Origin of the sequence: Neorhizobium galegae bv. orientalis str. HAMBI 540 (assembly GCF_000731315.1) — a bacterium.
GTDB lineage: Bacteria > Pseudomonadota > Alphaproteobacteria > Rhizobiales > Rhizobiaceae > Neorhizobium > Neorhizobium galegae.
Genome location: NZ_HG938354.1, coordinates 1023417 through 1138203 on the forward strand (window position 1 = coordinate 1023417; position 114787 = coordinate 1138203).

Consider the following 114787-nt stretch of genomic DNA (forward strand, 5'->3'; position numbering starts at 1 on the left):
CACGTGACCCATTTCATCGATATCGGCCGCAGAAATCACAATTGGGTGGTCGAATGTCCGTGATTTTATCATGCACCTGAAGTGGGGCTGTCTGGGCTCAGTTACAACGAGCCGAACCGCACATGCCGCTTTCGACAAGAATGGAACGATACTGCGTTGAGATGCTTTCGTCCCAGGCCTGTTGGTTTCCGGCGCTACGCATTGTCGCCATTCCGCGATGGGCAAAACATTTTCACTGACAGCATTTTAGGAAAACAATGTCCAATAAATGGAACAAAGCCGTTTCGGTTCGGATTGGAGATGGCATTTCTGACGCCATCGGAGGTCCGGGAGAAGCATTCGAAGCTCTAAACAATCGTTGGCCCGCAGAGCACGGCCCTCACTACGTCGAAGCTAAACGACTGTGCAGTATGGCGGTTGGCGGGACTTTATCGGCTGAGATCGCACGAGAAGCTTTTATCGGCGCCGCAATTGAAGCTTGCGTTTTGGCTTGAGGACATTTCTGCACTATCTTACGTACCGCTGGCACCATTAAGTAGGATCAGTTTGTATTAAACTGCCGCGGTGGACGTGAACGACACGAGGGTGTCGTCACAGTGTGAAACAACCCCGAAGGTTGCCCCCGTTTGAAAAGGCGGTAAGCGCCTGACTTACTTGCAAACTCGCGACGAGGGCGGGATCGTCATCGGTGGCGATCGTGACCCTACCCGATCTGCATTTCATCTCGGTAGATCAAGGCCTTACGGGACCGGTTATAGGGGTTAACCTTCGACGCAGGTTCACACGTTAAATCGATCTGACGGCTTCCGCCCTTGATTTTCCGGTCCTGCGATCCTGGCCAAGCTCGTAGGAGACCTTCTGACCCTCGCGAAGAGGGCTAGAGCCCTGGACTGCCGAGATAAGCACGAAGACGTCGGCTCCGCCATTTTCGGGCGTGATGAAACCAAAACCCTTATCCTCATGGAAAAACTTCACGGTGCCCGTCGCCATTCCGGTCCTCCATCATCTTGAATTGAGCATGCATCGATAACGGCGAACGGCCTGCTCCGCAACAGACCTTCCACGGCAGCCCTCCCCGTCTTCGTGTCGTGGCAAATTTCCATTCAGCATTTGTGAACACATTTTGACGAACCTCCCTGCCAGTTCAGCAAGATTCGCTGACCGGAGGTCGAATGAGAGTATCGCAGTTTCCCGCCGATCGGCGGCTCGCGGACATCAAGCGTTGTGCAGCCGTTTTCGGAGAACTCCACAGCGATGACGCAAACAGATTTTGGCGAACGGAAATGATCGACTTCGTAGCGGCGATGAGAAGTACCGGAGCCGGAGACGAAGAAATTCGTCGGCAGGCAGGTCTGTTTCTGAAAGCGGTCCAGGTGGAGTTGGAACAGAGTTTCGGCCGTGAGACCAATGCCAGGCGCTGAGCGACGTGCGATTCAGCGCGACAATGCTGCGGAAACCATGGGATCGTCGTTGTCCTTGATCGACATAAAAGACCTCGAACCGGACAGGTATTACTGGATCCGCAAGAACGGCGCCGACGCGGCCATCGAGATCGGTCGCGTCTCGACGATCTTCGGCAAAGACCGCGAATTTTGGACGGTCGTGACTACCGGCAGCGAAACGCATCACATGCTCTACGACTTCGAATTTCTCATCGAGATCGGGCCGCCAGAATTTCAGCGAGATGCGCCGATTGGTTGAGCCTCAGGCGGCGGGTGCACAATTCGCTTGCGACCGCACCGGATCAGGCGGCCGCCTTCACGTCGAACTCGAAATGGAGCTGGTCATAGGGGAATTCCACGCCAGCTTCCGTCCGGTCCAGGACGCCGGCGTTGACGAGCGTCGTCACGTCCTTATGGACTGCCTGCACATCCCGGTCGACACGGCGGGCGACTTCTCGTATCGCCAACGGCCCCTGCCCTGCCATCGCCTTGACGATCGCAAGCCGCGACGGTGCCAGGACCCTGTGCATATCGTCATAGCTCAAGAAATTCACCGATGGCGTGGCGGGCACGATGACGCCTTCCAGGGCTTTCTGTCCCGCATTCACGAAGCGGGCCTTGGCATCGGAAATCGAGCTTAACCTGATGATGAGCGTCCTCATGCGAGTATCCTTTCCATGTCTGCCTGAAACGCATCGAACAATGCTTCCAGCGTGGTGAATTCTATCGGCTCCTCAAGATCGCCCAGATGGCGATGGTCGCCTTTGCCTCGTTCATTGTCATAGCGCATGACGCACTCGTCGTTGATGATCAGCGCCAGACGATACTTGAAATGGTGGCTGCTGCCGGGCACGGGTGTCGGCACATGCCACAGAACCGTCTCGAAAAATGCCGTATGGCTGACGGCGGTTCTGGATTTTTCGATCAGCACGGCTTCCATGTTGTTTTCGATAACATCACCTGCCGTTGTTGTCAAGAACAACAGCGAGGGTTCGGCTTGCGCAGCGAAAACCAGCGCCGGGGTTCGATGCCTCTGCGCTGGCTGCCGTGCCACTCATCACAAGCCCGCCGTTCGGCCGATTGCCTGGCAGCTCGGTGACGTAGCTTTCCTGATCAGACGAGCCAAGCGTTGTGAGGAGGGCCGGTTTCGGCCCTCCTCCCCCAATCCCCAATCTACGAGCGGTTCGAAAAAAGCGGCATGATACGCTTCTTCGTCAGGCGGTCGCGGGTCGTGGTGAACATGGAGCCATCCCATTCCCGCCACGTTTCCCACCCGTTGATGGTGGCGCGTCCGTACCAGACGCGCACCTTGATGGTTGTTTCATCGATTTCCTCGACGATCGAAACGGTGAAGCTGCCGCCCATACCCGATGGAGTATCGTACACCTCAACCTCTTTTTGACGGTCGGCCATGTTCATACCTCCGGGCGGATGATCGTGGGCCGGCTTCGCTGAACGCGAATGGTGAAGCCCGCGACGCGGGTGCCGATGATCCCCGGCTCATCGATATGCTCGAAAGCGCGATCAAAGACGGCGCGGGAAATTAGGAACTGGCCCGCGACAAGATCGATGGAATGGGTGGGAGAAACGCTGTCGCCTTCCTCGTTCACCCCGGTCACGAGCAGGTTCCCCGCCAGCGGCGACGGAGAATCAGCCAGTTGCGTGAAGCATTCGAGGCCGTCGACAAGGCCGTTATCGTCGCAATCGGCGACGTGGTAGTCCCCGATCCGGACAGCATCGATGCAGGTGCAACCGATATGGGCATAGATGGATTTCAGGACGTCCTTCCGGTCAATTTCCACGCTGCGGATGGTTCCGGCCTTGGCGTCGATAGAACATCATTGCCCTGGCCCCTTTCGGCCCGCCGCCAGGCTCCGAGCAACCGCTCCAGATTGGCGAAGCTGCCGGTGTAGCCGCGCTGCTTGACGTCATGAAACAGATTCCTTCCGCGCCGCTTCCCATCCTTCCAGCATTGGGCAAGGAAGGCTTCGAAATACCACGGTGATGAGGGGTTCAGTGCCGCCCGTCGCCTGTCTGGCGGAGCCTCAAACCTGAGCCACTTCGTTACGCTGCAACGTTCATAGCCGGTCCGTCTGGCGATCTCGCTGTGGGACAGCCCTTCCTGGCGCAAAGCATGGAGTATGTTGAATATTTTCTGGCGGGATTGCCTATGCGAAAGACGGGCGCGCCGGCGATGCATCGCAGCGTCAACAATTGCGTCCTCCGAAAGAATTGCCCTGCCGGTGGCACGCCCGGAAAGGCTCAACTGTTCCTCGATGGCCGAGCGAAGGTTCTGGACCAGATGAAACCGATCCGCGACCTGCTTGGCCTTCGGTGCGCCTTCACGGGTGGCCTGCGCATACAGGCCGCAGCGGTCGCGACTGACGACCTCGATGGAAAGATGGTCCGCAGCCACTTGGCGGCACTCCCGACGCTGCGATCATCCAGTATGTCGACGACCGAGCGGCGCTCGAGATCGACCATGATGGTCCCATAACTCGTCGCCCGCCGCCAGCTCCAATCATCAATACCGACCACCCGTATCTGGGAACTGCGTTGAGCCGCCGCAGCATCCCGCTTCAACTGCCGCATGCCGAGCCGCTCCATCAACCGCTCGCCAGGACGGCCGCCGGCGCTGTGGCCGAGCAAGCCGACAATCTCCCCGACCCTTCTCGTCCGGCGCGCATAAGGAGCAGCGATCGTCGGCAGTCGGTCGCTGAACGTTCGTCGTGCGCATTCCTCATGTGCACATCGCCAGCGGCTCACCAGGAGTTTCACTGTCACCGACTGACCCTGGACCCGTAGATCCTGGAGACTACGGCGGGACCAGCCATGCCTACTTCGGCTACGCCGTCCACAATCGGGGCAGATGCCGATCGCGGATCCAGCGGCGGAAACAATCCACCTGTCGTCAACAGTGAGCGCGACACCCAGTATCTTGACCCCTGGGCCGGGCGACCATTTCGATTTCGTTCGCATGCCCGCTCATGGCGACAACCTCGCTAACGACAGGTGAACCGCACAAAGTGAGGAAGAACCCGATTAACTTCCAAATGACAACCGTGTTTCCAACATGCGCGAGGGGATAACCCGGCCATAGGCCCGGCGCCCCTCATCCGCGGCTCAGTCGAAGATATCCGCTGAAATGTAACCTCGTGGATGGATTCGCTGAGGGGCTTGCCCTGGTCGAGCGTCATCCGATTTCCGATCTCTACGGCGCCTTGACGCAAAATATCGGCTGCCTTGCGAATGATCTTCGCGCGATCATAGGCTGGTTTGTGGCGCCATTCCTTGAAGACCCTGGAGGTCGCATCGACGGCTCGATCGAGATCTTCGGCGGAACCGCTCACGCTGACGGTCCATCGGCCGAATTCGACGAAATCCTTGGGCTTGCGGTCGCGAACCACGTAACCGCTGTCCGGAAACGCCGAAAATAATGAACTACAAAGCATGAAGCCGTTCCATTTGACGGCCGTCTCACGCTCGATTGACGGCAAGATTGTTATGTGAACTTGCCAACAGACTGCTTGGTGGCTCGAACGGGAAAAACGGTCGAGCCACCTCTTTTGTGGGCAATACTGGGTGGGTATGGGATGGGGCTCGCGCTCGTGCAGACCAGCGCGAGCCTTATCGTTCGAGATTGGGCAACGGCAATTGGCGGTGCGGGAGACTTTGCTTTCCTTCACCTGCGGTTCGCGCTCTTTTCCTCCAACCGCTTCTGGACATGCAGCGTCGCTCAGCCTCAATCGCCCTGTCAAGAAAGCGCCTTGAACAATCATGGTAACATTATTCACCTCACTGGTCTTGCCATACGCCCTCATGCTGATGACGCCGGGACCAAACCTTCTGATCGTCCTTCGCATTGCCATGAAGCCCTCATGGCATCGCGTGATGAGCGTCGCTGCAGGCATCGCATGCGGAGCAACGGTTGCTTGCTTCCTCGCAGCCTTCGGCGCCTCGACTTTCGAGAAGTTCGATAAGCTCGAGACCGTGGGTCGAATCCTGCTGGCCGGCATCTTGATCCATTCGGCTTTCCGCCTGATCAGGCGCCATCCAGCGTCCTCGCCTCCCGAAGCATCCACACCTGAAACCCTGGCCATCAGGCTCTTCGCCCTTGGTCTGGCGACGGCTCTGTCCAATCCCTTATCCGTCCCGTTCTTCGTAAGCTTCTATTTGGCCGCCCCATCCTTGCGAACATCAGTGGGGGTAACAGTTGCCTGTTGCTTGATATTTTCGATGGCGTTCGCGTGGTTCGTCTTGGCTGGACGGCTACTTTCGCTCTCTGCCATCCGGCGCAGCGGCGGACGGTGGCGTGAGCTCGTGCGTTTCTTACTAGCAGGTTCGATGAGCGTTTATGCCCTATGGCTGCTGGCAAAAGGGTTTTGACGCAGAAAGTCAGCATGGTGTGGAATCGATGCCGTCGATCTCGCGGCGCTGATTGGAATGGCAATCTCGCGTGATTGCAGGAGCTCCGCATGGTCCATGATTGGCACGCACCGTAGCTTTCAGTGGAAGACCTGATGATCCGCGCGAGAGCGACTTGGGATCTCGCACCCGCCTTGTCGGAACAGCGGCGAAGCCCGCGATCTGGTCTTCGGCGGTGGCGCCGCCAAAGAGAGAGGCGGCAGGGACGAAGGAGGGTCTCTTAGAGGCCAAGTCGGATAGATCAGCCATCGTCTACAGCCGGCCGGCAATCTGTTCCGGTGTGGCGCGGTCGAGAAATCGAGCATCAGCTTCCGGGTTTCGCAACGGCAGAAACAACCCAGTTTTCTGCATCTTGAAGGGCGATACCAGAACTTTGACCCCTGGGCCGGGCGACCATTTCAATTTCGTTCGCATCCCCGCAGATAGCAATCGCGGCGCTAACACTCTGTTAACCACAGAAATTGAGGAAGAACCCGTTTGGGTGCCAAACGACAGGCCGCTTCGTGGATAGGCGATGTGAAGCTACAGTCCCTTGAAATGATGCTTGCAAACCATCCTATTGGCAAACAAGGGCGAAAGCGGTGGCCCTTTCAAAGACGAGCCGAACTTCGATCTTCCCATCTGCTCAGTTTGATGTCGTCGTCATAGGTCATGGATTTGGGAGACCGCGATGCAAATATGCGACTTTTGCGAAAAAGAGATCCCCGACCACACCGCCGTGTGTCCTCATTGCCATAAGCTGCAGATGTCGCCGGGCGAACAACGCACTCACGGGCGCCGGATCGTCCTTGTCGCAGCCCTCACCGTTTTAACAATGGGGGTCGCTGTGGCCTATCAGTATTTCCGGCATGGCATCCTCCCGCATTTCGGATGATCCGGTGCTTCCGACTTGTCGAGCATGCCCCAGCCCATCACTCGGAAATGGCGAAATCCTGCTCTACGGTCATGGTCTGATCGCCGCTCACATCGTGGACGGTATAGACCAGTTTGTATCGGTCTGCTGGGGCACCGGTCAGCGTCATCGTATAATTCATATACGCTTCCATCAGGGGATTGTGGCTCTGCAGGACGGTGTTTGCAAACCCCTTCTGATCGAGCAGAACCTCACCTTTGGGGTGAGAAGATGAATCAGGAATTGGAACAGGGTTCGCTCGTCGAGAAGATGGAGCGCCACATCGCCGCTCAGAAGGCGACGGCGAAGACGGTGAGGGAGTGGGACGAAAAGCGGCCGGTCGAGCGAGTAAGCCCTGTGATTTATGCGGCGGCTTTGGCCGCTGCATCGAAGGAAGACGAGGCAGCACGACTATCGTTATGCACAAACCAGCCGACCGAAACGAATCCGACCGCAAGCTAAAGCGTGTCGCTGTTTTTGCGATTCATGGTTCTCAAATCAGTCCATCGGTGATTCCCTTTGATGTGAAGGGAGATCGCCATGGGCAAGTCACATCCGATTGCGTTGCGTGAGCGTGTCGTAGCGTTTGTGGAAGAAGGCCATGGGCATCGGGAGGCCGCCCGGCATTTTCGGGTGTCGCCGCGTTTCGTGAACGATCTGGTGATCCTGAAGCGCGAGACAGGTTCGCTTCTCCCCCGCCGGCAGGGGCACCTTGGCGGCGGTAAGCTTTCGGCACAGCACGCGTGGGTTGGAGAGCGGCTGGCACAGAATGGCGAACTGACGCTGGACGAGCTTTGCGTGGAACTTTGCGGACGTGGCGTCATCGTCCATCGCTCCAGTGTCGGACGGCTTCTGCATCGGCTTGGGTTGAGCCATAAAAAAAAGCCTGCAGGCCGCCGAGCAGTTGCGCCCGGAGATCGCGCGGGCGCGTGAACTGTGGACCGCACGGCGCAAGCCTTTCTTCAACAAAGGATTGGCCCGGCTGGTTTTTATCGACGAGACATCGACGAACACAAAGCTGACGAAGCGGTCGGGATGGTCTGCGCGAGGGCAGCGCTATCGAACGCATTCACCCTTCGGTTCGTGGAAATCCCAAACCTTCATCGCAATGAACGCCCGCATCTTCGAGGCGTGGATAGAGACCCAACTCGCGCCGAACCTGTCGCCTGGAGACGTCGTCATTCTCGACAATGTCGCCTTTCATAAGAGCGAACGGGCCGAAGAACTGGTCAGGGCAAAGGGAGCCTGGCTGCTGTTTCTGCCGCCCTATAGTCCCGACCTCAATCCCATAGAGATGGCCTTCTCAAAACTCAAGACGCTGCTGCGAAAGCGGGCTGCCCGCAGCTTCGATGCCATCACCCAAGCCCTCGGCGAAATCTGCAATCTCTTCTCCGTCACAGAATGCAGAAACTACTTCAAAGCCGCAGGATACGAGGCAGATTAAACGCGACACGCTTTAGAATATCTAGCGTGAGCGCAACGAATGGCCCACGGCTTTCGTGTTTGACGGAATTGGGTTTCTGGCTCTCGGTCAGAACTTCTGCTTTGCCCGCTTTGGCATAAATTAGGTTCGGATACCGGCCGCAGATGCGCAGAAGCCCGGATGGCGGCATCACCATCAAATCGGCGTAGCTGTCTTTGGTTGATAAAGGCCGCGTACGATTTCGACCTGCTCTTGTTCCGACCCCATTCAGCAGCATCTTTCGGCTTCTATCTCCAGATCAAGATTAGACGGATCGACAAGCCGATCTCGTTCAAGAGGGGTTCGACTGTGTATTGCGGCTTGGACCCATCAGGGACGAAACGCTGGTTGCGCGCCCGTTTGGCCTGTTGCGTATGGTGAACGCTGCCAGTCCCGCTTATCTGGCGCGCAATGGCATCCCTCAATCGCTAGAAGATCTCCAGCATCAGGAACACCGAAGAATTCAATTTTCGACGATGAAGGGTGCAAGGCCCTACGGATGGGTATATCCGTACGGCGACACCTTGAAGAGAAATTGTTCGGAAGTCTCACTGCCGGTGGCTTCTCAGAGACACTCCGCTACACGGGCTCGCGTGAGCCTCGCTCATTTTGAAGGATGGTGCGGGTGGTCGGAATCGCACCGACACTCCTTTCGGGCGGTGGAAAAGGGGGGCCTTGGCCCATGGTATCGGCCGCACGAAAGGTGGACGCAACACCAAGCTCCATGCTGTCTGCGACGAGAAAGGCCGCCCGTGCGTCCTGCTCCTGACGCCCGGAAACGTCAACGATTGCAAGGTCGCCGAAGTGTGTATCGCGGCCATACCGCCCTCTGCAGAACTCGTCGCCGACAAGGGGTACGACAGTCAGGCTCTGCGTGAATGGCTGGAAGCGCGTGGCACCCAACCCGTGATCCCGCCACGCAAGAACCGCAAAATCCAGTATGAATACGACAAGACCGTCTACAAAAAGCGTAACGTCATCGAACGCATGTTCTGCCGCCTCAAGGATTGGCGGCGCATCGCAACGCGCTTCGACCGAAACATCCAAAACTTCATGAGCGCCATTGCACTCGCAGCTGCCGTCATCTGGTGGCTGTAACGAGTCCGGACCCTAGAATTTTGGCCATATCTGGCGTCTCCCCTTGATTATAAACGAATGATTGTTTATAAATTGCCTCATGGGTAGAAGCAAGACGGTTTCGGACAATGTTGCGCTCGACAGGCTATTGGACGCGCTAGAGACGGTGGGACCGGATGGCTTCTCGTTTTCCAAGGCGTCACGCGCCGTGGGACTCTCCGCCGCAACGCTTGTGCAGCGTTACGGGACGCGCGAGGCGATGATCGAGGCTACCTTGCTACACGCATGGGATCGCCTCGACGCCATTACCGCGGGGGCCGATGCGGAAGCGCCGGCCAACCCGACTGGAGCCATCTCTATGCTGCTTCGGCCCTGCCCGGCGGCGCGGCCGAGTATAATTTGACTGACGGGTTTCTCTTATTGCGAGAAGATCTTCGAAATCCACCGCTTCGGGCGCGGGGAGCTGCGTGGGGCACCTATCTCGCGAAGGCGTTGGGCAGACGGCTGACGAAGGATGCTGCGCATGCCGAGCGAATGGGTTGGCAGATGGCCAGCGTGTGGCAGGGATCCATAATCTGGTGGGCATTCAAGCGCGACCGATCCTGATGCTAACATACAGACCGTACTCGAAGATTGGTGTCGAAGCGTCGGCGCGATGTGACGGATCATTAGATCGCGCCTCAAGCTCCTCGCCGTGACTGATGGCGAAAGCATCACGGCCGCCTTCGCACATGCTGCTGCCTACGCCGATTGTCCCCTTGGAGGAAATCCCATGCAAAGCCTGATCCTCGTCATGGTGGCATTCTCGATCGTCATGCCGCTGGCTTATACCATCCGGGTGTGGCGCCTCGACGAACCCGCACTTTCTGATTGGTTGCTCGTCGTGGCGGAATCGACCGCCTTTGTCGCCTTCGTACTACTGATGGCGCGCTGGGACATGGCCGGCTTATACACAAGCTATATGCTGGCAGCCTCCCTGGCCGCGGCGATCTTGGTTTCCTGGTTGAGACACCGCCGCCGGCCTTGGCGGGTCGAAGACGCAAACCTGTGGCGGCGCCGCTGGCCCAATATGCTGTTCCTCGCCGGCTTTGGCGGCGTCCTGGCTTGGGTCGTTCCTGGCATGCTCACTAACCCCGATGCCCGTCCGCTCGCTTCCCCGCTCGGCGCCGGCCGCTTCATGGTGGCGCATGGCGGCAACCACAGTCTGATCAACTACCATGCTTCCAATAAGGCGCAGCGCCATGCCCTCGATATCGTAGCCCTGAACGCTGGTGGATTTCGGGCTGCGGGAATCCTGCCAGACGAGCTGGAAGACTATGCCATCTATGGCGTCGCAGTGGTCAGCCCCTGCGATGGCGCAGCCATCGGAGTTCGTGACGGATTGCCCGACCAGTCTCCGCCGGAGGCCGACCGTGGCAATCCAGCAGGGAATCATGTCGTCCTCGTTTGCGACGGCATGCGGGTGGAACTAGCGCACCTGCAAAAGGGTAGTATTCGAGTTAAAACCGGCGACCAGCTCAGGATCGGGCAATCCATCGCCCTCGTCGGCAACTCGGGCAACACGAGCGAACCGCATCTCCATATCCACGCCGTCGATCCGACCAGCGGCAAGGCCATTCCAATCACCATTGACGGCCTCACCCCCGCCCGCAACCGCATTTTTGAGGCTGCCAGCTGATCATCAAGGGGGCCGTCGAGCAGCCTCGGCTGAGCAGTCGCGCCCAACGTGTCGCTCGTCGTGATACGTCCGGTCTTCTGGTCCATTGCCCAACTGAATCGAAAGGCTGTCGCCGAACTGCAGGCCGAAATCAATCTGCTCGACGGGATTCGCTGACGGCGATCAGGATCTCTTCGCGCGAGAAACCTGTCTGCAGCGCACTGCGGATCAGGTCCTGAAGCTCCGGTTCTATGACGTCGCGGCAATCCTCCAGCCGCTCTTCGGAGATCGTTGTGCTGGTGAGTTCTTCTATTCGTTATCCTTTCAAGAAATGCCGCACGGCGTCGCGGCGAGATTTGCCACTATCGAGCGAGGGCCTTCCGCTTCGGGGCGGCGATCAATCCGTCGCGCTGCAGCTGCTTGCGTGCTGCCCTGCCGATCAATTCCTCGTTCAGATATGGACCGTAGACTTCTGCCGTATCAAAAAACGTAACGCCAAGATCAATCGCACGGTGAATGGTGGCGATGGCCTCGCTCTCGTCTACTGCACCATAGATACCCCTCGGGTCGCCAAAATACCCTGACATGGGCATGCAGCCGAGGCCGAGCGCGGAGACCTTTAGGTCACGGGCGAGAGTGCGGTATTTCATCGAATTTTTTCCTTCAAAATGCTCATTGCCTACCCATAAATGGTGCGAGAGACGGCAGGTGGCATCGCCACCACCTGCCGTTGGTTTTGATCGTCACAGCACGTGTGACATACCGGAAGAGGTGAGCAGGTCCTCCTGGATCGGGCGTACGGCCTCGTTCAATCGATGGACACCGAGGTCCATGCCTTCAGGCATGACGACCGTTCGCAACGGACGTCGCTCCGTGGCTTCGACCAGCGCCGCGATGGCATCAGCTACGCGCTGAGGCCGGGGAGGGTTGGCCTCGTCTTGTCCGCTGCTGGAATGGGCCTTGATCTGACCCGGGATCGCCGCGACTTCGCCATAGGACGCAAGCACAGCCTGGTCGGATGGTTCCGGGCTCGACGAGATGAGATTGCTCGGGAATGGTCCTGGCTCAACGATGACAGAGTCGATCCCAAAGCCCTTCAATTCGTAACGATAGGCTTCGGCAAGCCCCTCGAGGGCGAACTTGCTTGCGGAGTAGGTTCCGAAGAAAGGAAAGACCACTCGGCCCATCAGGGATGTCACGTGAACAAGGAGCCCGCTTCCAGCGGCGCGCATATGCGGCAGAACGGCGCGGTCCGCCCGCACGGCGCCAAAGAAATTGACGGCAAAGAGCCGTTCGATGTCTGCCACCGTATAGGCTTCCGTGATCCCAACAGGCATCAATCCGGCATTGTTGACCAGAACATCGATCTTTCCGTGCTGTTTGACGACCTGATCGATCGTTGAATTGACGGAGGCCTCGTCGGCGACGTCCATTTCAAGGACCTGCAGCTTATGGCCTTCGGCTTTCGATGCGTCGATAAGGTCGTTTCGAACCTTGGCGTTTCTTCCCTCGACGTCCCGCATGGTCGCAACCACCGTATGACCCCGCCTCGCAAGTTCCAACACCGTTAGGTTTCCGAAACCACTGCTCGCACCGGTCACAACAACGACTTTTCCGCTCATCTTAAATTCTTCCTCTTTTTGGAATTTTGGTCGTAATATCTTATTAGACAGACCTGTATGTATTTGCAATCATAAATTTTACAGAATAGTCTGTCTATATGTTCGCCAAGGACCTGAGGTAACGAAAATGCAGACGCGCAGCGTGCTTGAGTTTAGGGATGTGGATGTTGATGGAAAATCGCTCGATGCGCTCGCCCCGCGAGAACGCATATTGAAGACGGCTTCCGACCTCTTTTACCGGCTTAGCATCAACGCTGTCGGGATAGATCGTATCATCGCCGAAAGCGGCGTGGCCAAGATGACTTTTTACAAGCACTTTCCATCGAAGGCTAAGCTGATCGCCACCTACCTGCGTCACACGAAAGCCATGTGGTTCCAGATGCTCGCAACCGCGACGGAAAAACCTGGCCTATCGGGGACAGAGCGCGTGCTGGCGATTTTCGACGCGATAGATGAACCCCTGCGCGCGCCCACTTTCCGCGGCTGTTCGTTTACGAGAGGACTGGCAGAATTCGGACCCGAGGCAAACACGCCGGAGGTGCAGGCGGCGATTGCCGAGTATTTCACGGAACTGCAGGAACTCGTTGCATCCCTCATTAAGCCGCTCGGTTTGGACAAGCCTGAGCGAGCCGTCATACAGATCCTGTCGCTCGTCCAGGGCTCGTTTGTGATGGCGCAATCCATTCCTAACGAAGGAATTGTCGAGGCCAACCGCGATGCGGCCGGATTGTTGTTGGCCGCGACGTGTGAACCCGAGCGGGGCTCACGCCGGTTGCCTAAGCCGTAGATACGTAAACGGGATTGAACCGGCAAAAATTGGGTGGGGCCGAGCATCGCACTGCATAGGCGTCACTTGGGGCACCCGCGTTCCAATTTGCGGAAATGCGGTGCCCCTGAGAATCGCGAAGAGCGCCGTTGTAAGCATAATGATGATCGGTGCAGCGAACGCTGCGCTTAGTTGATCGTGGCGCAGCCGCGAAAGTCGTTCCAGTAACTATGGACGCGGCATATTTTGAAAGTCAGCCAGTTAGGGCTGAGATAGCAAGGACCCCAATCGCTCGTCAAATTATTCAAGTATCGATAGTGATATGGTTAGGCCTTGACCAACTAGCGGAAACGGCCATATGATCGCACAAAACGTCGGAAATCGGTGCAATCCACCATCTGCTCGACGAGAGAGACAAACCCTGGAGCATCCGTCATGACCGTTACCGTCAAGGTCGCTGAGGCCAAAACCCATCTGTCCGAGCTTCTGGCTAAGGTCGAGGCCGGCGAGGAGGTGATCATCTCGCGCGGCAACACGCCCGTTGCCCGGCTGTCCCGTATCCGCCGCGACAATGACGTCGATGCGCTTATCGCCGAAATCAAGGCCCAGCGCGTGGGCCGACCCGTTACCACGCAGGACGAAATCCGCGAATGGCGCGATGAGGGCCGGCGCTACTGATGTCCTTCGTTCTTGATGCCTCCATCGCTGCCGCCTGGTTTTTGCCCGACGAACAACACGAGGCCGCCGACCGACTACTGTCGGAGATACGGTCGACGGTTTGTCTCGTGCCGGCACTGTTCTGGTTTGAGACCCGCAATCTGTTTCTGATGGCCGAGCGGCGTGGCCGACTCCGCCCGGGCGAACCGCTCCTGTTGATGACACAGCTGCGAGGGTTGCCGCTCGAGGATGCCGGGTCGGGCGGAGATGGTCTGGTGCTGGACCTAGCGGCACGTCACACGCTGACCGCCTACGATGCCAGTTATGTCGCACTTGCCAGAACGCAGGGACTGCCTCTGGCAACCGGTGACCGAAAGATGGCCATCGCCGCCCGCGGTGAGGGGATCACCGTGGTCGGGCCACTCGAACATGAGCACTGAACTCTCACCTTCCGGCAATGACGTGCTTACGCCTGAAAGGCTGATAAGAATGGGGGCCGGCAATTAATGCTCCAGTGGCCGCCCCGCATAGCCCAAAAGGTGGGTGATGCGCTAAGCTAGAAGTTGCGAGATATTCCCCCTCGCCAAGAGACCTCTGGGGGCTCGAACGGGAAAGACGGCCGAGCCCTCTTCTTTTTGAACCTTTTTGTCTTGCGTCGGGTTGAGGGCCTGCATCCTGACGGACCGCGCAGGCCCTCGCACAACCGAAACTTCCGAGCGGATTAGCGCATACTGTCGAGTTACGGCTAAGCTGGATTGGTCGCGACGTCCCCGGGGATCGGTCCGTTGCCTGCAGATCGAACGACGTCTGATAGAGCGGCTGACGATATTCGCAGGCGGCAAGCAAGATCATTTGCCACTCAATGGTCGTGATGTCGACGCGGCCGATCTGTGTCAATATGCCGATCGTCGCGCTTGGTTGGCCGACATTGATGCAGTGCGATCGGGCATACCTCGCCCATCCATCTCCGCATATCGGCGCCCGAGATGCCGATCTGATGCTCGCCGCGATCATCCCTGAAAACACAGGCAAAGCCTGCTCTCAGCCGCCGGTCTCGTTCTGCAGAAACGTCGTCAGGTGAACACCCCATTCTGATGGTATGATGGATTATTTAAGACCACACCGTGTGGTGCCACCCGACTATGTGGATAATGAGGTGGATTGATCTTAAATTTCGTACGCATCCGACGCCAAGCAACAAGTGAGAAGCCTTGAGAGAAGGTAACCAAATTTGAAGTCGTTAGCGCCGTTGTCGGCCTCTCCCTTTTATTTTCGCTCCCAAGCACAGCCAACCCCCAGCGCCTGGAATCCGGTGTTTCAGGCGACCAATGTGAGGCTGAACGTATGCTGTTAGAAACCTGGAGGGAAAAAGGGGTGGATTACATCGTCGGCTACAAAGGTTCCGACGGCTTCATGTTCGTTCACACCGATGCCTGGCGTCGTATAACGGGCCACCTACAGTCCCGTCTGGCACTGGCTGCCTATGCCCTGTCGGTTCGAAATTCGAGAGTGGACGCTTGAACGTCCTCGGGCGAGTTGGGCCAGACTTCGGGGCAGTGGTCGATGGGCAATGGCAGAAACGCAAGGAGACACATTGAGCGCTGACGGCGCAGGCTAGGCCATAGGGTGTCCAAATGCCGTTCAAATACGCAGACCGGACTGGCCTCAAAAAGAAGCCCGCCGAAGCGGGCCGAATCGAGGGACTGTCTGGAGTAGTCTGGAACGCAGGGGAGTGCGGTGAAGTGCTGATGGATGGAAGGGCCGCTGCGTCTGTTATTCGAACTGCGATTGAAGGCGAACGTTCCGTCTCCTAAGCCGATATCCTCGTCGGCCGCCCGATTTTGGGAGTTCCACCGTCACCGTAGGGGGCTATACCTATGAGGGTGTTTCCTCGAGGAAGACGGAATGGAACTGGTTGTATATGGGTATCAGATCGTACCGGGCAGTGACGGGTCATTGGGCTTTGAGGCTTCCCTTGAGGACTGCCAGCGAGAAACCCTATCCGAGCGTGAAGAGCTTCGGCGGAATGACCCGGATATCGAGCCGCTGGGGCAATGGCGATCTACCGACCTACGTCGGTTTGGCCTGATATGGGCTGCTTGCCGTACTGAATGAAAAGACCTCGCTGCTCGACGCCATTGTTGTCGGTCGCAAGCGTGTAGGTGTTGTGGCCGACTGAACGCTAATCGGACAATAGGCAGCCGCAATCGGTGCAGCTATGTCTCGAAGAGCTGATAGTTCGCCCAGACAGTTCGAGATATTTCATCTTCGGTCGCCCATTCGGCGTCGGAGTCGTTGAGCAGAGTTAGGAACCCACTGTTGCTCTCGATGTCGCCCGGCGACCGATAACCTTGCTCGCACTCCTCGCAGTGTCCGTAGACATCTCCGGTGTCGCTCTCTCGAAAGAGAAAGAGCCGGCCGTTGTGACAACTCGGGCAATTGCCTGCGTGAAATTGCGTCATGGTGTCTCGGAGGGTTTCTGGGGCGTCGCAATGCCCGCGTTGCATCAGCGAACAGAACAGCACTCGAAGCCTTCCACCCACGCTAGAAAAGGCTCTGGGTCAGAAACTGCGCGGTAGGGACAGGAACTAGCATCTCCTCGGTGCCTCGCCACTTGGGTACCTGCTCGAACGCGAGGAAGAGCACTTCCTCGATATTCAGTGGCGAGCCGCCGTACTCCCGGTCGACGTATGCGGTGAAAACTTCTTTGCAGCGAACATCCAATTTGGGCCTACCAATCTGACGACGAATAAGTCATTCGATCTAAACATGCCATTGTCCCCAATAGACCTGTACAGCATATGAACGACGGGCTGAGAGGGACCAAGCCCTGAAGGGCTTCGGCGACAGCCGCGTTGGAACAAAACAAACAACCGCGCGCTTATCCTCAACAAGGGGATCAATGATGGGCACGTATGTTTTAGTTTTCTTGGCATTCCTTGCATTCTTCGCCTTGGTGGCTGTCGTAGTCTATTTCACGTGCCCGCCTCTTCCCGACGATTGAACCGCTGCCCACTCGCCAGTCTGCTACGACTTCTTGACTCCCTGCAACTTCGTGTCAGTTTCCCGGCATGAGCAGACGCCACCGCTTCGACCTCCGCAAAGACGGCGAACATACCTGGGAAATATTCGACACTACCAACAGCCGTACTGTGGTTCTCCGAGGCGAGCCCTTTTGCGGCCTACCGCACGACAGTGCCGATACTTTAGCCGACTATATGAACTCGGCGGGTATGGTGCCTGACAAGGACACGCTGCATTGAGTTCGACGAACGATTTCATCGCAGAGTTGGTCCGCGCGGCCAATGAGGTCGAGAAGCTGCACGGCGACGAAGCTCGCCGTCTACTCAATCGCGCGATAACGACGATTCGCGATATGCGGGAGACAATCGGCATACCGGGCGGCCATACCTCGGCCGACGCAGTGATCGATCTGCAGACGACAGCTGTGGCCCTGGGCTTGGGCAATCGATCGCCTGATCAGGTCAAGGCCGCCCTGCTTGATGCGGCCGGCATAATCCGGGACCTGCATATTGTGCTGGATACGGGAACGGAAATTCAGATCGGGAATCGGTTCTGATACACCTCCGCCTCGAAACTATTTTTTCTTAAACGAGGCTGCGAGTGAAATGAAGAAACCGACCAAGAAGCTCCCTGAGGACGCGACCATCCGATCCATCAACGGCCAACTGGGAAGGCCAGAGGAGTACGTGCGCCAGGTCTTAGAGAATATGCGCGGCTGCAGCGGCGAATGTCAGGTCCGAATAGGGATTGTCAGCAATTCTAACTATCCCGACTACGAGATTTCGATGCTTCACTATGAAGGCGACGACGTAGCTGGGATTCAATGTTTAGCTGTAGTCGGCGGTAAGGCCAACCGGGAGATACCCCCTGGCGATGATCTCCACAATCAAGCATGGTCATCGGCCGCCTCCAGTTTCGCAGACATTCAGCAACTGCTCGGGGAGTTGCGGGGTCTTAACAAACCCCAGAAGTGATTTGCACTTAGCTGAAGCTTACGCGCCCTTGGGCGAAATACGCGGCATGAACCTTGCCCGCTCCGCCTCACCCGCCGTCTCGTAGCACCGGAACGGCGCCATCAGATCCCGGTAAGGGCTTTGAACAGCCTCCTGGTGATCAGGTACAACGCCACGATGGCAAGCAGCGCCACCGTGCCGACGACGCCGACATCGATGAAGCTCTTGCTGGCGCTGATCACGGTTTCGTCTGGTAGCAATCGGGAGCCCTCTGAATTACATTGAGGCATCGAGGATGATTTGGGGTGAACGAATGCTGATCAAGCACGTTCAGGTGCTCGATCCGATCGAGCCAGACGACCTGTCCATGCTGCAGCGGGTATTTGACCAGGCCTGCAGCGTTCGCGGTTTTCAGAAGCAGACACCCGAAGCGGTCGAGGTCGCGATCCTCATTGTCTCCCTCTACCAGCACGGAGTCCTCAACGAGAGGCAATTGACCGTGATGGTAATGTGACCCGGCATTGCAGCGATTGCCGAGACACCGGTTGGGTATGCGAAGCACACCCGGAAAGGGTGTGGACGGGCACCCGCTCTTGCGGCTGTGGTGCCGCCGGCATGCCCTGCCCCCGTTGCTCCCCGGAACTCCCATGAGACAAGGCGCCGGACTACTCACGGATCTTCAGATCCGTAACACGCGTCACCGGAAAGAAGGTGAATTAGATGGAAGATCCGGTGGTGGTACGACCAACGCCCTTAAAACCAACGGATGCTTGGAACCGCCATCGCCGGGCGCTGGAACATCGTTGGAGGTCCGCTTGTTCTGATTCCGAGGCCGGCAGATCAAGTGCCCTTGACGAGTTGGCTTCTCGTTGATGGGGAAGGTCCGCTTCGGTGGGCCTTTCTTTTTTGTTTGCGGTGCGCGGGGAGAATGCGGCCCCTTCGACTGTACGCGCCCGTACGGAAACCATCGTCGCAGCCGTGTGTTCGGGAGCCTTGGCGCCGAACAAGGAGTGGCTGATGCAGACCTATTTTCTTCACCTCAACTTCCTGCGGGAATATGTAGTCGATACCGATGGAGTGGAGCTTCCCGATCTGGAGGCTGCCAAAATCGAAGCTCGCGAGACCATTCGAGAACTTGCGGCGGAGTACATCAAAATGGGAAAGCCGCTCACGCTGTGGAGCATTCGTATCTGCGATGCGGATGACCGACTTCTGGCGGAGGTCGCGTCGGCAGAGGCGCTTCACGAGGTGATTGCACCCGTTTTCAATGGACCGCGCGGCCCCGACAGTCACGTATAGACTAGACATTGGCGCGGCCCCTCATGAGGTTGCGCCGGGAACAGCATATTCCCCGCTGAGAGACATCAACGATGCTCTGCTGGGCGAATTGGCGCCGGAAGGAAGCGCCTGACCTAACACGGGGCGATCTGACTATCCGCCGGTAACCGAGCGGCGTTGTTGTGCTGCCGTCATTGTCGGTGCGTATTTTTTCCGATCCACACAAGTGATTATTTTCAAGAATTGCCTAAAGCTGAACCCTCCAAGCAGCAGACGGGGGCAGCTGGAGGGATGGGAACGTTCTGCTACCTGCAGGATTGAGTCTGAAGCGCAATCCATGGAGGGCCAAGACCATGCTCGTAAATCGCTGGGAAAAGCCGCTCATTTTAGAGCGTGACGGCCTACGGGTCACAATAACTAGTACCGAAGAAGGCGTGAACTGGCTTGCTCATGAGCCAGGCCAGGCGAATCAAGCCTGGCAGCACGCGTGGCAGACCTGTCGGGCGGTGCATGAGGGACGATTGCCCGCGGAAGAAGCCAGATCGGCAGTGTTACTGGCGGCGGCCAACCGCCGGCATTAGGGCGCGTGTCATCTGGACTTTCGCGGACATTTCTTTGAATTTGGCTTATCAGGGATTAGGAGTTCGCACCTGGTTCAATGGTTTTACGGATTACAGTGATCCCGCAGCACGTCGTGAACGAGTTGCGCCGAGATCGGCTTCGCAATGAAGCGAGCGTTGGTGGGCATGTCTGCAGTGCTAGGTCTTGCAGCCCCCGATGCAATGACTACGCAGATATGCGGCCATCTCACCGCCACCTTTCTGGCCAGGCCAAAGCCGTCGAGGCAGCCAGGCGTTTGGACATCGGTAAACAGCAATTCGAGGGAAGAGTGCTGTGCGAGAAACTCGAACGCCTGGTCGGCCGTCGTAACCTCGATTACGGCATAACCCTCATCAGTGATGATACCGGACGTGTCCATAAGGATCAGCGGTTCGTCATCAACGACCAGAGCGATGGGCTTCTTGAGTTTTGCGAATTCAGAGTTTTCCATCCTCGCCCAAGTCGTAAGGAGGTCGAACGTTCCATTGCTTTCCAGTCATCGGCGGTTGCTCGATGTGAAAGTGCGTCGATTTGGCGGACGGCACCGAAAGGACGACGTCTACAGCCGCACGACCGCACTTACTTCTATGTACTTGGCGATCGGAGCGAACTGTCGGCTCTAACGCAGCGGAACGAATCTCCCGGCGATCGGGTTACCGTAGCCCTGAAACGAGCGTCGGTCCCACCCTGACGGTGGAACACGCATTGGTCAGGACGGAGATGTAATATGGAGCTTCCCCATAACACGATTATAGCTGTTGCCGATGGCGAGAAACTTAGCCTGTTTCAGAACGAGGGCGATGCGGCGAATGTAAAGCTGAAGGCAATGCCTTCTGCAGAGATCAATAGCTCGAAAATCTCATCAGGTGGCCGCCATTCCAGCAGTTCGGCGAACCCGGACGACAGCCAGCAGAACGAAGACGGCTTCAGCAGCGGCGTAGCCGACTTGTTGAACAAGCAAGCGCTCGGAGGGAAGATCAGGAGCCTTGTTGTTGTGGCGGCACCGCGCACGTTGGGGGAAATGCGCAAGAGCTACCACAAGTCGCTGTCGGACATTCTGATCGGCGAGTTGGATAAAGATCTGACAGGCCATTCGCTGCAGGATATCGAAAAGGCGCTTGCGGCAGCTTAAACTCCACATCAGATGCGTATGGTGGTTTATCCGCACCGTTGCTCAACGGCCTCCACAAAATCTATGAGGAACTGACGATCGTTCGTCGAAAGCAGGATGGACGTCAGTGCGTTCGACAGGCCCCGCCCGACATGACGGGCCTTCTCCTATTACGAGCCAATTGGGCCGATGGCCCCATCAGTCGGGGGTATATAAGGCGTGAGGCAAGTCGTGGTGCTAGGACGCATGGAGAAGTTCGAGTGTGGGAATCCGCAAGATAATATTCTAGAAACCGACTTATTCTAGGAACAATTTCCTCTTTCGCTCATTGAGTTGCGCCGACCAGTGATTGGTCTTCGGCCCAGGAGATTCGGTCGTGAAGACGGCCGTCAAAGGAAGAAACATCATGAAAATCGCTACCCTCGCTATCGCCGCTGTAATGTCGGCCACATCGATCGGTACCACAGCTTTGGCACAGACAGCCGCGGCGTCATCGCCAATGGTGGCTAATGATATGGTCACGGTCGTTCTTGTCAGTGAAGCGAACAAGAGCTCGGACGCCACCACGCAGGTGCCTGACATGTATCGCAAACCAAGCAGCGACACCGTCTCGAAGGCTCAGTCGATGCTCAAGAAGGACGCCGCGCTGATGAAGAACCTTGAAGGCAAAAAGGTTCAGATGGAGAATGTCGTCGGCATCGAGACAGCCGCGAACGGCGGCAAAGTCGTCTACGTCAAGTAAACCCTTCGCTTCCAGAGATGGCCCCGTCGGGGCCATCTTCCTTTGCGCGATCTGACGATCAAGCATTTGGTTAGCGAGGTGACATCGCACAGACGGGCGGTGGCGGCTGGCCATTCGAGATATCCTCGAGCCACCTCTTCAGACAGCATCATGTGCAATGACGTTAACCGGCCTCACATTCGATCTGGTGCCTGTAGGACAGTGAGACCCGCGTGTCCGGAGTGGAGTGGGTGACCTATATGAGCATAGCCCGGCGGCGCCTGTGCCCCCGCCGACGTCGGCACCAGTGTAGGTGGTGCCTCAGGTTTTCAGATCAGCACTTATGACCCGTCGGGTTGCCGCTACGCACTTATTCCAGCCATCGTATGACCAGATCCTATTCGGCGTGGCTTCGGGCTTTCCACTCTCCAAGCGCGGTTCGCTGGTAGATAGATAAATCCGTCAGGCAGCTTCCGGCGAGTGGCGCTTCAACAGTTCATGGACGCTGCTGATAGGGAGAGGCTTTCCGAACAGGTAGCCTTGTATTTCGCTACAGCCCTGTTCTCTTACCCGGTTCAATTGATCGCTCGTCTCGACACCTTCGGCAGTGGTCGTGATCCCGAGACTTGCCCCCAGATCGACGACGGCCTTCACGATGGCAGCGCAATCCTTGGAGTTTCCAAGTTCGCGAATGAAGGATTGGTCGATCTTGATCTTGTCAAATGGAAAGAGCCGCAGATAGCTCAATGATGAGTATCCGGTACCGAAGTCGTCCATCGCAATCCGCACCCCGAGGCTCCTGATATGGTGCAGCGTTGCCAAGGCCGTGTCGTTGTCGGTCAGCAGAACCGATTCAGTGATCTCGAGTTCAAGCCGAGATGCTGGTAGCCCCGCATCGCCAAGCGCGGAGACGACGGTGTGGGCAAGCGTCTGGCTCTTGAACTGGAGCGGGGAAAGGTTGACGGCCACGCCGATATCGGCCGGCCAACTCGCGGCGTCTTTGCAGGCCTGACGCAAGACCCATTCCCCAATGGGCACGATCATCCCGGTTTCCTCCGCCAGCGGGATGAACTCAACCGGCGAAACCAGACCGCGTTCAGGGTGATGCCAACGCAGCAGGGCCTCGAACCCAACAACCTGTTCGGTTATCGTGTCCACCTGCGGCTGATAGTAGAGCTCGAATTGATTGCTTTCGAGGGCCTGCTGGAGCACAGTTTCAAGATCACGACGCGCTTGCCTGTCGGCATCCATCACGGTTTCGAAGAAGCAAAAGGTGCCGCGGCCCATCGCCTTTGCCTTATACAAAGCCGTGTCGGCATGCCGCAAAAGCGAGTCGCCCATGTCGCCGTCGTCCGGAGCCATCGAAATGCCGATGCTGACGCCAATGCGAACGGATTTTCCATCGATAATGAAAGCCTTGTCGACAACGTCAATAATCCGCTGAGCCAGGGATGAAGCCTGGTCTCTGCTTTGGACATCGGTCTGGAAGATAACGAATTCATCGCCGCCGAGGCGCGCGATGCTGTCGCCGTCACGTAAACAGTCCGTCAGCCTGTCTGCAACCGCTTTGAGCAGGAGATCGCCCACGGCATGCCCCAGGCTGTCATTTACCTCCTTGAATCGGTCCAGATCCAAACATAACAAGGAGCTTGTCTTCCCGCTGACTGCGAGCTCCCTGTCGATCTTCTCGCGTAACAGCGTTCGATTGGGCAATCCTGTCAGCGGGTCGTGGCCAGCCATATATTTGATTTGCTCGTCCGCGCGCACCGCGTCGGTGACATCTTCGTGCGCTGCGACATATCCACCGTTTTCCATGGGACTGTGTGAGATCTTTATGACCCTCCCGTCCATCAGCGATATGTTCTGACTTGCCACTGCCCGTTTCAGGGCGGCTTCGGCTACAACATCGAAATAGGTTTCACGATGGGCGGGCGCATTGCCCACAGTCACACGATGGTCGAGAATCTGCTGCAATGGTGTACCCGGTCGGGTCAGTTGCTCCGGCAAACTGTACAAGCGCGAGTACGCCGCGTTGCACAGCATCAGATTTTTGTCCGCGTCGAACATGCACAACCCGTGAGGCATGTTGGCCAAAGTCGTATCGAAAAGGTTGGTCTGTTCGGAAAGCTCTTTTTTTATCGCCGCGTGCGCTGATATATCCTTGCACTGGATCAACCAGTGGCCCTCGGACACGGGGGTGGAAGTCAAGGATAGGAGTCCGTTGCCGACTTCTATTTCCTGCTGCAGCGATTTCTGTTCGGTGACCAAGTGTGTCAACCAAAGCCTAGCTTGGGTATGGGCAGGCATCTGCTCAGCGATCGCCTTTGCATCCATTCCCATAGTCAGTTCCGGAATTTGCAGCAGTTGCGACAGGCGATTGTTTACCACCAGCACCCGCAGATCCGAATCCAGAAGCGCGATGCCTTGAGCGATGTTGGCGAAAATGACCTCGAAGGGGGTAAGCATGTTCCATCCTCTGCTCTCTGGAGCATACACATGTATGTGGTGTAGGGCGAGCCGAATGCAACGAGGCTCCATAGGGCCGTCATTCCTTCGGTCACGTACCTCGTGCGCATATTGCCCCAAGCGCGCATGATGACCTGTTATGACCGAAGGGAGCCGCGCGCTATTAGGATCATTCAGTTTCCTTGACCTCGACCGCAACATCCATTGTCATGAAGGCGTCCGTGCTGCCCACAAAGCTTCCTGAAACCGGTACGACGTGCGCGATATCGCGGCTTGCCGCGACAGGAATGAGGTTTGCACCGCCCAAGCTTCGGTTGGTTGGATCGAATGTTATCCAGCCTGCTCCTGGGACAAAGATTTCCGCCCACGCATGGGTCGAGCCGCTGTCCGTCGACCCGCCAAGCGTGCGGTCCGGGTTGAAGATGTAGCCGGAAACAATCCGGGCACCGAAGCCTAAGCTACGTGCCGCCTCGGCGAACAGAACGGCGAGGTCCCGGCAAGAGCCCCATCCGCGTTCGAGGGTGGCCAGTGGCGCCTGCGTGCCTTCTTCTTCCCGACTCTGATAGGAGATGGACGAAGCGATGCCAAGGCTGATGTCTTTCAGGAGGGACAGTGTATCCGTCGGGTCTGCAGCGACGAAGCCCCGCACCCAGGCTCGGAGCTTATTATCGACATCGTTATATTGCTGCGCTGCTAGCGCCCCGAGATCCGTCCATTCGCCGTCAGCGTAGTGGAATGGATAGTTGATCGCGGAAGCGGCGATGTCGAACACCGGCCACGCCACTGCGGTCAGGTCAACGGTTGCCAAGCTATCGACTAGGAGGCTATCGGTAGGGGATTGGAACGTCGCCAAAGCAATCGCGTTCCCGAAGACATCGTTGGACCAACGGAGCTGCGCCTCGGGAGAAATCGATATGGTATGGTTTAACAGCCTCACCTCACGCCCCTCCCGCGGCCTGAGCATAAGGCGGTGAGGCGACAGCGACACCTTCTCTCGATAGCCATAGGTCGTGCGGTGATGAATGGTTAGGACTGGCATCAAATAACTCTCCTACGGCCACATCAGGGAGGATATCCCTCGAAACCGCCCCGTGCGCTCCACACGGAGTATTCACCTTGTAATTGTAGAACTTAGGGCCATATTTGTACAGGTAGCAGGTTCAGAACGCCTTGACGTTACTATAGAAAAGGGCGCCGATCTCAAGCGATCGCCGTCCACAGCCGCGAGGATGGCACATGAGCCTAACATTCCCCAATACAAGCCGAAGTTTTGACGAAATTCGCAACGTTGTCCGCTTTACCGGCTACGACGGCATGTTCGAGGTCAAATTTTTCGTGGACGCAACCGCTCTGGTGAAAACAGCGGCAAGCAAGGTATCGGAAGCGGATTGCCTCCGCGCCTTTGACGCTGCACGCGCCCGGATTCAGGTGGCTGCGACGAGGCTCTACAGCCCCAAGCGCGGAACGATCTACACACTCTCGGCCGCGGATTTGGTCTAGCAAGGCTGCTTCCTGAAGTTATCGGTGGACGTTCGACAAGAAAGATCACTTCATGAACCCTCTCAGCTTTCCGGCTGGAGCAGGGCCATCCGCCAGATATTTCGAGCCGAAGGAGACGTAGGGTCGCTCAATGTAAGGGTGGAGGCCGGAATAGGGCCATGGGGCGATGGTAACCTAAATGGGGGTGTTGAGGCGTTGACTATCGCTGAAGCGGACATTCAGGGTACAAACCTGGACATTCTGGGACCTTGGTTCTCGTTCCGCCCACCCAACGGCCGAACTATGGATAACGTCCGGCTGTGAGCTAGTCTGGCAGCGTGCAAACCTGGGCTGCGTCCCACAGGCTTCAATCCCCTCCGTTGCAAAACATCATCTTCCCTTCCGTTAATGTAGATCAAATTGTGCCGAAGCAGTCTATGCTACTTCCGATAGAGGATCGGAGTGCAAGATGGAACGTCTAGTATTTGAGCGAAACATCGGCGGAAAGAGGTATCGAATCTGCGTTCGATCAAGACCGTTCGGTGCCGCGGTGGTTACCTACCAAGTGTCACGCGCGCTCATCCGCACTCTCAAATCTGCGAGTAGACGGTGCAAGGTCTTTCGCCTATCGATTGCTCATGAAGTCGTCGATCGATCATATACCGCTCCGCAAACAACGCGAACTCGGCAGGGTTCTGGAAATCTTGCATGAGGAATTCGAGGACGCGCTGAAAGAGGGGACGGCCGGCTTCAAGAAGCGCGGCCGGATCCTGAAGATCATCCTGTTCGGCTCCTACGCCAAGGGTGGATGGGTCGACGAGCCGTTCACTACGAAAGGCTATCGCTCCGACTTCGATTTGCTCGTCATCGTCAACGACCGCAGGCTCTGCGAATTCGCCAAGTACTGGTACAAGGCCGCCGACCGGCTGATCCGCGACAAGTCGATCGAGACCCCGGTAAGCTTCATCGTTCATACCAGGCGCGAGGTGAACACCTACCTGAAGGAGGGGCAGTACTTCTTTGCCGACATCCGCAAGGACGGCATCGTCCTTTATGAACTGGATGATGAGCCGCTTGCGGAGCCGCAGGAGCTCTCGCCGGCGGATCGACTGAAGATTGCTCGAGAGCATTTTGAACAGAGGTTCACGGCAGCAAAACGTTTCCTAGAAATGGCTTATTTGGCGATGGAGCGCACGTATTTCGAACATGCCGCCTTCGAGTTACACCAGTCGCTCGAGCAGACCTATTCTTGTGTCCTCCTTACCCTCACGAATTACGGCCCACCTTCGCACAACATCAAGTTCCTGCGCTCGCTTGCCGAGGAGCAGGACCGGCGTCTGGCCGCGGCGTTCCCTCGCGATCAGCATCGGGAGCGCGCCTGGTTCAACACATTGAACGAAGCCTATGTGAAGGCGCGGTACTCGAAACATTACGAAATCAGCGTGGAGGCGCTGATCTGGCTCGGAGAGCGGACCGCGCTGCTTCTCGATCTGGTCCACGACGTATGCACGGAGCACCTCAAAATGCTTGAGCGGAATTGTGGCTAGCGAATTATCAGTCGGAGAATGGAGGTCCAAAACCGACCGCCTTGAGATCCCATCAGGGGTGAGTAGCGGCCTGCACCGTGGCAGAGTGAGGTCGCTAGAAAACTCTCTGGAGGCCAACCATGCCGAAGACAGCAGATCAATCTCAAGCGCAAACCGCTACTCTCGTCGATCTTGGCGCAATTTTCGTCTCGTTGGAATTGAGTAAATCGACTTGGCTGGTGACGGCACTGTCACCGTGTAGCGAGAAGATGTCCCGCTACACCGTCACCGGAGGCGACATCGCCGGCCTGTTCTCGTGCTTCGCTGAGCTTCGCCTGAAGGCCAAACGGCGAAAGAGTATGCTTTACCCAATGGTGGTGATTCAAGAGGCCGGGCTGGATGGCTTCTGGCTGGGACGAATGCTGAGCAAGGAAGCTTGGATCGAGAGCCATATTGTAGAAGCCGCATCGATTGCCATGCCGCGCCGGCACCGCCGAGCGAAAACAGATCGCATCGATGGCGAAACGCTGATCCGCGCTTTGATTGCATGGAAGCGCGGCGAGCCCCGCGCCTGCTCGATGGTCAAGCTTCTCACCGCCGAAGAAGAGGACAACCGACGGATTGGGCGGGAACGGAAAACTCTGATTGCCGAACGCGTCTTCCACGTCAATCGCATCAAGGGACTGCTCTTCACGCAAGGAATAAGGGAGTACGAACCCGTCAATCGAGATCGGCGGCAGCGTCTGGACGAGCTTCGAACTGGCGATGGGCGTCCGCTATCAAAACACCTGAAGGCCGAAGTCTGCAGAGAACTTGATCGCCTGGAATTGTTGCTCACACAAATCAAGGCTGTAGAAGCAGAGCGAGACGCCTTGATCGTGCGCGAGACGTCAGAGACACCGAAGGAAGCGACCGCCCTTTTGGGCATCAAAGGAATAGGGCCAGAATTCGCTACGATACTCTACACCGAAGGCCTATTCCGACACTTCGACAACCGACGCCAAATCGCATCGTACGCAGGCCTTGCCCCCTCCCCTTGGCAAAGCGGTAACGTCAATCGCGAACAGGGTGTGTCTAAGGCGGGAAATCCGCGTTTACGAGCAACCATGGTCGAGCTCGCCTGGCTTTGGTTGCGACATCAACCAAAATCGACGCTAGCGATATGGTTCAAAGAGCGCATCGCTCAAAACGCCGGCCGCTTAAAGACGCCGATGGTCGTGGCGCTCGCGCGTAAGCTGCTCGTGGCTCTCTGGAAGTATGTGAGTTCCGGCGTCGTGATCGAAGGTGCGATCATGAAAACCGCCTGAAGCCGGACGTGCCTATAACGAAAATTCGAATCCTCAGGGCCTGATCAGTCCTGACGGATCCAGGTGAACGGACCGGGAATCCCTTTGGCCTTTGAATGCCGATCTTGAGTTTGGTCCCGTTCTCCTGAGCCCGTGCCCGTCGAATGCGGGATAATGGTGCAGCCGCCAAGAGTGGCGACCGGATGTGAGGTTGTACAGGCCCGAGAACCGGGCCGGTAATTGCTATGGGCTCAGACCGCGGATCCGCTTACCAAGGAGAAATTCGATGCCACTTGGATGAACAATTGACAAAAGACCTGATGTGATGGGATCCGAACCGCGGGCCACCCCGGCCGGAAAGCGGACGCGGAAAGGAAATCAAGTAGTTGCCCGCGAGCCCGGCCTATTGGCCTCTTGCTTCCGGTACGCCAATAGCATACCATTGATGTGACGAGAAGAAGGCTGCTACGATGACGACGGTCGAGAAGATTACAATTGCACTGACACCTGAGATGGCGGGATTTGTGCGAAGCGCGGTCGATGCTGGCGAATATGCGTCGACGAGCGAAGCCATCCGCGACGCCGTGCGTGAGTGGAAGGAAAGACGGGATTTGCTTGGTTTTACAGTCGAGGATCTGCGAGCGCTTGTTCAGGAGGGTATCGACAGCGGACCGAGTTCGCGTTCGACGATGGCAGAGGTGAAAGCTGCCGCGCGCCATCGCTTTGAACCTTCACGACGCGAAAGCTAACTGTGCTTTCTATTGTCCGCACAGACCGTGCCGATGAGGACCTGATCGAAATCTGGTCCTACATTGCCGTTGAAAACATAGTCGCAGCTGATCGAGTTCTCGATGCGATTGAGGCGCGCTGGCAGCATCTCGCACGACACCCTTACTCGGGAGTGGCGCGCGACGACATTGCGCCGGGTATTCGGCATCTGGTCTCAGGCGAGTATCTTACTCTTTATCGGCTCACCGGCGGCGCAGTCGAAATCATCCGCGTGCTGCACGGGCGCCGGAAGATCTCCTCCCAAGTCGTTGTTTAAGGGGTGGCCTGTCAAGCGTGGCTACGGGCGCGAAACCACAAAGCGACATCGCACGGTTGGCATACGCGATTTATGGAACTTTCTTAATAGATTGATGGCTGGCTTAGCTTTTTAATAGGTCGGGGTAGTCCTCTTCGCACTCATTCGCAGATGTTGTCGAAAGAAGTTTCTGAATTCGCGAATGCCGCCGAATCCCAATGCGGTGGAAACGCGCAAAACGGTTGAAGGGGAGACCGAGCAGAGTCGAGCAACGGATGCAGCCGTGCCAAAGGCAACGACATCCGGCCTTGCAAGCATCGCCCTCGCGACGAGCTCCTGTTGCGTCGGGAGAATCAGTCGATTTGCCACGACCCACTGTTTGAGATCAATTTAGGTCTGCTGGTCGCCCTGTGCCCAAACGTTCTGCCATTGAAAATCTCTGACGTGGAGTGGCTGACAAAGGGATGGTAGGACGCGCGCCCCTGGCGCGTCCTTCTGTTGCTCTCAATCGGCAAGGTAAGTCTGATGGACTTCTAAATGGCTTTCGATTTCCGCTTCCAACTCGGCCATCGCCTCGCCACCTGCCATGAGGTCAGTGATCTCTTCACGGGATTTCTGGCCCCTACGGAAGTCAGCGGCCTTTGCCCCTCGGATGAGCACGGCAAAATGGTCCCCAACCGTTAAAGCATGAACCACGTTATGGGTGATGAAGATGACCGCCAGACCTCGCTTGCGGGCCTGAAGAACGATCCGGAGAACATGAGCCGCCTCCTTCACTCCAAGAGCGGCGGTCGGTTCGTCCAGTATCAAGAGACGAGCGCCGAAGTGTACGGCCCGAGCTATAGCCAGTGATTGACGTTCACCACCCGAAAGGCCGCCCACAAGTCGATCACCATCGTCGATCCGCGTTATGCCAAATTCTCTGACGGCACGGACAGCGATCTCGTTCGCCTTCTTTCTGTCGTAGACTTTCAGTGGCCCAAAACGCTTGGTGGGTTCAACGCCAACAAAGAAGGATCGGCCGATGCTCATGAGTGGAAACGTCCCACCGAACTGGTGGACCGTGGCGATGCCACGTTCACTGGCATCGCGAGGACTGGTGAAGGCGACGGGCTGGCCGTCCATTTCAATTGTGCCGGATGTCGGCTTGTAAACGCCTGACATTGTCTTGATCAGGGTCGATTTCCCGGCGCCGTTGTCTCCGAGGAGACAAAGCACCTCGCCTGCCCGCACTTCAAGCGAGATGTCGTGCAAGACGTCGATGGGACCGAAAGATTTGTTGACGCCTTCGAGTTTCAAAATCGGAGTGGCCATGGTTGCACCTCACTTCTTCTTGCTGCTGTAGGACAATGCCATCGTGCGGAACGTGTTGTTGAGCAGAACCGCGAGCAACATCAGTACACCGATGATAAGGCTTGCCAGATTGGCATCGAAGGACGTGAAATAGATCCCCTGGTTGACGATCGCGAACGTGATTGTTCCCATGACCACACCAACGATCGAACCATATCCACCCGTCAACAGGACGCCGCCCACGACCACGCTGATAATGGAATTGAAGATAAAAGAGCTACCTGACGAAACCTGAGCGGAATTGAACAGGATTGCCTGGCTGACGCCGACGAACGATGCCGACACGCTGCTCGCCACGAACAGTGAAACGGTTATCTTGTCCGTCGGTATGCCGGCATTCCTCGCGCCGACCTTGTCGCCTCCCAATGCGAAGATCCAGTTCCCCGCTGGCGAGAAATGCAAGATGAACGTGTAGATCGCGGCGATCCCGATCCACCAGAAAATCGTAACCTGGAACATTCCGCCGACGAATTCACCTAAAGCGTGTCGCTGTTTTTGCGATTCATGGTTCTCAAATCAGTCCATCGGTGATTCCCTTTGATGTGAAGGGAGATCGCCATGGGCAAGTCACATCCGATTGCGTTGCGTGAGCGTGTCGTAGCGTTTGTGGAAGAAGGCCATGGGCATCGGGAGGCCGCCCGGCATTTTCGGGTGTCGCCGCGTTTCGTGAACGATCTGGTGATCCTGAAGCGCGAGACAGGTTCGCTTCTCCCCCGCCGGCAGGGGCACCTTGGCGGCGGTAAGCTTTCGGCACAGCACGCGTGGGTTGGAGAGCGGCTGGCACAGAATGGCGAACTGACGCTGGACGAGCTTTGCGTGGAACTTTGCGGACGTGGCGTCATCGTCCATCGCTCCAGTGTCGGACGGCTTCTGCATCGGCTTGGGTTGAGCCATAAAAAAAAGCCTGCAGGCCGCCGAGCAGTTGCGCCCGGAGATCGCGCGGGCGCGTGAACTGTGGACCGCACGGCGCAAGCCTTTCTTCAACAAAGGATTGGCCCGGCTGGTTTTTATCGACGAGACATCGACGAACACAAAGCTGACGAAGCGGTCGGGATGGTCTGCGCGAGGGCAGCGCTATCGAACGCATTCACCCTTCGGTTCGTGGAAATCCCAAACCTTCATCGCAATGAACGCCCGCATCTTCGAGGCGTGGATAGAGACCCAACTCGCGCCGAACCTGTCGCCTGGAGACGTCGTCATTCTCGACAATGTCGCCTTTCATAAGAGCGAACGGGCCGAAGAACTGGTCAGGGCAAAGGGAGCCTGGCTGCTGTTTCTGCCGCCCTATAGTCCCGACCTCAATCCCATAGAGATGGCCTTCTCAAAACTCAAGACGCTGCTGCGAAAGCGGGCTGCCCGCAGCTTCGATGCCATCACCCAAGCCCTCGGCGAAATCTGCAATCTCTTCTCCGTCACAGAATGCAGAAACTACTTCAAAGCCGCAGGATACGAGGCAGATTAAACGCGACACGCTTTAGAATCGCCTTCACGAATGGAGGCACGCTTACAGCCACGCTTGTCGTCCCAGTGATAAAAACCGAGAGACTGAGGGTAAGGCCCGCGACTGCAAACAGAGTACCAAGCGTCACGATCAAGGATGGGACCGACGTCTTGAGAACGAGCACTCCGTTGATCAGTCCTACGATAATTCCAAGAAGCAGGGCGGTGGCGATCCCGGCCCAGACCGGGAAGCCGTAGTAACCAGTGATGATCGCAAAAATCATGGATCCAGCCGGGATCATCGAGCCAATTGAGATGTCGAGTTCGCCTGCGATCATGAGCAGCCCTGTTGGTTTCCACGCGGAACTGAGCCGGTTTTTCCACCGAGAAGTGAGCCACCTCTAAGTATGGTTTTCTGATCAGGCTTTGGTCAATGGGTTGGCCTTTTCTCCTCTCTTTTGTGCCGCGGCGGCCGAGCTGGCTTTGAAGCGGAAGCTGTCGTTCCCGGTTTCCAGGATATGGCAACGGTGGGTCAGACGGTCGAGCAGAGCGGTCGTCATCTTGGCATCGCCAAAGACGGTCGCCCATTCGCTGAAGCTGAGGTTGGTGGTGATGATGACGCTGGTGCGCTCGTAGAGCTTGCTCAGCAGATGGAAGAGCAGCGCTCCGCCTGAAGCACTGAACGGAAGGTATCCGAGTTCGTCGAGGATCAGCAGATCGAGGCGAACCAGCGTCTCGGCGATCTGGCCTGCCTTGCCTTTGGCCTTCTCCTGCTCGAGAGCGTTGACCAGTTCGATGGTCGAGAAGAAGCGGACCTTTCGGCGGTGATGCTCGATCGCCTGGACGCCGAGGGCGGTCGCGATATGTGTTTTTCCTGTGCCCGGCCCGCCGACGAGCACGATATTCTGCGCTCCATCCATGAACTCGCATCGGTGCAGTTGGCGCACTGTCGCCTCGTTGATCTCGCTCGCGGCAAAGTCGAACCCTGAGGAGTCCTTGTAGGCCGGGAAACGGGCGGCCTTCATGTGATAGGCGATCGAACGAACCTCTCGCTCGGCCATTTCGGCTTTCAGCAACTGGGACAGGATCGGCACGGCCGCCTCGAAAGCCGGAGCTCCTTGCTCGATCAGGTCCGTTACAGCCTGGGCCATGCCATACATCTTCAGGCTCCGGAGCATGATGACGACGGCGGCGCTGGCGGGATCATGACGCATGGCGACCTCCCACGATCTGGACACGCAAGCCATCGTAGCGCTCGACGTTGGCCTTGGGTTCGCGCAGCAAGGTCAGCGCCTGTGGCGTATCGATGTCAGGACCGTCGATCGTCTTGCCGTCGATCAACCGGTGCAGCAGGTTCAGCACATGCGTTTTGGTCGCCACGCCCGCATCCAGGGCCAGTTCCACAGCGCGGAGGATGGCCTGTTCGTCGTGATGAAGAACGAGAGCAAGGATATCGGCCATCTCACGATCACCACCAGGGCGGCGAAGCATCTGGTCCTGCAATTGCCGAAAGGCCAATGGCAATTCCAGGAAGGGCGCCCCATTGCGCAGGGCACCGGGCTTGCGTTGGATGACCGCAAGGTAATGCCGCCAGTCGTAAATCGTTCGCGGTGGTTTGTCGTGACTGCGCTCGATCACCCGCGGATGTTCGCAGAGGATATTTCCTTCGGCCGCAACGACCAGCCGCTCGGGATAGATCCGCAGGCTGACGGGCCGGTTCGCAAAAGACGCAGGCACGCTGTAACGATTACGCTCGAAGGTGATCAGGCATGTCGGTGAGACCCGCTTGCTCTGCTCGACGAAGCCGTCAAACGCGGTAGGCAATGCCATCAACGCCGCCCGCTCATCAGCCCAAGCATCTGCAATCGTGCCGGGCAAAGTGCCATGCGGTGTCTCGTGCCACAGGTTTTGGCAATGCTGCTCCAGCCAGGCGTTCAACGCCGGTAGATCTGGAAAGTCCGGCATCTGTTGCCACAGCCGCGGTCGGGCATCCTGAACGTTCTTCTCGACCTGTCCCTTCTCCCAGCCTGCGGCGGGATTGCAGAACTCGGGCGCAAAGACGTAGTGGTTCGTCATCGCCTGGAAGCGGACGTTGACCTGCCGTTCCTTGCCGCGGCCAACACGATCGACCGCGGTCTTCATGTTATCATAGATGCCGCGACCAGGTACGCCGCCGAACACGCGGAACCCGTGCCAGTGAGCGTCAAACAGCATCTCGTGCGTCTGCAGCAGGTAAGCTCTGACCAGAAAGGCGCGACTGTGTGATAGCTTGATATGGGCGACCTGAAGCTTCGTGCGCTCGCCGCCGATTACGGCATAGTCCTCACTCCAATCGAACTGGAATGCTTCACCTGGGCGGAAAGACAGCGGAACGAATATGCCGCGGCCCGCTGTCTGCTGCTCAGTCCGCCAGTTACGGGCGAACGCGGCGACCCGGCCATAGGAGCCGGTAAAGCCGAGAACCACCAGATCGGCATGAAGCTGCTTCAGCGTTCGGCGCTGCTTGCGCGACCTTCCGGCCTCGGTCTTCAACCAGCCAGCCAGTTTGTCGGCAAAAGGATCAAGCTTGCTCGGTCGTTCCGGTACCGTGAACGTCGGCTCGATCGTACCGGCACTCAAATACTTTGCGATCGTGTTGCGTGACAGCCCAGTGCGCCGGCTGATCTCGCGGATCGACTGCTTCTCGCGCAGCGCCATCCGACGGATGATGTTTAAAAGTCCCATGTGGATCACTCCGTTGCCCCCGTCGCTCTCCGCGTTGGGGGAAGGTTCACATGGCTCAATTCTCAATGGAAATTATGCGCCTAACCGGCTCAGTTCTGCGTGGAAACCAACACGCGGCAACCGATATCGCCACCGCCTTGATCCTCTTCCATTCCCAAGGCAAGAGCTCACGCAGGCGGGAGACGGGAAGATCTGCGACGCGCGTCAGCACATCTGCGAGCCAAGCCTTCGGGTCGATGTCGTTGAGGCGGGCCGTCGTAATAAGGGTCAGCATGATGGCCGCCCGGTCGGCGCCCCGCTCGGATCCGGCGAAGCTCCAGTTCTTTCTTCCACATGCAACCCCGCGCAGGGCTCTTTCCGCCGCGTTATTCGTCATGCAGATCCTGCCGTCGTCGGCGTATCTGGCAAAGTCGGCCCAGCGCGACAGCATATAGTTGATGGGTTCAATAACCGGTGAGGATCGCGACAGGCCTTCGAGTTCCAGCCTGAACCAAGCCTCCAGTTCGTCAAGCAGCGGCTTGCTCTTTTCCTGGCGCACGGCAAGGCGCTCTTCGGCGCTTTTGCCGTTGATGTCGCGCTCGATGTCAAACAGCGCATCGATGCGTTTGACCGCTTCCAACGCCGTCGCAGAGACAGGCCGCAAGCCCTTGCCCCGCCGGGCACTGCGAGAGACGTCGGCCAACTCGAAGAACTTTCGCCGCGCATGGGCAAAACAGAAGGCTGGCGTTACCGGGATTTGTTTCCTGCTCCGGTCGAAGAGCGGATTGAAGCCATTGTAGCAATCGGCCTGCAGGATGCCGGTGAACTCGGCCAAATGTCGTTGCGGATGTTCGCCACGCCGGTCGCTGGAGGCGTAGAAGACGGCAGCCGGCGGCGCAAGCCCGCCAAATGGCCGGTCGTCGCAAACGTAAGTCCATATGCGGCCGGTAATGCACTGCCCCTTGGCGAGGATCGGGATGGTGGTGTCGTCGCCGTGGAGGCGCTCGGCCGCAAACACGTGGGTTTCGATCATATCGAAGAGTGGCTTGACGGCGGCGCTGACGTAGCCAACCTGGTCGGCGAGCGTCTGGGTAGACAGATCAATCCCCTCGCTGCGGAACCGGCGACTTTGGCGGTTCAGGGGCTGATGCTCGGAGAATTTGTCGAAGACGATGGTGGAAAGAAGGTTGGGGCCAAGGAAGCCGCGCGCCGTGGCATGGAAAGGCGCCGGCGCCTGGCTGATGCAGCCACAGTCCCGGCAGGTAAATTTCTCCCGGACGGTTTCGACGATCTTGAAGCGGCGCGGGACCTCCTCCAGCGTCTCGGTAGTATCCTCACCAAGCTTCGACAGACGCTCGCTGCCACAATGGGTGCAGGCGGTCGGCGCGTCGACGACGAGACGTTCGCGCTCAATATTTTCTGGCCAGGGTTTGCGCACCGGGCGCTTGCGGGTGAAGGCACGAACGGTCTGTGTTTTCGCTGAGGCCGCCTCTGACGCAAGCTCATCCTCGGTCGCATCAGCGACCAGTTCCTCAAGCTGCAATTCCATCTGGTCGATCAGCCGCTGGGTGCGCTCCCGGCTCGGACCGTGTTTGTCGCGTTCCAACTTGGCGATCAGCAATTGCAGATGGGCGTTGAGCGCCTCAATGCCGGAAAGTTTTGCTTTTGCACTGCTCGCTTCAGCCTCAGCGCGTATCCGCGCCTCGCGTTCCGCCAGCAACGCGGCGTGGGCGCTGGCAAGATCGTCCGGCAGTGAGAGAGGCGGTAACGACATGCTGTCATAGAAGCATATTTATCCAACAAATTCAATGCAAAAGACGTTCAAACCCGCGTCGGGCGCCAGGTTTCCTGAGGGGCTCTCCAGTCAATTCCGGACAGCAAATAAGAAAGCTGCGCCGGCGTGATTGCCACCGCGCCGCCCTCTACATTCGGCCAGATAAACCGGCCGCGTTCCAATTTTTTCGTGAACAGGCATGCGCCCTGGCCATCATGCCAGATCAATTTTATCAGATCACCTCGGCGGCCCCCGGAAACAGAACAAATGACCGGCCAGCGGGTCATGCTTCAAAACTTCCTGCACCCGAAGGGCTAGCGAAGGAAAGCCGCACCGCATGTCTGTATGTCCGGTCGACAACCAAACCTTGACACCCGTTCCCATCGGAAACGGGTTCATCGCAACGTCTCCAGACCCCGCATAATCCGCAGCAGGACGTCCACGTCGACATCCCGACCGACGATCACACGCCGGTCGTTCGCACTCACCACCTCCATGCGACCGTGGTCGCTGACAGGCGGCGGCACAGCGACAGTCGCCGCAGGTGGCGTGTTCGCAACAACCGGCTCGGCAACAACGATCGCTGGAACAAACCCGTTTGTCGAGCGGTGGACAAGCCGTCCTTCCCGGGCGGCCCTGCGCCAGGCATTCAACTGCCAGCGCGTGATCCCATGACGCTGCGCCGTGGCCGTCACCTGCCGCGGGCCGTTATAACTCTCAGCCACAATCGCCAGCTTCGCTTCATCCGTGAAACGCCGGCGACGCCCGCTATCGACAATCTCCATCCGGCTGAAATGCCCGGTGAGATCATTCATCAAGTCCATGTGTGAAGCACCGTCTATATTGCCGTCTATATAGACAGAGCATCCACACTCTTACTCACTCAACAATGCGGCCCAACTCGGATGCGTACTATACATGGCCGCAACCGACCTGTTTACCGGAACCGATCGTATCCTTGACTCGCAGGAGCCATCCATACATGGCAGCACGGGCGATATCGGCGGCGCCACCAACGCCGACCGAGGCGATCACCGCGCCGTGCCAGAACGCGTTTCGCTTAGCAGCCTTGCGGGCCGTCGCCTCGTGCGCTTTCAGGTCGGCGCGGCGGGCGTCCGAAATCCTCGTGCGCTTTTCATTGCAGGCCACGCGAAAGTGCTCGCGGTTCACTCCGCCTAGAAAATTCGTCTTGAAACAGAGTCTATCTCGAAAATGCTCTAACGAGCAGCCCTGATCAGTCTCTCAGCAAGTCCTGTCTTTCGAGCGATGATCTCTGATCCCTGATAGGAAAGGTGGCCGCTGTCCCGGTAGAGGAATTTACCATCGATCTCAGTTCTGCATTTTGTGTCGTCGCAGAGAAAGTCGTGGTAAGAGACAACCTCGACGTCAGCTTTCACGGCGACCTGGTTTAAGAGATCGAGAGTGCGGGATCGCATCCGGCGGTAATCGATGACATCGATTTTGCAATCACTGTGCCGCCCGAGCATAAGACCTCCACTCACCTTTCGCTCAAGGCAATCGCCGATATCGAAGCCTGCGACTGGCGGGGGAGCAACTATGACCACTCGCCTGCCCAAAGCACGAACTGCCTCGACGAGAGACTTGATACCCTCAATGGCTTCATCTACCGAAGTTTCAACTTCCGTGAATGTCCCGTCACGCCTCTTAAGCAGCATGAAGTCTTTGGAGTCAGGGGCGTCAAATGGACTCGAAATGACAACGGTCCTTATCTCCGGCCGATTTTTCAGGATATCCAAAACACTGTCATTGAAGCGGATACAGTCCTCACCGGAGGAGGGAGACAGTGCGCGCTTGGAGAAGGCAGCAACGCCGATGGCGGGGGAGCACCCGCTCATTGTGAGCTGAGCCAGGCCGGCCTCTCCGACCGTTTTGGCCAAGCCAGAAACCAGTGCCATGGCAAATGAATCGCCCCAGACCAGCAATTCGGGGCTGTCCGTCGTCTGGCAAGCCTCCGGGATGCCCTGAGGACGCGATCCAGATGTGAGATCACATGCCCTTGCCAGGCCGTAATTGATCCGTCGGCTCTCGGAAAAGCCACCCTTACTTTCGGCTGCGCCAATGTCGACTGACAGTGCGAAGCCGAGAAGAACCGTTGCGGCAACGAGTCCTGAGGCCATCCGTCCACGAGATGCAACGAATCCCTGCTGGAACGGCTTTTCCACGAAACGGTGAAGAACTAAGCTCGCTACAACTGAGAAGGCAACGGCCGCATAGATCGCAAGCGCAGGAGGCTCTTCCAGCCAAGCAGCCCGCACATATACAAGCACCGGCCAATGGATCAGATAGAGCGAGTACGAGATATCCCCAATCCTTGCCATGCTTCGAACCGCCACATTATCCCTGCTGGGCGACAGCAGGAGGATCAGGGTTGCCAAGCAGACCAAAGCGGCATCCACGATCGGGTTCTGCAAACCAGAAGGTCCAAAGGGAATAAGGAGGATAAGCACGAGCGCCGGGAGGCGCAGCGCCGCAAACTTGGCAGCCACGCGAGCGCTGGCGGGAAGCAATGCCCCGAGTGAACCAATCGCTATTTCCCAAAAGCGGGTCGGCAAAAGATAAAATGCAGCGGATGGGTCGCGAAAGGCCACGTAGAGACACAGCGCCAGGCTGGCAACCAGGAGCGAACTAACGGCTGTGAGCCACCATCTCTTGGGAGCCAAGGCCAAGAAAGCAGGAAGCAGCAGATAACACTGTTCTTCGACAGCGAGCGACCAGAAATGCAGGAGAGGCTTCGTTTCGGCGGATCCGCCGAAATAGTCCGCCTGAGTCCAGAGAACGATGTTGCTGGTGAATGTGAGCGCCCCGAGGACCTGAGTTCGGAAGTCCCCCAGGCCCACATCTGTCAGGAAGAAGGGTGCAGCGATCGTCGTGAGCGCAATGACCACATAGGCGGCGGGCAACAGACGCTTCGCACGACGATAATAGAATTCCCAAAAGCTGAACCGTGCCTGCTCAAGCTCGGTAGAGATGAGGCCGGTGATCAGAAAGCCCGAAATTACGAAGAAAATATCAACGCCGAGATAACCAAACGGCGCGACTTGGGTATGATAAAAGACAACCAGCAGGGCAGATAGACCCCGCAAGGCATGGACATCGGCTCGAAAGTCTCGCGGCATAGAAGACCTGATGAATTTCCCGGCTTAACTGGATGAACTAAGACCTTAGACACGTTGGTCAGCCGCAGGAATCCGCAGCAACGATGTGAAAAGGTGCCCTTCTAGAAACATTCGCTGGATCGATTTCGGCCGATTTGCCGCACTCGCCCATAACTAAGAAATCGTCGGCAGCAGGCGCCGGCGTACTTGCTTTCAGTCAATTGTTGTTCTTCTAATGGAGCATGCCCGCCAATTCGTAAAATCGATTGTTTGAATGCCATACATACATGCTATGGATTGCTTGCAGACGCCTTTGGCTCGATGCTTTGACGGAGGGTAGAAACTTACGGTGACGCAAGCAGTCGGCAACCTCGCCTAATGCGCTCGCCACGCGCATGTTCGCCATAAGGCTTCATCACGCTGTTGAGCTCTAAGTGCAAATGAACAGACAAAAGTCATGCGCGTTGTCGTACACGCTTCATGACGATGCGGTATGCTGGTTAAGACTTGGTCCATCGGTTGGATTCAGCTCAGCCTTGAGGTCCACCAGCGACTGCATAGGCGACAAGGAAGTTGCTGTTCACCATCAGTGGCCACGCGATAAAGCGGCGTTATCATCGCGCCGATAGCAAGCCCCCCAGGTGGAACCCTTCTGCTCAGCACCAATTCGAGACACGCCGGAGCGTTTGCCAACGGTTTTACGACATTCGGCGTCAGTTTGTCGATTTCCCGACATAACCATCATACACGTCTGCTTTCTGGACCGAACGAAGACCCCAAATCCAGGAGCTGCGCGGCTAAATCCAAATTGGCATGATTCTTGAAATACTAATTACCAGGCACCCAATGCTTGGTGCCGCAACTCATCTCACGGCAAATCATGAGGTCGCAGGATGGAAACTCAGGGTCACATTCGCACTACCTGCACAAGTTGGTCGAGGTCGGCGACGAATGGACGATTGACCCGTCCAGCGTCAATCGTCCAATCGATGGATCTCGAGCCGCCTTTGAATTGTGAGGTGGACTTCGATCGTTATGTATTAACGGGCGTCCTTTTACATGCATTCGAAAAAGGCGCTGCCAGATCTATGACTGCAAGGAGGTCGAAAGGATTTTCCGCAACCGAGTTAGACGACGCCCTTTGCCCCTCCACCCCCCTTTCACAAGCCTTCGCAATGCCAAACTTGCAAACCGCTGAATCGAGCGTGGAGGAAGAAGATCTGCTCGGTCTGCTCCTCGCGCATACACGACCAGATAATGCAATGAGCGCCTTCTTTGCCGCAATAATCGCTGGGACGGCTATGAGTCATGACCACCTTTGGCTGGCCGTAGGTCTGTACGATTGGTCTGAGCTCAGCCATTTGCTCGGAGCCCATGTCCCAACACTTGCGGCGGGCAACACCAATAGCATGCGGTGGAAGAAATACCTTTACCGCAAACTCTGCGAGGCTGATGGCCATATCTCTATGGGTTGCACAAAGTTGCCGACAGCGCATGGAGCGCCAGACCTGCTTCGGACCAGAAGAAGGCGAAAAACCTGCAAAAAACCGGTCGGTGAGCGCAGTCCCAGCCTGTTGCCAGTCAACGGGCGTAGAGAACGCTTTGGAACCTATAAAGAGGAACGACAATGATTGCGAATCAAGCCGCAGAGACCCCTCGTAAGGTGCCGTTTTACCGTCATCTCTACGTGCAGGTTCTCACTGCAATCGTCGCTGGCATTATGGTAGGCAATTTTTATCCTGACCTCGGTGCTTCTTTGAAACCACTAGGGGATGCATTCATCAAGCTCGTCAGCATGATTATTGCGCCAGTCATATTCTTGACGGTTACAACTGGCATTGCCGGAATGGCTGACCTGAAGAAAGTTGGACGTGTTGCCGGAAAGGCGATTCTCTATTTCACTGTGTTTTCGACCTTGGCACTCGCCGTTGGCCTTCTGGTTGCGAACATCCTCCGGCCGGGCGCGGGGATGCACATCAATCCGGCGACACTTGATCCAAAAGCCGTCGCCGCCTACGCGACGAACGCTCACGGGACGACTGCAGTGAGCTTTCTTATGAAGATAATTCCAAACACCATCGTCGGCGCCTTCGCGGATGGCAATATCCTTCAGGTGCTGTTCATTTCGATACTTTTTGGAATATCGATTGCAATGGTAGGCGATCGTGGGCAACCGGTCGTCAGGTTCCTGGATGCACTTACGGAACCGATGTTTAAGCTTACAGCCGTGCTGATGAAAGCCGCTCCCATAGGAGCCTTCGGCGCGATGGCCTTCACGATTGGTAAATATGGCATTGCCTCCCTTATTAACCTGGTAATGCTGATCGGCACTTTTTACCTCACGTCGCTCCTCTTCGTGCTCGTGGTGCTCGGGGCTGTCGCGCGATGCAATGGATTCTCGGTCATTGCTTTGATCGCTTACATCAAGGAAGAGATCCTGCTCGTCCTGGGGACATCCTCGTCGGAAGCGGCTCTACCGGGCTTAATGGCGAAGATGGAGCAGGTGGGCTGCAAGCGGTCGGTCGTTGGACTTGTTGTCCCGACCGGATATTCTTTCAATCTGGACGGCACAAACATCTACATGACGTTGGCTTCGCTTTTCATCGCCCAAGCGACGGACACGCCGCTCACGCTGGCGGATCAGATCCTGCTTCTATTGGTTGCTATGCTGAGTTCAAAGGGTTCGGCCGGCATCACCGGCGCAGGCTTTATAACGCTCGCAGCGACGCTTTCCGCGGTGCCTTCGGTCCCGGTCGCCGGTATGGCGCTGATCCTCGGAATCGACCGCTTTATGTCGGAAAGCCGAGCAATCACCAATCTAATCGGCAATGCAATAGCGACGCTCGTCGTCGCCAATTGGGAGGGAGATCTCGATCGGGGCCGGATGACCGCTGCGCTGGCCAGGGAACCAGCGGTGGACGAAATTCAATAACAAGATGTTCAAACTCGAGCGAGGCTTTCGTGCCCCAACGGTGGACGTAGATTGCTTTGGAGCGGGCCCCGCCCAACCATGATTCCTGTAACACTATGCGTTGCCTGCCAGGCGCGGACCGAAAGGCATAAATCGACTGAGTGGTTGAATTCGCACGCGGTCCAATAGCTAAACTCAGGCGGAGTGCTATTATGCCAAAAGGATACCATATCAACCCACGTCTGAAGCGCTCCCACCTGCGTCGAACGAACGCGCACCTCGCCATGTTCTGTGACAATCTCTTGAGGCTTTCTTCGACGCCGAAACCGGCGGCGTGGCATTTGCGGCGTCTATGCATGCGATCACATCAATCGATTTCCCAGGTGGCAGTTCGGACGACATAAGGGGTAAGCAGCATCGGAGCTGCCTCTTATGGAGCACATGTGATGAAAATAGACGGCGATGATCGTGGGAATAACATCAAGGGTACAGACGGCAATGATATCATCAATGGCCGCGGCACAGGCGATTGGATCCAAGCTCGCAACGGTGATGACTGGGTCGACGGCGGCAAAGGGCCTGACCTGATTTGGACCGGTGAGGGTCACGACATTGTTTGGGGCGGCGAGGGTTCCGACACCCTGTATGGTCAGGAGGGAGATGATCTCCTGTACAGCGACGAGCCCAACGCGCCGCGCAACATACCTAAGGGGGTTGACGGGTGGGACGTGATCGTTGCTGGCCCAGGAAGGGACATTCTCGTCGCAGGGGATGGCAAGGATCTTCTGAAGGGTGGAGACGACGGCGACGCGTTTGTGTTCCGTTTCCACGACCCAATGGTCGGGAGCGACAAGAGCTACGCCGTCGTTGACGATTTCGACCCTAAGCAGGACCGATTTACCTTTGATGCGAAAGGCCTGGGCGGAGATCAAGCCGGCGCTAACTTTGTCGACCACTCCAGCGGAGTGCCGGGTTCGTTTGTGGACACCTTCTACAGCGGCGCAGCGGCGCACGCAAAGGGCCAGCATGTGGTGGTGATCACCGACCAGACTTTCGCGTCTGCTTCTGCAGCCGCTAAAGCGATTTCCGGCGAGAGCGCTGGCGACATCATCGTGTACCATGACTCCTGGACCACCGTCGCGACGGTGGCTTACGTCGACTCCGCAAACCACGCTGACAGCTTCGCGGAGCTGAACCATCTAACCCTGGCGGACCTTGCCACCATGACGGCTTCGAACTTCGCCTTCATCTGACCTGAAGAATTCGTGGAATACTTTCAGCTGGGAGTTGAGGTCAGTCAATACAGTCTGGTGTCGTAACTTCGGCGCACAGCGTAACCCGGTGCCTCCCTCTGAAATGAGAGGCACTGGGCGTATCCGAAACTGGGAATGCGCAGCGGGGCAGCCAACACATATCGGTTTCCCACTATCAACTGGCCGTCCCTGAGACGAGCCAAGCACCAAACATAAGAGATAAGTCGCTAGATGAAGTCGCGATGGTGACACTATTCCGCACGGCTTGAGCGTTACAGACGCAGGAATACTCTATGATTTTGTCTCACAGCAACCCAAATCGACCACAGTTGTTTTTCATGACGATCCTATTGTCGCTGAAAAATGCTTTTCCCGGCATTGCGGCGACTAGCGCCGCGATCAACGTGCTTGCGATGACGGGCTCATTCTTCATGCTGCAAGTTTATGATCGGGTAATTCCGGCCCATAGCCTCCCGACCCTCGTTGGCCTCGGGGTGATCGCAGCGACCTTGTACGTCTTTCAGGGAATACTTGAGTTCATCCGGTCGCAACTGCTGATGCGAGTCGGCATGTCCGTTGATGAGCGGTTCGGAAGGGTGGTCTACCAATCGCTTTTCATCCAATCCAACCACATGCAGACGCCGGACGACGGCCTTCAGTCTGTGCGCGATCTGGACACAGTTAGAGGTTTCCTGTCCGGTCTTGGCCCGACAGCTTTGTTCGATATTCCCTGGATGCCGTTCTACCTTGGACTTTGCTTTTTGTTTCACGTCTGGATAGGAGTTACTGCTCTTGCGGGAGCGGTCACGCTGGTCGCGCTGACCATTCTGGCCGAGCACAAATCGCGTCAGCCGGCAAAAGAGGCCGCCGAGGTCTCGACAGAACGGCTTGCTCTCGCCCAGTCTTGCAGGCGGAATTCGGAGGCAGTCTTGGCAATGGGGTTTGGCCATCTGCTTGGCCGAAAATGGGCTGACGTAAACCGCCGTTATCTTGACAATCATTTTAGTTCAATTTCTGCAACTATCTCTTTGGCAACCTTGTCCCGGATTTTACGTATGATGCTCCAATCCATAATGCTTGGAGTCGGTGCAAGTTTGGTCATCCGCCAGGAAGCGACGGGGGGCACAATGATCGCCAGCTCTATTTTGATGAGCCGCGCCCTAGCGCCAGTCGAACTGGCGATTGGCCAATGGAAGGGATTTGCTAGAGCCCGGGAAAGCTGGTCACGTCTTATCCGACTCGCCGATGTCATTCCTCCGACGAGGAAGGAGGTGGTATTGGGACGACCTACTGAGATTCTCACTGTCGAAAATCTGCACCTCGCGGCGCCCGGCGCGCGAAACACTATCGTCCGCGGCATTGCATTTGAGCTTCGTTCGGGACAGGCACTGGGCGTGATCGGTCCCAGCGCCTCAGGTAAATCCTCCCTTGGTCGAGGGTTGGTGGGGCTGTGGCAACCGGTCGCCGGCACCGTACGCTTGGATGGCGCCGCAGTCTCCCAATGGGGTCCCCAGTTGCTTGGCACCTATATTGGATACCTCTCACAAGATGTTGCTCTCTTCGGAGGGACGATCGCAGACAACATAGCTCGCCATGACCCGGACGCCTCATCAGAAAAAGTCATTCACGCGGCGAAGGCGGCTGGAGTCTATGACATGGTTGTTCAATTCAAAGACGGCTTCAACACAAGAATCGGAGAGCAGGGCTCCGTCCTATCTGCCGGGCAACGACAGCGAATCGGGCTGGCGAGGGCGCTCTATGGTGACCCTTTTTTGGTTGTGCTCGATGAACCCAATTCTAATCTTGATGCAGACGGCGACAAAGCACTGTCGCGCGCGATTATGGGGATTCGATCGAGGGGAGGCATAGCAGTAGTTATCGCCCATCGCCCCAGTGCACTTGAAGCGGTCGACAAAGTGCTTGTGCTAGAGGACGGTCACGCAAGGTCATTTGGCTGGAAAGATGAGGTGCTGCGAAGGACGACGCAGTCATGACGAACGATGTTTCTATCAGTCAAAATAATGGCACGATGGTTCAAGACTACGCTCCTCTAGCCGAACACTCAATCCGCCGCCTAACTTTGATTGCCTTTGCTACGATATTCCTGCTGTTTGGGGTGTTGGGGGGGCTTGCAGCAACCGTTCACCTGCGCGGAGCAGTCATTGCTTCGGGCACGCTCGTTGTTGATAGCTATGTGAAGACCATCAAGCACCAAAGCGGTGGTACCGTCGGTGATGTGTTCGTCAAGAACGGAGATCGTGTCCTCGCCGGACAGTTGCTCGTCCATTTGAACGATATCCAGCTTCGAGCGAATCTGGCGGTCATTTGCAAGCGGCTGAAAGAGCTTTCGGCGCGAATAGCGCGCCTCTTGGCAGAACGCGACTCAAATGAGGTGATCGATTTTCCTAATTCCGTCTTCAAACATCAAGGGAACGCGGAGGTAGCCAAAATCATCGAGGGGGAACAGCGACTGTTCAATGATCGCCGTGCGTCGAGGGCAGGACGAAAGGCACAACTGATCGAACGGTTAAACCAGCTCTCGAGGCAGGCAGAAGGATTGTCGGCCCAACAGGATGGAAAACGCGGTGCCGTCTCCCTCGTCAAAAAGGAACTGGCGAGTTTACAATCGTTGTTCGAACGAGGCGTCATACCTGCGACCCGGGTCTACGCTTTGCAGCGCGACGCGGCGGATCTCACTGGAGACCTCGGGAGTCTCATTGCATCAACCGCTGAGATAACTGAAAAGATGGCAGAAACAAAACTTCAAATCATTCAGATTGACGATGATCAGAGAACTGAAATTTCGGATCAACTGCGTCAGGCAGAGAGTGAGGTCGCCGAATATTCCGAACGCATGGTAGCCGCAAGAGATGAGCTGCAGCATGTAGATATCCGCGCTCCCCAGGCAGGAACCGTCCACCAACTGACGGTGCACGCTGTTGGCGCCGTAGTGACGCCTGGCGAAACGATCATGCAAATCGTTCCAAGCAGCGATGCTTTCACCGCAGAACTCAAGCTTGCACCCCAAGATATCGACCAAGTTGCCGTGGGGCAGGATGTCAGGCTCCGTTTCTCAGCATTTAGCCAAAACACAACGCCTCAGATGAATGGCCGCGTTACGGATATAGCGGCCGATCTCACAACCGACCAAAGAACCGGCCAAGGCTACTACACCTTGCGGGTTCACCTTCCGCAAGAAGAATGGGCGCGCGTTGGAAAGCTCACGCCCGTCCCAGGGATGCCCGTCGAGGCGTTTATTCAGACGAGCGAGCGGACCGCGCTGGCATATCTCGTTAAACCACTAGCGGATCAAGTGGCGCGAGCTTTCCGAGAAGAATAATAGTCCTCGCAGACGCGCTTGCGAACTTTGTCCTGGTGGAATTCGGAGCTCTCATCGACTGGAGCACGTCGCTAGTGAGTTTCCGCCCTCATCCAGCGTAATTGGCACCGCAACCCCGATCTACCTGGATCCGCAGCATGGCGGCGTTTAACCCTTCTGGGAAATGCAGTACCTGCCGCTTTTCTGTGCGGCTGACGTGGCTGCCGATTCCGATGAAGCGGCCCCTTTGTTCCGAAAAAATCGCGCCCCGGGTTTCCAAGATGATCTCACCCCCTGTTTACTGGGGTCCACAGGCAATGATTGTTGTCCGTTCATTCAGGCGAGGTGTCAAGCTTTTCGGGGTAAGTTTCGGGGTAGGCTTTCGCCGTTTAATTCGGGCTCCGACGCATGTGTGGAACGGCGCGGTCATATGTCCGGCCTGTTAGCGCGGTCATCGACCGCTGGCCACGATGAGTTCCGCGATGCCGATCGCCTAATCGATTTTGCGCGCTCAAAGGCGCACTGCGTCAGACGGTCTGAACGGCGTTGAGGTTTCGTCCTCAAGTTCATCATGCTTTGGCGGCTTGCCACGTTATCCCAACGCCGAGACGCCAGGAATTCTGTTTCTAGACAATAACCAGGGATGTTGCTCGTTGATAAATTCGGAGCCAGCGCGCAGCAATCTTTGCATCCATATCCATAGCGTGAATTGGTGTCATCCTCACAATCAATTTTACCAAACTCGCCATACACTGGTAAGGCATGCCGAGTTCGAAAGTGAATGACTGTGCGCGCGATCGTCGAAGCTGACGCTGGCAGATTGTATGGAGAGGACAATGTGCGGGCAGGGCCGCAATACAACGACTACGGCTCGCGGGCACGAATGGCGTGAACGGCACGCGGTCGATGACGGCCTGGTCCACGAGACATTACCAAACTCACAATAACTGAGGTCACGTGAATGACAATATCTCTTGCGGACGTACCAGGCATGGTTGGTCAGGAACTTAGCATTTCGGATTGGATGACGGTCGATCAAACGATGATCAACCTATTTGCCGATGCGACACATGACCATCAGTTTATCCACGTGGATCCTGACCGCGCAGCGATGGAAGGCCCATTCGGAGGAACGATCGCGCATGGTTTCTTAACACTGTCGCTTCTGCCAGCGATGACCTTCAATGGCCTACCGAACATTCGGGAACAAACAATAACCCTGAACTACGGTTTCGATCGCGTCCGCTTCCTGTTGCCTGTCAAGACCGGCAGTCGCGTACGGGGCCGCTTCTTGCTGTTGAATGGCCGCTTTCGCGGCGCCAGTATTCTGATGACGACTTACCAGGTCACTGTCGAGCTAGAACACGAAAGCAAACCGGCACTCACCGCCAACTGGATAACCATGGTCCAGTTCAATCCAAAGGACCGGCCAAAAGACATCTGACGATCACCCCTGGATCGGTTCTGTCGTGCGCTCCTGTTGCTCATCAGGCCGCGCGAGATGTTCCGCCTCACCTCAAAATCTCCCTAGAACGAGGATTAGTCCGGCCGGCCGAAGAGGCAAATTATCGCGTCTGTTTCTCGTCACATCGCCGTGTCGGGATGCAGTCTACCTCTCCCAATTTACCGACCGGAGGTAATCTCTCTGCCCGTATCTATTGTTTTGTCTAGAGCAGACCCTGCGATCACTTCGCAAGGCTCGGCGCCCTTCCATGAGACCTCCAGCATCTCCTAATTGGGGGTATTCAGGGATAAAATAGGATGCATCTTCAAATGCAACTAGATAGCTTATGTTGGCCGCTTTCACTATTTCTTGATTGGTACTACGCCGCGTCAGTTGCCTCCCCTCACGGACGATATCCCGGCAGAGGCGATCCAAGATCACACCCTGACCATGTCACGAATCCGCCTACGATCTGCGCTTATGGACCGTACCCTTGGGGCTTGAGGGCCGGCGAACTGGGTTCAATAGGTTATGCGGTTTAAGGGACTTGATCTAAATCTTTTGGTTGCGTTCGACGCCGTGATGACTGAGAGAAGTGTCACAGCGGCTGCTCGCAGCATCAACCTCAGCCAGCCCGCCATGAGTGCTGCGATCGCCCGCCTCCGGCTCTATTTTGGCGACGAGCTTTTTATTATGCGGGGGCGCAGTTTCTTAACCACCCCGCGTGCGGACGCACTCGCCGTCGCGGTGCGCGATTCCCTGCTCAACATACAGTTTTCCATCATTTCCGCAGACCCGTTTTGCCCAGCGAAGTCGGGTCGCTGTTTCAGGTTCGTTCTTTCGGACTCTATGACCCTTGTATTTTTTGGTAAGGTCGCGGAGCGTGTAGCCCGAGAGGCGCCAGGGGTCAGTTTCGAACTCCTGCCACTTGATGACGAACCTAGTGAGCTTCTACGCCGAGGAAGTGCCGACTTTATTATCCTTCCCGACCTTTTCATGTCTAATGAGCACCCCAAACGCAAACTCTTTGGGGAGACGCTCGTATGTGTAGGCTGCCCGAGGAATAGCCTGTTAACGAAACAACTGTCGTTAGAGAAGTATTTTTCGCTGGGACATATCGTGGCAAAGTTTGGAAGCACAAAAGGGCCTTCTCTTGAGCAATGGTTGTCGAGTCAACACGGCTTTAAAATGCGTGTTGAACTCGTTGTGCCTAGCTTCGTGTCAATCCCTCCCCTGCTATCGGGTACTAACCGGATAGCGACTCTGCCCTTGCGATTGGTGAAGAAGTTGGAACATGCTATACCACTAAGAATCGTCAAACATCCATTCTCCGCCCTTTCTTTTAACGAGATAGTCCAGTGGCCCGCGCTTCATAACGCAGACGCAGCCAGCATTTGGATGCGAGAAATATTGTTACAGGAGGCGTCGAGTATGGATTACATGGATGCCATCGAGCCTTTCCGAAGCGCAGAATGTTCTCGCACACGGAAGCGAGGGGGCGATGTCCGGTAGGTGGCATCTGCACCGACACCACACATCCGATTGGTGCCTGAAACATGGCCGACCGCGTTAACTCACCACAAACCGGGGAGGATCTTCGCGATGCCCATGTTGCGAAAACCGGGTTTCCATTGGACCTCTCAAGGAAGGCCCCTGTTCAAACCAACGGTACTGGTTGCCTCCTTTTGGATGCTAGGCACGGGCTCCGCCGGTGCGCACGTCAAATGGTTCTCTGTCTATGACACTGCCGCCCAACCACGCGGCCTCGGAGAAGTGCTATGTCAGGATTTCGGTTTCCTTCTTGTCGTTGCCATACTCTGCTTTTTCTCTGGCTGTCTGGTTGAGCAGACTGCTCTGGGTGAACCAATATCACGCCTGCTCGGGCGCTTTGCGTTTGGCCGGGGGCGACATGCTGAGGCGGTAATCCGCACTGGTTGTGGGTTTTTCTTCGTATCGCTCTCTACGACCGGAGGGATCCTACTGACGCCCGAATTGAAAACCACATCCGCCGTTGTGGGGCCCTTGCAGCTGACAATCGCGGCTGGGCTGCTGTCAGCCAGCACGACACCTATATCCGCCGTATGTGTCGTCGCGCTTTTCGGCCTGGCCGTACGGGACTACGGTGTATTTCATATGGCGGACTATTCGATCTTCCTGGGACTTTCGGCCTATCTCGCCCTTACCGGGTTGCAAAAAAGGTTTTTGGGCGTCCTACCGCTAGACATCCTGCGATATTCGACCGCTGCCACGTTGATGTGGGCCTCCGTTGAGAAGTGGGCCTATCCTGGCTGGAGCTTTCCGCTCCTGGCCGCGCATCCCAATATCGCGCTTGGCATAAACAGCGAGTCCTACATGCGGGCCGCGGGCATGATCGAGTTCACACTCGCGTTTGCCCTATTGTGGACGCCTCTGGTTCGACGCCTTTCCGCGATCGTTCTACTTGCAATGTTCGTCAGCGCCTGCGCCGAGTTCGGCAAAGTGGATATAGTCGGCCACTCCGTGATCATCGTCGTGCTTATCACGATTTTCGCAGATGACCGGCCTAAGACGGTGGATCTGCGCGTTCCATGACTCAGTCCGGCGGCGCTCTGTGCGGCGCTCGTGGCAACCATCATGGTCTACTATTCCAGCCATGCGGCGATCTTCAATACCACGATTCTGTAGGCCCTCGCTTCAAGAGGAGCGGAGGTTGAGGGAAACGCTACCAAAGCAAGAAGTTTGCGATCAAGTGCCCCTTAGAAGCTGCCTGAAAAAGATGTGAGTGATTTTGACCTGCCACTGAACTTTCATCCAGCGGCGACTAGATGTGGAGCCTCAATTGAACCGCCCCAGGTTTCTGGACCAGCGGAGGCTGGAGTTTTCCGGCTTCATTCAGGGAGGCGGGCTGGTTGCGCCTCCCGAATTCATCAGCGCGATCGGGACCTTGTTGCCGATTGCGCCATGTGGCCGAACCTCATTGTAGTCTCTACGCCAATCCTCCATCTTTTCGCGCGCATCCGCAAGGGTCAGGAACCAGTGCTGGTTCAGGCATTCCGCCCGGAAGCGGCCGTTGAAGGCTTCGATGAAGGCGTTGTCCGTGGGCTTTCCCGGACGTGAGAAGTCCAGGATCACGCCCTTGGCATAGGCCCATAGGTCGAGATCGCGAGACACAAATTCGGTTCCCTGATCGACACGGATCGTCTTCGGATAGCCGACTTGCCGGCACACCCGCTCCAATGTCTGCACCACGTCTTCGCCGCGATAGCTGTGACGCGGATCAAGCACTGGGACATAGCGCGAGAAGGTATCGACCACTGTCAGAACCCGCAGCTTCTTTCCGGTCGCGAGTTGGTCGTGCACGAAGTCCATCGCCCACACATCGTTGGGTCCCACAGCCTTTTGTCGGTCCTCCCGCAGTTTGGCTTTAACCCGACGCTTCGGTGTCTTATTGCGCAACTGCAGACCCAAGTCTCTGTAAATGCGATAGGTTCGCTTGATGTTGGTGCCCCAGCCCTCGCGTTCCAGGAGCACATGCACGCGTCGATAGCCATAACACACACGGGTCTCGCAGATCTCCCGAATACGACGTTCCAGGCCGGCCTGATCGGCACGGCGAGAGGTGTAATGGTAGGTCGACCGATCGAAGTTCAGCGCCCCACAGGCACGCCGGATCGAGATTGCCCAGTCCCGGCACATGCCCCTTACCACCTCTCGCTTGCGAGCAGGCCTTAGAGCTTTCGCCGGATGACGTCCTGCAACATCTCCCGATCCAGCGTCAGGTCCGCAACGATCTTCTTCAATCGCGCATTCTCGTCCTCGAGCTGCTTCAGCTTCTTCATCTCCGGCGGCAACATTCCGGCGTACTTCTTCTTCCAATTGAAGTAGGTCGCCTGGCTGATCCCCGCCTTCCGGCAGATCTCCGCAACTGGTACCCCCTCATCACCCTGCTTCAGAATGAACGCCTTCTGCGCGTCCGAAAACTGCGATGCCTTCATCGTCTTCCGTTCCTTTCCCAGCCAGGAAAATGCACCGGAAAACTCTAACCAAAACTGGTCCAGTTTGAAGGGTTCAGATCAGTCACGGATCAACCATAACCTCATGATGGAGGCGAGGGAGTTGGAGGGCATGGAAGCTTCGCCAACGCTTGGTGCCATCGACGGCCAAACCGCCAGGGCCAGTGAAAGCGGTGGTATTCGGGGCAAGGACGCAAGCGTCATATCATTGTCGATACGCTCGGGCGGATGGTCGGTCTCATGGTGCACAGCGCCGATATCCAGGATCGCAACTAGGCTCCCGATCTTCTGAAGTCCATTCGCAACCGATGGCCATGGCTGCTTCAAGTCTTTCCCGATGGAGGCTATACGGGAATGGCGACGCGATACTCGACTGCTCCACAATTCTTGGCTATCATCTTACACCGGACCGATCCAGTTAGAGCCTGACTCGAAAAGGTTTCCACGATATCCGTACCTTGCCAGGCGTCGTGTCAGGACGCGGATGTGGGCGATAGTGATCCAGGCTTCGGCTGATGCGACGGACTTTTCCCAATCCTTCGCCAAGCGTCGGCATCTGCCAAGCCATGCGAAGGTGCGCTCCACGACCCAGCGACGCGGCAGAACCTCGAAGCCCTTGGCCTTATCGGTCCGCTTGACGATCTGGAGCGTGAACGCAGCGATCTTTTGCAGTGCGCCCTTCAGCTTCGGTCCGGCATAACCACCGTCCGCGAAGATATGTCTCAGCCAAGGCCAGCGCTTGAGAATGGTTTTGAGGACGGCAGGCGCACCGGCGCGGTCCTGAATATCGGCGCTGTGAACCACGAGGCCGACCATCAATCCGAGCGTATCGACGACGATATGACGCTTGCGTCCCTTTATCTTCTTGCCCGCGTCATAGCCCGAAATTCCGCCGCTTTCCGTGGTTTTCACGCTTTGACTGTCGATCACGCCGGCAGACGGCGAGGCTTCCCGGCCTTCCAGGTCGCGCGCCTCCATAACGAGATGATGGTTGATCCGCAGCCACAAGCCAGTCGCCCGCCATTCGTAGAAATAGGACTGCACAGTGGTAAAAGGCGGAAAATCTTTCGGCATCATCCGCCACTGGCACCCCGTCGTGGCGATGTAAAGCAACGCGTTCACGACTTCGCGAAGATCGGTGCTGCGCGGCCTGCCCAGCCGTCTCGGTCCAGACAGGCAAGGCGCGATCAATCCCCATTCCCGGTCCGTCAGATCGCTTGCATACCGCATTGCCCGTCGGGCATATTGCCGACGGGTGAAATCAGTCCAGCCCATTGTGGTCTCCGTTCGTCCTAAGCAAACAAACAGAATCACAACTGGCTGATTTCACTCAACTCTTTTTCGGTCAGGCTCTAAAAGGCGGAAGGGTCGGCTGACTTGTAGCAAAGACGGCGGCTGGTTCGGTCTTTGTCAGAAGTAGTCCGTCGCACCACACCTGATCAATGCGTCCCCAGAGGCAGGCTGCCGCAGCATCCGGAAAGAAGCCGTGCCCATTTAAATTGGCGCTTGTGTTACAAAGCAGCGGAATGCCCGTCAGCTTCTCGTACTCTACCAATAGCTGAGCCACCTTGTGGTCAGAATTCCTCGGGATCGTCTGAAGCCGAGCGGTCTCATCGATGTGTATCACCGCTGGAATTTGATCGATCCATGCGGACCGGGTCCGATGGTCGAATAGCATATAAGGATCCGGAGTCCCTGGATCGAATATGCCTGGGGCACGATCTTCCAAACAGATTGGTGCTACTGGTCGAAAGTATTCTCGCAATTTCACTTGATTGAGGTAGTCCTTAGCTTCCTTTGACGTCGCTGCGGCCAAGATGCTTCGCCCACCTAAGGCGCGAGGGCCAAGTTCAGCACGACCGGTAAGAAATACTACAGGTTTGTCGTCGGCGAGTAGCTGCGCTAGCTCTGTTAAAGTGCAAGGAGCGCTTTGCCACCCATCGGGGATGTCCCCCAAGGTAATGTTGGGGCCGCGATATACTGACCATTCAATGGCCACGAAGCCTTCTTCGGCAGCCAGCGCGCAGCAAGCGGCACCTATCGCCGATCCACTATCGTTGGGAAAGGGTGGCACCCAAACTGCGTCGAAAAGACCATCAGCGCGGAGCGCACTGTTCCATTTGATATTCAGGCCACATCCACCCGCAATACATAGGTTTCGTGGGAGCGGCATCGAGAGATCACGCAGAGCTGCAGTGACCTCCTCGACGAGCAGCCGCTCAAGGAAAATATGAAATGAAGCAAGTATGTCTTCAGGTTTCGCCGCTCCCAGCCGCCGAGCGCTTTCGTCGAAGAAATCGTGCACAGCTTCTAATAGTGAGTCTTCACTTTGGCTGTTTTGTCTGTAACTGCAAGCAACGGCACCAGCGCCGGCCAAACGCTCCTCGTAGAGTTCACGAAATACTTTTAGAATCTCCTCGCGAGCTGTACCGAGAGCGATGTAGGCCATCATCTTTCCCGCGATATCCAGGTTCCATCCGTCCCTCTTAGTCTGCCTATAGGGCCCAAAATGTTGGCCCGCGATAGCATAGGTATGACCAATGATTGGGAACAGACACTTGATAAAATGAATCCCGCGCGGCTCGACATAGTAGAGCCGTGGAAAAATGCAACCATCCCACACCAAGCAGAATGCGGGCTCTTTGGCCGCTGCGAATGGGCTGGTGCAGTAAGCAGATGCAACGTGGCCAGTAACATGCGGATAACTTTCGTAGGCAAAATTAATGCCGCCGAGCATAAGTCCTGAGCCATGGTAAGCTGCCAGGGGGCTCGTAGCTCCCCTTTCTACATATGGCGCCCCAGCTAGCCTGACGGGCTGCCCGTCACTAAGCACCTCGAACTCGGAAACAGTCTCACCGTCCCAGCCGTCTATAACGAACCGGTCCACATGTGTTGGATCCAGACCATATTCCCCCAAAGCGGCGACGACCGCGTCGAGATCATTGATGTGCTGGAACCGGGGGTTGTTTCGCAACTTCTCCTGTTCAATGGAAAAAATCAGCCTGCCGTCCTCCAGCAGGGCAACTCCTCCGTCATGTGTCAGTTTGATGCCACAAATGCGCATAAAAGCTCCGTACTGATGTTGGAGGTCATTTGCGCGCTTGAAGGTGAGATCTTGTGGCGCAAAGCGACCTCGGCATTGACTTTAGTTGCGGCCGAGCATGAAGGCGCTCTAGTGATCGCCATCAGGTCTGATGGCGATCACTGTTGCCAGCGACTGTTTCGATGCAATAGTTTAATAGGTTAGTGAGTTTTGCTCTTTACCGGCACTCGTGGGTCCTTCGATTGGCAGCATGGTTGCCTAGCAATTATGCGATCTCCGATATTCACAGGCTTTGATAATGGCGTTAGGAGATCGGTGGCAGAATTACAAACAATCCCGCTCGAGCGACGCTTTTTTGGGTTGTCTTTGCTATGCCTTAGTTAGAGAGGTTGGTAAAATCGATTGGTTGGATATAAGACATCCACGCCTCGAATAGACGCCAGAACGATCACATCGATGCCCGCTCCGTGTATCTTTTACGCTGACAGGGAACCTCTGATTGCGTTTGTCGACAGTGACCTCGCATCTTGGTCAAGGCTATTGCTTCACTTCGACGTCAGAGCTGTTCCTGCTCATCATTCCGTTTGAGCCGCCTTAGCGGGTAGTTCTCAACCACCTGCCATCAATGAAGAGACCCGGCAGATTCGGGCCAACATTGGTTCGGCCCCTCGTAAATGCCATGTCGAAAAAGTCGGCGCTCCGCCTCGATACGCGCCCCGAATCTCCTTAGTTTAGTCGGTCACATCATGCTGACGTGACGCAAAGTGGCCAGGTTAAACGTAAGCGGCAAGGAGACCTCATCTGGCGTGGATGATGCTGGGCGGAGTATTCCGGACATACGACTTCTCTGACTGTGGGGATCAATGTCCAGGCCTGCGGCTAGCCTTGGATTGATGCGGATGATCGAGGCGGTGCCCGATCGTCTTGACGGCTCGCCGCGACAGTTGCGGCGGTTCTGGTCTGACGAGTTCAAGGCCACGGCGGTCGAGCAAGCCTGTCAGCCGGGTATGAACGTCTCGGCAGTCGCGCGGCAAATCGGGATACTGCCTTCTCAGCTCTATCGCTGGCGCAGAGAACTGTTGGGCGGTGATGAGCCTGGGCAAGCAGCAGAGACAACGGATTCGCAGAGCTTTGTGTCCGGCCCTGACCCCATCGTTGAAATCGTCATTGGCAATATCGTCGTGCGGGCGGGCTGGCATGCCGACGAGGCGCATCTGCAGCGCGTGATCCGGGCGGTTCGTTCGGCATGATCCCCGCGGGTGTAAAAGTATTCCTCGCCAGCCATCCCATCGACTTCTGCAAAGGGCCGGACAGCCTGCTGCTGGTGCGCGATGCCGGCAGTGATCCGTTCAACGGCTCGCTTTATGTCTTCCGGGCGAAGCGGGGCCAACGACCGACATTCTGCATACGGTTTTCGTTTCGCGACGATCGCATATCCGTGGCATCCGCTGTTTGGGAGCGAGGTGCGGGTTTCGCCGTATCGGCGCGGCAAGAGCCTGATGTCCATCTATACGGACAAGCGGCCCGATCTATCCCATGAGCTGCCGAATTGGATGTTCGACAAGAGCTACTGCAGCGGTATGACGCTTGGGCCAGAGCACCGCGCCACAGGTGAACCTCCGTGTGCGGACGAGAAGTCGGACACGCTTTCCCGAAAGGGGGAGGTCCGCGACCTGGCGGCAATAGCGGCTTCTAACTGTTCGCGATATTCGTCCGCATGCCGGACATGACGCAGTAGCGCCGGCTCGGGAAAGCAAGATGCAGGTCTCATCGTCAATGTGGGTGATGCGTTCGGCGATGAAACCAGCCGGTACCAAATCAGAGGGGCGAAACTTGGTGCTCATCAGGCTGATTCCTTTGTGGAAACCAGCAAGGCAGCATCGTCACAACTGCATCAAAACTGAGTCAGAGCCAAATTTGCACGCCGGAACACAACCAATGACGGTGGCGGCATAACCGAGGCGGAAATCCACTTAGCAAAACGCCCGAAACTGTTCAGACAAACCGAGCCAGCTCTATCGCTACCCCGACGAGTTGCCGCGCTGCGGCAAACTGTCGAAGCTCGGCGAGGATATTACCGAGACCCCTGTGGTTATCCCGCGTCAGTGGAAGGTCATCCAGACAGTGCGGAAGAAGTTCACCTACCGCGAGTGCGAGAAGATTGCGCAGCCGCCAGCACCCTTCCATGTGACGCCCCCGCGGCTTCGCCGGGCCGAACCTGTTGGCGATGATCCTGCCGATGCACAAAGATCTCGGCCGGCATATCGTATGGTCGTCGCGCGTGTGCGACAATGCACACGACTTTTGTCGCCTCCACGACATTTTCCGAATTGGTCCGACGTCAGTTCAATCCATGTTTGCCTTTGAAATTGAAGTCAAATCCGCATTTCCTCGATTCAGGTCGCGACTTGGCACGGTTCTTGCGCCTCCCTATGTGGTGGCGGAAGCTGCCCGCAATTATTGACGGGACAGGGCGACGTTCCATAGGGAAGGCAAGAAGCATGGCAGGTTTGCGTCAAATCGCATTCTACGGAAAAGGCGGGATCGGTAAATCGACCACTTCCCAAAATACGCTCGCGGCGATGGTCGAACTGGGGCAGAGGATCCTCATCGTCGGCTGCGACCCAAAGGCCGATTCAACACGCCTTATCCTGAACGCGAAGGCGCAGGATACTGTTCTTCATCTTGCGGCAACAAAAGGTTCGGTTGAAGACTTGGAACTCCAGGATGTGCTCAAACTGGGGTACAAAGGCATTCGATGTGTGGAGTCCGGTGGTCCGGAACCCGGCGTCGGCTGCGCTGGCCGCGGTGTTATTACGTCTATCAACTTTCTGGAGGAGAACGGCGCATATGATGATGTGGACTATGTCTCCTATGACGTACTGGGCGATGTGGTGTGTGGCGGCTTTGCGATGCCAATTCGGGAAAACAAGGCCCAAGAAATCTACATCGTGATGTCCGGAGAGATGATGGCACTCTACGCTGCCAACAATATCGCCAGAGGCATCCTTAAGTATGCGACGGTCGGCAGCGTGCGCCTAGGTGGCCTGATTTGTAATGAACGTCAGACTGACCGTGAACTGGATCTTGCCGAAGCACTCGCTGCGAGGCTGAATTCAAAGCTCATTCACTTTGTGCCACGCGACAACATCGTGCAGCACGCCGAGCTTAGAAAGATGACGGTGATCCAATATGCCCCAGAATCCCAACAGGCTGGGGAGTACCGAAAGTTGGCTGAGAAAATTCACGCCAACTCGGGCCAAGGGACAATTCCGACTCCGATCACGATGGAAGAGTTGGAGGACATGTTGCTCGACTTCGGAATCATGAAGACAGATGAGCAGATGCTCGCGGAACTTCAGGCCAAGGACGCGAACGCGCCGCTTTCTAGTCGCTGACTCCTTCCGACGAGGTTTGCGCAGTTGATCCCTGCGCGTCGAAACGGATGGCGGCTCGCTCGCGAGGCGCCACTATCATCTTGGAAGCAAGGCAGGATCGAATGAGCGCGAACTACGAAAATGACAGCGCCTTTCACGCGAAGGTGATAGAGGATGTGCTGTCTGGACATCACGATAGGACGGCCAAACGCCGTAACAAGCATCTCAATGTGGCAACGGGTGAAGATGCGAGCAGCCTGGGCAACTCCTCAACGCCCCGATCCGACGTGAAGTCGAACGTTAAATCAATTCCTGGAGTGATGACCATCCGCGGCTGCGCCTATGCAGGCTCAAAGGGTGTCGTTTGGGGCCCGATCAAGGACATGGTCCACATCTCGCATGGACCGGTTGGGTGCGGTCAGTATTCGTGGTCGCAGCGCCGCAACTACTATATGGGTCAAACAGGAATCGATACCTTTGTCACCATGCAATTTACTTCGGACTTTCAAGAGAAGGATATCGTTTTTGGCGGCGACAAAAAACTGGAAAAGGTTATCGATGAGATCGAAGAACTGTTTCCGCTGAACAACGGCGTTACAATACAATCCGAATGCCCGATCGGCCTGATCGGCGACGACATCGAGGCTGTATCTCGGAAGAAGGCAGCAGAATACAAAAAAACGATTGTGCCGGTGCGTTGCGAGGGCTTTCGTGGTGTTTCCCAGTCTCTCGGCCACCACATCGCCAACGATGCTATACGAGATTGGATCTTCGACAAGAAGAACCCGGATTTTACGCCCGGTGCCTTCGACGTTAACGTCATAGGCGATTACAACATAGGTGGTGACGCATGGGCATCGCGCCTTTTACTCGAGGAGGTCGGCCTGCGAGTGATCGGTAACTGGTCTGGAGATGCCACGCTCGCTGAAATAGAGCGCGCACCGAAAGCCAAGCTAAACCTAATCCACTGCTACCGCTCGATGAATTACATATCACGGCACATGGAAGAGAAGTACGACGTCCCTTGGATGGAGTACAATTTTTTTGGTCCAACTCAGATCGCGACCTCGCTACGCGCCATAGCCAAGCACTTTGGGCCTCAGATCGAGGATACGACGGAAAAAGTAATCGCCAAGCATCAACCTTTCATCGATGCTGTGACGGACAGGTACGGTCCGCGCCTCAATGGCAAAAGGGTGATGCTCTACGTCGGCGGCTTGCGCCCCCGTCACGTCATTACTGCCTATGAGGATCTCGGGATGCAGGTCGTCGGCACAGGCTACGAATTCGGTCACGGTGATGATTATCAGCGAACCAGTCATTATACCAAAAAGGGCACTCTGATCTACGACGATCTCAATGGTTACGAACTTGAGAAATTCATCGATGCGATTCGCCCTGACCTGGTCGGCTCGGGTATCAAGGAAAAATACACGGTACAGAAGATGGGCATACCGTTCCGTCAGATGCATTCTTGGGATTATTCCGGCCCGTATCACGGCTATGATGGCTTTGCGATTTTCGCCCGCGACATGGATCTCGCAATAAACAACCCGGTATGGGGCCTCTACGAGGCACCTTGGAAAAAGGCTACGGCACCCTCAGCGGTCGCAGCCGAATAGTCCCCCCTCTGTTCGTAGCCAGAAACTGCTAAAACGTGAAGTGCTTGAGGATAGGTAGGCCTCCGCGCAACGGTACGGCCGTTGAGAAAGGTGACGCCATGACGCGACCAGCCGAAAAAATCCTGGATCATGCTGCCCTGTTCCGCGAACCCGAATACAGGAAGATGTTGGGCGAGAAGAAGATAAACTTCGAATCGCCTCACCTGGACCAAGTCGCTTCGGATCAACGTGACTTCACCAAGACGTGGAAATATCGCGATAAAAATCTGGCTCGCGAAGCGCTCGTCGTTAACCCCGCCAAGGCGTGCCAGCCGTTAGGCGCGGTTTTCGCGGCCGCCGGCTTTGAGCGGACAATGTCTTTTGTACATGGAAGTCAGGGCTGCGCCGCCTACTATCGATCGCATCTGTCGCGCCATTTCAAGGAACCGTCCTCGCTGGTGTCCTCGTCAATGACTGAAGATGCAGCTGTATTCGGTGGCTTGAAAAATATGGTCGACGGTCTTGCCAACGCTTACAAACTCTACGACCCGAAGATGATCGCAGTCTCGACCTCCTGTATGGCGGAGGTGATTGGCGACGATTTACATGGTTTCATCGAGAATGCCAGGAACGAAGGATCCGTACCAGCGGATTTCGACGTGCCGTACGCACACACGCCGGCCTTCGTCGGAAGCCATGTGGATGGTTATGACAGCATGGTCAAAGGTGTACTGGAGCATTTTTGGGCCGGGAAAGAGCGCAGCGAAAACCCATATTCTATCAATATTATCCCAGGTTTCGATGGCTTTTGTGTCGGCAACATACGCGAACTAAAGCGACTGCTCACTTTGATGGACGTGTCCTATGCATTTATTTCGGATGCCTCCGATCAATTCGATACACCATCCGATGGTGAGTTCCGCATGTATGATGGAGGCACAAAGCTCGATGATGTGAAGGCGGCGCTCAACTCCGGCACGACGGTGTCGTTGCAGCACTATAATACTCGCAGGACCCTTGAATATTGCAAAGAAGTTGGACAGGAGACGGCTTCCTTCCACTATCCTCTCGGTGTCCAAGGGACTGACGAATTTCTGATGAAGATATCCCAGATATCCGGAAAGACCATTTCCGAAACCATCCGGCTGGAGAGAGGCCGGTTGATCGATGCCATGGCAGACAGCCAGTCGTGGCTACACGGAAAGAAGTACGCCATCTATGGCGACCCCGACTTTGTTTATGCCATCGCACGTTTCATTATGGAGACTGGCGGCGAACCCACCCACTGTTTGGCCACCAATGGCACGTTGGCGTGGGAAAGCGAGATGAAGGAATTACTCGCATCGTCGCCCTTCGGCGAAGATGCGCAGGTTTGGGCTGGCAAGGATCTGTGGGCAATGAGATCCCTGTTGTTCACCGAACCGGTTGATCTACTGATCGGCAATTCCTATGGAAAATACCTTGAGCGGGATGCCGAGACTCCATTGATCCGACTGACGTTTCCAATCTTCGACCGGCACCACCACCACCGGTTTCCTCTCATGGGATATGTTGGAGGTCTGCGTGTCCTAACGGCTATCCTCGACAAGATCTTCGACAAGCTGGATCATGAGACGATGAAGCTAGGTGCGACTGACTTTTCTTACGACCTTACCCGATAGGAGGAACGGCCGGTCTGGGGGCCGGCTCTCTGTTCATCGATTTCAAGGCAACCCAATGCTCTCAGTCAACTCGACACCTCAGGATTCCCTCAGCCAGCCCCTGCGCAAGATAAGCGGCGGCAATGGTGCCAAAAGGCCGATCAACCTAGGAGCCGCCGCGGGCTGCGCGTTTGACGGCGCCAAAGTAGTGTTACAGCCTATTTCCGACGTAGCCCATCTAGTACATGCGCCGTTGGCCTGCGAGGGCAATTCTTGGGACAATCGTGGGGCAGCATCGTCAGGTTCTAGGCTTTGGCGGACAAGCTTCACGACGGATTTAACTGAACTCGAAATATTGATGGGACACAGCGAGCGGAAGCTCTTCGAAGCCATCTGCGAGATCAAAAAAGACCACGCACCGGCAGCGATCTTTGTCTATGCAACTTGCGTCCCTGCAATGATCGGCGACGACATTGTGGCGGTATGTCGTTCCGCAACGGAAGAATTCGCCATTCCGGTGGTGCCGGTCAACGCGCCTGGCTTTCTCGGTGCGAAGAAGCTCGGCAATAGGCTCGCTGGCCAGGCGTTGTTTGACCATGTCATTGGCACAGTGGAGCCTGAGGACTGCGGACCTCACGACATCAATATCCTAGGCGAATTCAATATTTCCGGCGAATTCTGGCTCGTGAAGCCGCTCTTGGACACACTCGGCATCCGCGTTCGCGCCTGCATTCCTGGCGACGCCCGCTATTTGCAGGTCGCCTCTGCTCACCGCGCGCGTGCGACTATGGTGGTCTGTTCGTCCGCCCTCATCAATCTTGCTCAAAAAATGGAGGAGCGCTGGGATATTCCCTTTTTTGAAGGCTCCTTCTATGGCATCTCTGGCACGTCGAACGCACTCCGGCGGATCGCTGGCCTGTTAGTCGAGAACGGCGCCGACGCCGAACTTCTCGATCGCGCGGAAGCGCTTATCTCGGTAGAAGAAAACAGAGCATGGAAACGGCTGGAAATATACCGGGCTGGGCTCAAGGGCAAGCGCGTCCTGCTCAACACCGGCGGGGTGAAATCTTGGTCGTTGGTCCATGCGCTGTTGGAGATCGGCATGGAGATCGTGGCGACATCGGTCAAAAAATCTACCGATGACGATAGAGGTCGTATCAAGCAGGTTCTGAAAGAGGAGTGCCATCTGCATGACTCGATTGCCCCGAGCAGACTCTACTCGACGCTCACAGGAGGCAAAGCGGACATCATGCTGTCGGGCGGTCGTACGCAATTCATCGCTCTTGAGGCAAAGGTGCCGTGGCTCGACATTAACCAGGAGCGGCGTCACGCTTATGCGGGCTATGAGGGAATGTTGCAGCTAGTGCGTCAGACCTACCTGGCAATCCACAACCCCATTTGGACAGAACTACGCGAACCGGCACCATGGGAGCAGCATCGGGATGCAAACATCAGGGAGCATGGCGAGCGCGAACCTGACCAAATCCCCCTTCAGTTCGGGCATTGAGGGCGGTTGAGATCCCCAAATGGTCAATATCTTTTCCCAAACAAAAGCTGCGGCAATCAACCCACTGAAATCGTCTCAGCCGCTGGGGGCTGCCTTGGCGTTTCTTGGCATCGATCGTGCGATTCCCTTGATCCACGGCAGCCAAGGGTGTGCAAGCTTTGGGCTCGTGCTACTCGGAAGACATTTCAGCGAGACGATCCCTCTGCGCACTACAGCGATGGACGAAATCGTAACGGTTCTCGGCGGCGCGAAACGTCTTGAAGAAGCAATCCTCACTTTAAAGCCACGCGTCAAACCGCAACTTATCGGGATATGCACCTCCGCCCTGGTTGAGACTCGAGATGACGACATCGCCGGTGAACTCTTGAAAATGAAGGGCGAGCGGGCCGCGGAGCTAAGTGGCACCGAGGTGGTGCTCGCCAGTTCGCCGGATTTCGCTGGAGCAATGGAGGAGGGCTGGTCCACGGCGGTTACCGCTCTTATCGAGGAGATTACGCTGCCCGGCGAACACCCACGCGATGCCACAAAAATTGCAGTCTTGCCAGGGTCGAACCTAACGGTTGCTGATCTCGAGCATTTGCGCGAGACAATAGAGCATTTCGGGTTAAACCCGATAATTTTGCCTGATCTGTCGGATTCGCTCGGCGGCATCATACCGGAGCAATGGGTTGCGACAACGTATGGCGGTACGAAAGTTGACGAAATTCGCCACCTCGGTTCGGCCATCCGGTGCATCGCCATCGGGGAACAAATGAGGCGACCGGCTGAAGCGTTGAAGCGAATAACAGGCGTCCCTTACGTGCTGCACGGATCCCTCACGGGCCTAAAGAACGCCGATCGATTCATCAGTCTACTCGCCGAGATTTCGTCAGAAGAAGCACCGCTGAGCATTCGGCGTCGCCGCATGCAATTGCAGGACGCGATGCTCGACGGGCACTTTCACCTAACCGGCAAAAGAATAGCAATTGGCTCCGATCCGGATCAGTTGGTCCAGTTTATTGACTTCTTCACCGGGATGGGGGCGGAAGTAACCGTAGCTGTCTCCACGACTGGGATGTCCAAAGCACTTCAATCAGTTTCGCTCGAAACCATACATATCGGCGATCTTTGGAATCTTGAACACCTTGCTGCTGGGGCCGACCTTCTCGTTACTCATTCGCACGGCCGACAAGCAGCAGATCGGCTCAACATTCCGCTGATGCGCGTCGGCTTTCCCGTCTTCGACCGCTTGGGCAACCAACACAAACTCACGATCCTCTATCAGGGAACGCGCGACCTGATCTACGAGGCTGCCAATATCATTCAGGCGAGCCAACACCAGCCAAACCCTGGGAGAACTGATTCGCCCCTGAATATGGAAGTGTAAGATGAGCTCCATTCGTCGTCTCTCGCTTGTCGACAAACGACTGCGGGAAATAGGGGCGGAGCGGCCTGCAGGTACCTTGCGGCTTGCGATCGCCACTCAAGACATGAAAAGGCTGAATGGCCATTTCGGATCCGCCGAACGATTTGCGATCTACGATGTGACGCCAGATTCGCTCAGTTTCATAGGAGCTGTTGTATTCGAAAATCTGTCTGATGAGTTGACCGGTCAACGAACACCGCATCACGAGCGCCTGGCCGCAAAAATCGCGGTTCTGTCCACGTGCCAGCTTTTCTTTTGTATTGGTATTGGCGGACCTTCGGCGGCGAGAGTTATTTCGGCGAATATCCACCCGATCAAGCTGCCGCGGCCTGAAGGAATAGGGGCGTTGCTGGCTCGTGTTCAGAGTAGGTTGAAAGCAGGCCCTCCACCATGGCTCCGTAGGGCCATAGCGCAGGCAGGTGCAACGGGAAAGAAAGCGAGCTTGGACGACAAAGGCTGACGATGGCGAGCTTTGAAGTTCGAACAGTTATACCTCGTGCCAATGAGGAAACTGCGGTCAAGACGTCCACTGTCTCGTGCGGCTGATGCGAGCAAGGGAATCTCTGAATGATTCCGCAAAAAACCTCTCAGCCACGCGGACCACATCGGGTCGAGTTGCAGTCCAGATATGTTCCAGCTTTGCTGTTTGGGACATTGCTCGAGGAGAATACATTGCTTTGGAGTAATCGAAATGAACGGTTCAGGCTTCACCCGCGACGGCTGCAGTTGGATTCCGGAATACCTAAACTTCGTCGATCCTGGGACGTGCATCGGCTGCGGGCGTTGCTTTAAGGTCTGCTCGCGTGAGGTCATGCACCTTTACGGGATTAATGACGCAGATCAGATACTTGGCGTCTGCCGCGGAGCGGAGGAAGATTTCGACGGAGAACTCACTCGCGTAATTATGGCGGTTGACTATCCCGGTCGCTGTATCGGCTGCGGAGCCTGCGCCCGCGTCTGTCCCAAGAATTGCCAGGTCCATGTAAGGGCTGACCTATTGCTGAGTGAACCTGATAAATAATCCCTGTCTGCGGGGTATTTCATATTCGTTGCACCGGTCGCTGCGTGCAAAGCGATCGTCACGGCAAACGGCAGGTCTCGTCTTAAGTTGGTGTCGTTTCGCAACGCCTTTTCGATGACACGGGGTCATGATCCTAGGCTGAGGGCGCCCGTGCTCTTCGATGTGACATCAGACGGGGACGTCGCGACGCACGCGCCGTGCGCAACCCGACAACGAATGCCATCCGTATAAACTGAGAGCAGTGGAGCCCATATGGATACCTGTACAACGTTCGCTTGTGGGACGATTTATATCTAGAAGTTGTGGCTAGATGACACGCCGTGACGGAGCTTGGAGAAGCCTATCATGCACATCGTAGTTTGTATCAAGCAGGTGCCGGACTCTACCCAGATCCGTGTCCACCCGGTGACGAACACAATCATGCGCCAAGGCGTGCCCACCATAATCAACCCCTACGACCTCTTTGCACTTGAGGAGGCGCTCAGGTTGCGCGACCTCTTTGCGCTTGAGGAGGCGCGCTGGTTGCGTGACCCCAGTCGTGGAAAGGTAACCGTTGTCACCATGGGCCCGCCGATGGCAGCGCAAGCGCTGCGCAAAGCGCTTACATACGGGGCAGACCGCGCGGTACTCGTAACGGATCGCCGTTTCGCAGGTTCCGACACGCTAGCAACGTCATTTGCTCTATCTTGCGCTATCGCGAAGATCGGTGAACGTTTCGGTCCTCCCGATATTATCTTTACGGGCAAACAAACCATCGACGGCGATACCGCCCAAGTCGGACCGGGAATCGCCAAGTGCCTGAATATCCAGCAACTGACCTATATCAAAAGGGTCACCCGCATCGATCATTTGCGGCGCTCAATTGACGTCGAGAGGTGTTTGGAGGGCGGGACACAGTTTATCGAGAGCAAAATGCCGTGCCTCATCACCATGTTGGACGGCCTCAACACTATTCGCCGCGGCTCTATCGATGAATCCTTGCGTGCCGCACGTTCTTCAATCCTGACGTGGGGTGTAGCAGATCTAGGCGTTAGGGACGTGGATAAATTCGGCTTGAAAGGATCGCCGACTGTCGTGAAGCGGGTATTTGCTCCTGCGCCGAGGGCGCAGAAATCCGTGCAACTCGGGACTGCTAACAAAACCGTGCGGCATGTCGCTGACGAGCTTGTGGCCTGGATATCCAGCCATCAACCGAAGTTGGCAGATGGGCCATTGTCCAAACCAGGTGCGTGAGCAGAAAGGGCCAATTGTGGTCACTCAAGATAAGGGCACACTGTCTCCCGCTACCGGCCGTGGTGGAATGATGATGATGTTGCCAACACAGTTCCAGGATCATCGGCATGTCTGGGTTTACATTGAACTGGAGGAAAGTCAGGTCAATCCCGTCTCCATCGAATTGCTCGGCGAGGGCCGCAAGCTCGCTGACAAGCTAGGTGCTCAACTCGCCGGTGTCGTCATGGGTCCGCCGAAAGGCGGAGGCGGCGGCCCTGCCCTTGAAGAGGCCTTCGCCTATGGCGCCGATCTTGTCTACCTTGTTGAGTCCCAATTGCTGACCAATTATAGAAACGAGCCCTATACCAAGGCGCTGACAGACCTCGTCACCATACATAAACCCGAAATTCTACTTCTCGGTGCAACCACGCTCGGCCGCGACCTCGCAGGTTCCGTGGCAACAAGCTTGAAAACGGGCCTCACTGCCGATTGCACTGAACTGAACATCGATTCCGACGGATCTCTCGCCGCGACGCGCCCGACCTTCGGCGGTTCGCTATTGTGTACGATCTACACGCTCAGCTCTCGCCCACAAATGGCAACCGTGCGTCCTCGGGTGATGTCAATGCCTGAGCGACAAACCAAGCCAGTCGGGCGTATTATTCGGCATGAGCTTACAATGGTCGAGGAGGAGATTGCTACCAAAGTCATCGGTTTCCTTGCCGATAATCGATCCGACCGTCCGGATCTCGCCAAAGCTGACGTCGTGGTTGGATGTGGACTGGGGATCGGCGCGGCAATCAACCTGAAGCATGTGGGCGCCCTCGCAAGAACAATCGGTGGGGAGATGGGTTGTACACGTCCATTGGTCCAAAAGGGTTGGGCGTCCTCGTTTAGGCAGATTGGCCAAACGGGTGTGACGATCCGACCGAAACTGTACATAGCCGCCGGAATATCGGGCGCGGTCCAGCACCGTGTCGGCGCCGAGGGCGCCGATTTGATCATCGCGATTAACAATGATCCGCACGCGCCGATCTTTGATTTCGCCCATGTTGGGGTGGTGGCTGATGCACATCGGCTTTTGCCGGCACTGACAAAGGCGTTCTCTAGGCTAATGCCCTTGCGAGAGCGTCAACTTTGTGAACTGAGGGTGAAGGCCTATGAGTAGGGAGCGTTTTGATGCCATCGTCGTAGGAGCCGGCATGTCCGGTAACGCGGCTGCTTACACAATGGCTAGCCGGGGTTTGAAGGTGCTGCAGTTGGAGCGAGGAGAGTATCCGGGTTCCAAGAACGTCCAAGGGGCCATATTGTACGCCAACATGCTAGAGGGGATCGTTCCGAATTTTCGCGATGACGCGCCTCTTGAACGACATCTGGTCGAGCAGCGACTGTGGATTATGGACGACACCTCGCACAGTGGGATGCACTATCGGTCACATGACTTCAATGAGCAAAGAGCAAACCGCTACACCATCGTCCGCGTTCAGTTCGACAAGTGGTTCGCGGGCAAAGTGCGTGAGGCCGGCGGAACAATCCTATGTGAGACAACGGCAACGAAACTTGCTCGTGATTGCAGTGGCAACGTCATCGGCGTCCACACTGATAGGGCGGGGCGGCCAATTCTTGCGGATGTCGTGGTTCTCGCTGAAGGCGTGAATGGGGTGCTTGGAACGCGGATGGGTTTGCGCGACATGCCGAAGTCGCAAAACGTGGCTCTTGCGGTCAAGGAAATGCACTTCTTGCCGGAGCACGTGATCGCGGAGCGCTTCGGGCTGACGGGAGACCAGGGCTGCGTCATCGAAGCACTTGGAACAATCTCGCGGGGCATGGCCGGCCTAGGCTTCCTTTATACGAATCGAGATTCAATCTCCCTGGGGATCGGTTGCCTCGTCTCCGGGTTGGCTGAAAGTATGGAAAGTCCCCACACCGTTCTCAACGGCTTCAAGTGCCATCCCTCCATCAAGCCGCTGCTTGCAGGTTCAGAAGTAAAGGAATATGCCGCCCATCTCATTCCGGAGGGAGGCTTCAGAGCAATCCCCGAGTTGCATGGTGAAGGCTGGGTTGTTGTAGGCGATGCGGCACAGCTGAACAATGCAGTCCATAGGGAGGGCTCAAACCTGGCCATGACGTCTGGCCAAATCGCGGGGGAGGCAATTTGTACAATAAAGAACCAAGGGAGGCTTATGACTAAGGATAATCTTTCCCTGTATAAGAGTATGTTGGACAAGTCCTTTGTTATAAAAGATCTAATCAAGCACAAAGATATGCCCGCCCTCTTGCATACCAATAGCCAAAGTTTGTTTTCAACCTATCCAAAGCTGCTATCGCAGGCAGCGCAGAGCTTTGTTCGAGTTGAAGGTTCGACAAAAATTGAAAAAGAAAAGGCAGCGATCGACGCCTTCATCAAGGCGCGGTCCCGTTGGGGCCTTGTAAGCGACGCCGTCCGCATCGCCCGTGCCTGGCGCTGAAGGAGAGTCGAAATGAGCGAAAGCAGCTTCGAGCCCATTGAGGAAAAGCTCTACTGGAACCGCTATCTCGTCGATGCCGGCCGGCCGCACATAAGAGTGCGCAGGCACCTCTCTCCAAGCGCTAGTCTGCGTGCCTTGACTAAGATCTGTCCAGCGAACTGCTACAGTTTTGACGACGCAGGGCAGGTTAAAGTTGTTACAGACGGTTGCTTGGAATGCGGCACATGCAGAGTGTTATGCGAAGCCACCGGTGAGATCGACTGGAATTACCCCAGGGGAGGGTTTGGGATCCTTTTCAAGTTCGGATGAGGTCTAGCGCAAAAAAATCGACCTTTCTAAACCGTAATTTGCAGTACCTGTGGATGCGATTATAATTCACTAGAGACGTGAGCAAAGCAATCCACGTTTAAGCGCAACCCAATTCCGGGCGCACAAAATCGCAATTGCCTTTATTTGACGGAGCAGGACTTGACCGAATCCCCGGGAAAGGACGAGTTCGGCCGGGACAAGCGGCTCATCGGAATCTATCGAATTTCTGACGAGTTGCTGGCATCCACTCGTCTCGAGGTTAGACTTAACAGTGTGCTGGATATTCTGTGTTCCGTTCTCCCGTGTCGAGAGAGCGCTATAGAGATCCCCGCCACCAACGGAGAGGTAGGGATATCCGCAAGTTCGAAGGCTGGTCGCGGCATACCATCCATGACTTCACGGTTTGTGGCTCCGCCAACGGTTAAAAAGATCATTGATACCGGTCGGCCGTCAGTCGTGGAGGCTAAGGAAAAGGCGAGGCTGTTCAAAACCTCGCTCCTACAATCGCCCGACAGCACCACCACCTTTATCGGTGTCCCAGTTAAAATCGAGAACAAGGTCATTGCGGCGCTGTGGGTTGATCTGGTCAACGACGGGCTAATTAGCTATAACTACCAAGAGGAATTGGCGTTCCTAACAGCAGTCGCCAATGTGGTGGGGACACTCCACCGGCTCCGATCCGGGGTCAGCAGCATCGAGCGGACAACTGCCGAGAATCAGAAAGCGGGGGGAGAGAGAGTATATGCCTCTCCCACGCATCAGAAACTTGACTGGATCGTTGGAGAAAGCGTGGCGCTGAGGGAGGTCCTTGAGACCGTCAGAAAAATTGCGCCCACCAATTCGGCGGTGATGCTGAGGGGTGAGAGCGGTACCGGCAAAGAGGTATTCGCAAAAGCGATCCACGCGCTGTCGCCGCGTTCCAAGAAACCTTTCGTGGCATTGAACTGCGCCGCGTTGTCATCTGGTGTTCTAGAGTCGGAGCTGTTCGGACATGAAAAAGGTGCCTTCACCGGAGCTGTATCCGAGCGGGCAGGCCGTTTCGAATTAGCCGACGGCGGAACCTTGCTGCTGGATGAGATCGGCGAGATAACGCCCGATTTTCAGTCAAAACTATTACGGGTAATACAAGAAGGTGAATTCGAGAGAATGGGCGGAATAAAGACGCGAAAGGTCAACGTTCGACTGATATGCGCCACCAACAAACACCTTGAGGAAGCTGTTATGAACGGCAGCTTCAGATCCGACCTTTACTACCGGATCAATGTGATAACTGTTGCACTGCCGCCGCTTCGGGACCGCGCCGGCGATATCCCACTCCTGGCGAAACATCTTCTCGGCAAGTTCAACGAGGAGAACGATAGCGACCGAAATTTCAACCCGGATGCCCTCGATCTGTTGTCGAAATGCCCCTTCCCGGGCAACGTGCGAGAACTGGAAAACTGCGTTCGACGTACGGCGACCCTTGCACAGGAAAACAAGATCATGCCATCGGATTTCGCCTGTGCAAAGGATCAATGTTTTTCCAGCCGTCTTTGGAAAGGTGCGAACCCAGCGCCCCACTTTGATATCGTCACCAATGGCGACCCAGCCGCTTTTGAGTCGCCGGGAGAAAAAAATCGTATCGTGGAATATGGGCGGCTGATGACAGCATTGAAAAAGGCGGGAGGTAATCAGGCGAAGGCGTCTCGGATACTGGGCAAAACAACCAGGCAGATATCGTATGCCGTCCGCCAGCACGGTATAATTTTGAATGAATTATGACCACATTGCCGGAGATGTCGGCGCCCGTTTAGTCGCCTGGGCCATTCCCGCGAGCATCGATCATTCACCCACTTTGTCCCTCCACAGCAAAAATTTCACCACAAAGGTGATCTTATGGCAGCCGATCTTCGATCCTGCAGATACGTAGTGAAAGGCCACTCATATGACAATCGTTAAGGCAAGGAATGGAGATGACTTCGCAGACAGCGTCCTAAGTTCTCCCAAGCCTGCGCTTGTGTTCTTCACTTCTCTCAAATGCCGCCGCAACGAGCGCGATTGCCCCTCTGATTGAAGACATATCGGAGGAATTGGCCGATGAGATGACGGTCGTCGAACTGGATATTGACGAAAACCCAGAATTGGCAAATCGTTTCCGCGTAAGTGCGACCCCGACGCTGGCCATCTTCAATGAAGGCAAAATTCATTCGCGGGGCAAATATCATCGTGCAGTACAGCGATTGTGACGGCGGCTATCCGACGATCCAGGCGTAGTCATCTAAACTCAACGAGACATTTCGGAGAACCATCCAAAATGACCCGGCTCACCATGGCTGCAATCTTGCAGCTCAAAACGTCCAGGCGCGCGGCACCCCCCAATTGAAGTCCCTCTACGAGTACCTCTCCTCGGAGCGTGGTCTCGAAAATGGGATCTCCAACACGGAGGCTCGCCTCGTCTACCGCATCAACGCCCTGCCCCTCCGCATCTTCGAACTCCAGCAGAATTTCGGCGCGAAGATCGACAAGAGCTCCGCGAGGAAGATCCGACCGGCCGTCCCTACTTCCGCTACTGCCTCGTCCTTCCGCGCGACAACGAAGCAGGGGAGACCCTCGTCGATGACTAAGGATGCAACGGACCGCGAGGCCAAACTTAGCGACATCGTCGTGCTTGCTCACACGGGCAAGAGCGCGGGCACCTCAGCTATCAGGAGCTCTGAATGAAAACCCTCAGCCATTTTTCCCCGAGTCACACCCAATGTGCGCGGCCATCGCCGCAACTGATACAAGACATGCGGTTGCTGCAGATGACGTTTCCCGAACTGACTCAGTTCGTTGCCGACGAGGTGGAAAAGAACCCGCTGCTCGAATTTACGTCAAGCGAGAGCGAAAACGACGCGGAAACAGGCTTCGAAACCGCCGACGACTTTGCCCCGACCGAAGGCCGCGAGAGTTCGGCGGCCGCCGAAGTCGATAGCGACTGGTATGAAGGCTCCTCCTCCATCAGCACCGAGAGGCTCGGCGAAGGGCTCGATACGGGCTTCGAAAACGTCTCCCTGGACGACGGCCCGGTGCGGCGCGCCGATGCGCCGGAACTGCTCAGCCAGTGGAAATCCATGCCGGGCGGCGATGCCGGCGAAGGCTACGACCTGAATGATTCCGTCGCCGGCCAGGTGACGCTGCGCGACCATCTGAACCAGCAGATTCCCTTCCTGATCGTCGATGCGGCCAGCCGCCTGATTGCTCAGCATCTCGTCGATCAGCTCGACGAGGCCGGCTACATGCTGGGCGACATCGAGGAGATTGCCGCCCGCCTCGGCAGAAGCTCCGAGAATGTGGAGGCCATCCTGCACTCGCTGCAGACGCTCGATCCGCCGGGCGTCTTCGCCCGGTCACTCAGCGAGTGTCTGGCAATCCAGCTTCGGGAAAAGGACCGGCTCGACCCGGCCATGGAAGCACTGATCAGACATCTGGATCTGCTCGGCAAACGCGATTTCGCCTCGCTTCGAAAGATCTGCGGTGTCGATGACGAAGACCTGATCGACATGCTGGCGGAAATCCGCGGCCTCAACCCGAAGCCCGGCGCGGGTTTCGAGCGCGGCATGTCAGAGACGATTTCGCCGGATATCGTCGTGCGCGCAGCGCCCGACGGCGGCTGGATGGTCGAACTCAATCCGGACACCCTGCCGCGCGTTCTGGTCAACCATACCTATTTCCAGACGGTGTCGAAGAACTGCCCGAAAAACGGGGATGTCCACAACTTCCTCTCCGAATGCATGCAACATGCCAACTGGCTGACGCGCAGCCTCGACCAGCGGGCCAAGACGATCATGAAGGTGGCGACCGAAATCGTCCGCCAGCAGGATGTCTTCCTGATGCACGGCGTCGACCACCTGCACCCATTGACTCAGAAGACCGTTGCCGAAGCGATCAAGATGCATGAATCCACGGTCAGCCGCGTCACCTCCAACAAATGCATGCTGACGCCGCGGGGCATGTTCGAACTCAAATATTTCTTCACGGTGTCGATCGGCTCGGCAGAAGAAGGCGGCGACAGCCATTCGGCCGAGGCCGTGCGCCACCGGATTCGCCTGCTCATCGCGCAGGAGACGCCTGAGACGGTGCTCTCCGACGAGGATATCGTAGTCAGCCTGAAGCGCGGCGGGGTCGAGCTCGCGCGCCGGACCGTCGCGAAGTACCGCGAGGCGATGAACATTCCTTCTTCCGTCCAGCGCCGTCGCGAAAAGCGGGCGGATAGCCGGGCCGTCCGCTTCTGACTCTGTCATGCTTCTTGCCGACCGCATCGAGCCTGAGTTGGATCCTCCATCAGGTGCCGACGGTCGGCGGTTTTTTGAGTTGCCGCGTCTGCGGCCGGGCAGGAAGCAAGGACGTACGGAAAAGCCCAAAGGGTGAGCACAAGGGGAGGAGCCTTTTCAGGATCGGGATCTATCCCACCTTGCGAACCAATATGTGCCTGTCAACGGAGATATGATGATACCAGCTAAAACGAATGAAGGGTGTAACCAAACCGTCTACGCGCCCGCTTGCGTAAACTTATATACCGGTGCGTCTGGACAATCCCACACCTATGGACGCTCGGCACCAGATGGTGCAGATCCGGCGGTTTGGGAACGAGTGGAAGATCATCCATGCTTCTCAGAAGACGCGCATTCTTATTTTGCCCGAATACACGTTGCGGTTGCTCCAGCGTGCAACATCCAGTGCAACTACTGCAACCGAAAATATGACTGCGCTAACGAAAGCCGGCCTGGCGTTACCTCGGAAAGGTTAACCCCGGACCAGGCTCTGCGAAAGGTAATGACGGTAGCCAGCGCATTGCCGCAGCTCTCTGTCCTTGGTATCGCCGGGCCTGGCGACGCTTGCTATGATTGGAACAGGACAAAAACAACATTGGAACTGGTCGCGAAGGAGATCCCCGACATCAAGTTCTGCGTGTCGACCAATGGCCTTTCGTTGCCGGACCATGTCGAAGAGCTCGCCGGGTTGAATGTTGATCACGTGACCATTACGATCAACATGGTCGATCCAAATGTCGGCGTGAAGATTTACCCATGGATATTTTTCAGGGATCGCCGCCTCACCGGAATTGAAGCTGCCAGAACTCTTCACGAGCGTCAGATGCTGGGCTTGGAGATGCTGACTGAGCGAGGCATCCTCACCAAAATCAATTCAATACTAATTCCAGGCGTTAACGACGAGCATCTGATCGAAGTGAATAGATCAGTCAGCGATCGTGGGGCATTCATGCACAACGTAACCCCCCTTATTTCAGGCCACTCTCACGGCACTTACTATGGACTCACCGGCCAGCGTGGGCCAGACGCTCTCGAACTAAGCCTACTCCAGGATCGGATGAAGGGTCGAGGGACGCTTATGCGCCACTGCCGGCAATGTCGCGCAGATGCGGTCGGTCTGCTCGGCGTTGATCTCGCCCAGGAATTTACGACCGGTGATCTCCTTCTTGCGCCGGCCTATGATCCGGCAAAGCGCCTTACCTACCGCGAGTTCGTTGAACGTGCGCGCGGTGAACGTCTGACGTCTAGAAAAGAAGCACTCAAAGCTGTCAGATCCGTGGTGTCCGATCAATCGTTTCTTGTCGCGGTGGCGACCAAGGGCGGTGGCCGCATCAATGAGCACTTTGGCCACGGAATTGAATTCCAAATTTACGAGGTCTCGCCGTCGGGGATTGGTCGAACAGGCCATCGCAAGGTCGAGCAGTCCTGTCTCGGCGGCTGGTGTGACAACGCTGCCTTTAACAGCACGATTGTTGCGCTCAATGGCGTAGACCTATTGTTGTGCGCCAAGGTTGGAGACGTCCCAAAGAAGAGGTTGGCGGAAGCTGGTGTGCGAGCGACGGAGGCTTATGCCTATGACTATATTGAAGCCGCAATTGGCGCGTTCTACGCCGCCGAGTTTGAGAACAAATCGGCGGTAGCGACATCCCATCTTCCCAATATGACCAGGAGCTGAAAATGGCCTTCAAGATCGTAACGTCCCAATGCAGCCAATGCGGCGCCTGTGAATTCGTGTGCCCTTCAGGGGCAGTCGCCTTGAAGGGGGAAAACTACGTCATCGATCCGCGAAAATGCACCGAGTGCGACGAATTCGGAACTCAGCAATGTGCCGCAGCGTGCCCAATGAAGGAGACGTGTGTCCCCGCCTAACCGCCACCTAACGATTAGCCAAGGGTGCTGTCTGTGCGTTGGAGGATATTTCGTGGCGACTGCGAGCGGGACAGGAGAGATGACTAGCACCCGCAGTTTGTCTCAAGAAGCAGTGGGGGTCCTCGGCAGGAACAATTAACGCTCAGTACAAACGAAAGGACAGCCCTTCTCTTTGCAGCCGATTATTTGGTAGCACTGCCGTCAGTGCATGTGCATTTGATCAAGCACGCTACTGCCTTCACGAAAAGCATTCTGTTTCAAAGAAGGATCAGCCAGATGAAAGTGACGATTCGTCGAACTTGCGACAGCCTCTCGGCCTATATGCCAAAGCTTGATCTCGAGGAGCCGATACTCTCGATGGAGAGCGAAAAACTGTGGGGCGGTGTCGTGTCGCTAACCAGTGGGATGCGACTGGCCCTTCCCGACCTTCCGCGAAACACTCGCCTTCCGGTTACAGTCGAGGCTCCAAAGTACCGGATGGAGGAGATGAGCGTTTTCCAGCAGCCAACGTAAATACAACCCGTTGAGGTTTCGAAACACCGTTGGTCCTCGACAGTTGAGATCTCGAGAACCGTATAGCAGGATAGGGTGGCCATCGGCGTTGTCTGGTAAACTTGATTTTTTCAAGCGTAGCCTGTGGGAAGGACGACCGATGACCGCTCTCTTGAAGGTTTTCTGGCGCTTACTGCGCGACCTTGCGAAGCTGGTCAACGGGGTCCGACGCATTCTTGATATGTTGATCGTACGCGCGTTGCCGGTTTTGCCCGACCAGCCGAGAAATGGCCTTTCGTGACATGGATGTGTCGCTGTCGATCGGTGCCATTGTCTCGGCGTTGATACTGGCGCGGGCTCTTATCGTCTTTCATGTCTGCGCCTGGCATCGGCGTGATCCGCGCGGCGCCATCGCAATCATTGATGTTCAAAATATTGTTCAAGCATTGTTTAACCGTAAGCGTACGCATCCGAGTTGGGCCGCATTGTTGAGTGAGTAAGAGTGTGGATGCTCTGTCTATATAGACGGCAATATAGACGGTGCTTCACACATGGACTTGATGAATGATCTCACCGGGCATTTCAGCCGGATGGAGATTGTCGATAGCGGGCGTCGCCGGCGTTTCACGGATGAAGCGAAGCTGGCGATTGTGGCTGAGAGTTATAACGGCCCGCGGCAGGTGACGGCCACGGCGCAGCGTCATGGGATCACGCGCTGGCAGTTGAATGCCTGGCGCAGGGCCGCCCGGGAAGGACGGCTTGTCCACCGCTCGACAAACGGGTTTGTTCCAGCGATCGTTGTTGCCGAGCCGGTTGTTGCGAACACGCCACCTGCGGCGACTGTCGCTGTGCCGCCGCCTGTCAGCGACCACGGTCGCATGGAGGTGGTGAGTGCGAACGACCGGCGTGTGATCGTCGGTCGGGATGTCGACGTGGACGTCCTGCTGCGGATTATGCGGGGTCTGGAGACGTTGCGATGAACCCGTTTCCGATGGGAACGGGTGTCAAGGTTTGGTTGTCGACCGGACATACAGACATGCGGTGCGGCTTTCCTTCGCTAGCCCTTCGGGTGCAGGAAGTTTTGAAGCATGACCCGCTGGCCGGTCATTTGTTCTGTTTCCGGGGGCCGCCGAGGTGATCTGATAAAATTGATCTGGCATGATGGCCAGGGCGCATGCCTGTTCACGAAAAAATTGGAACGCGGCCGGTTTATCTGGCCGAATGTAGAGGGCGGCGCGGTGGCAATCACGCCGGCGCAGCTTTCTTATTTGCTGTCCGGAATTGACTGGAGAGCCCCTCAGGAAACCTGGCGCCCGACGCGGGTTTGAACGTCTTTTGCATTGAATTTGTTGGATAAATATGCTTCTATGACAGCATGTCGTTACCGCCTCTCTCACTGCCGGACGATCTTGCCAGCGCCCACGCCGCGTTGCTGGCGGAACGCGAGGCGCGGATACGCGCTGAGGCTGAAGCGAGCAGTGCAAAAGCAAAACTTTCCGGCATTGAGGCGCTCAACGCCCATCTGCAATTGCTGATCGCCAAGTTGGAACGCGACAAACACGGTCCGAGCCGGGAGCGCACCCAGCGGCTGATCGACCAGATGGAATTGCAGCTTGAGGAACTGGTCGCTGATGCGACCGAGGATGAGCTTGCGTCAGAGGCGGCCTCAGCGAAAACACAGACCGTTCGTGCCTTCACCCGCAAGCGCCCGGTGCGCAAACCCTGGCCAGAAAATATTGAGCGCGAACGTCTCGTCGTCGACGCGCCGACCGCCTGCACCCATTGTGGCAGCGAGCGTCTGTCGAAGCTTGGTGAGGATACTACCGAGACGCTGGAGGAGGTCCCGCGCCGCTTCAAGATCGTCGAAACCGTCCGGGAGAAATTTACCTGCCGGGACTGTGGCTGCATCAGCCAGGCGCCGGCGCCTTTCCATGCCACGGCGCGCGGCTTCCTTGGCCCCAACCTTCTTTCCACCATCGTCTTCGACAAATTCTCCGAGCATCAGCCCCTGAACCGCCAAAGTCGCCGGTTCCGCAGCGAGGGGATTGATCTGTCTACCCAGACGCTCGCCGACCAGGTTGGCTACGTCAGCGCCGCCGTCAAGCCACTCTTCGATATGATCGAAACCCACGTGTTTGCGGCCGAGCGCCTCCACGGCGACGACACCACCATCCCGATCCTCGCCAAGGGGCAGTGCATTACCGGCCGCATATGGACTTACGTTTGCGACGACCGGCCATTTGGCGGGCTTGCGCCGCCGGCTGCCGTCTTCTACGCCTCCAGCGACCGGCGTGGCGAACATCCGCAACGACATTTGGCCGAGTTCACCGGCATCCTGCAGGCCGATTGCTACAATGGCTTCAATCCGCTCTTCGACCGGAGCAGGAAACAAATCCCGGTAACGCCAGCCTTCTGTTTTGCCCATGCGCGGCGAAAGTTCTTCGAGTTGGCCGACGTCTCTCGCAGTGCCCGGCGGGGCAAGGGCTTGCGGCCTGTCTCTGCGACGGCGTTGGAAGCGGTCAAACGCATCGATGCGCTGTTTGACATCGAGCGCGACATCAACGGCAAAAGCGCCGAAGAGCGCCTTGCCGTGCGCCAGGAAAAGAGCAAGCCGCTGCTTGACGAACTGGAGGCTTGGTTCAGGCTGGAACTCGAAGGCCTGTCGCGATCCTCACCGGTTATTGAACCCATCAACTATATGCTGTCGCGCTGGGCCGACTTTGCCAGATACGCCGACGACGGCAGGATCTGCATGACGAATAACGCGGCGGAAAGAGCCCTGCGCGGGGTTGCATGTGGAAGAAAGAACTGGAGCTTCGCCGGATCCGAGCGGGGCGCCGACCGGGCGGCCATCATGCTGACCCTTATTACGACGGCCCGCCTCAACGACATCGACCCGAAGGCTTGGCTCGCAGATGTGCTGACGCGCGTCGCAGATCTTCCCGTCTCCCGCCTGCGTGAGCTCTTGCCTTGGGAATGGAAGAGGATCAAGGCGGTGGCGATATCGGTTGCCGCGTAAACAGCGTCCGAAACAGCTCCTCCGACCGCCGCAGACCCTCGTCCGTCAGCACCAGCGACTTCGACTTGTTCACCGGGTCGCCGATCATGCCCTTCTGATGCAAGCGATCCGTCGTTGCCCAGTCAAAGCCCTTCCAGGCACAACGCTCGTTATGCAGCGTTAGCCACAACAGCGCCAAAACGGCATCGTCGATCTTGTCCTCATCGATCTCCATGAACCCGACGTTACCACGCGAGCCCCATTAAGTCCTGCGGCCCACCTCGGATGGATACCCGTAAGCGACAAGCTGAGGCCGTTCAGGCGGCGTAGTTCCACGGCATGAGGGCGCCGATCACATGGGTCGCACCATCCAATGTGCGCCAGGCTGTGTAGCCGTCACTCATCAGTATGCCGCGGTAATTGCCAAGGAAGGTTTGGTTGTGTTCCGGCGTGCAAATTTGGCTCTGACTCAGTTTTGATGCAGTTGTGACGATGCTGCCTTGCTGGTTTCCACAAAGGAATCAGCCTGATGAGCACCAGGTTTCGCCCCTCTGATTTGGTACCGGCTGGTTTCATCGCCGAACGCATCACCCACATTGACGATGAGACCTGCATCTTGCTTTCCCGAGCCGGCGCTACTGCGTCATGTCCGGCATGCGGACGAATATCGCGAACAGTTAGAAGCCGCTATTGCCGCCAGGTCGCGGACCTCCCCCTTTCGGGAAAGCGTGTCCGACTTCTCGTCCGCACACGGAGGTTCACCTGTGGCGCGGTGCTCTGCGGCAGGCAAATATTCTCCGAGCGGTTCGGCGATGTGCTACCTCCCTATGCCAGACGAACCGGGCGTCTCGAGCATCTCGTCCACCATTTAGCGCTTGCACTTGGAGGACGCCCGGCGGCGCGTTTTGCCCAGCGGCTGATGCTTCCCGTAAGTAACGACACCTTGCTACGAGTTATCCGCAGGCAAGGGTTACCGCCATCGATCCCACCCTCGGTGATCGGCATCGATGACTGGGCCTGGCGGCGCAATCATCGCTATGGCACGATCGTGTGTGACCTGGAGCGTCGGCGGCCAATCCGGCTGCTACCGGACCGTGAGCCAGCGACGGCAGAGGCCTGGTTGCGGGGAAATCCCCAAATTCAGATTATTGCTCGTGACCGCGGCGGCGCTTACGGGCTGGCGGCAGCAAAGGCGTTGCCCGATGCAGTGAAGATCGCTGATCGATGGCATCTGATGGAAAATGCCAGCCGTGCATTCCTGGACACCGTCCGCAAATCGATGCGGCAAATTCGCAAGACACTCGGTGCAACGCGCATCAATCCCAAGCGGCTGACCGCGGCCGAGCGCCTGCAATACGAAGGCTATCTCAGGCGCGAACAGACCAATGCGGCGATCATGGCGCTCGCAGGGGACGGTGTCACGATCAAGGAAATCGTGCGCCGTACTGATCATAGCCGCGGCTTGGTCCGCCAAGTGCTCAGGGGACAACGCAATGACGTCTTTCGGTCGAGAGAAAACTCGTTGGAGACCTATCTCGAATGGCTAGACGCTCAATGGGCTGCTGGCAAGCGGAACGCTACTGAGCTATGGCGGCGGTTGAGAACACAGGGCTTTCGTGGTTCGCGTCGGGTCGTGAGTGAATGGGCAACACGACGGAAGCGGGCCGACAAGGCAGATGCGGAAACGTTGAACCGCATTCCCTCTGCCCGAACGATCGCCCGCCTTTTGACAACTAGCAGAGACAATCTGACGAAATCCGAGACCGTCACCATCGCTGCAATAGAAGGCGGTATTCCCTTGCTGGTTAAAGCTCGCGACATCATCGCCGACTTCCATCGCATGATCCGGCGCAAGGCGGAAAACGAGCTCGCGCCGTGGATCGACCGCGCTCGCGAAAGTCTGGTTACCTCCTTTGGCGATGGCGTTGCGAAAGACATAAAGGCAGTCCGAGCAGCGATCGTCTCACCGTGGTCCAACGGACAAACTGAGGGGCAGATTACCAAGCTCAAGCTGGTGAAGCGCCAGATGTACTGGTCGCGGAAAGCTTGATCTGCTTCAAGCCCGCCTGATCGGCGCGACATGAGAAAACCGCGTCAAATATGCGTCAGAGCCAATATTCCACGCCGAAACACACAAACGGCTGAAGTCCGCTTTTTTTCCTGAAGCGGACGTCACGTTCGTGATCGGTTGGCCATGCGCCAAACTGCCCACCCTAATCCTTGTCCAGCAAGCCCGCCGCCAAGTACCGGTACGAGCAGGAAAGAGATGAACAATCCGGTAAGCCCTACCATCGCGGCAAGCCCCTTTACGAAATCGCTGGAGGTGCAAACGTCGCCCCAATAGCATCCGCCGAATGCCATCATCGCTAAATCTATGAGCAGCAGTTTTACCATGAGCCACGTCTGGTCGGCTCTGAAACGGTCTTTTGCGAGTTGCCAGTAGGTGAGCGGAGCGCTGAAAAGGATGATCGGGACCGCTGCGAGTGCATAGGTTTTGAAGTCACCTATATCCATTTTGATCTCCGAAAGCTTCTTGTGAGCCTATCGAGAGCATCTGATTAAATTGAAAAAGAATTGGTCTGCTTTTGGCGCTTTGTTGCTGTTGATGTTGCAACGGTAGTTTTCGGAACGGCCTACCGCGCTTGGTCAATGTGGCAGGAAGACACCGCTTACGAACCAGGTGCTCCACACAGAATTACAAGTGGTTCTTTCGATTCAGGATTTCGGCGAAAACTTTTCGTAACCGACTCCGCTACTTATGGGTAATTGCAAGCTTCCCCGTATGGTTACGGACCATTCAGTTCCCCTCGATATCTACTAGCGCTGTATATTCCGAAGAGAATCTCACCCTAGGCTAACCGAATGCACGGCGAACGCATCTTCAGTCTCTATGAACGTAGAAACCCACAGCCCCATTCGAGAGTCAGTACTTTCATAGTTCCACCCGTTTGCGGCTATTGGGTTAGGCGACGACGCAGCAACGCGATCGACACGAAAAAGGGCAGCACAATGTAAAGGCAAAGAGCTCCAAGATGCAGCGTGATATCTGGAACGGGATGACCAAGCATTGCCGGACGAATGAGGTCGATCGAATGTGCAAGTGGCAGGAGGTGCGTTATTCGCTGAAGCATGGGTGAGAGCTGTTCAACTGGGAAGACGGATCCCGACAGGACCAACATCGGGGTAATGACAAGCGACTGATAAAAAACCAGATAGTCGTAACTGGGGGCCAGTGCCGCCACAACCATCGATAAGCTCGCGAAGGCAAGGCCCGTCAGCGCTATGACTGGAAAAACATAGATCAGGGAGTCCCATTCCGAATAAGCTAGCGTGGCTGTCACAATACCAATCGCCGTGCCTGCTAAAGACGCCTTCGTTGCCGCCCACGCCATTTCCCCCAGTACGATATCTCCAAGCGTAAGTTTGGTGTATAGCATTGCCTCCCAAGTGCGGTGATCTCGCATCCGAGCAAACGTAGCGTAAATCGTTTCAAAAGTAGATGCGGTCATCGCGCTCGTTGCGACCATCCCGGCCGCCAGAAATGCAGAATAGGAAACGCCGCCGACATTGCCCAACATCACGCCGAGTCCTGACCCTAATCCAAAAATGTAAATCATGGGATCGGCAAGATTACCCAGAAGTGATGCTGGAGCTACTTTCTTCCATGCCAGAAAGTTTCGCCGCCAGACCGCGACCCAATTCAGCAATCCCGACGGAAGTGCCTCTGTAGAAACTCTACCCATCGCTACTTCTCCATCTCGCGTCCTGTCAGCCGCAAAAAAACGTCTTCCAGATTGGCCGGCCGTTCAAGCAGGCGCAGACTGGGAAATTCCCGCAGCTTGGCGCGGACCTGGTCGGAATTAACTGTGTAACAGAACAGCGTCTCTCCACTAGTCTCGATCCTGTCGACATGTGGTCTGACTATCAAACTGAGTTCGTCAGGATTGCCCCCGTAAACCTCAATAACCGGGCAACCGATTATATCTTCAATCAGGGAGAGAGGCGGGCCTTCGGCGATCATGCGCCCACCTTCGAGCACGCACAACCGGTCACACATCCGCTCGGCTTCGTCCATCATATGCGTTGTCAAAAGGATGGTCTTGCCGCGAATAAGTAGGGAGCGCAGCCGCTCCCATATCTGGTGGCGGGCGGGCGGATCGAGGCCAGTGGTTGGCTCGTCCAGTATCAACAGTTGCGGATCATTTACGAGTGCTCGCGCCAACGTCAATCGGCGCTTCATGCCGCCCGACAAGTCTGATACGCGCACGTCGGCTTTGGCCTCAAGCTGTGCAAATTCCAAAAGCGATGGGATGAGCTTTTCGATCGCGCGGGTACTCATTTGGAAGTAACGACCAAAGACCAATAGATTCTCGCGAACGGTGAACTCCATGTCCAAATTGTCGAACTGCGACACTACCCCGATGCTCGCTCGCGCTAAACGAGCCTTCCCTGGCACCGGCAGCCCAAGTACAGATATCTTTCCCGCGCTCGGTGTCGCCATCCCAAGCAACATACGCGTAATCGTGCTTTTGCCTGCACCGTTTGGTCCTAGCAACCCGAAGCACTCTCCAGCTCTCACGCCGAACGACAAGGAATCGACGACAGTTTTGTCACGGTAGATCATAGTAACGGCCTGAAGATCGATCGCCATGGTAGGCGCAGAGTTGGACGCCGGTTCAAGACGGCCCGTCTTGATTTCGCGCTCAGGATTGGATCGAGCGGAGGCAGAGTTTTGATCCATTGCTATAGTCTTCGGTCTCAACATTTCACGTTCCATGTTCTCGCCCATACCTACCTCCGAAAGCGCCACGAAGTACCGCCCCCAAAAGGGGATGCTGAGGCCACGATCTCAGCTTCATTCGAAGCGGCGTTACTTTCGGCAATCGCCGGTCCGTCGGTCGTCGAACCGCGAGACAGCCAGTCGCTGTTGGAGAGCGTGAGCAGGGCAAAGCCCTTCAAAGGGATCAACATGAACAGGTTTATTAGCGTGTGAAGCGAGAATGCCAGAAATCGGATTTGGCGCGCGCGGTAGGCGGCGACTGAACATCGCACCATCGTCATCGACGCGATGATGATGATCGTCCATCCTGGCACCGTTGCTGTTAAGATGAATTGGGTTATGCCGGTGGCTGAAGACACTGCCAAAAGCAATGGTCCGATGTTCTGGTGAATGGCATCCAATGTCAAAAAGCGGTTGTGGCTAGGCAGAAGAGGCAAAGCGAGTAAGGTGTCACGGAAGGTGCTGCGTGCCCAACGTAGTTGCTGACGTAGGTAGGACCCCATGCGGTCTGGTACGACAGTTTTCGCTATTGCCTCGGGAACGTATTCCGTTCTGAATCCTGCACTTAGCATTAGGATCGTTAAATGGCGATCCTCGCCAAAGTCACTTGGTTTGCCGCGATAAAGTTGCGTTTGATACTGATCAAGAAGCAAGAGAAGTGCGGACCGGCGGTACATAGCGCACGGGCCGCAGCAACACATAACCGCGCCAAACCGAGCCTGGGCGGCGCGTTCGTCGTTACAGGCTAACCAGTATTCCATGTCAATCAAGCGCGTCAGCAAATTTTTGTCGCGATTGCTCGCTTTCAATTGGCCCATGGCGGCGCCAACGTCAGAGTCGCGCATTTTTTCGACGAGCAGAGTCACGACGTCTGAGGCGATGGAAGTGTCCGAATCCACATTTAAGATCAGGTCTCCACATGACCGTTCTATTGCAGCGATCTGTGCTTTGCGCTTTCCGACATTCTTCGACAGCAGCAGGAATTCGAACCTCGGATCCGACGTGTAGAAGTCGTGAACAGGCAAGATTGCCTCACGATTGCAGGAGCCGTCATCAACCATATATATTCGAAGTTTGCCGCCATAGTCCTGCCCCGCCAACGAGGAGAGGCAGGCCGAAAGAATGGCCGGATCTTCGTTGAAGCATGGGACAATGATGTCTACGCTGGGCAAAGCGGCAGGATCAATGTCCTTTGAGCGCGGCTGTGAGCCGCTGGCTTTGCGCGCATAGAAAGCCTGCATACTTTTATAGATTGCCGATAACAGCGCATGAAGCGTGACGGCTGCGATACCGATTGTTTCAAGCAAGGTCATAGTATCTCGTGTGTTGATCAATGCTAGGGAAGTGAACGGATCGTCAGTCCACGGCTACGCAGTGATTTGATGATTGCGGATATGGCTGCAAGCGTTTGATCACGCAGCGTTGGAAGCTTGGTCGGGTCCGCAGCACCGGGGGGGCATCCATCGTGCAGAAGCACGATGGATCCGGGTTTGGCAGCTGCAAGCACGCGGTCAACGATGGCGTCGACGCCCGGGCAAGACCAGTCTCGAGGGTCAACTGACCAATGTACGGGGGCTAAACCTAAGCTTGCCGATTTGACGAGAGCTTCTTCCGTCCACTTGCCATAGGGAGCTCGAATGTGGCGGATGGAAGCGCCAGGGCATGCGGAGATAATGGCCCTATTTGCTTCATCTATTTCACGTTCCACCTGTGGCCGGCTGCAGGTGGCCAGATCGGGATGCGTCATCGTGTGATTGGCCACACCGTGGCCTTCCGAAACAATACGTTGAACAAGGCCTGGATGTACTTCCGCGTTCGCACCAATGACAAAAAAAGTTGCTGAGACGGCGTGCTGTGCCAGGACATCCAAAATATGTGGTGTGCAAAATGGGTTGGGACCGTCATCGAACGTCAGGTAGACGCACGGATCGTCGGCACCAGCATCCACGTCCACACTATCTATGATATTGAGGTTCTTCATAGTTCCGGCCCGCGTCGCTGTATCAGGGACCCCGACGGCCAGTCGCTCATTGTGCGCCCAACCGGCACTACAACAACTAAAACGTCTTCGGTTCGAGTGGCCGGGCAGTCACGATAGACATCCGCAAGGGTAGACTCTACTCGAATGCCGGACACGATATTTGCCGCGCCATCCCTGCAGAATCTCTCGATGTGATTTCGCATCGCGTATCGCACAGTTCCGAATGCGAAAGGCACGCCAAGGTCGTCCACGACCGGAGCCATGGCTCGAATGGAGTGAGCGATGCCCAATTTTTCTAAATCCGGTCGAACACCATATAACCCCAACTCAGCCACAAGTACTTCTGTCTCACCCACTCTGATGAAACGCCGTAACAACCCTAGATGACCGGCTATTCCCTTGGAATCGTAGGCAATGGCGCGAAGCTCAGGCCGTGCGCCGGCCCAGCTACGACCATCCTCGAAGGGTTTGGCGTTAAACTTCCCGGTTGGGCCATAGGTATTTCGAAAGAATGATGCCAGCTCCTCGTGGTCGGAGGAAGCCAACTCAGTTTCCCAATGTAATTTCCAATGCACCCCGGAAGACATGCAGCGCTCCAATTGTTGTTTGACCAAAGGAAACAACCATAAACAGCAGCAATCCAACGCACGGGACCGCTGCTTTGGGCTGTGGAGCTGGCTTGGCCCACCAATGCACAGCAGCCCTCCTTGACCGGCCCCCGATTTCAGCGAGAGGCACCTTGATTTCTGCAGGATAGTGGGTCTTCTAGTTCGATGAGATGATATCGGTAAAATCTATTGTTTGGATATGAGGCATCTAGGAGATGGATATCGGATGCGATTCAGAGGCTTGGACTTAAACCTGCTTGTAGCGCTCGACGCTCTGATGACCGAGCGGCAATTAACTGCCGCAGCCCGGCGCATCAACCTCAGTCAACCGGCAATGAGTGCAGCTATCGCCCGTCTCCGAAATTATTTCCATGATGATCTCTTCGTGATGCAAGGGCGCGAACTCATTTTGACACCCCGTGCCGAAGCACTTGCGCCTGCTGTTCGAGACACCCTGCTCCACATCCAACTCTCTGTTATCGCCTGGGATCCGATCAAACCCGCGGAGTCCGATCGTCGATTCAGAATTATCCTGTCCGACTTCATGACACTGATATTCATGGAGAAGGTGATAAAGCGAATTGCGCGGGAGGCGCCCCGTGTGACCTTTGAACTGTTGCCCCTTGATGACGATCCTGACGAGCTTCTGCGCCGGGGCGACGTTGATTTTCTGATTCTGCCGGATTTGCTGATGCCGAACATCCATCCCAAAGCGAAGCTCTTCGATGAGACGCTTGTTTGCGTAGGATGCCCAATGAACAAGCAGTTGGAAGATCGGCTTTCCATGGAAAAGTTTATGTCGATGGGGCACGTCGCGGCCAAATTTGGCCGTTTAATGAAGCCTTCAGTTGAGCAATGGCTATTGCTCGAACATGGGTTTAGAAGGAGGATTGAGCTCGTCGTACCAGGCTTTACTTTGATCCCGCCACTGCTCGTGGGGACGGACCGAATAGCGACCCTTCCAATGCGATTGGTGAAACATTTCGAGCAGACGATACCCCTGAAGATAGTCGAACATCCGCTTCCACCTCTCCACTTCCCCCTGGCAGTCCAATGGCCCGCGCTTCACAATACCGACCCAGGCAACATCTGGATGCGTGAGATCATGTTTGATGAAGCTTCCCGGATGGAAGCTTCATCGGAGACGTCGGCTGTTTAGGCGGTACCGTTCGCTTGGACGGATGCTGCTGACCCGATAGAAGCCACGGAACGGTGTTGACGCGACAGAATTGTAACGTTCGGCGAACAGCGTGATTTTGCTCTTTCTTCAACGATGCTAGCTGAATGAAGACAATGCAGATCCAGCTTTTCGGAACATCGCTGGCTTAGGACGGGGGCAACGCCGCTCCTTGGACATCATCACACTTCCCCCCTCGCTGACTACATTGCGCTCAACCTTGTGATCCCTTTTGATCGCAGGCGATCGACAATTGTGGCCCCCGAGCTGACGGACGGCATATGTCCATTTCGCAATTTCGCTTACGTCTAGCGATCAAGAGCCAGTCGGCGGATTAGGCTTTGACCGTAGCGGCCCGACGATGGAGGTCTCGTCACGAGGAGCGCCCGGGCTGGCTCCCAAGTGACCTCTTAATCGATGCTCCACGGCGCATTCGCCGGACAAATGCTTCAAATCCACGCAATCAATTTTACTAGTGGCGCCAAATGCAACATAGGATCCGACAAGAGCCAGCTCACAGCACTTCGCGCCTGGGGTCTCGCTCATATGTTTGCTTGCCAACGGAGAGGAGTTGCGTGTCGTTTAACACGCAGATTTGCCCTCTTAAACCAGAACGCATGGAGGATAAAGAATGGCTGATGAACTCGCGATTGAAGTTATCGCCACGATCAAGCGGCGCGTTGATTCGGAGCTGGACGGGATAGCAGCTGCATCAATGACCGAAATAACAACCGAAACGGAATTGGCGTCACTGGGTATCGACTCTTTGGGGCTGGCTGACGTCCTTTGGGATCTGGAGCAGGCCCACGGGATCAAAATTGAGCTGAACACATCCGACGCGTGGTCAAATCTCAGCAATGTTGGTGACGTTGTCCAGGCCGTCCGCGGATTGATTGCGAAGGAGGTTTGAAATGAACAGACGGGTAGTTATCACTGGGATGGGTGGGCTTTGCGGCTTAGGAACCGACGCAAAATCAATTTGGACAGAAATGCGGGAAGGTCGCGCAGCAATCGGTCCAATTGCTAACACCCCGCTTTACGATCTCGAAGGGACTGTTGGGTCCGAGATAGGGATGCTGCCCGAGCACGAGATCAGCCGCAAGCAACTTGCCTCGATGGACCGCTTCAGCCTCTTGGCTGTGATTGCAGCATGGGAAGCGCTGCGACATGCAGGGCTTTCAGTCAATGAAGGAAACCGCACCCGCTTCGGCGCAACCGTTGGCGTCTGCGGCTGCGGTTGGGATGCAATCGAGCAGAGCTACCGCAGCCTCTTTTTGGGCGGAGCAACCCGCGTGCCCATCTTCAGTGCCCTCAAAGCCATGCCAAGCGCGCCAGCCGCACAGGTGAGCATGGTGCTGCGCCTATTGGGTCCGGTATTTGGGGTTACTTCCGCTTGCGCGTCGGCGAATCACGCCATCGCTACAGCGGTGGATCAAATCAAGCTGGGCCGCGCTGATGTGATGCTCGCTGGCGGTAGCGATGCCCCGCTCACCTACGGAGTACTGAAGGCCTGGGAGGCTTTGCGGATACTAGCGCCGGATACGTGCCGCCCGTTTTCCGCCGATCGAAGGGGTGTTGTCCTGGGTGAGGGCGCAGGCATGGCAGTACTGGAAAGCTATGAGCATGCCGCCGCTCGCGGCGCTACTATACTTGCCGAGATCGTCGGAGTAGGCCTTTCCGCCGACGCTTTCGATATCACGAGCCCATCAGTTGAGGGACCAGAGTCAGCGATGCGAAATTGCCTTGCTGACGGCGGCTTAAACCCCGAAGATGTCGATTACCTTAATGCTCACGGTACCGGCACCAAGGCTAACGATTTAACGGAAACAGCCGCGGTTAAACGCGTCTTCGGCGACCATGCATATTCGATGTCGATTTCATCCACGAAGTCGATGCACGCGCATTGCCTTGGCGCAGCGAGCGCACTCGAAATGATTGCATGCGTGATGGCGATCAGAGAGGGCGTAGTGCCGCCGACCGCAAACCATCGAGAGCATGACCCTGACTGCGATCTAGACGTTACGCCCAATGTGGCGCGTCAACGTAAGGTACGTGTTGCCTTAAGCAACTCCTTTGCGATGGGTGGCACCAACGCCGTATTGGCCTTTAAGGGCGTGTAGGGTCCTGAACCGCCAATTTCCTGCTCCCCTGAGCGATTTGAACAGGCGGCCATCATCAAATCTACCATAACTAGAGGGGTGGAAATAAAGCGAGAAGAGAATTGATGCTGCGCATCTAAGAGCCTGACTCGAAAAGGTTTCCACGATATCCGTACCTTGCCAGGCGTCGTGTCAGGACGCGGATGTGGGCGATAGTGATCCAGGCTTCGGCTGATGCGACGGACTTTTCCCAATCCTTCGCCAAGCGTCGGCATCTGCCAAGCCATGCGAAGGTGCGCTCCACGACCCAGCGACGCGGCAGAACCTCGAAGCCCTTGGCCTTATCGGTCCGCTTGACGATCTGGAGAGTGAACGCAGCGATCTTTTGCAGTGCGCCCTTCAGCTTCGGTCCGGCATAACCACCGTCGGCGAAGATATGTCTCAGCCACGGCTAGCGCTTGAGAATGGTTTTGAGGACGGCAGGCGCGCCGTCGCGATCCTGAATGTCGGCGCTGTGAACCATGAGGCGACCATCAGTCCGAGCGTGTCGACGACGATATGACGCTTGCGTCCCTTGATCTTCTTGCCCGCGTCATAGCCCGAAACTCCGCCGCTTTCCGTAGTTTTCACGCTTTGACTGTCGATCACGCCGGCAGACGGCGAGGCTTCCCGGCCTTCCAGGTCGCGCGCCTCCATAACGAGATGATGGTTGATCCGCAGCCACAAGCCAGTCGCCCGCCATTCGTAGAAATAGGACTGCACAGTGGTAAAAGGCGGAAAATCTTTCGGCATCATCCGCCACTGGCACCCCGTCGTGGCGATGTAAAGCAACGCGTTCACGACTTCGCGAAGATCGGTGCTGCGCGGCCTGCCCAGCCGTCTCGGTCCAGACAGGCAAGGCGCGATCAATCCCCATTCCCGGTCCGTCAGATCGCTTGCATACCGCATTGCCCGTCGGGCATATTGCCGACGGGTGAAATCAGTCCAGCCCATTGTGGTCTCCGTTCGTCCTAAGCAAACAAACAGAATCACAACTGGCTGATTTCACTCAACTCTTTTTCGGTCAGGCTCTTAGATCTCGCCCGTGCGGCGGCTGTCCATTTGACGACGGCTCGGTCTAGCCTATCAGCCAAGGAGCCGACTGGTACGCCTTGTACCAGATCGGCTCGTAACTCTCCCCGAATTAGCCATTCCGGGGCCTGTACAGGTCAGGCCGTGGTGGGGAGTGTCGGTAGACCTCCCCTGCCCTCAATACTCGTCGTTCTTCGATAGAGAGCTGGCTCGGGAATCTGCGCAGCTAGGACAAGTGGAATTTCTGCCTGACTTCGGCTTAGATGCCGGGAACAGGAGAGACCATGACGAGACGACCGCGCCGGAACCACAGCCCGGCTTTCAAGGCGAAGGTAGCGCTTGCCGCGATCAGAGGCGAGCAGACGCTGGTGGAATTATCCCAGCAGTTCGACGTGCATGCCAACCAGATCAAACAGTGGAAAGACCAGCTCCTTGAGGGGGCACAGGCGTTTTCGGCGATGAAGCGAAGGCGGAACCGGCGGGCCCGACCGTCGATGTCAAAACACTGCACGCCAAGATCGGCGAGCTGACATTGGAGAACGATTTTTAGCCGGAGCGCTCGGCAAGGCGGGATTGCTGGGCGGAAAGAAATGATCGACCGCGCACACAAACTGTCGGTCGCACGACAGGCGAAGCTTCTCGGCTTCAGCCGTGGCAGCGTCTACTATTCTCCACGTCCAGTGTCGCAGGACGATCTTGCCCTGATGCGGCGGATCGACGAACTGCATCTCGACTACCCGTTTGCCGGAAGTCGGATGTTGCAAGGGCTCTTGAGGGGAGAAGGGCTGGAAACTGGGCGGCTGCACGTTGCCACGCTGATGAAGAAGATGGGTATCGAGGCGATCTACCGTCGCCCGAACACATCCAAACCAGCGCCAGGTCACAAAATCTATCCCTACCTCTTGCGAAAGCTGGCGGTCACCCGGCCCAACCAGGTCTGTTGGGGTGGACGGCTCCCAACGGCATCGCGATGTGCCAGAATGAGTTCGTTGAAAGCTCAATCGAGGGAGACCGTCCGTGGAACAGATTATCCGAATTGGTATAGATACGTCAAAGAGTGTTTTCCAGCTGCATGGCGTGAACGCAGCCGAGCAACCAATCCTTCGCAAGAAGCTTTCGCGCAAAGAGATGGTGAAATTCTTTGAGAAAGCGCCGCCGACTATCATCGCACTCGAGGCCTGTGGTGGATCTCATCATTGGGCAAGGATGTTAAGTTCGTTTGGTCATGAGGTGAAGCTGATCGCGCCTCAATTGGCGAAGCCCTATGTGAAGCGCGGCAAGAACGACGCTGCGGATGCGGAAGCCTTGTGCGAGGCGATGAGCCGACCCACCATGCGCTTCGTGCCGGTCAAGGCTGCGGAGCAGCAGGCGGCATTGATGCTGGTCGGCATGCGAGAGAGACTCATTCGCAATCGGACGCAGCTCGCCAATGCGATTCGCGGTTTTGCCATGGAGTTTGGGATCGTCGCGGCCACCGGCATGTGCCGCATCGAGCCTTTGTTGGAGCGCATAGCGGCTGATCAATCGCTACCTGAACTGGCCCGCGCGCTTTTTTCCATGCACGGCGTTGAGTATCGAGATTTGCTTACGGAAACGAAAGCAGTCGAGGAAAAGCTTACCGCGTTACATCGCTCCGATGAATGCAGCATGCGGCTGGCCGAAATACCAGGCGTCGGACCGGTTGGCGCATCGCTGTTGATGATGAAGACGCCCGATCCCAAGATGTTTAAGTCGGGTCGCGATTTTGCCGCCTGGATAGGTCTTACACCCAGGGACCATTCAACCGCAGGCAAGGTCAGGCTCGGGGTGATCACCCGAGCTGGCGACGAAATGCTGAGGAGCATATTGGTGGTTGGCGCAACTGCCCTTCTTCAATATGTCAGAGCAGGTCGAAGCAGACATACTTCCCGGTGGCTGATCGAGCTTTTGCAAAGGAAGAAGCCGAAGCTGGTTGCGGTGGCGCTCGCCAATAAGATCGCCCGCATCGCCTGGAAGCTCATGGTGAGCGGCGAAAGGTACAGGCGAGCAGAAGGTCAGACACAGGCAGTATAGGAGATTGGCCATCTCGGTGAGCATGATATGAGTGCTACCGTGTTGAGCTGATGCTGTGAACTTGCAAGAGAAAAGCAGATGGTGTGATCGATCGATCCAAGACGCGTGAAACTCCGCATTGCCCAATGGCCGTCAAGGGTCGCAGGTCTGTTAGGAACACGAGTTGCGGAAACCATCTTGGCCAGTGGTCATGTGCGACCACACAAAAAGGCCGCACATATGGAAGCAAGCGATCCGATCAAAATATTTGTAAAAACACTTGCAAGTGGGAGCCGTCCACATATGGGCAATGGACATAACGTACGTTCCGATGGCTCGCGGCTTCGTCTATCTCTGCGCCGTCGTGGACTGGTTCAGCCGAAGGGTTCTGTCGTGGCGGCTGTCGATCACGATGGAAGCGGACTTCTGCATCGAAGCGGTCGAGGACGCGCTGGCCCGTCATGGCAAACCCGATACTTCAACACGGACAGTCAGAAGATGATAGCCAGTTCCCGGGTGGTCTGTCTCAAACACCGATCGATCGCTTGGTAGGCTGGCGTTGCAAGGTGTCCTGGTGTGGCTTGACCCACACTCCGATCGACCAGCGTGTCTTTCCCTAGACCTGTCGGCCGCCCGGGAGCGCCTTGCGGTGAGGCTTTGCCTGTGACCCAAGAAGGGCCTGACCGAGTTGGTCACGTGACTGTCCTGTCCATGCATATGACCGTGGTCGAGCCGTGCGATATCGGTCAAACTCCGGAGGCTACGGCATGGAACAGAAGGTCAAGGCAGCTCGTCATGTTGTCGGCGACGTCGATACTCATAAGGATTTACATGTCGCAGCGGTCGTAGATAATTACGACCGCGTTCTTGAGACACGCAGTTTTCCGACGGCCCGCAACGGCTATCGGTTGATGCTGGCCTGGATGCGGACATTCGGCGAGTTGCAGCGCATCGGCATCGAATGCACAGGCAGTTATGGAGCTGGGCTGCCGCGATACATGCAGACCGCGGGTGTGGAGGTCCTCGAGGTGACCACACCAGATCGTCACGACCGTCGAAGACGGGGCAAAAATGATGATCTCGATGCCCAGGCCGCGGCACACGCAGCCTTTGCCGAACAGCGAACCGTCACACCTCGAAGCCGGGACGGTATGGTGGAATCTCTCAGAGTTTTAAAGGCTTGCCGAAAGACGGCGGTCAACGCCCGGCGCATAGCCCTGCAATTGATCCAGAATACGATCATCGCTGCGCCGGACGCATTGCGGGATCAGCTTCGACGCATGACCCGCATGCAGCTGGTTCGATTACTTGCCGCCTGGCGTCCAGACCTGACAGCCTACCGCGATGTGGAAGCCGCGTATCGGATCACCCTGAAGTCACTTGGTCGCCGGTATCTGGAACGGCACGATGAGATCGCCGATCTCGACATGATGATAGCTGCAATTGTCGAGGACTTGGCTCCGGACCTTATCGAACGGAATTCAATTGGCCACAACAGCGCCGCCCAGCTCTTGCTCACTGCCGACGACAATCCCGAGCGGTTGCGGTCAGAAGCCAGCTTCGCTGCGCTCTGCGGCGTCAGTCCTGTTCCCGCATCCTCAGGCAAAACCATCAGACATCGACTGAACCGGGGTGGTGACCGACTTGCCAATAGCGCCCTTCATATTATTGCAATTGGCCGTCTCAGGACCGACGAGAAAACCCAACAGTATGTCGCCCGGCGTGTTGCCGCCGGGCATTCCAAGCTCGACGCAATCCGGGCACTGAAGCGATACATCGCTCGGGAAGTCTTCGGCATCATCATGCGCCGCCAGAAGGAGGTCAATCAGACAAGGATCGTCGCTTGACAAACAGAAGGGCGTCCAGGGGTCGCAGTTCACCTCGATGGACTTCACGACCGTGCTGAAGAAAGCCGAGATCGCCATCTCGATGGACGGTAAAGGCGCATGGCGGGACAATGTCTTCGTCGAGCGGCTCTGGCGTTCGATCAAATACGAGGAGGTCTACCTCCGCGCCTACAAGACCGTATCCGAGGCCCGCGCTGGCATCGGCCGCTATCTGAGCTTTTACAACAGTCGACGCCCACATTCATCGCTTGACCGGCAGACGCCGGATCAAGCCTACTTCAACGCGCTGGCACCAATGACGGTGGCGGCATAACCGAGGCGGAAATCCACTTAGCAAAACGCCCGAAACTGTTCAGACAAACCGAGCCAGCTCTTTCCTCTAGCCAAAGAACGCTATCGAGCTGGACAAGCTCTTCGATATAGCCGACGAAGCGGTGCTCCCGAAGATCTGCCGCGTAACAAGGAACTCCATTGCGCTCAAGATAAGCCTTGGAAGCGAACAGCCCTGTTTTAAAACGCCCAATCAGATGACTGTCCAGGGCAGTTCCACGGAGTTTAAAAAAACTTAGAAATAGATCCGCCTCGCGGCGAGCGACGCGAACCGACTGAGGGGATGTTACCAGTTCGAGGTCAAGATCAGGATGCCGCTCACTGAGTTCCACAAGCCGTTTTGAGAGATAAAGTGTGCGATACCCTCCATCGTAGCGAGTCTGACGGTACCGCGGATCTCGTCGCGATTGCTCACGTCACTTCGAAGGGCATTCACCCCGTTCTCAATTTCCTCCGCCCGCCGCATGGTAATTAGCCCAGCCGGTGTCAGCAAAAGTCCATCCGGATTTCGCTCGACGAGCGCGCCGCCCACCGTATATTCTAAACGAGCAAGCCGGCGCGAAACGGTAGAGTGGCTGACCTTCAGTTCGCGGGCGGCGCCGGTCACGCTCTTGCACCGGACGACAGTAAGGAAAAGCTTGAGATCATCCCAATCAAGGTGGTCAATTGCCCTCGCCATGCTACCCCCCGACTATTTTTGCACAGCATAGTGCATTCTATTGGGGTTGGCGCGCAGATTCGCTCTGTTAGCTTCGGACGCGACCCCCCGGTTAGTCCGTGTGAAGCAAATTTCGGCAGGCGGACTGATCCCAAAAGTTGGTCTGCTTAAGGTAACCTAGGAGAAGACCATGTCGAGACAAACTGTGAACGCTTCGCACGCCACGGCTGTGGGACCATACTCGCACGCGACATGGGCTGGCGACTTGCTGTTCTGCTCTGGCCAAACGCCGATCAACCCGAGCTCCGGCAGACTGGCCGATGGCGGCATTGCCGAACAAACACGCCAATGCTTTGATAATCTATTTCAGGTTCTCGAGGCGGCAGGATTAGGGGGCGACGACGTTGTTTCAGTCAACGTCCATTTGACCGACATGAGCGATTTCAGCCACATGAATCGGGTTTACGCCACTCGTTTTTCAGCACCTTATCCCTCGCGCACCACCATTCGCTGCTCCAGTCTGCCGCTAAGCGGTTTCACGACGTCGTTGCGGGTTACAACCGCTTTGACCTATTCGACGTAGCTGTGAACCGGACGCGTCGAAAGCCGATAACATTTGTAAAAGACATCACTACGGAGTCTTCAACGGACACAGAGGTGCAAGCGTTACCGGAGTAAGGCGATGACACGGACGGGCATGCATATGACCAAGAAGGGGTTCTCATTCCAAGGCCCTGTTGAAGGCGTTCATGCCCTCAACTCCTGGATCACCGCTGAAGACGATCTTTTTCTCGTCACTCATATGGGGTTCCTGGAGATCGACCCTAACCATTGGCATCTGGATATCGATGGTCTCGTGGGAAACCCGGTGAAGCTGCGCTTGGCTGATCTCCTTGCAATGCCGCAGCGCGAGTATATGTCATTTCACGAATGCGCTGGCAGCCCTCTTGCTCCGACAATCGCCAAGCGCAGGATTGGAAATGTGGTTTGGAAAGGGGTACCGCTATCGCTTGTTCTAGAGCGCGCGAAGATCAGCAGCGATGCGTCCTACGTATGGACTTCCGGCCTTGAGTGGGGCTCGTACGCAGAAGTCGAAGAACCTTATCAAAAGGATCTGCCGATCGCGAAAGCACTTGCAGAAGAGGTTCTTCTTGCACTTGAGATCAATGGCCGGCCGCTTTCCATGGAGCGCGGAGGTCCGGTTCGGCTGGTCGTGCCAGGATGGTACGGCACGAACTCCGTAAAATGGCTTGGTTCGATCACGGCCGCAGACCGGCGGTCGCGAAGCGCCTATACGACGCGTTTCTATAACGACCACACGGCTTGGGGTGTGAGACCGGTTTGGCATGTCGCCCCGGAGTCGGTTATCGTGTCGCCGTCCCCAAGTGATATACTGCCAGCTGACATGCCAACAACAATATGGGGCTGGGCTTGGGGAGACAATCAGATTTCGAGTGTCGAGGTGAGTGTGGATGGAGGAGGCTCGTGGCAGGCTGCAACAGTCGGGCCACGCGAGGATAGAAGCTGGCAAAGGTTCGAGTTGTCATGGTCGCCTCGAGCGGGTCAGCACCTCCTAATTTGCCAGTGCACGAACGAAGTCGGGGAAAGGCAGCCGTTAGCTGACGCGAGAAACGCGGTGCACTCGGTGGAAATAAACGTTGCATGATAAGCCCTCATCTGCAGCAATGTTATAGTTATCACTGGCCCCCCGGCGCATGAATTTGCCTCAACGTCCCGTTCCTGTTCGGCAACCCGGACATCTGAGCCAATACCCTTGACCGTGGTCTGGGGGCAAGGCGTCCGCCCTTTATTTTCTGTCCAGGAGGGCTTCAGTCCCTGGCTCCGCGGAAACCCAGTGTGGCCGGCTTGCCGCGTCGTCCAGTCTACAGGAGGAGCCAAGCCGCACTGCTCGTCGATAAGAGTGCGTTCCAGCCGCCGCCTTTTCTGACGTCGAGGGAGGCGCGAGGCAAGGCGGAAAGTCGCCTTGCGGAATCGATTGGTCTTACACGTCAGACGAACCCTGCCACGCAAGGTAGCTCAAGAAAACAAAACGACATACGGGGAACAAGAGAATGTGCAAGCTTGTCAGTCAGGAAGGGTGCGATCATGTCGCCAATAGCGCCGTTTCCATTTGGCCCATCATCGTTATCTGCTTTACGATCGTCGTCTTTGATGGCCTCGACACCATCTCAATAACCTTCGTGGCGCCAACGATCGCCACTATCTGGGACATGCCGGCGTCCGCCATGGCGCCAGTCTTCATGGCTGCCAGTATTGGCGCGGTCATTGGTTACATTGCAGCAGGTCCAATGGCAATTCGCCTTGGAGACCGCAGAGTGATGCTTCTCAGTGTCGCAGTTTTTGGCATTGGCAGCCTCGCCAGTGCAACTGCCACCGATATCTTGGGTCTCGCTACCCTGCGGCTAATGACCTCCGTAGGGTTGGGAGCGGTTCTGCCTCTTGCTGTGGGCGCTGCGTCGTCCGTCGTTTCACCGGCACGTAGGTCCACCACAGCCATATTGATCACAACCGGTCTTTCAGCAGGGGGCGTACTGGCGGGTATTCTCGGAGGGCCGCTGATCCAGAACTATGGCTGGCAATCAATCTTTATAGTCGGTGGAATACTGCCCCTGCTTCTATTGCCGGCCATCGTCTGCTTTTTTCCTGCTTCGAGCCGTGAGCATACCGTAGCCGGCAAAGAAAATGCGATCCTAGGGCTGTTTGCGGGGCAGCTTGCACTTCGGACGATTCTTCTTTGGCTTTTCGCCTTCGTCGTATTTGTGGAAGCCTATGCCGTCCTCTACTGGACGCCGACGTTGTTGATCAACTGGGGCATGCCATCTGAAATGGCTCCAGCGAGCGCGGCAGTACTGTCCATGGGTGGTCTGTTCGGAGGCGTGATCCTCGTTTTCCTGGTGGTGGAACTGAGTGTCGTGAGATCCCTTATGGTGTACGGGGCCTTCGGGCTCGGCTGCATTCTGGTCTTCGCACACGGAAGTCTGGACAAGACAATAATGATGGTTGTCTTCGGTATTGGAGCCGGACTGGTTCCTTGTTGTATGGGGCAGGCCGCTCTCGCTGTTTCGTTCTACCCCGGACACCTTCGAGCGACAGGAGTTGGCTTTGCAGCGGCCGCAGGCCGGATCGGTTCTGTGGTCGGCCCGGGTCTTGGAGGCGCGGTCATCGCATTAGGCTGGTCGACACAGCAGATTGTCCTGATGGCGGCGGTCCCGTCCATATTTTCAGTGATCATTCTTGTCGCAATACACATCCTAGGACCTATCGACATTCAGGATTCCCAAATCGCTTGAAGACTGATTGGTAGACGACCGTGTTTGATCACGGAGGTTTGTGGATGGCAGCCAGATGATATGAATTGAGCGATGCTCAGTGGGCGAAGATTGCGTCGTTGTTGCCTGATAAAGCCGGGGATCCGGGGCGCACTGGACCGGACAACCGGTTGTTTACGAATGGTTGTCTTTGGGTGTTGCGCTCTGGCGCACACTGGGCGCGATCTGCCGGAGCGGTATGGCAAGTGGAAGTCGGTGCATAAGCGTTTCAGCCGCTGGTGCCATGCCGGCATCTGGGAGCAGGTGTTCGAGACGCTGACGGCCAACCGTGACAACCAATATCTGATGATCGACAGCACGATCGTCTGTGCTCATCAGCAGGCGGCATCCGGAAAAGGGGGGCCAAGGATCAGGCGCTGGGGCGTTCCCGAGGTGGATTGACCACTCGGCGACATCATGCAAGCTCCGGCGCCTCTGGAAGGGCAGATCGGCAATGTCGTACTGGCCGATAAGGCCTATGACAGCAATGCTTTGCGAGAAACGCTCGCCAACATGGGAGCCAAAGCCGTTATCCCGTCAAACCGTTCGCGCAAGATCATCATTCCGCACGATGAACTCGCCTACATGCATTGCAACCGCATAGAGAGGTGCTTCAACCGAATGAAGCACTTCCGCAGTTTTTCAACCCGATACGATCGCAGAACCATTCATTCCCAAGGCTTCTTCTATCTGGTTGCCGCAATGCTCTGGCTGCGATGAATGTCGATCGTCCTAGCTCCCAACGACCGCTCGACCCGCGGCCAAAGCCCAATGAGCTCCATAGTGCTGATCTGCTGCTGCTGCTTTTAACGTCTCGCGATTATGCTGTTATGGGATACGGTCGCTAGCGCGTTGTTCCTTAGAGCCTGACCGAAAAAGAGTTGAGTGAAATCAGCCAGTTGTGATTCTGTTCGTTTGCTTAGGACGAACGGAGACCACAATGGGCTGGACTGATTTCACTCGTCGGCAATATGCCCGACGCGCAATGCGGTATGCAAGCGATCTGACGGACCGGGAATGGGGATTGATCTCGCCTTGCCTGCCTGGACCGAGGCGATTGGGCAGGCCGCGTAGCACCGATTTTCGCGAGGTCGTGAATGCGTTGCTTTACATCGCCACGACGGGGTGTCAGTGGCGGATGATGCCCAGGGATTTTCCGCCTTTTACAACTGTGCAGTCCTATTTCTACAAATGGCGAGCGACAGGGTTATGGGGGCGGATCAACCATCATCTTGTGATGGAGGTGCGTGAACTGGAAGGTCGGGAAGCCTCGCCGTCTGCCGGCGTGATCGACAGTCAAAGCGTGAAAACTACGGAAAGCGGCGGAGTTTCGGGCTATGACGCGGGCAAGAAGATCAAGGGACGCAAGCGTCATATCGTCGTCGACACGCTCGGACTGATGGTCGCCTCATGGTTCACAGCGCCGACATTCAGGATCGCGACGGCGCGCCTGCCGTCCTCAAAACCATTCTCAAGCGCTAGCCGTGGCTGAGACATATCTTCGCCGACGGTGGTTATGCCGGACCGAAGCTGAAGGGCGCACTGCAAAAGATCGCTGCGTTCACTCTCCAGATCGTCAAGCGGACCGATAAGGCCAAGGGCTTCGAGGTTCTGCCGCGTCGCTGGGTCGTGGAGCGCACCTTCGCATGGCTTGGCAGATGCCGACGCTTGGCGAAGGATTGGGAAAAGTCCGTCGCATCAGCCGAAGCCTGGATCACTATCGCCCACATCCGCGTCCTGACACGACGCCTGGCAAGGTACGGATATCGTGGAAACCTTTTCGAGTCAGGCTCTTAGGCCTTGGAGTAACCTATCCGGCTGCATCAAACGGACCTCGCGTATGAACTGAAATGCCAATGCAGGTGACCGAGCTACCCTCGAAGCAGTCTAGACGTTGTCGAAAAATCCCGAGGCCTGCGCCTGTTGCGCTGTCGCAAAAGGGGTCCTTGCGACAGCTTATCCTTCTCACAGCCCTCTACCAGAACCGGCCCCTATTGAAGAAGTTCAGCCGTTTCCGAAAAAACCATTAAATGACCTCCTCGATATCAGGCAAGCGCCACGACTTGTCGAAATATGGCTCTAGCGGGCCGAACAAGCGGAAATACACAAACCAAGCTCTACCCGGCGTTGTCGGTATCCAGTTCTGCTCCAACCCCTTCGGAGTCTGCGGTCCCATAACAATCTCAATGGAGCCGTCGTTTTGGACCTTGAGTTTTTGCCGGGAAGAACGATCCACGATCTGTTGCTTGTTCTGAATGAGACCACGGGTCTCGGTGTCGTACAGCGTGATCGACCAAAAGGACTTGGCAGGGACATTGGCTGGAACGCGCAGCCGGTAAGACTTTGCGCCATCAAAAGCGTGTCCGTCGGGATCACAGTAGGCGGTGAGGTATGCCGAGCCAGTTCCGGGTGTCTTGGTGAGAACGGCGGCGGAAGTGCCCGTGACCTCGTAAAAGAACGCCATCCGTTCATCAAGCAGAGTGCCATCCGGCACGTCCTGTCCGTTGACAAAGTCTTGAGGTATCAAATATTCCCAATGCGTATCGTCCCGATAGCGCATCCCTGGAATGCGCTTGCTGAAGGCACTAGCCTTCGCCATCGCTTCGCCGAGCTTTGCGGCTCTCTCAAGTAGCCCTCTCTGTCGGTCGCTTGGCGAAAACGATCCGTCATAGGTGACGCCGAGCGGCTTCAGCATAGCTGCAAAGAAGCGGTCTCGATCCTCGATCTGTTCACCATTCAGCGCCTGAACCAACGACTGCCAATATGCGAGGCCTTTAGGATGAGCCATACTGGTCAACTCGCCCCCGGTCTTGAACCTAAGAAGCACCTTCGCGCCGCTCCCTGTTGCGCCAAGCGGATAGACCTGAATTTTAGAGAAAACAGCCTCGACCTTCGTGAGGTCACCATCGAGTCCCCGGCAAAACATCAGGACTTTGTTGGTCCGGGAACGCAGCACTTTTGCGCCATCGGGGAAATTTTCCGGCGCTTCATACGCCGGACCGACCAATACGAATTCCGCTCCCTTGCCGCCATCTGGCCCCGAAATGCCGACATCAATGAGCGGACGATCCCACCAGTCGATCAGTGAGCCCGCGGTAGCGCCTTCAGGATAGTCGATGACAATTGGCCCCTCCGTAAGATCAAACCACGCGAACACATAGGGCGTCGTTACATTCGACCCGAGCATGACGCTGACGTCCCGATACCCGGCAACAAGCACGAGATCGCCGCTCCTCGCGTCGGCGTTGTCGATAAGCATCCGGCGCGCACCTTCCATTCCGACGATGGGAACCGCCCAGAGATAGGCTTGCACTGCGCGTTGAAAATCCATGGTATCATAAAGCTTCTCAACCGTATCTGGCGTCGGAATTCCGAGGTCGAACTCCAAGTCGGCACCCTGCGGGACTGCTTCGGCGGCAGCATCATGTGCTGCTGCCGCGCTAGGGCCGACCGCTCCAAGAATTGTAGCAGATGAAGCCATCTTGAACGCATCCCTCCGAGTGATTTCCATTGAATGATACTCCCTACCGTTCGATTTCATGCACCTTTACAACAGTCATGCTGTCACCATGATGTCAGCATAGGGCATGGCCATAAGCGGTTGATCGGTTAAACGTCTCACGAGGTGATGTCCGTTCATCTCGATGGGAAGCAAAAGGGGCGTTATGCGTAGAGCAGACAGATTACTTCAGATCATACAGATCCTACGCCGCGAACGCAGACCGATCAGCGGCCGAACCATTGCGTCGGAACTTGAGGTGTCGTTGCGAACGATTTACCGCGATATCGCAGCGCTGGAAGCATCCGGAGTGCCTGTTTTTGGCGAGCCTAGTGTCGGGTACGTGTTGCAGGACGGCTACGATCTGCCACCACTGATGTTTTCGACGAACGAACTGGAGATCGTCATGCTGGGATTACGCATGGTCGGGGCGCGGGGAGGCAAAGAAATAAACACCACAGCGCGCGACGTTGTCGCCAAAATCTCCGCCATTTTGCCGGATGCAAAACGCTCAGAATTTTGGACCGCACCCTTACTTGCGCCTGGGCCGGAGGTCTTACCGAAGGATGGCCCCGTGCTGCTCCAATTGCGGGGTGCGATGAAGGTTAATTGCAAAGTAGAGATCCTTTACCACACGGCAGACCGTGAACCTGAGCGGCGCACTGTTTGGCCAATCGTTATCGCCTTCTTCGATTGCGTCCGAGTGCTCGCCGCGTGGTGCGAACTTCGGGAGGCATATCGATATTTCCGGACTGATAGGATGCTGGAAGTCAACCTGCTCCATGCGAAGGTCCCTCGCTCGCGAAAGCGGATCTATGCGGACTGGTGGCATCACGAAAAAATGGAATCAAAGCTAGGCGTCGACGGCATGGGTGCTGTCGCTCGCTCCTAACGCCAAAGCTTGGCACCGCAGATTCGTGTTATTGGTGGATTTTGGCAGCAATGGTTTGATAAGATCGCTCTGACGCCGCTAGGCAGATTAACCTGATGTGGTGGACCGCCTCTGCTCCCGGCATCGCAATGTGGGGTCGGAACAAGAGGAGTGCGAAATCGTACGCGGCCTTTATCAACCAAAGACAGCTACGGCCGATTTGATGGTGATGCCGCCATCCGGGCTTCTGCGCATCTGACGGCCGGTAGCAGCGCGGAACACTTGCAGTAATTGCAGCGCCGGCGGCACCCGCGACCAGAGGGTTTTCATGCTTTCCTTGCCGCTTCGGCTTTTTCGCAGAGCCTGTCCGGTAACAATGCGCTGGGACCAGCGGAAACCGATTTCGTGGAAATATAGGTCGGCAAGTTCTGGGCTGATGTGATGAAAAACACCTGCGATGGTTCGGCGGACCCGAGCATTGAACCCTTCAACTGAATTGACGTGGACGGCATCCCGGATATATTCACGGCTTGAGTGGTTGACTGTTTCGTGTGCGGCGAAGCTTTCGCCAATGGCCATGAATGCCTTGACCTCGTCACTCATCAAATGCGCATGAAGCTCAACTTGTGTTGCAATTGCGCCTACGGCAGCACGCAATGAAAGGCCGGTAACGACAGCGGCGCGGGCGTCGCCGGCGGTGGAGCCAGGGGTAATGTCTGCCGGTCGCTGCACGATCGCCATGACCGGCGTCCTCTCAGCTTTCACCTGCCCCATGCGGCCTCTTCCGGGTGGCGGATCATGGGCATGCTTTCTGGGCCTTCAGCCAAGATAGAAATGGTCCACTTCGACCGTGCCGTCGAGCGTATGCTCGCGCGACAACCATGAGGCGCAACGCATGACCGATCCGCCAGGCAGTGGGCTGGCTCACCCCCAGTACCTCTGCGAGACGGACCGAGGACAGGCCTTTGTCCGACTGCAGCAACAACCACATCGCCTTGAGCCATACGCGCAAGGGAAGTTTCGTGGCGTGCATGGGCGTGTGAGTTGTCACCGTGAACTGGAACCGGCAATCACCGCTGGAGCATTGATAGAGACCCGCCCGCGCGCGGCGCTTGCCCATATCGCGGCCAGCTATCGCGATCGAGCGTTTATAACCACAGGCGGGGCAGACCCTGCCATCCCGCCATACCATGCCTTCCAGCAAATGGCGGCAATGCTCCTCGTCCCGGAACGCGGCGACCATGTCTTCAACTGTCCGAATATTGGAAAGTGTTGCCAGCATCATTTCAGACATAATTACCTCCTTCGGAACTGACCGTAGAATCGCATGGAAAGCACTATATCACAACGTATTTGCTGTCTTTGGTTGATAAAGGCCTCGTACGATTTCGACCTGCTCTTGTTCTGACCCCAAATCCTCTCGGCGACATTCTCGACATTGCTGCAATCGCAGAATGCGGTCGCTCCTGCGGCCTCAAGATCGTCGTTGACAGCACATTCGCTTCGCCAGCCTTGCAGCGCCCGATTGAGCACGGCGCCGATATTGTCCTGCAATCGCTTACCAAATACATCAACGGTCATGGCGACACACTCGGCGGTGCCCTGCTGGGAGACACCGCAATCATTCAAAAACTGCGGGAAACCAGCCTACGTTTTCCTGCGACGACCGTGATTTCACCGCAGGCTTCGTTCCTCATCCTTCGAGGCGTGAAAACACTTGCCCTCAGGATGGACCGGCACAGTTCCGCCGCCCATGCGATCGCACTGACATTGGAAACCCATCCGGCGGTAGCGTGGGTGAGATATCCCTTTCTTCCATCTCACCCGAACCATTCCATCGCTCGCAGGCAGATGTCAGGTGGCTCGGGAATGGTGGCTTTCGGCCTTCGTGCGGGTAGGAATGGTGCCACTGCGATGATCAGCAGACTGCGGCTTATACAGTCGGGCGTCAATCTGGCCGAGGTCGGCAGCCTCATATGCCATCCGGCCGGCCTCACCAGCGCCCGCCACCTGTCCTTTTCAGGAAGCGGCCTTTGCGACGCGCTTGGAGATGACGTCATCCGCTGCTCCGTCGGCCTGGAGGATGCCGAGGATCTTATCGAAGACATCCTGGAGGCTCTGGATTTCGGCTGAGGCCGTCCGACAAACGCGATCAGAAGACGATTCATCCCGTTAGGACATGCCGCTGCTGAATATGGAACTTCCACTAAAACCAATAACTTGAACAGATTTCGAGAGACGTCCTTAATTGTGGAACTGCCGGCACGCACGCCACCTGTCACCTCAGGCGATCGCCAGCGCTGGTTCACGCGATCATATTCCCAGCGTCGGCAGCAAGGATGCTTGCCGCACCCAGACCGCAATCCCGGCGCGGCAGCATTACATTGACGACAACCGTCTGCGAACGATCGCGGTATAGAAATCTACGCCGTGGATCAGCCCGTTGTCGTTGAAATCATAGTTGGGATTGTGGAGAGGCGCGGAGTCTTCTCCATTACCGAGGAACACGAAGCAGCCTGGCACATGCTCCAGAAATCGGGCGAAGTCCTCGGAGGCAGTCATCGGCTCGCGCCGTTCTTCGACGTGCGCGTCGTCTAGGAAAGTCCTTGCCGCTGCGACCGCCTCGTCCACGAGCGCTGCGTCGTTAAGCAACGGCACGAACTCTCTCGTGTAAATCAGTTCCGCGGACACGTTGTGTGCAAGCGCGGTGCCTTCTGCAATAATGTTCATCTGCTTTTCGATCTGGGAGCTAACCTCAGGCCTGAAGCTGCGGGCATCGCCAAGGATCCGCGCGAGCCCCGGCAGTGCGTTCCGCGTTCCGTCGGTGATCAGCTCCGTCACTGAAATCACAGCGATGTCAGATGGATCGAGACGCCGTGAGACGATCGTCTGCAGGTTCGTGACAAGCGCGCAGGCTGCGATCAGGACCTCATTTCCCGAATGGGGATTTGCGGCGTGGCCGCCTACACCCCTCAGGATAATTTCGAAGTTGTCCTCGGCGGACATCAAAGCCCCGCGCCGTGTCTGTAGATGCCCAACGGGAAGACCGGGCATGTTATGAATGCCGAAGATTTCGTCGAAGGGAAACCTCTGCATTAGCCCGTCGTCGATCATCGCGATCGCACCCCTCCCCCATTCCTCCGCCGGCTGGAACACGAAGCGGACCGTTCCGTTAAACCCACCTTCTTGGGCTAGCGCCTTCGCGGCTCCAAGAAGCATTGTCGTGTGGCCGTCATGGCCGCAGGCATGCATGATGCCTTGGTGTTGCGACCGGTAATTCCGATTGCCTTGCTCGGTTATGCGGAGCGCGTCCATGTCGGCGCGCAAGGCAATGGATCTGTTGCTGTTGCCCAGTCTGAGGGTGGCGACCACGCCTGTCCCGCCGACGCCTTCCACCACGTCGTCAAGGCCGAACTCTGCCAACTTGCGTGCGACCAAACCAGAGGTCCGCTTTTCTTCAAAGCCGAACTCCGGATAAGCGTGCAGTTCTTGCCGCCATCCGGTCATTTCGGTTTTGAGCGCTTGCCTGTCGATGCTCATGCCGTCTTCCCTTGCGCTGCTACCGCCTTCGGCGTGCTGCCCACAATTTGCTCGTACTTACCAGGATCCGTTGCTCCTTCGGTATTTATCACGAAAATGCGGGAAGAACTGTCGAGGTGCAGAGCCATCTTAATAGCAGGATCGGCAACAGCTCTGAGGAAGCCTGCCAGGCCAACCCCGCCGCTTTCTCCGGCGATGATGGGGGGGTCGCCAGCGGCGGGATTGGCGAGCCGCTTCATAATCGCTACTGCATCCTCTTCTTCTACCGTGATGAACCCGTCGGCCACGCGGGAAAGAATTCTCCATGCGACAAGCGAGGGCTCATAGCATTCAAGCATGGCCATAACCGTAGACTCGCCGTGATCAATCGAGACAGGATGCCCCGCGCGTGCCGTTTCAAATAAGCATGCAGCCCGTGCCGGATCGACGACCGTAAACACCGGCCTGTTCTCGCCGTACGCAATAGCGAGATATCCGGCCACCGCAGCCGCGATGCCGCCAACACCGGACTGGATAAAGACGTGTGTCGGCGAATCTGGTATTTGCCTGAATGCCTCCCTAACGAGAGCAGGTATAGCCCTGCATAACCAGACCGGGGATGCGCTCGTAACCCGGCCACGAGGTGTCTGAGACAATGATCCAACCGTTCTCCTCGGCGACCCGCGCCGCCTCCTTCACCGAATTGTCATAGTTGCCGTCAACCCGGATCATTTCTGCGCCGAAGCGTCCGATCGCTGCGACCCTTTCGTCGCTGACCCCGGAGTGGACAAAGATAACTGCCTTCGCCCCGACCAAACTGGCGCCTTGCGCGACCGAGCGGCCGTGATTGCCGTCCGTTGCGCAAGCCACGGTCATCATCGGGGCCACCGCCCGGACGTCCGGCGATTTCAACTCGGCAATATCGACTGTACGGCCGAGCCGGTACGACGCTTCTTCAAGGACTAGTCGAGTAACTGCGTAGGCGCCACCGAGTGCTTTGAAGCTGCCGAGCCCCAGTCGTTGTCCCTCATCTTTCATGTGGATGGACGCTACCCCGACTTCGGCGGCTAGTCCTGACAGCGCCACCAACGGCGTCTCGGAGTGGTTGTCGCGAAACGCCAAGTGACGCTCGACTTCGGCGGCAGCAGCGACGCTAAAAGTTTCGGCATCTCGTTCGACGAGCGGTTGACGATATTCGAGGTTCGAATTCATAAGAAACATGTTTGATCTCCGTGGAGACTGAAACATATTGCATTCTCCGCGAAAATAGCGCTGATTTTGGCGAGTGTTTTTGCAATTTTGTTTCATTGGCTGACTAAATGATCGCATTTCCCCGTCTGGACGAGTTCGATCGCGCCATCCTTGAAATTTTACAGCGCGACAACACCACTTCCCAGCGCACGATTGGCGAGGCGGTGAATCTCTCTGCTCCGGCTGTGCAGCGTCGGATCAAACGGATGACTGAAGATGGCGTGATCAGGGCGAATGTTGCTGTCGTCGATCCATCTGCTGTGGGGAGGTCCATCACGATTTTCGTGGAAGTCGAGGTCATCAGCGAGACCGCGGCCCAGATTGAAGAAGCGAAAAGACAATTCGCGTCCACCCCTGAAATCCAACAATGCTACTATGTGACCGGGGAAGCGGACTTCGTTCTCGTTATCGTCGTCGCTTCGATGAATGACTACGAGGCGCTCACCCGTCGCCTCTTTTTCGGCAACAACAACGTCAAAAAATTCAGAACGTTCGTGGCGATGGACCGCGTGAAAGTCGGGATGGAAGTGCCGACGAGGATGTGACCGATATAGGGCGCCTCAAGGACGTGACATTGTCACTGCGACCACAGCCCTGGCCAGAGGTAGGGGAACAGGGGTAAACTGCTCCTGTTTTCAGCATGTAACTTAACACGCCTAATCGCTCCTCTTCGACAGGTACTGTGCCGAGGTCAAGTAGTAGTTCCGGGCCGTGGCATTGATCTGGCGTTCACCCAGCTCGGTCAGCGCCCGGGCCTTGATTTCCTTTGCCGCCACATTTTCAGGGTCGAGAACCAATACAAAATCGGCCAGTTCGGCGGCCCACTGATACTCCTTCACCTCGACCGCTTGATTGGCTCGATCGAGCGCCTCCGCTGGTCCGCCGGCTAGATCGATCATCTTGTGGGCGCGCTCGGTAGGTTGCAGCGGGTATAGATTGGTCGCGTTGCCATCGAACCATCCCACATAGTCGGCGTAAATGCCCCTTACCGCCCAAGCGACGCTGCCATAATACTCCTGCAGGTAGGGGCTATTTGCGAGTTCGTCAGATAGCCTCACCTCCTGGACAAGTTCGTCCGGCGTCTTGCCCTGCTTGATACCTGCGAGGGTCTGGTCGAGGATGGTCTTGATCCCGTCACGGTAGTCTGTGAGAGCCTTTCGGACCTCGTCCCTCCCGAGGATTGGACGCATATGCCCCTGCACCATGTAGGTGGCGTCCAGACTGAGCATCTTTTCGAGGCTGGCGATCCACTTCTCAGGCGGCCTCAGCTTTAGGCCGCGGATCGGAGAGAGGTTCGGGTACGATTTCAAGAAGTCGTCGCCGGGAATAAGAACGCCCTTTTCGGCCATCCAGACAGCGGTGTTCTCTGGAGATTCACCGGGCATATGAACGAGCTGCAGCCGGACGCCCGCCACCTCGATCGTCTGGCTCTCGCCGCTGAAGGTGCGCGTCGGCGGCAAGTAGCCCTCCCGCGTGTGCGGCGTCACACGGCCGTATTCGAGTTGGGTGCCGGCATTGATGAACAGCTCGTCGGGCAGCGTGGTGCCAAATGCATCACCGCCGGCGCGCTGGCCCCTGCCGAACTCGGGACCGGATTCCACCAGCGTCTGGTGACTATAGATTTCAGGACTGTCGTTTCCGGAAAATACCGTCGCGCCGCCGGAATGGTCCGGGTGATTGTGAGTGTAGATGATCGCCCTTACTGGTCGCACCAGGCGACCGCCGAAGGCATCCATGACCGCCCTCGCGTCGACGGGGTTGGCGGACGTGTCGACAATAATCGACGCTATGTCACCTTGAATTAGGATGACATTGCTCGCGGAGTAGCCGACGGCCGCAAAGACGCCGTCGGTGATCTCAATGACTTCCTTCCTGAACTCGGCGGAACTCGCGCGGAGTTGCTCACGGCCGGCGAACTCGTCTGCTTGGGCGGGCGCCGATTGATCTCGAGGCGATTTATTCACTATAGCTAACCCTCGCAACTCAATCATTTATCATCCGCCAATGGCCGCGCTGTAGACTTGTTGCCATGCGAGTTGGGTACTTGTCATGGCTCGATCCCTCCCGCTTAGCAAGCAGTCACAGAAACGAGCTGCGTCATCAGCTACGAGGCAAGACTGGCCATCGCCTCCAGAAACGTATCGATCTCTTCCTCGGTATTGTAATAATGCGGCGACGCTCGCACCACGGGCGGGAGCTGTCGATCATGGGCATCAATCGGGGTACTGGAGGGCGGGGAAACCGAGACGTTGATTCCCTTGCCAGCCAGATAGGCCATGACGGCTGGCGAATCCCAGCCGTTAACGGTGAATGAGATGATGGACGCGAGCGGCGCCCCAAGATCATGTACGGATACGGCACGCATCCCCCTCAGACCTTCCCGAAGCCTTGACGAAAGGTGACTGCAGCGCGCCTCGATGTTTTCGACCCCTATTTCGAGCGCGTAATCCACTGCTTCCCGCAAGCCGAGACGAACCGAATAGTTCTTCTCCCACGTTTCAAAGCGTCTGGCATCAGGTCGCAACTCGTATCGATCGGGTGCGGTACAGGGGGCGCCGTAGAGGTCGATCATCGCTGGCTCGATCTTCTCCAGAACTGATTTTCGCATGTACATGAACCCCGTTCCCCGCGGCGCGCGGAGAAACTTCCTGCCGGTAGCGGTGAGGATGTCGCAGCCGAGAGCATTCACATCGATCGGCGTTTGACCCGCAGCTTGGCAGGCGTCGAGCAGATAGAGAATGCCGTTGTCTCGCGCTATTCGACCGATCGCTGCTGCTGGATTGATAAGCCCGCCGTTCGTCGGGATCCAGGTGACCGCTATCAAGCGAACGCGCTCATCAATCATTTTCGCCAGTGCGTCCGGATCAAGGACGCCAGAGGCGTCATTCGGAATGATTTCGATGGATACGCCGGTGCGCTTGGCAACCTGCAAAAAGGCTACGTAGTTGGCAGCAAATTCGGCACTTGCCGTCAGAATCCTGTCTCCAGGTCCAAAAGAAAGGGAATAGAAGGCGCGCTGCCAGGCGATCGTCGCGTTTTCAGCTATCGCTATCTCGTCGCGAGTGCAGTTTACGAAAGTGGCCAAGCTGTCATAGGCCCCCTCCAACAACGAGTTGGCCTCCGCTGCTGCCTCGTAGCCACCGATTTCGCCCTCCCGGCTCAGGTACCCAATCACTGCATCAATCACCGGGCTCGGCATCAGCGCCGCCCCAGCATTGTTGAGGTGGTTTCTGTTTCTTGTGCCGGGAGTATCAGCACGTAGGCGAGGAAGGTCCAAAGCCTTGCGGGCGTCGCGGTTGTTTTGCGACATGAGGAGTTCCTTCCTTTAATCTAGCCACCCACCTTGTTGACGCAATCAACACTGTGGCGGAAGCCGATACTTTTGCAACCAGCTGTGCAGATTTGAACGGCGTGGCGTGACCGGGCGCCGGTTAACAGGCCAGCCTGCTCCGCGGGCAGCAACGTGCGCATTTCACCGTGACCAGGGTGCGTTTCCCAGAAGGCGTTGTTCGTCCCGACGAACCAGCGTTTTCACGAACTGCTTTACGGCTCTCACTCTGGGTAGATAAGCCAGGTCCTGATGTGCCGACATCCAGATCTCACGTTCGCCGCTCAACTCTTCAAGTACCGGAATGAGCCCGAGTTTCAGACTGCGTGCGAATTCAGGAAGCGCTACAATTCCTGCGCCCGCAGACGCCGCGAACATCTGCGACATCATGCTGTTTGAGCTGAACGCAATCGTTGGGGCGGGTACGAGTTCCTCTAGCCATAGAACGCTTTCGAGCTGAACTAGCTCTTCGATATAGCCGACAAAGCGGTGCTCGCGAAGATCCGCCGCTTGAGAGGGAACGCCATTGCGCTCCAGATAGGCCTGCGAAGCGAACAAGCCGGTCTTGAAACGTCCGATCAGCTGACTGTCGAGAGCAGTTCCATGGGGCTTGAAGAAGCTCAGGAATAAATCTGCTTCCCGGCGAGCGACCCGAACCGTTTGCGGCGATGTCACAAGCTCGATGTCAAGATCAGGGTACCGACTACTGAGCTCAACGAGGCGCTCGGAGAGGTAAAGCGTTGCGATGCCCTCCATGGTGGCTAATCTGACTGTACCGCGTACCTCGTCTCGATTGCTCACGTCGCTGCGAAGCGCATTCACCCCATTCTCGATTTCCTCCGCTCGCCGCATCGTAACAAGCCCGGCTGGGGTCAGCAGAAGTCCATCCCTGGTCCTTTCGACGAGTGCGCCGCCAACCGTGTATTCCAGGCGAGCAAGCCGACGGGAAACAGTGGAGTGGCTGACCTTCAGTTCCCGGGCGGCTCCGGTCACGCTCTTGCACCGAACGACGATGAGGAAAAGTTTGAGATCGTCCCAGTCAAGATGATCGATTGCGGTCGCCATGCTACCCTCCGTCTATTTTTGCACAGAGTAGTGCATCCTATTCGGGTTGGCGCACAGATTCGTTCTGATAGTTTCCAACGGGCTGTAAAGGCGAACATGCAGCATATCATAACGCAAAACCACTTGCGGATATGCTGGTCGCCAGCAGGTCGCGCTTCTTAACCTGCCTTGGGAGAAACCATGTCTAGACGAACTGTGAATGCTTCGAACGCTGCGGCAGTAGGACCATATTCGCACGCGACATGGGCCGGCGACCTGTTATTTTGCTCGGGCCAGACGCCGCTCGATCCCAGCACCGGCAAACTTGTCGACGGAACCGTCGCCGACCAGACACGCCAGTGTTTCGATAATCTGTTTCAAGTTCTTGAAGCAGCAGGCTTGGGGTCGGATGATGTCGTATCCGTCAACGTCTATCTCACAGACATGAGCGACTTTGCTCAGATGAATGAGATTTACGCCACACGTTTTTCATCGCCCTTCCCGGCCCGCACCACCATTGGCTGCGCCAGCCTGCCGCTTGGAGCGCGTATTGAGATCGGTTTAGCCGCAAAACGGCAGTCCTAAACCTGCTTTTGGCGAAACAGCCGAGATGGCTGATGGCGAACGTTGATCAGGAGAGGAATGCCGATGGGAAGCACGAACTTCAAGGCCGCCGCTGCTCATGTTGCGCCGGTTTATCTCAATCCGTTGGAGAGCGCAGAGAAAGCTTGTTCGGTAATTGCAGAGGCTGCTCGAAATGGCGCATCGCTCGTGGTCTTTTCGGAGAGCTTTCTTCCCGGGTTTCCCGTCTGGGCGGCACTTTACCCGCCCATTCAATCGCACGGACATTTCAAACGATTTCTGAACGCCTCGGTATATGTGGATGGGCCAGAAATTGAGCGTGTGCGCAAAGCCGCGTCCGATAACAGTGTTTTCGTTTCCATCGGTTTCTCCGAGCGCAACCCGGCAAGTGTTGGAGGACTGTGGAATAGCAATGTCTTGATTTCCGATACAGGCGAAATCCTGATCCACCATCGAAAGCTAGTCGCAACTTTCTTCGAGAAGCTGGTTTGGGATCCTGGCGATGGCGCGGGACTGGTCGTCGCAAATACAAGAATTGGTCGAATTGGCGGTCTCATCTGCGGGGAAAACACAAATCCACTCGCGCGCTACAGTCTGATGACGCAGGCAGAGCAGGTTCATATAAGCAGTTATCCGCCGATCTGGCCTACTCGTGTTCCCACAGAGAGCGACAACTATGACAACCGGGCGGCCAACCGCATCCGTGCCTCAGCCCATTGTTTCGAAGCCAAGTGCTTCGGAATTGTTGTCGCAGGTCGCCTGGATGAAAGCGCTC

The 114787-nt window shown here is 56.6% G+C and carries 102 protein-coding genes and 23 pseudogenes (2 of these 125 only partly in view); 78 read left to right on the plus strand and 47 right to left on the minus strand.

The genetic code is table 11. From position 1 onward, the window contains the following. A protein-coding gene (locus RG540_RS31920) for an acyl-CoA thioesterase (protein WP_157884699.1) crosses the window boundary here: on the minus strand, window positions 1–72 show its 5' end (the start). Its footprint begins 363 nt before the window's first position; only the first 72 of its 435 coding nucleotides appear in the window; the start codon lies at window positions 70–72; its stop codon lies off the left edge, out of view. Window positions 73–257: 185 nt separating this feature from the next. Between RG540_RS31920 and RG540_RS33655 the strand changes: the two genes are divergently transcribed. Continuing rightward, window positions 258–494 (plus strand): DUF982 domain-containing protein, encoded by a 237-nt coding sequence (locus RG540_RS33655; RefSeq protein WP_080725092.1) that lies wholly within the window; start codon window positions 258–260, stop codon window positions 492–494. Window positions 495–786: 292 nt separating this feature from the next. On the opposite strand, the gene RG540_RS27395 is transcribed toward RG540_RS33655, so the two are convergent. Further along, on the minus strand, window positions 787–990 hold the full coding sequence (locus RG540_RS27395; protein ID WP_041365209.1) for a cold-shock protein: 204 nt from the start codon (window positions 988–990) through the stop codon (window positions 787–789). A gap of 182 nt (window positions 991–1172) precedes the next feature. Between RG540_RS27395 and RG540_RS27400 the strand changes: the two genes are divergently transcribed. Both RG540_RS27400 and RG540_RS27405 read left to right on the plus strand, forming a co-directional pair. After that, the gene (locus tag RG540_RS27400) at window positions 1173–1421 is read left to right on the plus strand and encodes a DUF6074 family protein (protein ID WP_041365211.1); all 249 of its coding nucleotides are present in this window, start codon (window positions 1173–1175) and stop codon (window positions 1419–1421) included. After that, window positions 1408–1701: a hypothetical protein gene (locus RG540_RS27405; RefSeq protein ID WP_051909842.1), complete on the plus strand. Its 294-nt coding sequence runs from the start codon at window positions 1408–1410 to the stop codon at window positions 1699–1701. Before RG540_RS27400 ends, RG540_RS27405 begins: the two co-directional genes overlap by 14 nt. 43 nt (window positions 1702–1744) lie before the next feature. Here RG540_RS27405 and RG540_RS27410 read toward each other — a convergent pair whose 3' ends face one another. The 6 genes and pseudogenes from RG540_RS27410 to RG540_RS32600 all read right to left on the minus strand — a co-directional run bounded on the left by RG540_RS27410 (window position 1745) and on the right by RG540_RS32600 (window position 5221). Then, on the minus strand, window positions 1745–2104 hold the full coding sequence (locus RG540_RS27410) for an HVO_A0114 family putative DNA-binding protein (RefSeq protein WP_041365218.1): 360 nt from the start codon (window positions 2102–2104) through the stop codon (window positions 1745–1747). After that, window positions 2101–2382 (minus strand): toxin-antitoxin system TumE family protein, encoded by a 282-nt coding sequence (locus tag RG540_RS27415; RefSeq protein ID WP_041365220.1) that lies wholly within the window; start codon window positions 2380–2382, stop codon window positions 2101–2103. The genes RG540_RS27410 and RG540_RS27415 overlap by 4 nt, the downstream gene beginning before the upstream one ends. A 233-nt stretch (window positions 2383–2615) precedes the next feature. Then, on the minus strand, window positions 2616–2855 hold the full coding sequence (locus RG540_RS27420; protein ID WP_041365222.1) for a hypothetical protein: 240 nt from the start codon (window positions 2853–2855) through the stop codon (window positions 2616–2618). 2 nt (window positions 2856–2857) lie between these two features. Further along, window positions 2858–3244 (minus strand): DUF3846 domain-containing protein, encoded by a 387-nt coding sequence (locus RG540_RS27425; RefSeq protein ID WP_051909844.1) that lies wholly within the window; start codon window positions 3242–3244, stop codon window positions 2858–2860. Between the two features lie 32 nt (window positions 3245–3276). Further along, a pseudogene (locus RG540_RS31930) lies at window positions 3277–4421 on the minus strand (ISL3 family transposase); the annotation flags it as partial. 23 nt (window positions 4422–4444) lie between these two features. Then, complete coding sequence (locus RG540_RS32600) at window positions 4445–5221, minus strand: aldehyde dehydrogenase family protein (protein ID WP_155414866.1); 777 nt, start codon at window positions 5219–5221, stop codon at window positions 4445–4447. On the opposite strand from RG540_RS32600, the gene RG540_RS27440 reads away from it, so the two are divergent. Next, window positions 5220–5828, plus strand: a complete 609-nt coding sequence (locus tag RG540_RS27440; RefSeq protein ID WP_041365230.1) for a LysE family translocator — start codon at window positions 5220–5222, stop codon at window positions 5826–5828. The two genes, RG540_RS32600 and RG540_RS27440, sit on opposite strands and share 2 nt — an antisense overlap. 950 nt (window positions 5829–6778) lie before the next feature. Here the strand turns inward: RG540_RS27440 and RG540_RS33505 are convergent. Further along, a complete protein-coding gene (locus tag RG540_RS33505) occupies window positions 6779–6901 on the minus strand; it encodes a hypothetical protein (RefSeq protein ID WP_255762049.1) in 123 nt (40 codons plus the stop codon). An 89-nt stretch (window positions 6902–6990) separates the two neighbouring features. On the opposite strand from RG540_RS33505, the gene RG540_RS27455 reads away from it, so the two are divergent. After that, on the plus strand, window positions 6991–7221 hold the full coding sequence (locus RG540_RS27455) for a hypothetical protein (protein ID WP_046602115.1): 231 nt from the start codon (window positions 6991–6993) through the stop codon (window positions 7219–7221). A 78-nt stretch (window positions 7222–7299) separates the two neighbouring features. Further along, window positions 7300–8203, plus strand: a protein-coding gene (locus tag RG540_RS31940) for an IS630 family transposase (RefSeq protein ID WP_155414878.1) whose coding sequence is annotated in 2 segments (ribosomal slippage) — window positions 7300–7635 and window positions 7637–8203 — 903 coding nt in all. Because the reading frame shifts where the segments join, the coding sequence is not laid out codon by codon here. Here RG540_RS31940 and RG540_RS32770 read toward each other — a convergent pair. Continuing rightward, window positions 8175–8459: a hypothetical protein gene (locus tag RG540_RS32770; RefSeq protein ID WP_162182827.1), complete on the minus strand. Its 285-nt coding sequence runs from the start codon at window positions 8457–8459 to the stop codon at window positions 8175–8177. The two genes, RG540_RS31940 and RG540_RS32770, sit on opposite strands and share 29 nt — an antisense overlap. A gap of 31 nt (window positions 8460–8490) precedes the next feature. Between RG540_RS32770 and RG540_RS31945 the strand changes: the two are divergent. From RG540_RS31945 to RG540_RS27480, 4 genes and pseudogenes are all read left to right on the plus strand, one after another. Beyond that, window positions 8491–8754: pseudogene (locus tag RG540_RS31945) on the plus strand (LysR substrate-binding domain-containing protein); the annotation flags it as partial. A 76-nt stretch (window positions 8755–8830) separates the two neighbouring features. Then, a complete protein-coding gene (locus RG540_RS27470) occupies window positions 8831–9319 on the plus strand; it encodes an IS5 family transposase (protein WP_255762048.1) in 489 nt (162 codons plus the stop codon). Window positions 9320–9398: 79 nt separating this feature from the next. Next, window positions 9399–9959: pseudogene (locus RG540_RS33660) on the plus strand (TetR/AcrR family transcriptional regulator). 111 nt (window positions 9960–10070) lie between these two features. Further along, the gene (locus tag RG540_RS27480) at window positions 10071–10976 is read left to right on the plus strand and encodes a M23 family metallopeptidase (protein WP_051909846.1); all 906 of its coding nucleotides are present in this window, start codon (window positions 10071–10073) and stop codon (window positions 10974–10976) included. A gap of 362 nt (window positions 10977–11338) precedes the next feature. On the opposite strand, the pseudogene RG540_RS27485 reads toward RG540_RS27480, so the two are convergent. Beyond that, window positions 11339–11605, minus strand: a pseudogene (locus tag RG540_RS27485) (aldo/keto reductase); the annotation flags it as partial. Window positions 11606–11698: 93 nt separating this feature from the next. Beyond that, window positions 11699–12577, minus strand: coding sequence for an SDR family oxidoreductase (locus RG540_RS27490; RefSeq protein ID WP_041365237.1), 879 nt, complete (start codon window positions 12575–12577; stop codon window positions 11699–11701). Window positions 12578–12704: 127 nt separating this feature from the next. Between RG540_RS27490 and RG540_RS27495 the strand changes: the two genes are divergently transcribed. The 5 genes from RG540_RS27495 to RG540_RS27535 all read left to right on the plus strand — a co-directional run bounded on the left by RG540_RS27495 (window position 12705) and on the right by RG540_RS27535 (window position 17998). Continuing rightward, window positions 12705–13364, plus strand: coding sequence for a TetR/AcrR family transcriptional regulator (locus RG540_RS27495; protein ID WP_041365239.1), 660 nt, complete (start codon window positions 12705–12707; stop codon window positions 13362–13364). Between the two features lie 414 nt (window positions 13365–13778). After that, window positions 13779–14021 (plus strand): type II toxin-antitoxin system Phd/YefM family antitoxin, encoded by a 243-nt coding sequence (locus RG540_RS27500; RefSeq protein WP_041365241.1) that lies wholly within the window; start codon window positions 13779–13781, stop codon window positions 14019–14021. After that, the gene (locus RG540_RS27505; protein WP_041365243.1) at window positions 14021–14440 is read left to right on the plus strand and encodes a type II toxin-antitoxin system VapC family toxin; all 420 of its coding nucleotides are present in this window, start codon (window positions 14021–14023) and stop codon (window positions 14438–14440) included. Before RG540_RS27500 ends, RG540_RS27505 begins: the two co-directional genes overlap by 1 nt. A gap of 2819 nt (window positions 14441–17259) precedes the next feature. Further along, the gene (locus RG540_RS27530) at window positions 17260–17580 is read left to right on the plus strand and encodes a hypothetical protein (protein WP_041365253.1); all 321 of its coding nucleotides are present in this window, start codon (window positions 17260–17262) and stop codon (window positions 17578–17580) included. 49 nt (window positions 17581–17629) lie between these two features. After that, the gene (locus RG540_RS27535; protein ID WP_041365255.1) at window positions 17630–17998 is read left to right on the plus strand and encodes a hypothetical protein; all 369 of its coding nucleotides are present in this window, start codon (window positions 17630–17632) and stop codon (window positions 17996–17998) included. 101 nt (window positions 17999–18099) lie between these two features. Here the strand turns inward: RG540_RS27535 and RG540_RS32775 are convergent, their stop codons facing one another. Then, the gene (locus RG540_RS32775; protein ID WP_162182828.1) at window positions 18100–18237 is read right to left on the minus strand and encodes a hypothetical protein; all 138 of its coding nucleotides are present in this window, start codon (window positions 18235–18237) and stop codon (window positions 18100–18102) included. A gap of 53 nt (window positions 18238–18290) precedes the next feature. On the opposite strand from RG540_RS32775, the gene RG540_RS27540 reads away from it, so the two are divergent. The 3 genes from RG540_RS27540 to RG540_RS31955 all read left to right on the plus strand — a co-directional run bounded on the left by RG540_RS27540 (window position 18291) and on the right by RG540_RS31955 (window position 19836). Beyond that, window positions 18291–18491 (plus strand): hypothetical protein, encoded by a 201-nt coding sequence (locus tag RG540_RS27540; RefSeq protein ID WP_041365256.1) that lies wholly within the window; start codon window positions 18291–18293, stop codon window positions 18489–18491. A 503-nt stretch (window positions 18492–18994) separates the two neighbouring features. Next, a complete protein-coding gene (locus RG540_RS27545; RefSeq protein WP_155414835.1) occupies window positions 18995–19276 on the plus strand; it encodes a DUF6894 family protein in 282 nt (93 codons plus the stop codon). A gap of 332 nt (window positions 19277–19608) precedes the next feature. After that, the gene (locus tag RG540_RS31955; protein WP_041365260.1) at window positions 19609–19836 is read left to right on the plus strand and encodes a DUF982 domain-containing protein; all 228 of its coding nucleotides are present in this window, start codon (window positions 19609–19611) and stop codon (window positions 19834–19836) included. A gap of 83 nt (window positions 19837–19919) precedes the next feature. Here RG540_RS31955 and RG540_RS27555 read toward each other — a convergent pair whose 3' ends face one another. Continuing rightward, on the minus strand, window positions 19920–20306 hold the full coding sequence (locus RG540_RS27555) for a response regulator (protein WP_041365262.1): 387 nt from the start codon (window positions 20304–20306) through the stop codon (window positions 19920–19922). Window positions 20307–20582: 276 nt separating this feature from the next. Between RG540_RS27555 and RG540_RS27560 the strand changes: the two genes are divergently transcribed. After that, on the plus strand, window positions 20583–20987 hold the full coding sequence (locus RG540_RS27560) for a host attachment family protein (RefSeq protein ID WP_041365264.1): 405 nt from the start codon (window positions 20583–20585) through the stop codon (window positions 20985–20987). 355 nt (window positions 20988–21342) lie between these two features. After that, on the plus strand, window positions 21343–21708 hold the full coding sequence (locus tag RG540_RS32605; RefSeq protein WP_155414836.1) for a hypothetical protein: 366 nt from the start codon (window positions 21343–21345) through the stop codon (window positions 21706–21708). Between the two features lie 441 nt (window positions 21709–22149). Here the strand turns inward: RG540_RS32605 and RG540_RS27570 are convergent, their stop codons facing one another. Both RG540_RS27570 and RG540_RS27575 read right to left on the minus strand, forming a co-directional pair. After that, on the minus strand, window positions 22150–24153 hold the full coding sequence (locus tag RG540_RS27570; protein WP_046601888.1) for a putative bifunctional diguanylate cyclase/phosphodiesterase: 2004 nt from the start codon (window positions 24151–24153) through the stop codon (window positions 22150–22152). 169 nt (window positions 24154–24322) lie between these two features. Continuing rightward, entirely contained in the window at window positions 24323–25192 is an 870-nt protein-coding gene (locus RG540_RS27575) for a transglutaminase family protein (protein ID WP_041365266.1), read from the minus strand. A gap of 197 nt (window positions 25193–25389) precedes the next feature. Between RG540_RS27575 and RG540_RS27580 the strand changes: the two genes are divergently transcribed. The 5 genes from RG540_RS27580 (at window position 25390) to RG540_RS27600 (ending at window position 29489) form a co-directional block, all read left to right on the plus strand. Next, window positions 25390–25653 carry a DUF1488 family protein gene (locus RG540_RS27580; protein WP_041365267.1) on the plus strand — a complete coding sequence of 88 codons (264 nt, stop codon included), beginning with the start codon at window positions 25390–25392 and terminating at the stop codon, window positions 25651–25653. 617 nt (window positions 25654–26270) lie between these two features. Next, on the plus strand, window positions 26271–27179 hold the full coding sequence (locus RG540_RS27585) for a nucleotidyltransferase and HEPN domain-containing protein (RefSeq protein WP_041365269.1): 909 nt from the start codon (window positions 26271–26273) through the stop codon (window positions 27177–27179). A gap of 119 nt (window positions 27180–27298) precedes the next feature. Continuing rightward, the gene (locus RG540_RS27590; RefSeq protein WP_041365271.1) at window positions 27299–28465 is read left to right on the plus strand and encodes an IS110 family RNA-guided transposase; all 1167 of its coding nucleotides are present in this window, start codon (window positions 27299–27301) and stop codon (window positions 28463–28465) included. A gap of 449 nt (window positions 28466–28914) precedes the next feature. Further along, the gene (locus RG540_RS27595) at window positions 28915–29193 is read left to right on the plus strand and encodes a type II toxin-antitoxin system ParD family antitoxin (RefSeq protein ID WP_041365273.1); all 279 of its coding nucleotides are present in this window, start codon (window positions 28915–28917) and stop codon (window positions 29191–29193) included. A gap of 2 nt (window positions 29194–29195) precedes the next feature. After that, window positions 29196–29489, plus strand: coding sequence for a type II toxin-antitoxin system RelE/ParE family toxin (locus tag RG540_RS27600; protein WP_041365275.1), 294 nt, complete (start codon window positions 29196–29198; stop codon window positions 29487–29489). Window positions 29490–29600: 111 nt separating this feature from the next. On the opposite strand, the gene RG540_RS31965 is transcribed toward RG540_RS27600, so the two are convergent. From RG540_RS31965 to RG540_RS27610, 3 genes and pseudogenes are all read right to left on the minus strand, one after another. Further along, window positions 29601–29786, minus strand: a complete 186-nt coding sequence (locus tag RG540_RS31965) for a MurR/RpiR family transcriptional regulator (protein ID WP_080725167.1) — start codon at window positions 29784–29786, stop codon at window positions 29601–29603. Between the two features lie 186 nt (window positions 29787–29972). Beyond that, window positions 29973–30782 (minus strand): ATP-binding cassette domain-containing protein, encoded by an 810-nt coding sequence (locus RG540_RS27605; protein WP_041365277.1) that lies wholly within the window; start codon window positions 30780–30782, stop codon window positions 29973–29975. 9 nt (window positions 30783–30791) lie between these two features. Continuing rightward, window positions 30792–31298: pseudogene (locus tag RG540_RS27610) on the minus strand (ABC transporter permease); the annotation flags it as partial. Between the two features lie 81 nt (window positions 31299–31379). Between RG540_RS27610 and RG540_RS31970 the strand changes: the two are divergent. Next, window positions 31380–32283 (plus strand): IS630 family transposase gene (locus tag RG540_RS31970; protein ID WP_155414878.1). Its coding sequence is split into 2 segments (ribosomal slippage): window positions 31380–31715 and window positions 31717–32283, totalling 903 coding nucleotides; the frame shifts between segments, so codons are not numbered across the junction. A 22-nt stretch (window positions 32284–32305) separates the two neighbouring features. On the opposite strand, the pseudogene RG540_RS27625 reads toward RG540_RS31970, so the two are convergent. From RG540_RS27625 to RG540_RS27660, 8 genes and pseudogenes are all read right to left on the minus strand, one after another. Next, window positions 32306–32614, minus strand: a pseudogene (locus RG540_RS27625) (ABC transporter permease subunit); the annotation flags it as partial. 66 nt (window positions 32615–32680) lie between these two features. After that, on the minus strand, window positions 32681–33475 hold the full coding sequence (gene istB / locus RG540_RS27630) for an IS21-like element helper ATPase IstB (protein ID WP_041365087.1): 795 nt from the start codon (window positions 33473–33475) through the stop codon (window positions 32681–32683). Then, on the minus strand, window positions 33465–34985 hold the full coding sequence (istA, locus tag RG540_RS27635; RefSeq protein WP_041365085.1) for an IS21 family transposase: 1521 nt from the start codon (window positions 34983–34985) through the stop codon (window positions 33465–33467). The genes istB and istA overlap by 11 nt, the downstream gene beginning before the upstream one ends. A 55-nt stretch (window positions 34986–35040) precedes the next feature. Continuing rightward, window positions 35041–36738, minus strand: coding sequence for an IS66 family transposase (gene tnpC / locus RG540_RS27640; protein ID WP_051909850.1), 1698 nt, complete (start codon window positions 36736–36738; stop codon window positions 35041–35043). A gap of 47 nt (window positions 36739–36785) precedes the next feature. After that, window positions 36786–37137, minus strand: a pseudogene (gene tnpB / locus RG540_RS27645) (IS66 family insertion sequence element accessory protein TnpB). Further along, complete coding sequence (gene tnpA, locus RG540_RS27650; RefSeq protein ID WP_041365281.1) at window positions 37134–37562, minus strand: IS66-like element accessory protein TnpA; 429 nt, start codon at window positions 37560–37562, stop codon at window positions 37134–37136. The pseudogene tnpB (RG540_RS27645) and the gene tnpA (RG540_RS27650) overlap by 4 nt, the downstream one beginning before the upstream one ends. Before the next feature lie 88 nt (window positions 37563–37650). Then, window positions 37651–37887: a hypothetical protein gene (locus tag RG540_RS27655; RefSeq protein ID WP_162182824.1), complete on the minus strand. Its 237-nt coding sequence runs from the start codon at window positions 37885–37887 to the stop codon at window positions 37651–37653. A gap of 68 nt (window positions 37888–37955) precedes the next feature. Then, entirely contained in the window at window positions 37956–39875 is a 1920-nt protein-coding gene (locus RG540_RS27660) for an acyltransferase family protein (protein ID WP_041365285.1), read from the minus strand. Between the two features lie 1154 nt (window positions 39876–41029). Between RG540_RS27660 and RG540_RS33665 the strand changes: the two genes are divergently transcribed. The 8 genes and pseudogenes from RG540_RS33665 to RG540_RS27700 all read left to right on the plus strand — a co-directional run bounded on the left by RG540_RS33665 (window position 41030) and on the right by RG540_RS27700 (window position 51445). Next, window positions 41030–41485 (plus strand): nitrogen fixation protein NifQ, encoded by a 456-nt coding sequence (locus tag RG540_RS33665; RefSeq protein ID WP_407668986.1) that lies wholly within the window; start codon window positions 41030–41032, stop codon window positions 41483–41485. Then, on the plus strand, window positions 41482–42786 hold the full coding sequence (locus RG540_RS27670) for a dicarboxylate/amino acid:cation symporter (RefSeq protein WP_041365289.1): 1305 nt from the start codon (window positions 41482–41484) through the stop codon (window positions 42784–42786). The genes RG540_RS33665 and RG540_RS27670 overlap by 4 nt, the downstream gene beginning before the upstream one ends. Before the next feature lie 425 nt (window positions 42787–43211). Further along, the gene (locus RG540_RS27675; protein WP_041365291.1) at window positions 43212–44018 is read left to right on the plus strand and encodes a calcium-binding protein; all 807 of its coding nucleotides are present in this window, start codon (window positions 43212–43214) and stop codon (window positions 44016–44018) included. 293 nt (window positions 44019–44311) lie between these two features. Further along, window positions 44312–46012, plus strand: coding sequence for a type I secretion system permease/ATPase (locus tag RG540_RS27680; protein ID WP_046602103.1), 1701 nt, complete (start codon window positions 44312–44314; stop codon window positions 46010–46012). Between the two features lie 35 nt (window positions 46013–46047). Further along, window positions 46048–47358: an HlyD family type I secretion periplasmic adaptor subunit gene (locus RG540_RS27685; RefSeq protein WP_041366470.1), complete on the plus strand. Its 1311-nt coding sequence runs from the start codon at window positions 46048–46050 to the stop codon at window positions 47356–47358. Window positions 47359–48298: 940 nt separating this feature from the next. Continuing rightward, complete coding sequence (locus RG540_RS27690) at window positions 48299–48781, plus strand: MaoC family dehydratase (RefSeq protein ID WP_040126001.1); 483 nt, start codon at window positions 48299–48301, stop codon at window positions 48779–48781. A gap of 531 nt (window positions 48782–49312) precedes the next feature. After that, complete coding sequence (locus tag RG540_RS27695; protein WP_046602104.1) at window positions 49313–50293, plus strand: LysR family transcriptional regulator; 981 nt, start codon at window positions 49313–49315, stop codon at window positions 50291–50293. Between the two features lie 177 nt (window positions 50294–50470). Beyond that, window positions 50471–51445: pseudogene (locus RG540_RS27700) on the plus strand (hypothetical protein). Window positions 51446–51652: 207 nt separating this feature from the next. Here RG540_RS27700 and RG540_RS27705 read toward each other — a convergent pair. After that, window positions 51653–52755, minus strand: a protein-coding gene (locus tag RG540_RS27705) for an IS3 family transposase (protein WP_157884702.1) whose coding sequence is annotated in 2 segments (ribosomal slippage) — window positions 51653–52494 and window positions 52494–52755 — 1104 coding nt in all. Because the reading frame shifts where the segments join, the coding sequence is not laid out codon by codon here. A gap of 85 nt (window positions 52756–52840) precedes the next feature. On the opposite strand from RG540_RS27705, the pseudogene RG540_RS31980 reads away from it, so the two are divergent. After that, window positions 52841–53127 (plus strand): annotated as a pseudogene (locus RG540_RS31980) (transposase); the annotation flags it as partial. Between the two features lie 45 nt (window positions 53128–53172). Here RG540_RS31980 and RG540_RS27720 read toward each other — a convergent pair. Together RG540_RS27720 and nodU are read right to left on the minus strand one after the other, a co-directional pair. Next, window positions 53173–54048 (minus strand): IS5 family transposase, encoded by an 876-nt coding sequence (locus tag RG540_RS27720; protein ID WP_051909852.1) that lies wholly within the window; start codon window positions 54046–54048, stop codon window positions 53173–53175. A 70-nt stretch (window positions 54049–54118) separates the two neighbouring features. Further along, window positions 54119–55837, minus strand: coding sequence for a nodulation protein NodU (gene nodU / locus RG540_RS27725; RefSeq protein ID WP_051909854.1), 1719 nt, complete (start codon window positions 55835–55837; stop codon window positions 54119–54121). Window positions 55838–56715: 878 nt separating this feature from the next. Here nodU and RG540_RS33670 point away from each other — a divergent pair. Further along, entirely contained in the window at window positions 56716–57066 is a 351-nt protein-coding gene (locus tag RG540_RS33670) for a transposase (protein WP_157884703.1), read from the plus strand. 345 nt (window positions 57067–57411) lie between these two features. On the opposite strand, the pseudogene RG540_RS31985 reads toward RG540_RS33670, so the two are convergent. Further along, a pseudogene (locus tag RG540_RS31985) lies at window positions 57412–57660 on the minus strand (transposase family protein); the annotation flags it as partial. 181 nt (window positions 57661–57841) lie between these two features. Between RG540_RS31985 and RG540_RS31990 the strand changes: the two are divergent. From RG540_RS31990 to tnpC (RG540_RS27830), 22 genes and pseudogenes are all read left to right on the plus strand, one after another. Then, a pseudogene (locus RG540_RS31990) lies at window positions 57842–58079 on the plus strand (IS66 family transposase zinc-finger binding domain-containing protein); the annotation flags it as partial. A 238-nt stretch (window positions 58080–58317) separates the two neighbouring features. Further along, complete coding sequence (gene nifH / locus RG540_RS27740; RefSeq protein WP_041365305.1) at window positions 58318–59214, plus strand: nitrogenase iron protein; 897 nt, start codon at window positions 58318–58320, stop codon at window positions 59212–59214. Window positions 59215–59315: 101 nt separating this feature from the next. Next, on the plus strand, window positions 59316–60815 hold the full coding sequence (gene nifD / locus RG540_RS27745) for a nitrogenase molybdenum-iron protein alpha chain (RefSeq protein WP_041366477.1): 1500 nt from the start codon (window positions 59316–59318) through the stop codon (window positions 60813–60815). A gap of 98 nt (window positions 60816–60913) precedes the next feature. Beyond that, window positions 60914–62455, plus strand: coding sequence for a nitrogenase molybdenum-iron protein subunit beta (gene nifK, locus RG540_RS27750; RefSeq protein WP_041365307.1), 1542 nt, complete (start codon window positions 60914–60916; stop codon window positions 62453–62455). A 55-nt stretch (window positions 62456–62510) separates the two neighbouring features. Continuing rightward, a complete protein-coding gene (gene nifE / locus RG540_RS27755; RefSeq protein WP_046602079.1) occupies window positions 62511–63941 on the plus strand; it encodes a nitrogenase iron-molybdenum cofactor biosynthesis protein NifE in 1431 nt (476 codons plus the stop codon). A 19-nt stretch (window positions 63942–63960) separates the two neighbouring features. After that, window positions 63961–65307, plus strand: a complete 1347-nt coding sequence (gene nifN / locus RG540_RS27760; protein ID WP_041365309.1) for a nitrogenase iron-molybdenum cofactor biosynthesis protein NifN — start codon at window positions 63961–63963, stop codon at window positions 65305–65307. Window position 65308: 1 nt separating this feature from the next. Further along, on the plus strand, window positions 65309–65806 hold the full coding sequence (nifX, locus tag RG540_RS27765; RefSeq protein WP_041365311.1) for a nitrogen fixation protein NifX: 498 nt from the start codon (window positions 65309–65311) through the stop codon (window positions 65804–65806). A gap of 231 nt (window positions 65807–66037) precedes the next feature. After that, the gene (gene fdxB / locus RG540_RS31995) at window positions 66038–66367 is read left to right on the plus strand and encodes a ferredoxin III, nif-specific (RefSeq protein WP_080725100.1); all 330 of its coding nucleotides are present in this window, start codon (window positions 66038–66040) and stop codon (window positions 66365–66367) included. 345 nt (window positions 66368–66712) lie between these two features. Then, window positions 66713–67600, plus strand: a complete 888-nt coding sequence (locus tag RG540_RS27775) for an electron transfer flavoprotein subunit beta/FixA family protein (RefSeq protein WP_041365315.1) — start codon at window positions 66713–66715, stop codon at window positions 67598–67600. Between the two features lie 67 nt (window positions 67601–67667). Then, window positions 67668–68747: an electron transfer flavoprotein subunit alpha/FixB family protein gene (locus tag RG540_RS27780; protein ID WP_046602078.1), complete on the plus strand. Its 1080-nt coding sequence runs from the start codon at window positions 67668–67670 to the stop codon at window positions 68745–68747. Next, a complete protein-coding gene (locus RG540_RS27785) occupies window positions 68740–70047 on the plus strand; it encodes an FAD-binding protein (RefSeq protein ID WP_041365317.1) in 1308 nt (435 codons plus the stop codon). The genes RG540_RS27780 and RG540_RS27785 overlap by 8 nt, the downstream gene beginning before the upstream one ends. Before the next feature lie 12 nt (window positions 70048–70059). Then, window positions 70060–70356 (plus strand): ferredoxin family protein, encoded by a 297-nt coding sequence (locus RG540_RS27790; RefSeq protein ID WP_041365320.1) that lies wholly within the window; start codon window positions 70060–70062, stop codon window positions 70354–70356. 159 nt (window positions 70357–70515) lie between these two features. Next, window positions 70516–72117 carry a nif-specific transcriptional activator NifA gene (gene nifA, locus RG540_RS27795; RefSeq protein ID WP_041365322.1) on the plus strand — a complete coding sequence of 534 codons (1602 nt, stop codon included), beginning with the start codon at window positions 70516–70518 and terminating at the stop codon, window positions 72115–72117. Between the two features lie 320 nt (window positions 72118–72437). Then, the gene (locus tag RG540_RS32000; RefSeq protein ID WP_233957867.1) at window positions 72438–72581 is read left to right on the plus strand and encodes a thioredoxin family protein; all 144 of its coding nucleotides are present in this window, start codon (window positions 72438–72440) and stop codon (window positions 72579–72581) included. 471 nt (window positions 72582–73052) lie between these two features. Continuing rightward, window positions 73053–74609: an RNA polymerase factor sigma-54 gene (rpoN, locus tag RG540_RS27805; protein ID WP_041365326.1), complete on the plus strand. Its 1557-nt coding sequence runs from the start codon at window positions 73053–73055 to the stop codon at window positions 74607–74609. Between the two features lie 211 nt (window positions 74610–74820). After that, window positions 74821–76323, plus strand: coding sequence for a nitrogenase cofactor biosynthesis protein NifB (gene nifB / locus RG540_RS27810; RefSeq protein ID WP_080725103.1), 1503 nt, complete (start codon window positions 74821–74823; stop codon window positions 76321–76323). 2 nt (window positions 76324–76325) lie between these two features. Next, complete coding sequence (locus tag RG540_RS32005) at window positions 76326–76517, plus strand: 4Fe-4S dicluster domain-containing protein (protein WP_046608005.1); 192 nt, start codon at window positions 76326–76328, stop codon at window positions 76515–76517. A 276-nt stretch (window positions 76518–76793) separates the two neighbouring features. Further along, entirely contained in the window at window positions 76794–77030 is a 237-nt protein-coding gene (gene nifT / locus RG540_RS27815) for a putative nitrogen fixation protein NifT (protein WP_041366484.1), read from the plus strand. A gap of 266 nt (window positions 77031–77296) precedes the next feature. Beyond that, complete coding sequence (locus tag RG540_RS27820) at window positions 77297–77509, plus strand: hypothetical protein (protein ID WP_157884705.1); 213 nt, start codon at window positions 77297–77299, stop codon at window positions 77507–77509. Window positions 77510–77560: 51 nt separating this feature from the next. Continuing rightward, a complete protein-coding gene (tnpA, locus tag RG540_RS27825) occupies window positions 77561–77989 on the plus strand; it encodes an IS66-like element accessory protein TnpA (RefSeq protein ID WP_041365281.1) in 429 nt (142 codons plus the stop codon). After that, a pseudogene (tnpB, locus tag RG540_RS32010) lies at window positions 77986–78337 on the plus strand (IS66 family insertion sequence element accessory protein TnpB). Before tnpA (RG540_RS27825) ends, tnpB (RG540_RS32010) begins: the two are co-directional and overlap by 4 nt. Before the next feature lie 47 nt (window positions 78338–78384). Beyond that, window positions 78385–80028, plus strand: a complete 1644-nt coding sequence (tnpC, locus tag RG540_RS27830) for an IS66 family transposase (RefSeq protein WP_041365330.1) — start codon at window positions 78385–78387, stop codon at window positions 80026–80028. On the opposite strand, the gene RG540_RS27835 is transcribed toward tnpC (RG540_RS27830), so the two are convergent. After that, on the minus strand, window positions 79997–80242 hold the full coding sequence (locus RG540_RS27835) for a DUF6429 family protein (protein WP_041365332.1): 246 nt from the start codon (window positions 80240–80242) through the stop codon (window positions 79997–79999). The two genes, tnpC (RG540_RS27830) and RG540_RS27835, sit on opposite strands and share 32 nt — an antisense overlap. Window positions 80243–80536: 294 nt before the next feature. On the opposite strand from RG540_RS27835, the pseudogene RG540_RS27840 reads away from it, so the two are divergent. Continuing rightward, window positions 80537–82091 (plus strand): annotated as a pseudogene (locus tag RG540_RS27840) (ISL3 family transposase). Between the two features lie 88 nt (window positions 82092–82179). Here RG540_RS27840 and RG540_RS27845 read toward each other — a convergent pair. The 6 genes from RG540_RS27845 to RG540_RS27865 all read right to left on the minus strand — a co-directional run bounded on the left by RG540_RS27845 (window position 82180) and on the right by RG540_RS27865 (window position 87355). Beyond that, on the minus strand, window positions 82180–82521 hold the full coding sequence (locus RG540_RS27845) for a hypothetical protein (RefSeq protein WP_041365334.1): 342 nt from the start codon (window positions 82519–82521) through the stop codon (window positions 82180–82182). 440 nt (window positions 82522–82961) lie between these two features. Then, window positions 82962–83750: an ABC transporter permease gene (locus tag RG540_RS27850; protein ID WP_041365337.1), complete on the minus strand. Its 789-nt coding sequence runs from the start codon at window positions 83748–83750 to the stop codon at window positions 82962–82964. A 2-nt stretch (window positions 83751–83752) separates the two neighbouring features. Then, window positions 83753–84658 (minus strand): nodulation factor ABC transporter ATP-binding protein NodI, encoded by a 906-nt coding sequence (gene nodI / locus RG540_RS27855; RefSeq protein WP_041366485.1) that lies wholly within the window; start codon window positions 84656–84658, stop codon window positions 83753–83755. A 140-nt stretch (window positions 84659–84798) separates the two neighbouring features. After that, window positions 84799–86100 carry a chitooligosaccharide synthase NodC gene (nodC, locus tag RG540_RS27860; RefSeq protein ID WP_041365339.1) on the minus strand — a complete coding sequence of 434 codons (1302 nt, stop codon included), beginning with the start codon at window positions 86098–86100 and terminating at the stop codon, window positions 84799–84801. 23 nt (window positions 86101–86123) lie between these two features. Then, a complete protein-coding gene (nodB, locus tag RG540_RS32015; protein ID WP_080725104.1) occupies window positions 86124–86768 on the minus strand; it encodes a chitooligosaccharide deacetylase NodB in 645 nt (214 codons plus the stop codon). Beyond that, window positions 86765–87355: a NodA family N-acyltransferase gene (locus RG540_RS27865; RefSeq protein ID WP_041365341.1), complete on the minus strand. Its 591-nt coding sequence runs from the start codon at window positions 87353–87355 to the stop codon at window positions 86765–86767. Before RG540_RS27865 ends, nodB begins: the two co-directional genes overlap by 4 nt. Window positions 87356–87602: 247 nt before the next feature. Between RG540_RS27865 and nodD1 the strand changes: the two genes are divergently transcribed. The 3 genes from nodD1 to RG540_RS27880 all read left to right on the plus strand — a co-directional run bounded on the left by nodD1 (window position 87603) and on the right by RG540_RS27880 (window position 90673). Further along, window positions 87603–88535 (plus strand): transcriptional regulator NodD1, encoded by a 933-nt coding sequence (nodD1, locus tag RG540_RS27870; RefSeq protein ID WP_041365343.1) that lies wholly within the window; start codon window positions 87603–87605, stop codon window positions 88533–88535. A 649-nt stretch (window positions 88536–89184) separates the two neighbouring features. Then, window positions 89185–89463 carry an acyl carrier protein gene (locus RG540_RS27875; RefSeq protein WP_041365345.1) on the plus strand — a complete coding sequence of 93 codons (279 nt, stop codon included), beginning with the start codon at window positions 89185–89187 and terminating at the stop codon, window positions 89461–89463. Between the two features lies 1 nt (window position 89464). Continuing rightward, complete coding sequence (locus RG540_RS27880; RefSeq protein WP_041365347.1) at window positions 89465–90673, plus strand: beta-ketoacyl-[acyl-carrier-protein] synthase family protein; 1209 nt, start codon at window positions 89465–89467, stop codon at window positions 90671–90673. 115 nt (window positions 90674–90788) lie between these two features. Here RG540_RS27880 and RG540_RS32020 read toward each other — a convergent pair. Then, window positions 90789–91645, minus strand: a pseudogene (locus RG540_RS32020) (IS5 family transposase). Window positions 91646–92007: 362 nt separating this feature from the next. Between RG540_RS32020 and RG540_RS32025 the strand changes: the two are divergent. From RG540_RS32025 to RG540_RS27905, 5 genes and pseudogenes are all read left to right on the plus strand, one after another. Beyond that, window positions 92008–92661 (plus strand): annotated as a pseudogene (locus tag RG540_RS32025) (IS3 family transposase); the annotation flags it as partial. A 79-nt stretch (window positions 92662–92740) separates the two neighbouring features. Next, complete coding sequence (locus RG540_RS27895) at window positions 92741–93775, plus strand: IS110 family RNA-guided transposase (RefSeq protein ID WP_041365349.1); 1035 nt, start codon at window positions 92741–92743, stop codon at window positions 93773–93775. A 280-nt stretch (window positions 93776–94055) separates the two neighbouring features. Next, window positions 94056–94264 (plus strand): annotated as a pseudogene (locus RG540_RS32030) (DDE-type integrase/transposase/recombinase); the annotation flags it as partial. A gap of 257 nt (window positions 94265–94521) precedes the next feature. Continuing rightward, the gene (locus tag RG540_RS27900) at window positions 94522–95601 is read left to right on the plus strand and encodes an IS110 family RNA-guided transposase (RefSeq protein ID WP_041365352.1); all 1080 of its coding nucleotides are present in this window, start codon (window positions 94522–94524) and stop codon (window positions 95599–95601) included. 16 nt (window positions 95602–95617) lie between these two features. Beyond that, window positions 95618–95914 (plus strand): annotated as a pseudogene (locus tag RG540_RS27905) (transposase); the annotation flags it as partial. Between the two features lie 61 nt (window positions 95915–95975). Here the strand turns inward: RG540_RS27905 and RG540_RS33555 are convergent. Further along, window positions 95976–96610: pseudogene (locus tag RG540_RS33555) on the minus strand (LysR family transcriptional regulator); the annotation flags it as partial. Window positions 96611–96779: 169 nt separating this feature from the next. Here RG540_RS33555 and RG540_RS32035 point away from each other — a divergent pair. From RG540_RS32035 to RG540_RS32045, 6 genes and pseudogenes are all read left to right on the plus strand, one after another. Continuing rightward, on the plus strand, window positions 96780–97172 hold the full coding sequence (locus tag RG540_RS32035; protein WP_080725107.1) for a RidA family protein: 393 nt from the start codon (window positions 96780–96782) through the stop codon (window positions 97170–97172). Further along, window positions 97118–97267 (plus strand): annotated as a pseudogene (locus RG540_RS33325) (carbon-nitrogen hydrolase family protein); the annotation flags it as partial. The gene RG540_RS32035 and the pseudogene RG540_RS33325, both read left to right, overlap by 55 nt. A gap of 4 nt (window positions 97268–97271) precedes the next feature. Beyond that, window positions 97272–98255 (plus strand): molybdopterin-dependent oxidoreductase, encoded by a 984-nt coding sequence (locus RG540_RS27915; protein ID WP_041365354.1) that lies wholly within the window; start codon window positions 97272–97274, stop codon window positions 98253–98255. 406 nt (window positions 98256–98661) lie between these two features. Further along, window positions 98662–99900 (plus strand): MFS transporter, encoded by a 1239-nt coding sequence (locus RG540_RS27920; RefSeq protein WP_046602144.1) that lies wholly within the window; start codon window positions 98662–98664, stop codon window positions 99898–99900. A gap of 65 nt (window positions 99901–99965) precedes the next feature. Then, a pseudogene (locus RG540_RS32040) lies at window positions 99966–100638 on the plus strand (IS5 family transposase). 220 nt (window positions 100639–100858) lie between these two features. Beyond that, window positions 100859–101715: pseudogene (locus tag RG540_RS32045) on the plus strand (IS5 family transposase). Window positions 101716–101944: 229 nt separating this feature from the next. Here RG540_RS32045 and RG540_RS27940 read toward each other — a convergent pair. Next, entirely contained in the window at window positions 101945–103429 is a 1485-nt protein-coding gene (locus RG540_RS27940) for a DUF1254 domain-containing protein (protein WP_155414763.1), read from the minus strand. 154 nt (window positions 103430–103583) lie between these two features. On the opposite strand from RG540_RS27940, the gene RG540_RS27945 reads away from it, so the two are divergent. Continuing rightward, on the plus strand, window positions 103584–104309 hold the full coding sequence (locus tag RG540_RS27945; RefSeq protein ID WP_041365355.1) for a helix-turn-helix transcriptional regulator: 726 nt from the start codon (window positions 103584–103586) through the stop codon (window positions 104307–104309). Between the two features lie 174 nt (window positions 104310–104483). Here the strand turns inward: RG540_RS27945 and RG540_RS27950 are convergent. Continuing rightward, a pseudogene (locus RG540_RS27950) lies at window positions 104484–105582 on the minus strand (IS1595 family transposase). A 59-nt stretch (window positions 105583–105641) separates the two neighbouring features. On the opposite strand from RG540_RS27950, the gene RG540_RS32050 reads away from it, so the two are divergent. Then, window positions 105642–106421: a trans-sulfuration enzyme family protein gene (locus tag RG540_RS32050; RefSeq protein WP_244446714.1), complete on the plus strand. Its 780-nt coding sequence runs from the start codon at window positions 105642–105644 to the stop codon at window positions 106419–106421. A gap of 246 nt (window positions 106422–106667) precedes the next feature. On the opposite strand, the gene RG540_RS27960 is transcribed toward RG540_RS32050, so the two are convergent. Together RG540_RS27960 and RG540_RS27965 are read right to left on the minus strand one after the other, a co-directional pair. After that, window positions 106668–107828 (minus strand): M20 aminoacylase family protein, encoded by a 1161-nt coding sequence (locus RG540_RS27960; RefSeq protein ID WP_041365357.1) that lies wholly within the window; start codon window positions 107826–107828, stop codon window positions 106668–106670. Then, window positions 107825–109028 (minus strand): annotated as a pseudogene (locus tag RG540_RS27965) (diaminopropionate ammonia-lyase). The gene RG540_RS27960 and the pseudogene RG540_RS27965 overlap by 4 nt, the downstream one beginning before the upstream one ends. A gap of 98 nt (window positions 109029–109126) precedes the next feature. Here RG540_RS27965 and RG540_RS27970 point away from each other — a divergent pair. Next, a complete protein-coding gene (locus tag RG540_RS27970) occupies window positions 109127–109603 on the plus strand; it encodes an Lrp/AsnC family transcriptional regulator (protein ID WP_041365359.1) in 477 nt (158 codons plus the stop codon). A 111-nt stretch (window positions 109604–109714) separates the two neighbouring features. Here RG540_RS27970 and RG540_RS27975 read toward each other — a convergent pair whose 3' ends face one another. From RG540_RS27975 to RG540_RS27985, 3 genes are all read right to left on the minus strand, one after another. Beyond that, window positions 109715–111049, minus strand: coding sequence for an alkyl/aryl-sulfatase (locus tag RG540_RS27975; RefSeq protein WP_046601177.1), 1335 nt, complete (start codon window positions 111047–111049; stop codon window positions 109715–109717). Window positions 111050–111162: 113 nt separating this feature from the next. Further along, window positions 111163–112368 carry an aminotransferase class V-fold PLP-dependent enzyme gene (locus tag RG540_RS27980; RefSeq protein ID WP_041365361.1) on the minus strand — a complete coding sequence of 402 codons (1206 nt, stop codon included), beginning with the start codon at window positions 112366–112368 and terminating at the stop codon, window positions 111163–111165. 162 nt (window positions 112369–112530) lie between these two features. After that, entirely contained in the window at window positions 112531–113451 is a 921-nt protein-coding gene (locus tag RG540_RS27985) for a LysR family transcriptional regulator (RefSeq protein ID WP_041365363.1), read from the minus strand. Between the two features lie 180 nt (window positions 113452–113631). Between RG540_RS27985 and RG540_RS27990 the strand changes: the two genes are divergently transcribed. Next, window positions 113632–114015 carry a RidA family protein gene (locus RG540_RS27990; protein ID WP_041365365.1) on the plus strand — a complete coding sequence of 128 codons (384 nt, stop codon included), beginning with the start codon at window positions 113632–113634 and terminating at the stop codon, window positions 114013–114015. Window positions 114016–114078: 63 nt separating this feature from the next. Further along, window positions 114079–114787: the 5' portion of a carbon-nitrogen hydrolase family protein gene (locus RG540_RS27995; RefSeq protein ID WP_041365367.1), read on the plus strand. The gene runs 314 nt beyond the window's last position; 709 of the gene's 1023 nt are visible here — the first part of the coding sequence; it begins with the start codon at window positions 114079–114081; its stop codon lies off the right edge, out of view.

Bases quoted from the DNA above. Each gene is read 5' to 3' on its own strand.
- RG540_RS33670 (WP_157884703.1), top strand. From the start codon at position 56,716: ATGATCGAGGCGGTGCCCGATCGTCTTGACGGCTCGCCGCGACAGTTG.
- RG540_RS27535 (WP_041365255.1), top strand. From the start codon at position 17,630: ATGAAGAAACCGACCAAGAAGCTCCCTGAGGACGCGACCATCCGATCC.
- RG540_RS27410 (WP_041365218.1), bottom strand. From the start codon at position 2,104: ATGAGGACGCTCATCATCAGGTTAAGCTCGATTTCCGATGCCAAGGCC.
- RG540_RS27865 (WP_041365341.1), bottom strand. From the start codon at position 87,355: ATGTCTTCCGGGGTGCATTGGAAATTACATTGGGAAACTGAGTTGGCT.
- RG540_RS27595 (WP_041365273.1), top strand. From the start codon at position 28,915: ATGACGACGGTCGAGAAGATTACAATTGCACTGACACCTGAGATGGCG.
- RG540_RS27920 (WP_046602144.1), top strand. From the start codon at position 98,662: ATGTGCAAGCTTGTCAGTCAGGAAGGGTGCGATCATGTCGCCAATAGC.
- RG540_RS27990 (WP_041365365.1), top strand. From the start codon at position 113,632: ATGTCTAGACGAACTGTGAATGCTTCGAACGCTGCGGCAGTAGGACCA.
- RG540_RS27395 (WP_041365209.1), bottom strand. From the start codon at position 990: ATGGCGACGGGCACCGTGAAGTTTTTCCATGAGGATAAGGGTTTTGGT.
- RG540_RS32000 (WP_233957867.1), top strand. From the start codon at position 72,438: ATGACGGTCGTCGAACTGGATATTGACGAAAACCCAGAATTGGCAAAT.
- RG540_RS27780 (WP_046602078.1), top strand. From the start codon at position 67,668: ATGATGATGATGTTGCCAACACAGTTCCAGGATCATCGGCATGTCTGG.
- rpoN (WP_041365326.1), top strand. From the start codon at position 73,053: ATGAAAACCCTCAGCCATTTTTCCCCGAGTCACACCCAATGTGCGCGG.
- RG540_RS27960 (WP_041365357.1), bottom strand. From the start codon at position 107,828: ATGAGCATCGACAGGCAAGCGCTCAAAACCGAAATGACCGGATGGCGG.
- nifX (WP_041365311.1), top strand. From the start codon at position 65,309: ATGAGCTCCATTCGTCGTCTCTCGCTTGTCGACAAACGACTGCGGGAA.
- RG540_RS27970 (WP_041365359.1), top strand. From the start codon at position 109,127: ATGATCGCATTTCCCCGTCTGGACGAGTTCGATCGCGCCATCCTTGAA.
- RG540_RS27690 (WP_040126001.1), top strand. From the start codon at position 48,299: ATGACAATATCTCTTGCGGACGTACCAGGCATGGTTGGTCAGGAACTT.
- RG540_RS27500 (WP_041365241.1), top strand. From the start codon at position 13,779: ATGACCGTTACCGTCAAGGTCGCTGAGGCCAAAACCCATCTGTCCGAG.
- nifK (WP_041365307.1), top strand. From the start codon at position 60,914: ATGACGCGACCAGCCGAAAAAATCCTGGATCATGCTGCCCTGTTCCGC.
- RG540_RS33665 (WP_407668986.1), top strand. From the start codon at position 41,030: ATGCCAAACTTGCAAACCGCTGAATCGAGCGTGGAGGAAGAAGATCTG.
- RG540_RS27980 (WP_041365361.1), bottom strand. From the start codon at position 112,368: ATGTCGCAAAACAACCGCGACGCCCGCAAGGCTTTGGACCTTCCTCGC.
- RG540_RS27790 (WP_041365320.1), top strand. From the start codon at position 70,060: ATGAGCGAAAGCAGCTTCGAGCCCATTGAGGAAAAGCTCTACTGGAAC.
- nodB (WP_080725104.1), bottom strand. From the start codon at position 86,768: ATGAAGAACCTCAATATCATAGATAGTGTGGACGTGGATGCTGGTGCC.
- RG540_RS27560 (WP_041365264.1), top strand. From the start codon at position 20,583: ATGGAGCTTCCCCATAACACGATTATAGCTGTTGCCGATGGCGAGAAA.
- RG540_RS27850 (WP_041365337.1), bottom strand. From the start codon at position 83,750: ATGGGTAGAGTTTCTACAGAGGCACTTCCGTCGGGATTGCTGAATTGG.
- RG540_RS32035 (WP_080725107.1), top strand. From the start codon at position 96,780: ATGTCGAGACAAACTGTGAACGCTTCGCACGCCACGGCTGTGGGACCA.
- RG540_RS27670 (WP_041365289.1), top strand. From the start codon at position 41,482: ATGATTGCGAATCAAGCCGCAGAGACCCCTCGTAAGGTGCCGTTTTAC.
- nifE (WP_046602079.1), top strand. From the start codon at position 62,511: ATGCTCTCAGTCAACTCGACACCTCAGGATTCCCTCAGCCAGCCCCTG.
- RG540_RS27480 (WP_051909846.1), top strand. From the start codon at position 10,071: ATGCAAAGCCTGATCCTCGTCATGGTGGCATTCTCGATCGTCATGCCG.
- RG540_RS27945 (WP_041365355.1), top strand. From the start codon at position 103,584: ATGCGTAGAGCAGACAGATTACTTCAGATCATACAGATCCTACGCCGC.
- RG540_RS27405 (WP_051909842.1), top strand. From the start codon at position 1,408: ATGCCAGGCGCTGAGCGACGTGCGATTCAGCGCGACAATGCTGCGGAA.
- RG540_RS27400 (WP_041365211.1), top strand. From the start codon at position 1,173: ATGAGAGTATCGCAGTTTCCCGCCGATCGGCGGCTCGCGGACATCAAG.
- nodI (WP_041366485.1), bottom strand. From the start codon at position 84,658: ATGGCGATCGATCTTCAGGCCGTTACTATGATCTACCGTGACAAAACT.
- nifT (WP_041366484.1), top strand. From the start codon at position 76,794: ATGAAAGTGACGATTCGTCGAACTTGCGACAGCCTCTCGGCCTATATG.
- nodU (WP_051909854.1), bottom strand. From the start codon at position 55,837: ATGCGCATTTGTGGCATCAAACTGACACATGACGGAGGAGTTGCCCTG.
- RG540_RS31955 (WP_041365260.1), top strand. From the start codon at position 19,609: ATGCTCGTAAATCGCTGGGAAAAGCCGCTCATTTTAGAGCGTGACGGC.
- RG540_RS27570 (WP_046601888.1), bottom strand. From the start codon at position 24,153: ATGCTTACCCCCTTCGAGGTCATTTTCGCCAACATCGCTCAAGGCATC.
- RG540_RS27975 (WP_046601177.1), bottom strand. From the start codon at position 111,049: ATGATTGAGTTGCGAGGGTTAGCTATAGTGAATAAATCGCCTCGAGAT.
- RG540_RS27845 (WP_041365334.1), bottom strand. From the start codon at position 82,521: ATGGATATAGGTGACTTCAAAACCTATGCACTCGCAGCGGTCCCGATC.
- RG540_RS27900 (WP_041365352.1), top strand. From the start codon at position 94,522: ATGGAACAGAAGGTCAAGGCAGCTCGTCATGTTGTCGGCGACGTCGAT.
- nifD (WP_041366477.1), top strand. From the start codon at position 59,316: ATGAGCGCGAACTACGAAAATGACAGCGCCTTTCACGCGAAGGTGATA.
- RG540_RS33505 (WP_255762049.1), bottom strand. From the start codon at position 6,901: ATGAATTATACGATGACGCTGACCGGTGCCCCAGCAGACCGATACAAA.
- RG540_RS27820 (WP_157884705.1), top strand. From the start codon at position 77,297: ATGGCCTTTCGTGACATGGATGTGTCGCTGTCGATCGGTGCCATTGTC.
- tnpA (WP_041365281.1), top strand. From the start codon at position 77,561: ATGGACTTGATGAATGATCTCACCGGGCATTTCAGCCGGATGGAGATT.
- nifB (WP_080725103.1), top strand. From the start codon at position 74,821: ATGATGATACCAGCTAAAACGAATGAAGGGTGTAACCAAACCGTCTAC.
- RG540_RS27915 (WP_041365354.1), top strand. From the start codon at position 97,272: ATGACACGGACGGGCATGCATATGACCAAGAAGGGGTTCTCATTCCAA.
- RG540_RS27605 (WP_041365277.1), bottom strand. From the start codon at position 30,782: ATGGCCACTCCGATTTTGAAACTCGAAGGCGTCAACAAATCTTTCGGT.
- RG540_RS27875 (WP_041365345.1), top strand. From the start codon at position 89,185: ATGGCTGATGAACTCGCGATTGAAGTTATCGCCACGATCAAGCGGCGC.
- RG540_RS27985 (WP_041365363.1), bottom strand. From the start codon at position 113,451: ATGGCGACCGCAATCGATCATCTTGACTGGGACGATCTCAAACTTTTC.
- RG540_RS27720 (WP_051909852.1), bottom strand. From the start codon at position 54,048: ATGGGCTGGACTGATTTCACCCGTCGGCAATATGCCCGACGGGCAATG.
- RG540_RS31965 (WP_080725167.1), bottom strand. From the start codon at position 29,786: ATGCTTGCAAGGCCGGATGTCGTTGCCTTTGGCACGGCTGCATCCGTT.
- RG540_RS27940 (WP_155414763.1), bottom strand. From the start codon at position 103,429: ATGGAAATCACTCGGAGGGATGCGTTCAAGATGGCTTCATCTGCTACA.
- RG540_RS32005 (WP_046608005.1), top strand. From the start codon at position 76,326: ATGGCCTTCAAGATCGTAACGTCCCAATGCAGCCAATGCGGCGCCTGT.
- nodD1 (WP_041365343.1), top strand. From the start codon at position 87,603: ATGCGATTCAGAGGCTTGGACTTAAACCTGCTTGTAGCGCTCGACGCT.
- nodC (WP_041365339.1), bottom strand. From the start codon at position 86,100: ATGACCTTGCTTGAAACAATCGGTATCGCAGCCGTCACGCTTCATGCG.
- RG540_RS27490 (WP_041365237.1), bottom strand. From the start codon at position 12,577: ATGAGCGGAAAAGTCGTTGTTGTGACCGGTGCGAGCAGTGGTTTCGGA.
- RG540_RS27695 (WP_046602104.1), top strand. From the start codon at position 49,313: ATGCGGTTTAAGGGACTTGATCTAAATCTTTTGGTTGCGTTCGACGCC.
- RG540_RS27880 (WP_041365347.1), top strand. From the start codon at position 89,465: ATGAACAGACGGGTAGTTATCACTGGGATGGGTGGGCTTTGCGGCTTA.
- tnpC (WP_041365330.1), top strand. From the start codon at position 78,385: ATGTCGTTACCGCCTCTCTCACTGCCGGACGATCTTGCCAGCGCCCAC.
- RG540_RS32600 (WP_155414866.1), bottom strand. From the start codon at position 5,221: ATGATTGTTCAAGGCGCTTTCTTGACAGGGCGATTGAGGCTGAGCGAC.
- fdxB (WP_080725100.1), top strand. From the start codon at position 66,038: ATGAACGGTTCAGGCTTCACCCGCGACGGCTGCAGTTGGATTCCGGAA.
- RG540_RS27455 (WP_046602115.1), top strand. From the start codon at position 6,991: ATGAATCAGGAATTGGAACAGGGTTCGCTCGTCGAGAAGATGGAGCGC.
- RG540_RS27785 (WP_041365317.1), top strand. From the start codon at position 68,740: ATGAGTAGGGAGCGTTTTGATGCCATCGTCGTAGGAGCCGGCATGTCC.
- RG540_RS27420 (WP_041365222.1), bottom strand. From the start codon at position 2,855: ATGGCCGACCGTCAAAAAGAGGTTGAGGTGTACGATACTCCATCGGGT.
- RG540_RS27540 (WP_041365256.1), top strand. From the start codon at position 18,291: ATGCTGATCAAGCACGTTCAGGTGCTCGATCCGATCGAGCCAGACGAC.
- tnpA (WP_041365281.1), bottom strand. From the start codon at position 37,562: ATGGACTTGATGAATGATCTCACCGGGCATTTCAGCCGGATGGAGATT.
- RG540_RS27590 (WP_041365271.1), top strand. From the start codon at position 27,299: ATGCCGAAGACAGCAGATCAATCTCAAGCGCAAACCGCTACTCTCGTC.
- RG540_RS27575 (WP_041365266.1), bottom strand. From the start codon at position 25,192: ATGCCAGTCCTAACCATTCATCACCGCACGACCTATGGCTATCGAGAG.
- RG540_RS27415 (WP_041365220.1), bottom strand. From the start codon at position 2,382: ATGGAAGCCGTGCTGATCGAAAAATCCAGAACCGCCGTCAGCCATACG.
- nifH (WP_041365305.1), top strand. From the start codon at position 58,318: ATGGCAGGTTTGCGTCAAATCGCATTCTACGGAAAAGGCGGGATCGGT.
- RG540_RS27660 (WP_041365285.1), bottom strand. From the start codon at position 39,875: ATGCCGCGAGACTTTCGAGCCGATGTCCATGCCTTGCGGGGTCTATCT.
- RG540_RS27775 (WP_041365315.1), top strand. From the start codon at position 66,713: ATGCACATCGTAGTTTGTATCAAGCAGGTGCCGGACTCTACCCAGATC.
- RG540_RS27580 (WP_041365267.1), top strand. From the start codon at position 25,390: ATGAGCCTAACATTCCCCAATACAAGCCGAAGTTTTGACGAAATTCGC.
- RG540_RS32770 (WP_162182827.1), bottom strand. From the start codon at position 8,459: ATGCTGCTGAATGGGGTCGGAACAAGAGCAGGTCGAAATCGTACGCGG.
- RG540_RS27440 (WP_041365230.1), top strand. From the start codon at position 5,220: ATGGTAACATTATTCACCTCACTGGTCTTGCCATACGCCCTCATGCTG.
- nifN (WP_041365309.1), top strand. From the start codon at position 63,961: ATGGTCAATATCTTTTCCCAAACAAAAGCTGCGGCAATCAACCCACTG.
- RG540_RS27685 (WP_041366470.1), top strand. From the start codon at position 46,048: ATGGTTCAAGACTACGCTCCTCTAGCCGAACACTCAATCCGCCGCCTA.
- istB (WP_041365087.1), bottom strand. From the start codon at position 33,475: ATGCGTCATGATCCCGCCAGCGCCGCCGTCGTCATCATGCTCCGGAGC.
- RG540_RS27545 (WP_155414835.1), top strand. From the start codon at position 18,995: ATGCAGACCTATTTTCTTCACCTCAACTTCCTGCGGGAATATGTAGTC.
- RG540_RS33655 (WP_080725092.1), top strand. From the start codon at position 258: ATGTCCAATAAATGGAACAAAGCCGTTTCGGTTCGGATTGGAGATGGC.
- RG540_RS27835 (WP_041365332.1), bottom strand. From the start codon at position 80,242: ATGGAGATCGATGAGGACAAGATCGACGATGCCGTTTTGGCGCTGTTG.
- RG540_RS27675 (WP_041365291.1), top strand. From the start codon at position 43,212: ATGAAAATAGACGGCGATGATCGTGGGAATAACATCAAGGGTACAGAC.
- RG540_RS27585 (WP_041365269.1), top strand. From the start codon at position 26,271: ATGAAGTCGTCGATCGATCATATACCGCTCCGCAAACAACGCGAACTC.
- RG540_RS27505 (WP_041365243.1), top strand. From the start codon at position 14,021: ATGTCCTTCGTTCTTGATGCCTCCATCGCTGCCGCCTGGTTTTTGCCC.
- RG540_RS27495 (WP_041365239.1), top strand. From the start codon at position 12,705: ATGCAGACGCGCAGCGTGCTTGAGTTTAGGGATGTGGATGTTGATGGA.
- RG540_RS27680 (WP_046602103.1), top strand. From the start codon at position 44,312: ATGATTTTGTCTCACAGCAACCCAAATCGACCACAGTTGTTTTTCATG.
- tnpC (WP_051909850.1), bottom strand. From the start codon at position 36,738: ATGTCGTTACCGCCTCTCTCACTGCCGGACGATCTTGCCAGCGCCCAC.
- RG540_RS27555 (WP_041365262.1), bottom strand. From the start codon at position 20,306: ATGGAAAACTCTGAATTCGCAAAACTCAAGAAGCCCATCGCTCTGGTC.
- istA (WP_041365085.1), bottom strand. From the start codon at position 34,985: ATGGGACTTTTAAACATCATCCGTCGGATGGCGCTGCGCGAGAAGCAG.